This is a genomic window from Eximiradius proteiniborus, from assembly GCF_058546985.1.
In genome coordinates, this window is sequence record NZ_CM178592.1 from 1,557,128 (window position 1) to 1,672,470 (window position 115,343).

Sequence of the window (115,343 nt, forward strand, 5' to 3'; positions counted from 1 at the left end):
CCGAAAAATATTCTCGCAGCTACAAAGTAGAACAACGTTTTTCGAATACTTCGCGCACTTTTCGGGCAGTTTCCTGACGTGAGCCGCTCGCATCAATCACAACAAAACGGTCAGGCTCCTGACGGGCAATATAGTTGTATCCTTCGATAACTTTCAGAAAGAATTCATCGCCTGCTTTTTCAATTCTGTCGAATTCCTGACGCGATGTTCTGCGTTTCGATTCTTCGAGCGAAATGGACAAATAAACAGTAAGGTTTGGAGTGAGCCCATCGGTTGCGAACAGATTGAGCTTTTGCACAAAATCGAGTGGCAAACCTCGACCGAACGCCTGATAAGCAGTAGTGGAATCAAAAAATCTATCGCAAATAACAATTTTCCCCCGACGCAGTTCTGGCTTAATGATATTATCAACAAGATTGGCACGGGCTGCTTCGAAAAGCATCAGTTCGGAGCGAGCCCCGACTTTATTTTTTGAAGAAAGCAGAATTTTACGCAGTTGTTCAGAAAAATCGCTTCCACCGGGTTCGCGCACAGTAACAACAGACAATCCCTTGCTTTCAATATATTCTTTGAGCAACTTTATCTGGGTTGTTTTTCCGCAACCATCTATTCCTTCGAATGTAATAAGCATATAGAAACCTATTTTTTCCCTTCTAAAATGACAACAAATTCACCTTTAAGGTTACTTTTATTTTGAATTATTTCTTTGACTTCCGCAATAGAGCCGCGAATATACTCTTCGTAAATTTTGGTAAGTTCACGAGCAAGGCAGATTTTACGTTCTGGCGATGCTATTTCGCATAATTCACCGAGCAATTTGTGAATTCTGTACGGCGATTCATACATTACAGCCGTAATATCCAATTCAGCAATTTTTTGAAGAAACGTTTTTCTTCCCTTTTTATGGGGCGGAAAACCAAAAAAAGCAAATTTATCCGCGGCAATTCCACTTGCAACAACTGCTGTTAGAAAAGCAGACGCACCCGGAAGCGATACAATTTCTATATTGCTTGCAATAGCTTCCTGCACAACAGCCCAGCCTGGGTCGGAAATAACCGGAGTGCCAGCTTCGCTGATAAGAGCCACACTTTTTCCACTTTTGATTTTGTCGATTAATTCGCTTGCGCGAGCACGTTCATTATGTTCGAAGTAGCTAACGAGCAATTTAGGCTCAATATTAAGCAATTTCAATAATTTCGAGGCTGTTCGGGTATCTTCGCAGGCAATAATGTCGCATTGTTTGAGTATTCGCACAGCCCGAAAAGTAATATCTTCAAGGTTTCCGATAGGAGTAGGAACAATATATAAAGCCGGTGCAAGCGAATTATCCATTTTTTCGTTCCCGCAATTTTTTAAAAAAGTCTTTAAGCATTAGCGAACATTCTTTTTCGCATATGCCGCCAAGCACTTCAAGCCTGTGGTTAAGTCTTTCGTCCGAAGTAATATTATAGAGGCTTGTAGCTGCACCAGTTTTTGGGTCGAATGCACCGAAAACAAGCCGACGCAAACGAGCAAGAACAATCGCACCACTACACATCGGACAAGGTTCGAGCGTAACGTAAATATCACAATCGAGCAGATGCTTGTAGCCCACTTTTTTTATAGCACGTTCTATTGCAATCATTTCAGCGTGGGAAGTAGCATTATTCTTTTTTTCCACTTGATTGTATCCCCGGGCAATTATTTGCCCTTCCCTGACAATTACTGCACCAACGGGAACATCTTCCGATGATGAGCATTTTCTTGCCTGTTTAATTGCTTCTTTGATATAGTATTCATCGGACTTCATAACTAAAAGTGGTAACCAATCATTACGTTGAAAACACCATTTCCAAGAGCGTTTTTGCCGGCTATATTCAGATTGTAGCCGGTATTGATGAAAACATCATTATCGAACAAAACATTAAATCCGGCGCCAACCTGTAAAGTTTCTTCGTTCAGCGGACGACGACGTAAATCGAATTTTGGCAGTTTTGCATTATCTCCAAGCGGAAGAAAATAACGCCCAAAGAACAAAAGCTGTGTTCCCGGAACTGATACAATCCCAAGCTTCGAATTAAAAATAAATCTTGGTTTCAAATCTTCGTCGCGCCAGTTGTAAATACTGCCAAGTTCGATATTGACATTATCAATAGTCTGCTTAAAATTAGCCCCGGCAAGAAGTTCGAAAGCCCCGTCGCAAAGAAAATCATAATGTGGGTCGTCCTGCCCGCGATAGTATCCAAACGGCACATAGACACCCCCAATCAAAGACAATCCTGTATTGCCATCTAAAATCGAATACTCGCCTGTTAGTTTCAGATTTTCCACCTGAAACATATGGAAATCGGCTTTTGTGGCTTGCCTGTAGTTGGAGTCGTAAGTATATTTTTCGTTATGATTTGAATAGACAAAAGATAAATTTGCATTTATGGTAAAGTTCTTTGTTGCTCTCCATTTGAAATTTGGAATAAAGTAATACCTTGCAAGCTGGAATGTGTATTTTTTGTATCCAATAATCGAGTCGTCCCTGATAATTGGCACTGTATCGACTGCCCGGGAGACAATATTACCTTTGCTACTAAAATAAGTGGAAGCATTGCTCATCTGGTAATCGAAAGATAATTCAAATTTGGGCAATTCCTTTTGTTTTGGTCGCTGCACCTTCAAAGGTTGCGAAAACAATTCAGTGGAAAACAGAATTAATAAAAATCCCAAAAACAATAATTTACGCATAGCAACTCCATATAAACTTTTAAATTTAAGAAAAAATAGGATAAATCAAAAGTTTAATTAAACTTGAACTTCTCGATTATATAATAATATAGTTCGAAAAAATACGTTTTTTTACTTTTAAAAAACTTTTGGGAGAAAAATGGCAACACGTATTGAAAAAGACACAATGGGCGAAATTGAAGTCCCTAATGAATTTTACTATGGAGCTCAATCAGCCCGTTCATTAATTCATTTTGCAATCGGGACTGAAAAGATGCCCCGCCCAATTATTCGCGCAATGGGCATATTGAAAAAAGCAGCAGCATTGGTTAATTCTGACTTGGGAATTCTGCCAAAAGAAAAGGCAGAACTAATTGTGAAAGCAGCCGACGAAGTAATCGAGGGCAAATTAGACGCTCATTTTCCGCTTTCTATCTGGCAAACAGGTTCCGGCACTCAAACTAATATGAACACAAACGAAGTAATCTCCAACCGTGCAATTGAAATTGCCGGTGGCGAACTTGGAAGCAAAAAACCTGTTCATCCAAACGATGATGTAAACAAATCGCAAAGCTCAAACGATACATTCCCAACTGCAATGCACATTGCAGCAGCAGAGGAAATCGTACGGAAATTAATTCCAGCCGTTACGAAATTGCGTGATACATTAGCCAAGAAATCAGAAGAGTTCAAAGACATTATAAAAGTGGGACGAACTCACTTGCAGGATGCTGTTCCGCTAACGCTCGGGCAGGAATTCTCTGCTTATGTTCATCAATTAGACAAGGCATTGCAGAGAATAAACAAAGTATTGCCGGATTTATACGAACTTGCAATTGGTGGGACTGCGGTTGGAACAGGATTAAATGCTCATCCGGAATTTGCTGAACGAACTGCCAAAAAGATTGCAGAACTAACAGGATTGCCATTTGTTTCGGCACCAAACAAGTTCGAGGCACTTGCAGCACACGACGCACTTGTTTTTGCACACGGTGCACTAAAAACACTTGCAGCCTCACTTATGAAAATAGCTAACGACATTCGCTGGCTTGCATCCGGTCCGCGTTGTGGCTTAGGTGAAATCAGCATACCAGAAAATGAGCCCGGCTCATCGATTATGCCCGGGAAAGTAAATCCAACTCAGTCAGAAGCAATGACTATGGTATGCGTTCAGGTATTTGGCAATGATACGGCAATTAATTTTGGTGGTGCTTCGGGCAATTTTGAATTGAATGTGTTTAAGCCGGTGATTATCTATAATTTCCTGCAAAGCGTCCGTCTGCTTTCGGATACTTGCCTGATGTTCGAAGAACATTGCGCCGCCGGAATAGAACCAATCAAAGAAAAAATCGACTATTACGTTCAAAATACATTAATGCTTGTTACTGCACTTAATCCATATATTGGTTATGATAATGCTGCAAAAATTGCAAAACACGCACATAAGAATAAGCTAACTTTGAAGCAGGCAGCTGTCGAGCTTGGAATTCTTACAGAAGAAGAATTCGACAAATACGTTCGCCCGGAAAAAATGCTCGGACCTAACTTATAAGCCATAAATTTCTGTTTTTTTCCGCTTGCAAAAGGAAGTTATTGGCAAAATGCAATAACTTCCTTTTTTTCATCTCAAATATTCAATTGTATTGCTTTAAAAAATTAGCCCGACAAATTACATTTTTTTGCGTTTCACAAGGTAGCTCGAGAGAGCGTGGTCGTAGCTTGCAGAGGTATCGAGAAGGTTGTAGTCAATCTGGTGATTCAGGCATTCTTTTTTCAGAAAATTAATATAATCATTGACAGCATTTTTGTAAGCAAGTTGAATTTGATATGGATTGGTTAGCATAGTTTCGCCCGATTCCATATCGACAAAATTAGCAGAAGCACCGACCTTAAAATCAATTTCCCGGGGGTCGAGAACGTGAAAGACAATCACTTCGTGTTTTTTATGGCGGAAGTGTTTGAGAGCCGTTAAAATATCGTCAGGATTATCAAAGAAATCACTGAAAACAATAACAAGCCCACGTCGACGGATTTTTTCGGCGAGCAGATTCAAAGCAGAAGCAGTCCCGGTATCATTCGCCGGTGAGTTTTGCTCTAATGTTTTTAGAATTTGACGCATATACGAAGGCTTGGAATTAGGCGGAAGAAAAGTGCGGATGCCGTTGTCGAAAAGAGTAAGCCCGATAGCATCTCTTTGCTGTATCATAAGCAAAGACAATGCCGCCGCAAGATAGGCAGAATATTCGTATTTCGAAATGTTGCCGTTCGAAGCATAAGCCATCGAACGGCTTGCATCAATAGCAATTGTGCAACGTAAGTTTGTTTCTTCCTGAAATTCTTTAACGTAATATTTCCCGGTTCGGGCAAAAACTTTCCAATCAAGATATTTTATTTCATCTCCCGGACGGTAGGCACGATGTTCTGCAAATTCGACGCTGAACCCGTGATAAGGCGAACGGTGAAGCCCTGTAATGAAGCCTTCGACAACCAATCTGGCAACAAGTTCCAAATTGCCAACTTTTGCAACAGTTTTCGGGTCCAAATACTTGCGATAATCATTCATTTTTTATTCGACGCCAACGTTTAATTCCACATATCCACGCAACACTGCTTTAAGTTTGTCGCCGCGGGCAATTGGTCCGACTCCTTCGGGAGTGCCGGTAAAGATAATATCACCTTCTTCGAGATAATATACAGTCGAAAGAAAAGCAACAAGCTCTTCAATGCTACGTTCCATTTGCGAAGTGTTAGTTTTTTGGCGAAGAGAGCCATTCTGGTAGAGTTCAATATCGAAATAGTTCGATGAAATTTCGCTGGCAGGAATAATTTTCGAGATAGGTGCACTCGTTGCAAACCCTTTTGCAATAGCCCAAGGATGCCCCTTGCTTTTTGCCTCAGCTTGAAGGTCGCGCATAGTTACGTCTATTCCCACGCCATAGCCGGCAATAAAATCAGTTGCCTGTTCTTTTGTAATATTGTGGCAATCTTTGCCAATAACGGCAACAAGCTCGCACTCGTAATGAACATTTTTAGAAATTTTTGGCAATATAATATTTTCGCCATCATAAATTATCGAAGAAGGCGGCTTGATAAAAATTATCGGAGAAGTGGGCACAGCCGAACCCATTTCACGAGCGTGAGCCGCATAGTTTTGCCCTACGCAATATGCAACACCCGCCTGCAAAGCATTGCCGTTTGTAAAAAATAGTTTCTTCCGCATAAATCACTACTGATAAAAAACAATTAGACTGTTTGCAATCAAAATAATTTTATTTTGATAATGCATTTGTCAGTTGCAATAGCAAATGTTCGTCGAAATGTTTGGATTGCAATTGCAAGCCAATCGGCAAACCATTGGCAGCAGTCCCTGCGGGGAACGATAGCGCAGGTATTGCAGCAAGATTGGCTGATATTGTAAAAAAGTCGGAATAATACATTGCAATCGGGTCATTTATTTTTTCTCCGATTTTGAACGGAGGAGTGGGCGTTGTCGGCATTAGCAAAACATCAACTTCCTTAAATATTCTGTTATAGTCGTTATATATCAAACGGCGGGCTTTTTGTGCCTTAGTGTAGTAAGCATCGTAGTAACCAGACGATAGCACAAAAGTCCCAAGCATTATCCGACGTTTCACCTCCATACCAAAGCCCTCGGAACGAGTGCGGGCAACAAAATCGCCTTCGCCCTCTGCACGAAAACCATACCGAACTCCATCATAACGCGACAGGTTAGACGACGCTTCGGCTGTTGCTAAAATATAATACGTTGGTATCCAGATATTCGGGTTAGTAAAAGAAATTTCTTTGGGTTCGCCACCGATGGATTTCAATTTATCTACATAATAAGAGTAAGCACGCACAATATCTTCTGAACAATTATTTAATAGTTCGTCGCTTACAACTCCGAATGCAAATTTTTCGGGCAAGTTGTGCAAATTATCGAAAGTATGCGAAGGTGGAACGTTTGCACAAGTGCTATCTTTTGCATCTGCACCCGAGATAACATCGAGCACACGGGCAGTGTCGGCAGTATCCGAAGCAAGAATACCAATTTGGTCTAAAGAAGAAGCAAAAGCGACAAGCCCCCAACGGGAAATACGTCCATAGGTTGGTTTAAGCCCAATTGTTCCGCAAAATGCAGCAGGTTGGCGAACAGAACCGCCTGTGTCCGAACCCAATGCAACGTGGCAAAGCCCGGCAGCAACAGCAGCCGCCGAACCACCAGACGAACCACCCGGAGTGTATTCAGTATTTAATGGATTAAGAACATTTCCGAAATAGGAAGTTTCGTTTGAGCTTCCCATAGCAAATTCGTCTAAGTTAGTTTTGCCGATGATGACGGCTCCTTCGGCAATCAAGCGTTCCACAGCAGTTGCATCATAGATTGGCTCGAAATTTTCAAGCATACGCGAAGCACAGGTTGTGCGAATGCCTTTTGTAGAAATATTGTCTTTTATAGCAACTATCATACCTTCGAGCTTGCGGGGGTTGCCGTCAGAGAAACGTTTATCGCTTTCCGAAGCTTGGGCAAGAGCTTTTTCTTTGCAAACAGAAATGAAAATATTTAAATGTTTATTTTTTTCAATTTTATCGAGAATTTCATTTGTAAAATCTACACAAGTTGTCTCTTTATTTTGGATTTTCTTTAAGAAATCACCGTAGTTTATCATTTTCTTCATTTCCTTGATTATTATTTATCTGTGTTTCTTGATTTTTAGGTAATTCCTGACGAATTAAATTTTCAGGTTTTACAGCAGTTTCACTATTGTTAATATCAATTTCTTTGTTAATAACGTTGATTTCGTCGGAAACTTCCTGTTGAATTTTACTTATCTGAGTTTGAATTTCGGATTGAGCCTGACGGAACTGACGAATACCTTTGCCCAGAAACTGAGCAACTTCCGGTATTTTCTTCGGACCGAAAAGAATAACAATAGCGAGCAAAATCAGAAGAAGTTCACCGCCGCCAACATCAAACACAGCATTGCTCCCTATGGTTCAATTTTTTTGTTGTCTTTGTGCTCGTCTTCGTCTAAGGACGAAGCCTTTTTAAATTCTTTAATTCCGGTGCCAAGCCCGCGCATAAGCTCCGGAATTTTTTTTGCTCCAAAAAGCACGACAATAATGAGCAAAATAATAAGAATTTCAGGAAGCCCGAGAGTGCCGATAAAAGCCAATGTTTCCATAACAACCTTTATTTAGAATTGATGTAATTAACAATAGATTTAAAAATAACAAGCCCATCGTCGCAGCCGAGAATTTTGTCGGAATAGCGTTCGGGATGAGGCATCATACCTAACACATTTCCTTTTTCGTTAATTATTCCGGCAATATTATTAATCGAGCCGTTTGGATTAGCCTCGTCTGTAACTTCGCCTTGTGGGTTTGCATAGCGGAAGACAACCTGATTATTGTCTTCAAGTCGTTTAATAGTATCAGCATCAGCAAAATAGTTGCCTTCGCCGTGAGCGATTGGAATGCGTAGCACAGTGTTTTTTTCGATTAAATTCGTGAATGGAGTATTTGTGTTCTCGACGGTTAGCCAAACGTCATTGCAAATAAATTGCATGTTTGTATTGCGAAGAAGCACACCGGGCAACAGTTGTGCCTCTGTAAGGATTTGGAATCCATTGCAAATACCAATCACAAGCCCGCCACGATTAGCAAAATCAACGACTGACTTCATAATTGGTGAGAAACGAGCAATAGCTCCGCATCGCAGGTAATCGCCGTAGGAAAATCCGCCGGGAATTACAACACAATCTATATCATTCGGAATTTGTGTGTCTTTGTGCCAAAGATTAACAACATCTTCGCCGAGACAGCTTTGAGTTGCAAAAATTGCATCGTGGTCGCAATTAGAACCGGGAAAAGTAATTACGCCAAATTTCATTACTTAAATTTCCTTCAATTCAATGAAATAATCTTCAATAATTGGGTTGGCAATTAGTTGCCTGCAAGCTTTATCAATAATTTCGAAGGCTTGCTCCTGTGTTTCGGCAGAAATTTCAGTTGTTACAAACCGTCCGATTCGAACGTGAGCGATTTCGGGAATGCCCATAGAATGCAAAGCGTTTTCGACAGTTTTGCCTTGAACATCAAGAATACCTTCGCGTAAAGTAATTTTAATTTCGGATTTGAATTTTTTCATTATTCTTGCTCAATTAATTACAATAAGTCTTTACAAATTAAGAAAAAAAATAAAATTATCCTAATTGACAATAAATTATAAAAAAATATGAAAAAATCATTAAAATATACTTGCATATATGATTATTTTTTATTAATTTATTGCCAGAACTTCTTTCCTCACTATTTTCACTCCAAGTCGGCGACCGACTTTTTAGCCTCAAAATTTAATTGATTTGTAGAATTTTTCGTGATACGGTATGAGATTAGAATTATTACTCAGTCCAAAAGAGCTTCGGTTTTCCATCCCCATCAACTACAACTACCTGCTGTTTAGTTCGATTGCAAGTATTCTTTATTATTCACCTGTAAAATTTCACTCCTGGATTTCCGATAATCAAAAAAGCATTCGGATATTGCCAAACAATAAGCTTTTCACTTTCTCCAAATTGCTGTGTCCTAATTCAAAAGTAACACAATCTTCATACTCCGGATTTGGAGATGTAAAATTACTATTCTCGGCTCCAATAGAAGATGATTTAGCACCAATTATTATCTCAACGCTGAAATCCCGCGAAGTATTGAAAATCGAGAATTACAACGGATATTCGGAATTTTATTTTAAAAGCATCAAGCAACTGCCTGAACCCGAATTTGATTACGAAAGAAAGTTTGTAATGCTTTCTCCAACAGTAATTTCAAAAGTAATGTTCAGCAATGGGAACAAAATACTGCATTTTTACAGAATAAACGAAAGCGAAACAGCAGGAGCAATTGCTTATAATTTACGCAGGAAGTATGAAATAATACACAAAGCTCAATTTAAAGGTAGAATTGATATTGAATTCGACAGTGAATATGTGGAAATCAAAGGTGGCAGCGAAGGAGTAAGCAAACTCGTAACTATTCGCGAGGGCTCGCTCGAAGAATATAAACTCAAAGGATTTATTGCACCCGTTACAATCCGAAGCGAACCCGAAATATTGCGAATTGCTTACCAATGCGGCATTGGAGAATTCAACTGCTTGGGACTTGGAATGCTCGAAACTGTTCTTGAAAAACCAAAGAAGAAAATTGAAATTTATGAAAATCATTCTGTTAGAAGAAAAGAAAAAATGGAATGCATACCAGTTTAACTCAAAATAAGACAGCAGAGACTTTTGCTCTCTGCTGTCTATGATTTATAAATCAACTGCACTATCGAAAAAAGACTACTCGCGTTCGGCGAACCAGATTTGGTCAAGAATATCATCGAATTTGAACACACCTTTTTTGCCTTGTATCCAGGAAGCGGCAAGCAAGGCGCCCGCGGCAAATGCTTCACGGTTTTTGGCATTGTGTGTAAGTTCTATTGTATCAACAGGGGAATCAATTGTAACTGTGTGCTTGCCCAGATAGTCGCCGGCGCGAATACTCGAAATCTGAAGCATCTCGGGCAAAATCGCACCATCTGGATTACCAAAGAGAAGCTGGTCTTTGTGCTTAAATTCGCGTAAAATTATTTCGCCAAGCGATATTGCAGTGCCTGATGGAGCATCCTTTTTGCGTTTGTGGTGAGTTTCCACAATGAAAATATCATATCCCGGTGCTAAATTAATCAGTTTGGACGCAACCTGCACAATTTTCATAAAAATGTTCATTCCGATAGAAAAATTCGGGCTCCAAAGCATTCCGACATCATACTTTTTCACAATATTTGTAACCAGCTCCAAGCTATCGTACCAGCCGGTTGCACCAATAACGAAATTTTTCCCGTTCCTGGCAAGAATGCAAGCATTGTCATAAACAGCACGCCCGATAGAAAAATCGATAGCAACATCAAAATCAAATTTTGTTTCTTCAACAATAGGATTATCGATATCGTATTTTGAGACAACCTCGAATCCATTGCTCAGCGCAGCTTTTTCGATTTCGTGCCCCATAGTTCCGTAACCAATAATTGCTAATCTGGGAAGTTTAGCGTCCATAAATTCTCCTTATAAGTAAGATTAGGTTTATTTAAATTTTAAACGATTTTTTCATTGAAATAGTATATTTTTTGAATTCGGATAAAAATAATCGTATTTTTGCAACGTCATTATTTTTGATTAATTGATAAATTATTTTTGCAAGATGATAAAATTATCAAAAAAAGTTGAATATGCAATAATGGCATTGCAATATATTGCTGAAAACAGCTCGAGAACAAATACAGCAAAAGAAATTGCCGAAAAATTATCGCTGCCGTACGACTTTTTGTCCAAGCTATTGCAAACGTTGATGAAAAAGGGTTTGCTGGTGTCTCAATTAGGAGTTAAAGGCGGATATAAGTTAGTTAAGCAAATTAATGAAATTACAGTAGAAGAATTGATGAACGCTCTCGATGAACGTTCAAGCATTGTAGAATGTGCCGATAATGACGGAAGCTGCTGCTCGCGCACTGAAATCTGCGATATTCGCAGTCCGATAATGAACCTGCAAGAGCAAATAAACAACATATTTAAAAACACAACAATAGCAAATTTGAAAAACAATATATAGGATAGAATAATGGAACAGGATAATAATAAAATTTTGGACGATTTTGCAGAAAGTGAATATAAATACGGCTTTGTGTCGAATATCGAACAGGAACTTGCCCCAAAAGGTTTGAACGAGGACGTAATTCGCTTTATTTCTGCAAAGAAAAACGAACCGAATTTCTTGCTCGAATGGCGGTTGCGTGCTTTTCGTCATTGGCAAAAAATGAAAGAGCCGAACTGGGCAAAAGTGAAATATCCACCGATTGATTATCAGGACATTCATTATTATGCTGCACCAAAGAACTTCAATAAATACAAGAGTTTGGACGAAGTTGATCCGGAAATTCTGAAGACATACGAAAAGTTGGGTATTCCGCTCGAAGAGCAAAAACGGCTTGCCGGAGTTGCAGTCGATGCTGTGCTCGATAGCGTTTCTGTTGCAACAACATTCAAAGAAAAGTTAGAAGAACTGGGAATTATTTTCTGCCCGATTTCCGAAGCAGTGCACACTCATCCCGAACTTGTAGAAAAATATTTAGGCAGTGTTGTTCCATACACAGACAACTACTTTGCGGCGCTTAATTCAGCTGTGTTTAGCGATGGTTCGTTTGTGTATGTGCCGAAAGGTGTGCGTTGCCCAATGGAACTATCAACTTATTTCCGAATAAATGCTTCTTCTACTGGTCAATTTGAACGGACTTTGATTATTGCAGACGAGGGAAGTTACGTAAGTTATCTCGAAGGTTGCACTGCCCCAATGCGCGACGAAAACCAACTTCACGCTGCGGTGGTCGAGCTTGTGGCTCATAAAAATGCAGAAATAAAATACTCAACAGTTCAGAATTGGTATCCCGGCGATAAGGAAGGCAAAGGCGGAATTTATAACTTTGTTACCAAACGTGGATTATGCGAAGGTGAAAATTCAAAAATAAGCTGGACGCAAGTGGAGACAGGTTCCGCAATTACGTGGAAATATCCGAGTTGCGTTCTAAAAGGCGATAATTCTGTGGGAGAATTCTATTCGGTTGCTCTGACAAATAATTTTCAGCAGGCAGATACCGGCACAAAGATGATACATTTAGGCAAAAATACCAAAAGCCGTATAGTTTCGAAAGGTATTTCGGCGGGACGTAGTGATAATAGCTACCGCGGACTTGTAAAAATCAGCAAGAAAGCAGATGGTGCCCGCAACTTTTCGCAATGCGATTCGCTGCTGTTGGGCGATAAGTGCGGGGCTCACACTTTCCCATATCTTGAAGTTGCAAATCAAACAGCAATAGTAGAACACGAAGCAACAACTTCCAAAATTTCCGAAGATATAATCTTTTACCTCAACCAACGCGGAATATCGACAGAAGACGCTGTTGCACTGATTGTTCACGGTTATGCAAAAGAAGTGCTGAATAATCTTCCAATGGAATTTGCTGTTGAAGCAAAGAAACTACTATCAGTTAGTTTGGAAGGTTCGGTTGGATAATAAATTTAATAATAAGTATAAAGGATAAAAAAAATGGCATTGTTATCAATAAAGAATCTGAAAGCAAAAATTAACGAAACGGAAATTTTGCACGGTATTAATTTAGAAATAAATCCGGGCGAAACACACGCGATAATGGGTCCGAACGGTTCAGGCAAGAGCACTCTTGCGTCTGTGCTGGCAGGCAAACCCGGATACGAGGTAACAGAAGGCGAAGTGCTATTCAACGGGAAAAACTTACTTGAAATGCCGCCGGAAGTGCGTGCTCGAGAAGGAATGTTCTTAGCATTTCAGTATCCTGTGGAAATACCGGGTGTTTCGAATACAAATCTGATAAAATCGGCAGTAAATGAAATCAGAAAATACAGAAATCTGGAGCCACTCGATGCATTTGATTTTATTTCGATGATAAAGGAAAAAGCAGCAATGGTCGAGATTGAGCAATCGTTTCTTAATCGTTCAGTTAATGAAGGATTCTCTGGTGGCGAAAAGAAACGCAACGAAGTATTTCAGATGGCTATGCTCGACCCTGTGCTTGCAGTGCTCGACGAAACCGACTCGGGGCTTGATATTGATGCACTTCGAATTGTAGCAAACGGTGTGAATAAGCTTCGTCGCAAGGATAACTCTTTCCTTGTGATTACGCACTACCAGCGTTTGCTAAACTACATTGTTCCTGACTACGTTCACGTTCTCTACAAGGGACGCATTGTGAAATCCGGCGGGAAAGAACTTGCACTCGAACTCGAAGAGAAAGGCTATGACTGGATTAAAGACTAACACAGGTGTAGCAATGGAAATTAAAAGTAAATTCATAGAAAACTTTGCCAACAAGTTCGACACATATTTGAAGGCATCCAATTTACCTGATGAAGTTGCTCAATTCAAGGCGAAGGCTTTCGGACGTGTTCTCTCGGACCAGCTTCCCACACCAAAAATGGAAGAATGGAAGTACACAAATTTTGCATTTTTGAATAAATACAATTTTGAATTGGCTGCCCTTCCAACTCTGGACTGCAAAACAGTTGATAAATTTATTTTTCAGGACTTAAAAGCAAATGTGCTTGTTTTTAATAATGGAAAATTTTGCAAGGAATTTTCGATAATTATCGACAAAGATTTAGAAATAGTAACACTTTCGCAAGCTATTTCGAATGGATTGGACTGGAATAATATTAAATTTGAGCTTGCAAGCGATGTATTTTCAAATCTGAATTCAGCATTTTTTGAAGACATTACTTTTATAAGAATTAAGCGAAATTCGGTAATAGAGCATCCGGTGCATCTGCTACAAATTTTTGACGGAAATTTGTCGCAAACTTCCATTTTCCCGAGGGCTTATATCTCAGTAGAAGAGAATGCACAGGCAAAATTCATTGAAACTTATCAGAAAATCGGAGAATTCGATACAATTTCAGTTGCTTTGACTGAAATAAAGATAGCCCAATCTGCACGATTTGACTTTGTGAGAACGCAAATTCTGCCCGACACCCACATTCTCATTGCCCGAACAAACGTCGAGCAAGACCGAAATTCAGTATTCAACGATATTACCTTCACTCTCGATGGGAAATTTGTCCGAAACAATCTGAATACAAAATTAGTGGGAGAATATACCGAAACACATTATTATGGCTTTTATTTTGCCGATAAGAACGACTACATTGATAATCACACATTTATGGACCACGCTCTGCCGAACTGCTTTAGCAATGAGGTATATAAAGGCATAGTCGGCGATAATGCAACAGCTGTATTCAATGGCAAAATATTAGTCAGACCAGATGCCCAAAAAACAAATGCATATCAATCGAACAAAAATATATTGCTATCGGATGAAGCAACAATTAATACAAAACCGGAGCTTGAAATTTACGCTGACGACGTAAAATGTTCTCACGGTGCAACTTCGGGCACACTCGATGAAGAGCAGTTGTTCTATCTGCGAGCCCGAGGAATAAGTTACGAAAATGCACGGAATTTGCTACTTGCGGCTTTTGGCGAAGAAATTATTGAAAAAATTGAAATTCCGCAGGTGCAAAATATGCTGTCAGAACTATTTGAAAGCAAACTTGCAGGAAAGCTAAGATGAGCAATCTTCAGGAAAGATTATTAGAAATTCGTCAGGATTTCCCCGTGCTCAATCGGTTGGTGTATGGGAAACCTTTGGTGTATCTTGATAATGCAGCAACAACGCAGAAGCCCAAATGTGTGATTTCTGCTATTTCTGATTATTATCTGAACTATAACAGTAATATTCATCGTGGTGTGCATCGGTTAAGTCAGGAAGCAACTGATGAATACGAAAAATCGCGTAAAATCATCAAAGAATTTATAAATGCAAGCAATACGAATGAAATAATTTTCACGCGCGGCACAACCGAAGGCATAAATTTGGTTGCTCATAGTTTTGTGCGACCCCGATTAAAAGAAGGCGACGAAATATTGATTACTCATATGGAGCACCACTCTAACATTGTTCCCTGGCAAATAGTATGCGAGGAAACAGGTGCAAAATTACGTGTAGTTCCAATTAATGACGCCGGGGAATTGATTTTCGAAGAGTTTGAAAAAATGCTCACCGACAAAGTGAAATTTGTATCGGTTGTGCATGTTTCGAATTCGCTCGGGACGATTAATCCGATTGAGGAGATTATAAAAAAAGCCCATTCTAAAGGAATACCTGTTCTTGTTGATGCCGCACAATCAATTCAGCATATAAAAATTGATGTTCGCAAGCTCGGCTGCGATTTTATAGTATTTTCCGGTCATAAAATATATGGTCCCACCGGCATTGGAATTCTCTACGGAAAGCAAAGTTACCTTGAAAAGATGAACCCTTATCAGGGCGGCGGGGATATGATCAAGTCAGTTTCGTTCGAACGAACTATTTACAACGATCTGCCTTACAAATTCGAAGCCGGAACACCCAATATCGAAGGTGCAATCGGGCTTGGGAAAGCAATTGAGTATGTCAGTCAAATTGGCTTTGATTTTATTATAGAACACGAAAGTCAGTTGCTTAAATACGCCCAAGAGAAATTATCTGAAATAGATGGATTAAAGATAATTGGCAATGCTGCGCGGAAAGCAAGTGTTGTGTCGTTTGTATTGGATAATGTGCATCCGCACGATGTCGGAACAATGCTTGACGTCGATGGAATTGCTGTTCGGACGGGACACCACTGCACAGAACCAATTATGCGACGGTTCGAAGTGCCGGCAACGACACGTGCTTCATTTGCTTTCTACAATACAAAGCAAGAAATTGATGTTTTAGCACAATCTATTCAAAAAGTAATAAAAATGTTTAGTTAGGATTTGTGATGGAAGAACTAAAAGAATTATATCAGCAGGTTATATTAGACCACAACAAAAATCCACGTAATTTTGGTGAATTGCCTACCTGCAATCGCCACGCCGAAGGGCACAATCCACTTTGCGGCGACCAGATAGAAGTTTTCATTCTTGTTGATGAAGATACCGGAAAAATTGAAGACGTAAGGTTTAAAGGTGCAGGATGTGCTATTTCGAAAGCATCTGCTTCGATAATGACGACACTGCTGAAAGGCAAGACAATTGAGGAAGCGAAGGAACTATTTGAGCAATTTCATAAGGTTGTTACTTCGGATCCCTCGTCGAACGCAGATGTAATCAACTTAGGAAAACTTGCTGTGTTTTGTGGAGTGCGTGAGTTTCCGGCACGTGTAAAATGTGCAAGCCTTGCTTGGCACACAATGCTCAATGCGTTGGACAATCACACTACAACAAAAGTAAGCACGGAGCAAGTATGAGCGATAATTATATCTCACCGCAGGAATTAGAGGAAAAAGTAATAAACGAGATTAAAGGAGTTTTCGACCCGGAAATTCCTGTGAATATTTATGATTTGGGGCTGATTTATGATATTGCGATAACAGAAGAAAACGAAGTTGTGGTGCTAATGACTCTTACTTCACCGAGTTGCCCCGAAGCAATGTCGCTACCAGCAGAAGTGCAGGAACGAATTAAGCAAATTGAAGGCGTTAAAAACGCAAAAGTTCTGCTCACGTTCGACCCACCTTGGGACAAATCAATGATGAGCGAAATAGCTCGTTTCGAACTTGGTTTTTAACATTTCAAGTGATTAATATGGCTATTGATTTTCATAGATTAAGAGTAAGTGAAATAATCCGGGAGACACCCGAAGCAGTTTCAATTGTTTTTGAACTGCCCGAGGAATTAAAAACTGTTTTCGCCTATTTGCCCGGACAATATCTTACTATCAAACTGCCTGATGGCAACCCGGCAGACCGCCGTGCATACTCAATCTCGAGTTCGCCCCACTGGGACGAACCATTAATGGTTACAGTTAAGAAAATGCCCGAAGGAAATCTCTCAGTTTATCTAAACGAGAAATTAGAAGTTGGTAATTATTTAGATGTAATGCCACCTATTGGTGCGTTTGTGCCAAATTTCGACGCAAAACTGAACGTAAATTACGTTCTTTATGCGGCTGGAAGCGGAATTACCCCGATTTTTTCAATATTAAAATCAATTCTAAAGGTTGAAGATAAATCGAAAATTCTTTTGCTATATTCAAATAGAACAATTGAATCAATAATTTTTCGCACGCAATTATTGGAACTCGAAAAGCAATATAACAGCAGGTTGAAAATAATCTTTGGACTAACGCAATACGACAACATCTGGCAAGGGCATAAAGGACGTTTTACAACGTTAAATCTGACAGCATTGTTGCAAAAGAATGCCCCGGATTTTCGCGAACGTGAGCATTTTCTGTGTGGTCCATCGGGAATGATGAAACAAGTGCTCGATGCAGTTGAAATACTTGCAGTAAACAAAACCCAAATACACAAAGAATCATTTACTGCTGAGGAAACAACTCATTTTAATGAACTGAAAAAGCCTGATGTAGAAATATTACCAAGGCGTGTAAAAATTAAACTATATGGTGAAACATTTGAGATAAATGTCGAGCCGGAAGATACGGTTGTAAGTGCATTGCAAAAAGAAGGCTATATGCCACCATACAGTTGCCAGATTGGTGCTTGCTCGACCTGCCGGGCAAAGGCAGTTAGCGGTAGTTTCTATATGGACATAAGCGAGGCACTTACCGATGAAGAAAGAAAAAACGGCTATATTCTTACTTGCCGTGCACATCCACTTGAAGATAATTGTTTTCTTGATTATGATTAAAGGAGAAAATATGGAAGAAATTCGCACAGACTGCGAAAGAATTATCCCTGATATTGAGGGAATAGACACATCTGATCATATATTTGTTTCGGAGCGTGCCATCGAAGCAATATCGCAAATTAAAGCTGAAAATAACATACCCGACGATTTGTTTATACGTATTGCTACCAAAAGCGGTGGCTGCAGTGGTATGAACTATATTATCGGCTTCGACACTTTGCAAAACGACAATGATTTAACTTACAAAGTTCGTAACCATATTTTCATTGTCGATAAAAAAAGTATTTTTTATTTGATGGGCGTAACTCTTGACTATATCGAAGACGAACGGGGAAAAGGTTTTGTATTCGATAATCCTTATCACGAAAAGACTTGCGGATGCAGTCATTAATTAATTTTTAAGATTTGAGGAGAAAAATGATAGAAAAACCAGCGCAAACAAGCGTAGAAATCAATGAATTAAGCAGAAAGCGGTGGAGCCCGCGTTCATTTGATGCTAATCGCCCGGTAAGCCGCCAGCAGATAATTGCTTTGTGCGAAGCGGCAAGATGGGCACCATCTTGCTACAACGATCAGCCGTGGAAATTTATCATTTGCGATAAATTCACCAACAAAGAGGCATACGATAAACTTTTCAATTGCCTTGTAGAGTTCAATCAAGGCTGGGCAGTAAACGCACCAGTTTTGATTGCAGTTATTGCAGCTAATAAATTTTCCTTTAACGGAGAGGAAAACCGTTGGTCTGGGTATGATTGCGGTGCAGCGGCAGCAACAATCGCGTACGAAGCCGTTCGTCAGGGACTTGTTACTCACCAGATGGGAGGTTTCGATACCGAAAAATTAATGAAAGAGTTTTCGGTTCCGGAAAACCACACACCAATGGCAGTGATTGCAGTTGGTTATCAGGGCTCTCCCGATAGTTTGTCCGAGCAATATCAAAATACAGAAAAGGCTGAACGTAGCCGTCGTCCGCTGGGCGAAAATTTTTATATGTCAGAATGGGGCAAGGCAATAGAATAATTGATTAAATAAATAATCATAACTTTATAAAAAAAAGGCGTTTGATTGTATCAAACGCCTTTTGTTCAAAGGAAAATAATGATTAATCATCGGGGTTTGTTTCTCTCATACGGTAGCCAACCCCACGAATACTTTGGAGGAATGGCTTGCCGTCGTCTTTTTCAATTTTTTGACGTAAGCGTTTTATGTAAACATCGATAATGTTAGATTCCGGGTCGAAATTGTGTTTCCAGACGTGCTGAGTAATAGTAGAGCGACTAAGAATACGGTTTTTGTTACGCATAAGATATTCGAGCAAAGAGTATTCTTTTGTAGTAAGCTCAATTTCGCGCCCATTACGATAAGCAAGGTGCGACACAGTATCGAGAACAAGGTCGCCACAACGCAATTTAGTTGATTTCTCGGGACTACTACGACGCAAAATCGAGCGTAGGCGTGCAGCAAGTTCCTCAAAGCTAAAAGGTTTTGGCAGATAATCGTCTGCACCTAAATCAAGTCCGGTAACTCTGTCTTCGGTTGTTCCGCGGGCAGTAAGCATAAGGATTGGGGTCGAAACTCCGCTATCGCGCAGTTCTTTCAGAACAGTAAATCCGTCTTTGCCCGGAAGCATCACATCGAGCAGAATAGCGTCGAAATGGTTGTTCATTGCCATTTCGATAGCAGCCACACCATCGCCGGCTACTTCTACGACATAGCGGTCTTCTTCCAATCCGTGCTTGATGAAATTTGCAACCTTACGTTCGTCTTCAACAACTAAAATTCTCATTTTACCTCCTTATTTCTGATAATTGAGTAAAAAACATTCAATATTCAACTCCTAATTTTAATACATAATATGTTAATTGTGTATTCATAATTATTTTTTGTTAATATAACTATTAATCGAAAATATCGCAAAAGTATTTTTAATTTTATTTTAATAATTCATAATAATTAATAATTTAAAATAGACGCAATACTTTTCATAACTGATATATTTTTAATATGATTAGTTTTGATGTCTTTTTTATATAGTTATATAGTTGTCCTAATTTTGTCTTTCATTTTTTTGAGCAATATTAACAAAAATTCATAAATACATCAATTATGAGAATATGTTCATTAAAAACTTGTAATTTGTTATTAGCGTTTATTTTAATTATTTTTACTTTGTTTATATTATTTTTATATAGGTTGCTTATGTATCAATTTGACAACTTATTAATTGATGAAAATATTGTTTCTTCCTACTTTGCCTGCAATTTGAAAAAATGCAAAGGTGCTTGTTGCACTTTTCCCGGAGAATATGGGGCACCGCTTTTGAACGAAGAAATTGAAGCAATCGAAAATTGCCTGGAAGAAACAAAAAAGCACTTATCCAAACGCTCGCTGAAAGTGCTCGAAAGAGATGGTTTCTACACAGGGAAGCCCGGTAAATACACAACTGTTTGCATAGACAAGCGAGATTGCGTCTTCGTCTATTACGATGGTGATATTGCTCTCTGTGCACTCGAAAAAGCATATAACGAAGGCAAAACGAACTTCAAAAAACCGCTTTCGTGCCACCTCTTCCCTATTCGTGTCGGCAATTTTGGCGGAAAATATATGTATTACGAAAAAATCGAAGAATGCGACCCGGCACTTGAAAATGGAAAAAGCAGCAGAATTTCTATGATTGATTTTTTAGCTGAACCACTCGAAAGGCTTCTCGGCAAGGAAAAATTATGCCATTTTGTGGATTTTTGCAACAATTGCAAAAATAATATTTAAACTAAATTCGTTAATTATTTATAACTGATGTATCATAAACATATACTTGTATGAAATTATCGATTGATTTAAAAACTACTTTAACGCAGACTCTCACACCTCAGCAAATTCAATATCTGAAATTGTTGCAGTTGCCCGTTTTGCAATTTGAGCAACAGATACGTCAGGAAATTGAATCGAACCCAATGCTCGAAGAAATATCGGAATTAGACGATTTATTAGATGGCGAAGAAATTGATTTATTCCCCAGCGAAGAGATAAACTACGCAGAGCCAATTATTAATGAAACTATTTCCGGCGAAGAGTTGGGAAGTAGTGATGGCGATGGTGAATTTGAAGGAGAAGAAAAAGAGTTAATTATTGACGAGCGGGACCCGTTTGAATACTACGAGGCGATTTGGCAGGACGAAAGCGAAGTGTCCAGAAAATCAAGCGACGATTACGATGAATACGAAGATTATGAGCCATACCAAATTAATGCGCCTACATCTGTTATTGAAGATTTGTTTCAGCAATTGCGTGTTCTGAATTTAACAGAAGAAGAGTTATTATTAGGTTCGCATATATTAGGAAACATAGACGACGATGGATACCTGCGGCGCGAGCTTCAGGAAATTGTTGATGAAACAAATTCATTTATCGCTAATCATAATTTTGAAATACAAAAACGTGAATTCGAGAAAAAGAACAATAAACCGATAGATTACTACAAGGAAAACCCTGCCCGAATGTATGCACTTGGCGAAGAAGCCGCTCAGTTGCTCTCAAATGTTATAAACGAGCACCCGGAAATTGCTCAGAATATACCCAAAATGGAACTTTACAAAAAGTTCTTACAGAAAAAAAACGAAAATAATGGCGAAAGAATTCTAAAACAGGTAAATATTGAACAAGCTGAAAGAATTTTGAAGCTTATTCAATCGCTCGACCCGCCGGGAATAGGCTCCCGGACAATTCAGGAGTGTTTGCTATCGCAGTTAGAGCATATCCAAAATCCAAACGATACTCAAAAACTTGCAATAGATATTTTGCGAGATGGGTACGACGCTTTTGCAAAGAAACACTATCACGTTCTCCTTAAGCAATTCGAAATCACAGAAGAGCAACTAAAAGCCGTGCTCGACATCATTAAGCGACTGAATCCAAAACCCGGTGGTGGCGACAATATTGTAGAGATGAACACTGTTATTCCTGATTTCATTGTAGTCAAAGACGACAACGGCGAGCTTACTATAATCGTAAATGATGGTAATATGCCACAAATCAGGCTTTCGTCTGCTTATGAGAGACTGCGCAGAGAAATCAAATCCCAGAAAGTAAATAAAGAAACGCGTGAGTGGATACGCTCAAAGTATGAAGACGCAAAGTTTTTAATTCAGGCAATTCGTCAGAGAAAAGCAACTATGCTAAAAGTAATGACAGCAATTGCTCACCATCAGCGGGAATTTTTCGATTACGGAATTTCTGCTTTGAAACCTTTGATTTACAAAGATGTTGCCGAAGCAACTGGTCTGGATATTTCCACTGTTTGCCGGATAGTAAACGGTAAATACGTTCAAACACAGTTTGGCACTTTTGAACTGAAGTTCTTCTTTTCGGAATCTTTGCCAAATGACGAAGGCGAAGAAGTTTCAACAACTGTAATCAAAGAAGAAATCAAAAATATTATTGAGCAAGAACCCAAAGATAAACCTTACAGCGACGATAAAATAAGCGATTTGCTCAAAGAACGCGGCTATAACGTTGCTCGCCGCACCGTAGCAAAATATCGCGAACAACTTAAAATCCCTGTTGCCCGACTTCGCAAAGAACTATAATGGAGCAAAGAATTGAATTTCATTGAATTTGCAGCTCGTTTCGATAGCATTATAAGAAAGCAAATATTGAAGCTTCCTTCGGTAGTGCCGGTTTTTCTATATTCGTATTCTCGCAAATTATTCCTTAAAGCATTTGAAACAAATCTGAACTTTGAACAGACTCTGCCGCCAGAAGAATTAAAGCAGACTTTATGGGGCATTGAATTTCGCTCTCCAATTTTTAATGCAGCAGGTATGTTCAAAAAAGGGCTGGGCTATGATACAGTCTATAAACAGGGAGCCGGTGCTTTTCTTGCAGGCACAACAACAAGCAAGCCACGTTCGGGAAACATAAAAAATGGAATTCTGCATCCATTTGTTCCATATGCAGAAACTGAGAGCGCCTCTAACTGGATGGGACTACCAAACGAAGGACACCCGGCAGTTGCAAAAAGGTTATCTAAAATTCAGAAGCAACAAGGTTGTCCTGTTGGAGCTTCGATTGCAGCAGACGCGGGAATGAATCCAAATGAAATTCTAAGTGGAATTCTCGAAGGATTTGAGCTATACGACAGAGCTGGGGTAGATTTTATAGAACTCAACGAAAGTTGCCCAAATGTTGAACATCATAGCTCAACTCATAATATTATTGATACCGATATTTCAAGTAGATTAGTGTTTATTTCTGAGAAATATCTGAAAAAACGCAAACGCAACTTGCCTGTAATTGTGAAATTTTCGAATGATATTGAAATAGAAGCAATTCCGGCTTTGATTGATTTGCTTATTGAACTTGGATATGATGGAATTAATATCGGCAACACATCTACAAGATATAAATACTACAAAAAGTATGTCAGTAGTAATGATATAAAAAATTACGATTACTTTACTACCATCTTTGGTGGTGGATTAAGTGGAAAACTGCTCAAAGAGAATTCGTTCGAAAAAAGCAAATACGCGGCGGAATATATAAGCAGAAAAAACATAAGCAGTGAGTTCTACGTTGTTCGCACTGGTGGAGTAAGTTCTGCAATGGATATAATACAATCGCAGCAGAACGGAGTGAAACTCTTTCAGTGGTTTACGGCATATTTCGATAGTTTTTCGAAATACGGATATTCGCTATACGCAGAGTTATACAGATGGCTTTGAACTATTTCGGGAGCTTAATCTTAAAAGTGCAAACCCCACTTCTCGAAATGATATCAATAACCCCGTAGTTTTCTTTTAATATAGCTTCGGCAGTGCTTACCCCAAAGCAATCTTCTCTGATAACACTTGCCGGAGGAGCAATTCCTTTGCGGCAGGCGTTGTGTTGCACTTCGATAACCACAGTACCTAAATCCTGATATGCTTTCAGCTTAATATACCCTTCGTTGTCCACTTTGGAAAGAGCATTCAACGAATTGAGAATCATAATATCAATACAGGCTTTCACTCCTTTCGGGTTGCACTCAATTAGCAGATTTTCTTTCGGCTTTTCAACGAAGAAATCGAGATGATGAAGCACGGCAGCCTCGTTGAAATCCTGATATACTTCGTCTAACAGATTATTCACATTAATTTTTTCTTTATTAATTCTATGACGCTTGGAAAACTCGACAAAAGCATTTTTCACTTTGCGGGTATGTTCGAACTTGAATTTTAGCAGAGCCAGACATTCGTTAATCCCATTTTCGTCTTTGTTTGCAATTTTTTCTTCAAGCCTTTTGAATTCTAATTCAACAACGTCCTGCAAAATATCCAGAGCTTTGCCAAGTGAACCAAAAATATTATCTTTAATATCCTGCTGGACAATATCTTTTTCGTAAGAAGCTTCTTTTATAGGACGCAAATCCTGCATAAAAGCAACTCTTCCAAGCGAATTTTTCTTGTCGTGTAGTTCAATTGCCCAGAAATTCACAGGCACTTTTGCACCGTCAATATTAAGGATTTCAATTTCACGAGGTTTCATCAGCATTTCTTCGCCTTCGGTGTTGCGGAAAAATTCTTCAGGAAGAATTTTGTTGATAAAATTAACGCTTGGTTTCTTAGTTTCGCGCCAGTTCAGAATTCTGCGGAATGCATTGTTAATGATTTGAATCTTTCCTTTTGCATCGAATGCAATTATTCCTTCGGAGGAGTGTTGAATAATAGAAGTATAGAAATCGTGAGCAGTTCTTAGTTGTTCCTGCAAATTATTGATTTCAGTAATATCTAATGCAATTTCCATCACAAGCGAAACGCCTTTCTCGTCGGAAGCAATCGGAGCTGTCGTTACAAGATAATAAGTTTTATCACCATTGGAGCTGAAACCAACTTGAGTAGAAGTGTGGGACTGCCCATCTTCGAACGTCATCACTGCCGGGCAACTCTGACATTCGGTGCGACGTTTTTTGTATGCTTCGTAGCAGGTTTTGCTTCTGCTGTCGCCAAAAGTTTCACGGAACTTATCGTTTGCTCTGATGATGAAAAAATCTCTATCGATAATTGTAATATAGCAAGGAACTAAATCGAAAAGCAAATTATATTCTTTCTGCCAACCTAAATCTTTCTGCTCAGTAGAAATTTCGAGAATATGGGATATTTCTCCGTTTTCATCTTTTACCGGCACAAAGAAGACAGAATAGTTAAATTTCCTTCCCAGCGAATCAGTCAGGACTTCGTAGGCAACCATCGGCTCGCCACCACGAACTACTTCCGGCACTTTGCAATACGGACAAGGGAACTGGTTTTTCTTGCAGATAGAGTAGCAAGTTTTATTTGTGTTGTCGTCTCCGTAAAATTTTTTGAAGAGATTATTTGCCCAGACTACCTTGTAGTTTTTGTCCATTAAAGCAATTTGAAAGGGAAGGATATCTAAAAAATCCTCTTTAATGATTTTTTCAACAACATTTTCCATCTTCTTTGCCACAAATATAAGTTTATCAAAATTAATAAATTATGCAAAAATTATCAATAAGATTTTCGCTAAAATAAGCGATTTATGTCAAAAAATCTGAAAATTAATTAATAATAATTTTATTTTAATTTTTTAATTATTATTAAACAATTAGCATCAATAAACTAATAATTATCATTATTCTTCGTTTTAGTTAATTATTTATCTAATTTGAGGTCTATATGAATGCATATATTCTTTCGGCAAAAAGAACCCCAATCGGTGCCTTTATGGGTGGATTATCTGATTTTTCGGCTTCCAAGCTTGGTGCAGAGGCAATCAAAGCAGCAGTTATGCAATCAAATATCAGAAAAGAGGATATAAACGAAGTGATTATGGGGAATGTGCTTACCGGCGGAGTGGGTCAGGCACCAGCCCGGCAAGCAGCAATTTATGCAAATTTACCGTATTCTGTGGAATGCTCCACCATAAACAAAGTATGCGGAAGCGGGCTTAAATCTGTAATGCTTGCCGAACAGGCAATACGTTGTGGAGACGCTGAAGTTATTGTGGCTGGTGGGCAAGAATCAATGTCCAATGCACCTTACTTTTTGCAAAAGGCACGTTCGGGATATAAAATGGGCAATTCCGAGCTTATTGATATGATGATTTACGACGGGCTTTGGGACATTTACAGTCAATCGCATATGGGATTGCTGGCTGAGAAATGTGCCTCTGAATACAATATTTCACGTCAAGAGCAGGATGAATATGCAGTAACAAGTTACAGGCGGGCATTGGAAGCACAAGCAAATGGTTATTTTGCAGATGAAATTGTTCCTATCAAAGCAACCATCGGCAAAGAATCGTTCTCTATCGAAAAAGATGAAGAACCAGAAAAAGTAAAATTCGAAAAAATTCCACATCTTAAGTCAGTATTCAAGCAAGACGGAACTATCACCGCTGCAAATGCTTCTTCAATCGATGACGGGGCAGCTGCTTTGGTTGTCGCATCAGAAACTTATGTTCAGCAAAACAATTTGAAGCCGTTAGCAAAAATTATTGCCCAAGCGTCGTTTTCAGGTGCCCCAGAATGGTTTACCACTGCTCCGGTTTCTGCAATCAAAAAAGTTCTGAAAAAGGCAAATCTTGATTTAATTGATATTGATTTGTTCGAAATAAACGAAGCATTTGCTGTTGTGCCAATTTATGCAATGAAAACTTTGAACATTCCGATAGAAAAAATTAACATAAATGGTGGAGCGGTATCGCTTGGTCACCCAATTGGTGCATCGGGTGCCAGAATTCTTACAACGCTTATTTATGCACTTCGTCGAATGAACAAAAAGCTTGGAGCGGCTTCGCTTTGCATCGGCGGAGGAGAAGCAGTGGCTATGATTATAGAAGTATTATAATTTTGATTTTTTATATTTACTATTTTTCATATATTAGTAAATGTAAATTTTTTCAAAAGTCTCTATGCCATTAATTGAAGAATTTGATCGCCACGGGAATTTCCTGTTCCGATACAGAAGCACTCTCCCGATAGTTGCTTTTTTAGTCGCTTTGGGTATTTTCATTTTCAACAAATTGCACGCAAGACCTAATATTACGGGGTTGGACGATTGGTATATCTTGTCCTGCTTCGCTGTAAGTATGATTGGCTTTGCTATCCGCATATATACTGTAGGACACACACCAGACCGCACCTCTGGACGAAACACAAAAGAGCAGATAGCCGACCGACTAAACACAACCGGAACATACTCGCTTGTTCGGCACCCTCTTTATTTGGGCAATTTCTTTATGTGGCTCGGGCTTGCTATGCTTAGCAATTCTGTTTGGTTTGTTGTTGTATTTATTTTGGGTTTCTGGCTGTATTACGAAAGAATAATGTTCGCCGAAGAAATGTTTTTGCGAACAAAGTTTGGAGATGAATACATTAATTGGGCATCGAAAGTGCCGGCGTTTGTTCCGAATTTCCGGAATTGGATACCTCCCGATAATAAATTCAGAATAAAAAAAGTGTTGAGAAAAGAAAAGGACGGCTTTGTTGCAGTTGTTCTGATTGTATTTATTTTCAACTTTATACAGGATTACGGAAAAATCAATTCAATCGTTCATTTTGATATATGGTTCTTTTTGTCAATTTCAGCAATCATTATTTATGCTATATTACAATTTTTGAAGAAAAAAACTTCTGTATTGAAAGATTAATCTTCGTTGAACCTTAAGGTGAACATTTTAGCACGTTTTCCTTCCAGAAGCGACATATCCGGGGGCAGAAATGTGCTTCGAATTACGCAAACGCCACCCGACTGGTCTAAACGCTTTGCCCAAAGATACAGGAATTTGGCTTTATCTTCGAATTTGCAAATTTTGCCGTTCTCTGTTATTTCCACGTTCAGATTATCAACTTCGTAAAAATACATATGACGCCACATAGGAAGCTTTTCGTCGATGAAACGTTTCATAAAAAAAGTGATGTAGCGGGCTTCGAATTTAAAAAGGTGGGTGGCTTCGTCTGTAACAAAGGCTAAAATAACGCGTCCGGCAAACTGCATTTTGAATTCGCTACAAGTCATCGCTTTGCTGCTTAATTGATTGATTTCTATCCGATTGAAGGTCTTTGAGAACAGATAAATCGTGAGATAAGTCTATCAAATTAGCCACCGCCCCGTTTGAATTAACAAAGTAGGTTTCTTCGAAGCGTTTTTTGATTTGTTCATCTGCATTCTCAACAGCAGAATGCAACAAACTTCGCAATTCCTCGATTGAAGAGTTGAGCTGAGTTTTTAATGTATCGGCATTATTGCTCACAGATTTTTTGAATGTTTTGAATAGTTTGAAAACGCTTTTGCCGGTAAAAATGAGCTTATTGGCAAAAGCGAAATCACCGCGGCTTGCAGAAATTTCTAAAATCACTTCCAAATCATTTCTTTTTCGAAGACCCTCTTCTGAGTATGCCTCTAAAAAATCAACAACACGCCGGGTGTCTTCGGAAATTTTCATTGCTACACCATATTATGAATGCAATGCCGCACAACACCAAGAATTTCGAACTGCCAATCGGGAAAAATTTCTATCGGGATAAATCTTTTGTTTGCTGAAAAGAGATACACTTTCCCGTTTATCAAGCGAAAAATTTTTACCAACATTTCGCCATTCAGCGAGGCAATAACAATATCGCCATCTTTTGGCCGGTTGTTTTTCTCAACAATCAGAATATCACCATCGTAAATATTTTCTTCAATCATACTTTCGCCAGAAACCTGCACCATATAATAATTTTCTTTGCTCGGAAGTAGCAGACGAACCAAATCTATTGAATTTATTTTTTCGGCAACAACCGGCTTGCCAGCTTTGAATTGAGCCGGGAGAACAGGTGCTTCGTAATAAAATTTTTCTTTTATTCCGGGTAATTTTTTTGCTCGCATAATAATTCGTCAATCCAATTAATAAAACAAAAACTAATTTGAATAATCAATTATTATGCCGAATTACAGAGAATGAATGATTTTTGTTACTACACCGAGCAAAATAAATTCAACATATCCGTCGATTTTGAGTGGCAGAAATTGATTATCGGCAGATTGCAAATAAGGCACATCTCCAAATTTGCGGTATATTTTAATTGTGAGCTCGCCGCTGATGGAGGATAGAACTAATTTCCCGTCGGTTGGTTCAATTACTGTATCCACAATTAGTATATCACCGTCGCAAATACCAAAATGACGAAGTGCGTCCCCATTTACACGTGCAAAAAATGTTGCGGCAGGATGCTGAACAAGAAATTCATTGAGGTCTATCTCGCTTTCAATTGTTTGGTCAGCTGGTGTCGGGATACCTGCCGAAACACTCATCAAAAATAAGGGAAGTTTCTTATATTCACCTGAACTTGTTTGATAGCCAATAAGTTGAATTGTTTCCATCTTTATGCTCGCAAAATAATAAAAACTATGTCAAAATAACTAAATATTGTGAAAAAATCAAATAATGCTGAATAATATTTTTGTTAGCGACGCAGAGATTTGATAACAATTTATATTTTGAGAGAGAATAACTTTTATCAGTATCAGAAAATAAGTGAAAAAATAATCATATTTATGACAGATTTGGACGCTTTGATGAAATAAATTTTTGGTATTCATCAAGCATAATTTCGACGTTAGTTTTCCAGTTGTAATTTGCGTGAATATATTCCGAAGCTGATTTGCCAAGAATAGAAAGCATTTGCTTATTCTTGAGCAAAGCTAAAATACTTTTGGCAGTTTCCTCCGGAGAATTTGCACGCACAAGCCCCTGTGATTTTCCGGCAGAAATACCTTGTGCTGCAATATCTGTTGCAACAACAGGCAAGCCGGTTGCCATTGCTTCCAGAATTTTGACACGAACACCTGCTCCCACAAACAACGGTGCAATATACAAGGTAGCTTTCTGCAAGCAAGGAACAATATCCTGAACATATCCAATAGGACAAACCCCCAAATGTGAATAGTTTCTGAATTTTTCGGGCAAACCTTTGCCGTAGAGATTTAGTTTTACGCCGGATAATTCATTTTTGAGGATAGGCATCACATTTTCGATGAACCAAGTCAGACCCTCAACGTTTGGCTGCCATTTGTAGGTGGTTGCGATAGCAAGAGTTTTGCTTTCGCGATTGCTCATATCAACGTATTTAAATTTTTCGGTATCGACACCCACGGGCACGCACACAATCTTTGCCTCTGGTGCAAGACGGCGGGCTAATGCTGTTTCTTCTTCGGTAATAGCAAAGCACACATCCACAGCAGACATTATTTCGATTTCGGCTTTTTTTAGTGCTTTTGCCTGCTGGCTAACGAACAACTTTTTAGGGTTGGTGTCGCTTAAATTTTCTGCGTAACGTTGCCATATCATAAATTCAATGTTATGCAAACGAAGGGCAACGGGGAGGCCAAATTTGCGACCGAGTGCAATGCCAAGGCTCGCCATTGCGGTATGGTCGCAATGGATAATGTCGTAGCGTTCTGCTTCGCAAAGAGCAGATAAATATTCCAGCACCTTTGCCGAATAATGTTTATTTATATACAAAGAAGAGTTGGTGATAAATGCAAGGAAAGCACCGAACAAAGAATTCTTGGGAATATGCGGATAAACAAACACTTTGCCGTATTGTTTTGCCTGCTCCAGAGCATCGTCGCTAATTGTTGCATCTTCGAAAGAAAACAAATGCACCTCGTTTCCTGAACGGCTAAAATTGATAAATATATTAGCTATACCAATTTTTCCACCGTCATCCAAAGGAAACGGGAAACGAGGTGCAAGTTGCAAAATCTTCAAACAAGCCTCAATCAAAATCAAACTAATTATGATTTATATTTTGAGTAAAATTCTGCAATACGATCAAATGCTTTGTTCAGCACTTCTTCGGGCGGCAGAATAACAATACGGAAGTGGTGCGAACCGGGTTTTTGTCCGAATCCACTACCCGGAACAACTACAACACCTGTTTCTTTGAGCAGTTCTTTGCAAAAATGAGCATCGTCTTCGACATCGATTGATGGGAATGCATAGAAAGCACCATCAGGACGAACAAGCGAGATACCCGGAATTGTTGCAAGTTTGTTCATTGTAATAGCGAGCCTGTTTTTCAATCGGTTGTTGATATCAGTGAGATGTGATTGGTCGCCGTCCAAAGCTGCTATAATGGAATATTGCTCAGGATGATTAGCAGAAACACGTGCCCGTAAAAGCTTGTTGATAGCATCAATATAATCGCTCAGAACAGCTCGGTTGCCACTCACAACTCCCCATCCGAGACGGAAACCAGGAGCAACGTAATTTTTGGATAATCCCGAGAATGTGATACAAGCAACCTCTTGATTAAGAGATGCAATCGAGATGAATTCTTTCTCGCCGAATATTAATTTGTCATAAATTTCATCGGCAATGATAACCAAATTGTGTTCCAGTGCCAGATCGATAATTTGAAGTAATATTTCTTTCTTGCAAATCGAACCAGTTGGATTGTTTGGATTTATCAGAACAATAGCGCGAGTTTTGTCGTTGATTTTTGATTTAATATCTTCAATATCGGGCTGCCAGCCGTTAGCTTCGTCGAGATAGTAAGGATTGGGAACAAGTTCGAGCTTGCTTTGCACTGCTGTATAGAGCGGATAGCCGGGCGTTGGCATAAGGAAGTTTTCACCTGGATTGAGCAATGCAGTCAAACAAATTTCGATTGCTTCGCTTGCACCAGTTGTAATGAATACATCTAAAATGTTTTTTATTCCTTTGCGTTCAGCGTCGCGGACAATTGCATCAATTGCGGGTTTGATACCGCTCGATGGAGCATAACCATTTTTGTTTTCGAGCATAGCTTTGTAGGTGGCTTCGATAACGTGATTTGGAGTAACAAAGTCGTATACGTTTGGGTCGCCAATATTCAGGTAAAGCAATTCTTTTCCGCTTTTCTTTACTTCTTCTGCCAGAACAATAATATCACGAATTGCATAAGTTACATTATGTGTTTTACTCGCAGGTTTAATTTTTACATCTTTCATAAATCACCAAATCAAATAAAATTAACAAAAGAACAATTACAAAGTTACCGAAAATTAATAGATTAACAAATTGAAATAAGTAAAGAAAATTATATAAGAAACACCTTAATAATAGATATTTCATTCCGATTATCATTTTCGTTTAGTTCTAATCAAAGAAAAACGAAATCAATTTAACTTCTTTTCAGATGATTATAATGCTTATTGTAATCTATTTTCAAAAAATCCAAATGTAATTATAAATTATTTTCAGAAACACCAATTGAAATATGTACAACATTTTTATGCCAGGCACAAAAAAGGCTGCATCAGTAACTGTGCAGCCTTCCAATTCATAACATCTATAAATCATCTGACAATAACAAACCTTTCTTTGGCAAAGAATGCACCGTTGCGAAGTGTAACAAAATACACACCGTTTGGTAATCGGCTAATATCAAGTTTCACAGCACCGCCGGTTGGATTTTGGCTCTTATGCAACATCAGGCTTCCGTTCTGGTTGAAGATTTCAATTTCAACTGCTTCGCCCGAAAAATTGCTGTATGTAATAAACAGTTCTTCCGACGCTGGCTGTGGAGTAATTGCAAGCGAAGTAGTTTTATACTCAACGGCACCTTTTAGCAAAAGGATTGCGTCTGTTTCGTATTTTAGAGATTGCGTTGATTCTCCATCTGAATAATTGCGAGTTTCAGCAATCCGAACACTGCCAATCGTTTTATTTTTGTGGCTCCAAACCTTTACAACGAGTTCTTCGCCTTCGTAAGCACCGTCTTTCTCTGGAGTAAATTCATCGTCGCCCCAAACGACTACTCCACGCAATCCTTCCTGCCAAACGCTTGACCCCACAAGCAATCCATCGCATGTGAAGACGCCCACTTCGTCGCCATCCTGAATGTCAGCAATTTCCATCGGGAGCACTGCAGTTTTTCCGGAAATATGATTTTTACGAACGAACACAGAAGGTTCAGCAAAACTGTTGCTTAGAGCAGATGATTTTATTGCCGAATTTGGTGGAAACACAAATCTTGCACCTTGTGTCATTTTTATCATATAGCCTTTCCCAGGCTCCAAAGTTTGCAAAGTATTGAAAAACGGAGGATGATAGACTTGTCCGGTGATAGTTTTCACTTGCAAGATTTTGTTTAAAACACTTGACATCGCCGTTGTAAGTTGCATAGAAGAAGTTCTTGGATAGGGCATCCAGTACCAGTTTGTTGTTAGGAAAAGCGGAAGAGCCTGCGGGTAGAGCCTTACGCCATATATTGGCAACGAAGTCTGACCTGCAACGCGAATCTGATAAGCGTGGAATCTACTCCACTGGTTAAGTGTATTAACAACTTGCGGTGAATAAACAAGTCCAAACATATTTCTCATTATCTGTAAATTTTGATTTAATGGAGCAAGTAAGTATGAAATATTGGATGAATCAGGTAAAACATAGCTGGAAATCATATTCCATCCATTATTTAGAGGTATCGTGTGCGTTATTTTAACTATTGCACCAATTGAATCAATAATTGTTATACCGTTTGGTTGGTATGCATTCGGACCAGACTGAATCCGGTAATCTGAATAATGTTCGGTTAAAGTTTGGGCATTCCATACTTTAATAATATATGTTTCTCCAAGCGAATAGCCTTCCTTTATGTTTTGCGTAAAATCATCGTCGCCCCAGACAACAATACCGTAATTCTGACCATTCCATATCATATATCCGGCACATTTTTCGTAAATAGAATCGAGATAAAACACACCAATAGCATCACCATTTGATATATACCTATCACCAATACGATAAGTTCCATTAGGATTTAATCCAATAATTGCAAAGTTGCCGGTATTACTGTTAAAACTCCAATTAGCCGGAAGAGACATTGATAGAGTAGTGAAAGTTGCCGTTGCCCAATCCGATGAATCGCTTAAAGTATAAGATTTCACACGCCAGTAATATGTTGTGCTGTATGATAAATTGCTCAACGCTCTGCTTGTTTGTGTTGTAGCTTCATTAATTATTAATGAATTAAATGTGCTGCTTGTCGATAACTGAACACGATAACCTATTGCATTAGCAACTGATTGCCATACTAACGTAGTAAATGTATCCAACGCTGTTGCTCCGTTTGAAGGTGAAATCAACGCGGGTGTTGCCGGCGGTGCCTGACGTGTTGTAAAACTCCATACTGCCGACCAATCCGATGAATCAATCGCATTATACGATTTCACTCGCCAGTAATACGTCGTGCTGTATGATAAATTGCTCAACGCTCTGCTTATTTGTGTTGTAGCTTCATTAATTATTAATGAATTAAATGTGCTGCTTGTCGATAACTGAACACGATAGCTTGTCGCATTCCCAGCACTCTGCCATACCAAAACTGGCGTCAGCGATACGCCCGTCGAGTTGTTCGAAGGTGTGCTTAATAATGGTGTTGCCGGCGGTGCCTGACGTGTTGTAAAACTCCATACTGCCGACCAATCCGATGAATCAATCGCATTATACGATTTCACTCGCCAGTAATACGTCGTGCTGTATGATAAATTGCTCAATGCTCTGCTTGTTTGTGTTGTTGTTTCATCTACTGTTAATGTATTAAATGAACTGCTTGTCGATAACTGAACACGATAGCTTGTCGCATTCCCAGCACTCTGCCATACCAAAACTGGCGTCAGCGATACGCCCGTCGAGTTGTTCGACGGCGAAAGCAAGCTTGGAACAGCAGGTTGTGGAGAAGCCGGAATTATTTTGCCGCCGACAAAATTAAAATTCACAGTTCCATATAAAGTTCCCAAATTGTTATCAACCAGCGTTTCTGTAAGTCCGGAAGTTCCCCAAGTCAAAAATACTGTATCTGAACTACTGTAGTAAACTTTGATGTTAAACAAAGCATAGCCGTTAGGAAAGCTAACATCGTTGAAATTTGCGGACATCCAGGTGTTGCTTATAGTAGTAGAGTTATAATTTAAATTACCCATCCACTCGTTATCACTTGTAAGATTATTATACGTGAAACCGGTACCTGTGCCAGATTTAGTAATACCATTAGTATGAAAAATATAAAATTGTCCCACACCAATAGCATTTGCACCATTAGCACCGCTGATGCTAACAGGAATTGTAACTAATTGACCAGGAAACGCCTGAATTGTTCCGATTGTCAGAGTTATATTAGTCTGCGAAAAAAGGCTTCCTGACAATAAGTTTATTAATATCATCAGAAGAGGTATTACAAGCTTTTTCATAGTAAAATTTATTATTAGTTCAACATTTTTCAATTATTTGGTGGAATGTAACTTCCATTTACATCTCCAGAACAAAGCGACTGGATATTGATAGAAACGTTCGCACCATTTATTTCGAGAATAGTCGGGTGGAAAACATAATTCGGAGCAGTCCACGTATATGGTTGTAAATTATTCAATCTTCTTCTCATCTGGTTTGCATCGACTATAGAAACGCTGCTGCTTTGATTAATATCTGCGGCAAGCAATCGAACACCGGTAAGTGGAGTAAATTGCGACTGAACATTATTCAGATGAAGCCTTATTGTATTTACATCCGATATGTTAATCCCGCCCCAAGATTTAGTAGTTGAAATATTTAATGAATATATGCCATTTGTAAAACCTGAGAAAGTAAAGTTTCCGAGTGAATCGGTAACAGTCTGTGCCAATTGTTGCCCTAAAGAATCCAATAAGCGAACAATGCAGTTATTCATATGGGTTTGGGCAGTGTTTGCATATTTAATTGTGCCTTGAATTTGATAAAGTTGGAGCAATGAAGTTGAAAACTTTCTAATCGCCGACCAAGCACTTATTTGAGACGTGTTGATGCTCCGCACCCGCCAATAATATGTAGTCCCAAATGAAAGTGTATTAATCGAATAATTTGTGAAATTGGTAGTATCATTTTTGAAAACACTTGCAAACAAACTATCGGTAGAAATTTGAATGATGTATTTTGTAGCAATAAACGAACTATCCCAAACGAAATTTACAGATGTCGGCAGAGAAGCAGAATTGTTAGCAGGTGAAACTAAATTTGGAGGCAGTAATAAAGGTTCGGTTGTAAATCTTCTTACATTAGACCACACAGACGAATCGCCACTCGGGTCGTAAGATTTCACACGCCAGTAATACAAAGTATTAGTATCTAATTTAAACTGTATTGGAATAGTTTTCGATGAATCATAAGCAATATCATTAAACGCAAGAACAGAGAAATTACTGAATTTCGAGACTTGTATTCTATCATAAGCAGAAAATGGATCACGCCTCCAGGTAAATTGTGGCAAAAGTGAAATATTTGTAGCACTGTCGCTGGGAGCAGATAATGAAGGTGGCGATAATTTATGTTGAACAAGGATTTTGCCGCTGCCACCAACTATCCAGCCTTTTTGCGAAGAAACAAATTTAACACTATTAAAATTAACCGGTGGCTGTAGACCAGAACTTTGGGCAACCCATTGCGAACCTCCGTTTGTTGTCGCAAGAATTGTCCCTCCGTCACCGACAACCCATCCTCTGTTTATATCAAGGAAATTAACTCCGTAGAGCCAGTTTGATGTGTTGGAAGTTTGAGGCAACCAGTAGGTGCCTCCAGAAGTAGTTTTATAAATTGCTCCTGATGCTCCGACTATCCAACCATAGCTATAGTTAACAAAATGAACAGCATAAATCGGCAGAGTCCCGCCTATTGACTGACTGAACCAGTTTGCACCACCATCATATGTCAATAAGATTGTTCCGTTCTGCCCGACGACACACCCGAAATCGGCATCAACAAAATACACGTCCAAAAGGATTTGATTCACCATACTTGATTGACTAACCCAGCTAACCCCGCCATTTGTTGTTTTGCGGATTGTGCCACCTTGCCCCACAACCCAGCCGACTGTATCGTTTGCAAAATGAACGGCAAACAGAGTATTACCAGTCCCACTTGTCTGAGAAAACCAGGTTGTTCCGCCGTTTGTCGTTTTGCGAATTGTGCCACCTTGCCCCACAACCCAGCCAACTGTATCATTTACAAAATAAACGCCAAATAAAGTGTTGCTTGTGCCACTTGTTTGTGCAAACCAAATTGCCCCGCCGTTTGTTGTTTTGCGAATCTCGCCAGCATTTCCGACTGCCCAGCCCAAAGTTGAATCTCTAAAGAAAACATCTCTAAATTCTTCTGTTGTGTTGCTTTGTTGAGCTATCCAACCGGAGTGTAATTGATTATAGGCTAAAATAGCAAGAAGTAAATATATTAGTTTTCTCATAAAGAAAGCCTTTTGCAGTAATATTAATATACAGGTTATACGATATTTTTTCTAAATATCGTATAACGTTTTAGACTTATTATCGTAAATTTTATTCTATTCTTTAATGTTTTGAATTGTTTAGTCTTTCAGAAAAGAAAACGAAATGAAACAAACGGCACGATGCATTGAGAGAAAATTCTTTTGATAAATTTTTTTTGAGAGCAATCAAAATTTTCTATTCATAAAAAAGGGCTGCAAAAGCAGCCCTGATATTTTAAGAACTATCCCCTATGTTCGCTTAACCATTGGCAAAGTAAGCATAACAAGATTGCCTTCTTCGCCACCGAAAGTTTCGACACTCATAGCACCATTCATTCGGCGGATAATAGACGAAGCTTTTGCTAAATTCAGCATTACATCCTGCTTGTCGTGGCTGATGACGTTTATTATGTTGTTCTGATTATCTCTATAAATCTTTATCAAATCGGCTACTTCGCTATTGCCTGGACCAAGAATCTGAATTTCGACTGCTCCATCGTAGGAGTTTTCTTGCACAACAACATCGAACGATACATTATCCATATCAATAGTTAATGCATCATATATATACACCAGCGATTTTTGCAGAAGCGACGGACTAACCACAGCAGTCGGAGTTGTTCCGGAAGTATCAATATTAAGTGAAATAGAATTTTTACGGTCGTGTTTTTTATAGACTTCAACTGCATTGACAAGGGCAGGTTCAATTTTGGTAGTAACGAAGCTATCGAGCGAGGATTCGCCCTGGTCCAGAGCAGCATCGACAATATCAGAAACGAATGTGAAAATTTCTTCCGAGCTTTGCTCTGCATATTGCAGGTAGGACATCATTTCTTCTTCTGTTTCGTAGAACTTATTCGAAAGGAGTTGCAGGTAACCAATAATACCAGTAAGCGAGTTGCGGAGTTGGTGGCTAAGCTTAATCATAAAGAAAGATTTGGCGTGGCTTGCCTCGAGAGCATATTGCTCTGCAATTTCAATTTGCTTACGTTTGATTTCTGCTTCTTGTTCGGCAAGTTTTTCGAGCGTTACATCACGACCAATTGCATAAACAAAGCCATCAGATTTGGAAATTGTCAGGTTCCAGCTTACCCAGACAAGTTCGCCCGAACGGTTTTTCATCTTGAAGTCAACTTTTTCGGTATGTTCATCTTCGGCATTATTAATAATATTTATGAGTTGGTTATAATCTTTTTCCTGCATAAACAAATCTGCAAAATTCAATGCAAGAAAATCACTGATGGAATATCCAAGCAATCCTTGCACAGCCGGGTTTACCGTTTTCCATTTACCTTGGAAATCAATAACGCCTATGATGTCTTTTGTAGCTTCCAAAATTCTGCGTTGCGAACGTGTGATTCGTTCCGCGATATCTTCGGCACGGGCACGGCTTGTGAGAACCGAAATGATAAACCCGAACAGGAAGAAGCTGAGCAAAAACGATGCTGCAAAAGATAATTCGGGCAAATACTCCTGCAATTTTCCGCCATAATTTGGAATAGTGTAGAAGCGACCAATAAACTGCTTGTTCCCAACTTGGAGTTTCACTTCTTCGCTTAATATCGGCTTGAAACCAGTTTCAAGCAATTTTGCGTTGTCGGAAGCAAAAATTGTTTCTTCCTTATTGTCAGAAATCTGGTAATACTTGAAAATCACCGAGGTATCAGAAGGGAAAAAGTCGTCCTGCTCGCCTTTGAGAGCAGTTTTGAAAAAGGTCTTCACATCAATTTCCATCACGAGCGAAGCATAGTATTTCGAGCGTCGGCTATCTAAAGTAGAGACATCCGCATTTTGCTGATAAACAGGCAAAATAAGGCAGAACCCCATTGTATCCTGTCGGATTGGGAACACCTTTGTAGCTATCATTTTGTTTTCGTCGCGTGCAAGTTCTATACTTGAAGAAATTTCCGGAATTGTTGAGTAATCAAATCCAATACGATGAATGTTTTTATTGTAATCGACACAATGCAGAACCGGATAGTAGAATTTTCTGTTGCCGGGAGGATTAATCTGGTAATCAAAATAACCCTGAGAACGGGCAGAATAAACAAAATTATCGATATTTCTACCCTCGACATAAGGCACATAAGATAGACTTAAAAGCGAGGAATAAGTTTTTGCCGGAACAGTTCCATAGAGTTCGAAATAGTCGCGAACAACCTCAACATTTTGATAATACAGTCCGTGAATTGATTGCAAAACCTGCTTTTGACGGTCGAGGTAGTTTTCTATGCGGGTAGCGATAGAATTTACTGCTTTGTCGAATTCCTGACGGCGGGTGCTTTCAACGTTTTGCTTTACGAAGTCTCTGATGGCAAAGCTTGCTGCCACAAGAATAATCAAGATTATATAAGCAACATAAGTTCGCCGGAAATCGAACAAAATAGATTTTCTTTTTTGTCCTGCTTGCTTGACAACAATATCAAAAGATGTATCATTAGCCATATTTCATTACTTTTATTTTTGGTTAATAATATTTTCAACGTCGGAAACAAATGTAGTTGTATTGATTGGCTTCGGGATATAGCCAGTAAAACCAATATTTACAAATTTCTGCCTATCTTGAGTAGTTGCAAATCCGGTAATTGCAATAATCGGAGTTGCCGAATGAATTTCAATTTGCCGCACTTGATAATAAAGGTCTGTGCCATTCATATCAGGCAGGAGGATGTCCATAATAATTGCTCTTGCGGGATTAACCGATAACCACTCAATTGCGGGCTTGCCTTCTTCAAAATCTACAGTTTCGTAGCCGGCACGTTTCAATAAAGTACAATAAAGCTTTCTAATTGGAGTATTGTCTTCGATTACACAAATCAATTTTTCTGAATTCATAAAAATAATCTCCAAAAAATTTATCTTGGAACAACAATTATTTCGACACGCCTATTTTTACGTTGATTAGCAGGAGTATCGTTCGGAGCAACAGGAATAAGAGCGCCTCGGCTTGTGGCAAGCACCCGGTTTGCCGGTATTCCTTTTTGATTAACTAAATAATTTCGCACGTTGTTTGCACGGGCAGTAGCGCGTTGAGTGTTCTGTTGCAATGTGCCCTGGTTGTCGGAGTGCCCGGTGATACGAATTTCAAAATTTGGATTAGCCCGCAGGTAATCAGCGAGCAAATCCAAATATTCAATAATCTGTGGACTAAGATTTGTTGTTTCGGGCTTGTCGAAATTGAATACAACCATCTGGTTCGGGATAATTCTGCGTCGCACCTGCCCGGTAATTTCACGTTGCCGGAGTTCTTCCTGAAAAACCGGAGTAGTAACTTCTGCTACTTCCTCAACTATTTCCGGCAATTCGACCATTGCCAGCCAAGCCGAAACAAGCGGTTCAGCAGAGCGGAAGCCCGTAAATTCCACACCACTCACAGAAACCTGAGCCAAAAATTGCGGTGGCTCGACATAAGTTTCGTCAAATCGCAGTGTATCAAATTCACGGTAGTCCTTGCCAAATTTAATTGCGAAACCGACTTTAAAACCAAGGGTTTTCCACGAAGAATTAAGTTGCGACAATGCTTTTGTTCCACCATTGATAGCGATATACGGACTTCCGATGAAACGCGATTTGCCAGCATAGTCAGCAAGCAAAAACTCATAGCCCACACCCAAATTAAATTCAAGCCGAACATTAGGCTTTATTCCCGGAACACGAACAAATTCATCAATAATTCCGGAATTAATATAACGCTTTGCTTGCTTGGCAGTAGCTCCGATGTTAAATCCGACATCAATCCCACCGTAGTAATACAGCCCACTAACGTCAGAAAAATACTTTACCTGCGGCGAGATAATTATATAATCAAGGACGGATTTATATTCATATCTGGTTTTCAAACTATCGTTCATCTGATTAGTTTCAGTAGAAAAAGCTTTGCGGTCGAGCAGCGAAATGCCGAGCGAGTAGGCTAATCGTTCGTTTCTTGGCTTGTATTCAGCCATTGCACCAAAATAGAATCCTCCGCCGAAAGCTGAATTAAAACTTATTTTTGGATTATATAAAGTATCTTTGATTAGTGGATTTATTTTGCTGTATAAATCGCCGAAAAATAAATTAATGTTTGGTCCGCCGAAAACTCCAAACCACCAGTCCCCGTAATAGCGTTCTACTTTCAAAGTGTCGAGCGAAGGTAGTGTGTAAAATTCTCGTAGGTATCCATCAGGAATTTGTGCATTCAAAAATGAAACCGAAAACAGGATTGCCACTAAATATTGTATTTTGTTTTTTATCATTAATTTTCTGCAATAAATCTTGTGTTTAAAATATATCCACTTTCAGAAATTAAATTAATAAAATATATGCCATCGGACAAATTCATTTTTAGTGAAATTTCGTTAAAACCGTTTGTTAAATAAACAGTTTCGCTTGATGAAACCAGCCTGCCTGTAACGTCAAATATTAGTAAATTATACTTTCCTTGTTCTACTAAAAACAAATTTAGAGATAGAATATTGTTTGAATACTTAGCATAAATTTTAGGTTCGTCGTCAATTGTAATTGATTTGCCATTATCCCACGAACAATTTGGGAGCACCTCCACAGTCGATGGTTCGCTAAAGAAATAGTAGAAGTCGGGATTTGTTGCAATTATTGTATCTATCGTAATCAAAGAGTTGCCCGTTTGCGAGCCAAGTGCAAGAAAATTCAGCTTTTCAGCAACTCCGCTCGAAACATCTCCACTCATATTATGCTTTAATTTGCCGGGCAGAAGTTCATTATCCCAATAAAGCAAATAAGAAGGGTAATTTCCTTGAAGTTCGAAAAAGTATTTGTTGTAAGGCATTCTATTTGGCAGGTAATTGTGATTAACTTTCAGTTCAACAATTTTCTTTTCACCAAACTTTGCGTGAATATCCTGCAGACGGGCATAAAATTTATATCCACAATTCAAAGTAATTGTATCCTTTTGGGAAGTAATTTCGGGCATTTGCAACAGAACAAACGAGCCATCACGGGCAGACGCTGCGAGATATTTTCCGTTACTTGAAATGTTTGAATAAATCAGCTGAGAATTGTATTTATACTGATAGAACACCGAACCTGTAAACAAATCCACAAAATTCAAATTACTATCCAAAGAGCCTGAAACAAAATACTTCCCGTTTTGTGAAGCAACAACCGTGCGAACGTGTGAAGTGTGCAAATCAATTTCACGCGACAAGGAGAAATCCGAAAGCAACCACGAACGCACTTTGCCATCTGCTGCTGCCGATAGAGCCAAAGGTGAACCTTGGACAAAAGCAACATCAAATACAACTGTATTTTGGTTGCCCGAACCGTGCGAACCAAACTTGCGTATATCGTCGGTTACTGTATTGATTAAATACAGCGAACCATTGTATGCCCCGCACAGCAAACTATCGCCAGTAGAAGAAAAATCAATGCTATATATTTCGCTACGGTCTGCTGACAAATCTACCCGATAAGTCCTGACAAAATCGAACTTCTGGTAGTCGAATACTGCTACAAATCCGCTATCAGCCCCGAAAGCAATGATTTTTTTTGTCGGGTGGTGGGCAATTCTCCTTACATTGCCAGAGAAAAGCCCTTGGGCAATATCTTTTATTTCAATGCGAGCAACATCGAACATATAAATGCCATTTACTGTGCCAACAAACAGTGTATCAGCCGATTGCGCGGGGAGGACAAAACGAATTTGCCCAAATTGTTGCAGGTTTATTGTTTTTATCAGACGGCGGTTAGCTATATCCCAGAAATTCACTTCGTTTGCATTGGCTGTAACAAGTGCAAAATCCCGGGCAGCAAAAACAATTGAGCGAATCTCGGAAGTGTGAGCATTTTCTTTGTGCCAGAGCAGAACAGGCTCGGAATAATTTTCGAAATTTGCTACAACCTGCAAGTTTTTTGATTTTACATAAGGAATTTTAAGAGAATAATTATTATCTGCTAATGAAATTCTTCCAAAAAAGTATTTTTCAAAAATACCGTAGCCCAGTATATCTGCAAATTTGAAATTATTTGTTTGAAAAATTAATTGGACTGTGTCGTCAACAAAGTAAACAGGACGCGGGTTAGCTACAAAAATGCTTTGCGTGTGCAAGATACTTAATGGTATCAGCAAAAGACAATATATCGTTAGAACTAATCTCATTATGATTATTTATTCCGGACATACAGCACTTTGACAGTTGCCCGTGAAAGCTCGACGCCCGGGTCGTTAATCGGATAAGCGATAAAGATAATGTCGTAGCTTCCCTGAGAAGTAATTTCCGAGGCTTTGAAGTAAGTTTCGTGCCAACCGCGGGGAGTAATTCTCGATTCGAGCAATTCGTTTGAGGAATTATCCCGCAAAGTGGCAATTTGCTTGCCTGCACGATCGTAAACATAACAGGAAAGCCGAACATCATCACGAACAAAATATCGGACTTTTGTTTCTGAAACAAACGGGTTTGGGTCTGCCTGGGCAAACTCTATTACAGCATTTGGTACAGGAACAAGTCGGGTTGCAAGTTTGATAATTCTATCGTTTTCGTCCTGATAATAAAGTCTGTAGATATATTCCACACCTCGATACTCAATATTGTCTGTAATTACGCCATATTCTTTGCCTGTTGGTGAAGTGTATTGTCCGGTAAGCATATTTGAGTATTTCGGGTCGTTCCAGTCTGCAACAGTAACAGTAAAGGCAGCATCCGGAATTTCCTCCAGATTCATATCAGAGGAAGCTACACGAACAGCACGCTTAATAATAAAACCTTTTGTTTTATATTCAGAGTGAGTTTTGAACCAGAGCTCCACTTTCAGGTTACCGATATAACGAGCGTAGAAGTAATCCAGAGATGTTGCGGGTGGCTTGGTGGGGTCGTCTTTGAAAGAAACTAAAGTAATCGATACATCTCCCATTTCGACATTGTCGTCAGATTGGACATCCAAAAGCTGAAGCGGCACAGGGTCTCCTTCGACATACTTAAAAGCAACCGCCTGATAATAACTAATAGGACGTTTCCAATATATGCTTTCTTCAATCGGAGAGCCATCGCGGGTTGAAAGACGAAAACGCCCGACTTTAACATAAGTATTAGGCGGAATCAATATAGCATCTTTAAGTGTTTCGGGACCAAGAACAATAATCTGAATTCTATCTTTCAGAGTGCCAGTGTAGATTTTGTAAGGGCGACCACCCGGAAGCACAAGCGGCAGATCGCTTGATTGTGGTATTAATTCAAGTGATAAATTAGTGTAGTCATAATCGGGCATATTTGCAAATTCGAATTGGAATGTAGAATTAGCATAATATCGCCAAATTTCGCTTGTTCGCTGCAGATAAACATCAAATTCAAGGGTGGATGGTGAAGTTTTGTAAGCGTTTCTGATTGCAGCAACTGCCAGAGTGTCGTCTATCAACACCTGAGATTGGAGTGGGATAAGCGATAAAAAAAATAAACTTAATATTGATATTATATATTTCATTACGGGATAGCCGAAACTCTGTTTCTATTGTTGAAGCTAATATTGAAATCGCGTGTGGTAATAATACCGTCCATATTCATATCGCCAACAAGGTAACCGTTGAATAGATTATATTGCCAAATGTTATTATCAGGAATAACAGAGTAATAATCTTTGTCGTCGATTCTGCCATTTTCAAAAATACTTCCGTTCATTTCGCCGGCAATCAAAGCATAAACGAAACTGCCATCGAGCTTTTTATCCACACGTTTCAGCGAAGAGATACCGCCCATCACTAAATCAGGAGAAGTAAAGTCCAGATTGCGTGTTGCTCCGGGGAGGACAGTAACCTGCTCTTTTGTAATTACTGCCAAATGGTTTCTATGACGAATTGCAACATAGTAATCGCCGCTATCTAAACGATTTGTCTGGCTATAGTTGGCAACAGCAATTACTTCATTGCCATAAATATCAACTAAACGTCCATCGCGTTTAACAAGGTAAGTGCGGAAAATGCCCGGTTGAGTGAAGCTTTTGCGAAATTCTACCACTACCCAATCTACTACTGAATCCGGAAGTTGAGAAGTAACATAGAATTGCCTCATCGGGTCTAAGTTGTATGGATAAATATCCGGTGGAGGCACCGGCAAATAGCCACGCTGACGAAGGTCGTCCGCCATAGAACCATACCGATATGCACCTTCCAGAAAAACTTTGCCGGCTATCTGGAATAGTGCAGACGCAGAACTACCAATTGCAAAATAACCTAAATTGTTTATGTTTGTTGCATAACTATATGCCCAACCACGTGCCGTGTCCCATTGAGGTTCGGCAGAAGTCTGCAAATCAACCCACGAACTTGCGAACCAATTTTGCAATTTTAACATTTCAAACTGCAAATTGTTCTGTTCGTCGAGCGAATCGTTAGGCAGTCGACGCCAGCCATAACCAAAAAGCATATTTGTGCCGACATCTACAAATTCACCGGAAGAATTTTTCCCGCGAATCTCAAAGAAACGGCGAACTTTGGAATTGCCTAAGGGAAGCAACGGAAAAGTAGCAGGTCGGACAGTAGCAATCAATTCAGTTATACCATTTGCCGAAGTTTCGTCAGGGAAAATAGCATAAGTGAATGGATTGTGCAAAAGCATTCGTTCGCCACCGAAACGCACACGAGTAAGCCGCAGAGTTCCGCTTATTTCAGCATTTGGATTGTTTTCGTTGTAGGATGGATTTCTTGTCGTTGCGATTGTGAGAGTATCCTGGAGAATAATTCTGCCACCAACGTAAAGGCTGTCGTTTACAGTAACATTTTTCTCGATAAGCAGGTCACCTGAATTTGCCTGAATTAATTTTTGCAAAGAATTTGTGTTTGATGGAAGCTCGCCGCTTGCCATTATCGAGCCGTTACCGGAATAACGGACGTCCACACGCCCTTCGAAAACAGGCTCCACCGACAGACTACTTCCGGTGAATCGCTCTATCTCTGTGGAATCAGCCATATTGAAGTTCTCTGTTTCGGAGTTGTTGAGAGTGCCGCGGGAAAGAGTGAGTTTTTCATTTATCTTAAATCCGCCGCTGACAATATTAACACCAAAAGGATTATCAATATTCAAGCGGGAAAACTGACCATTTGCCAGTATGTTCTGAGGAGCATTTTCGTTACTCAATCGCAAATCGCGTGGACCATCGTAGCGAGCGTTGCGGTTTACAACAGTAGAGCGAGCGATAACGTCTTCGGGCTGAAGTCCAATCCATCGGGTTGTGAAATCGGCACCTTCTGCAATAATGAGCGAATCAAGAACAACAAGGTTTCGCACACGGTTGCTTTGGTCGCGGGTATCGGCAACGATTTTCTTTGCATTGTTTGCAACTACAAGCTGATTATAAACAATGTTTGGAACAACCTGCTGGGAGCCTTCGCGTTGCTGCAAAAATTCTACACGTCCCCCAATAGTATCTGGCAAAGCATTCACTTGCCCGTTTTTTACCTTGATTGTGCCTTTGTTGTTGATTTTTCCGCCGGAATTGTCCAATACATATTGAGCAGCAAGCTGGCTGGAAACGAGTATTATTGCGACAATATGTATTAGTATTTTTTTCATATTTTTTAGTTTATAAAAGCCCGGTTTCTCGAAGTTTAGAGTTTAATTATCGATAAGCCGGGCTTTTACGAACATTTATTAACAGAAATTATTGATTAATTTCAATAATACCTTCGTTGTTGATAGTACCGTTGTTCTGAATAGCGTTAGTTTCAAGAACTGCTGGATTTGGACCATAAGGAGTAATCCAAACGCCATTGAATCCCGGATTAGTAAGGAATGTCGATTTAGCAGCAATACCTGTTCCAAATGCTGGTTGCATTGCGTTTGTGTTCAAGTTCTGGAAAGTAACTCCAGTAGTTGATTTTGTTCTGAACACGTAAGTTGCGCCGTTATCTTCGTTGCCGAGGATGAATGCAGCGTTTGGAAGATTAGCAACAATAATTGAGTTAGCAGCAGGGTTGGTGCCATAAACGCTTGCTTCAGAAGTAGTGTTGCCAGTAGCAACTGTGCCGGCAAATGGACCGGCAATACCAGCATAAACCATATGACGAATTTCAACGTTATCGTCTTCTGATGGGCGAGTGCCTTCATCCCAAGTGTTCGGGTTTGTCCAGCGACCATCTGTGATGGAGTAGAAAGTAGTAGGACCAGCAGCCAGGACAAGGTCGTTCCCGCTTGCAAATGCTGCGATACCGTTAGGCAAATTAGCAGTAGCTGTATTTGCTACGCCAGCAAGTTCAACATAACCAAGCGTCGTAGCTGTAGCAGCACTTCTTGTTGGAGTTTGACCAGTACCAACTTTTTCACGAGCCGGCTGGTTAGAAGCTTCATACATACGAAGTGATGCTTGTGTGTAAGGAGCAGCCCAGCTTGTTCTTTCGTCTTCACGATAAGCAGCACGTAAAGTCATTTCGAAAGCACCAGCATTGCCAGCGTAGCTTAGGTTGATCTTTCTATTAACGTCAGTAGTAGAATTATAGTCGAATGGATTAACGCCGGGACGGACATTCAAAGTAATCGAAGTTGGGTTGTCTGCATCAGCAGCCAAAGTAACAATTGTATTAGAGTTGTTGAATGTATATGCTTGAGCAGTAGTATTAGTTACACGAGAGAATAACCCGACAACTTCATTCATAGCAGTGTATGTAGCAGTTGCAGTTGGAGTAGCCATACGGAATGTTCCGTTATTTGCAGCCATATCTAAATTGCCGCCATCGAGCGAGAAGTTGCCGCATACGTTAATGTCGTTGCCATATGTTGCAGTGCCACCGGTTTTAAGACCAACGCCAGAAAGTGTTAAATTACCATAGCGTTTGCCATCTGCGTTCAAAGTTGGTAGAATAGTTTGAACACCACCATTGTAAGTAATGTTCGAACCGCAAGCAAAGTTAAGATTGTTACCATCACCATTGTTTGAAATACTGCTTGAGATAACAAGATTATTGCCTGTGCCAAGATTAAGCACACCAGTAGAACCGATAGTTGTAGCACCAGCGAAAGTAACAGTGCCGAGGTTACCTGCGCCGCCATCATTAGCAGTAAGTGTTCCGTTCAAAGCCAAAGTGCCGTTGAAAGAAACTGCGCCTACACCGGTAACATTGAAGTTAGAACCACTTTGAGTTGTAACAGCATCGTTGAAAGTAACAGCACCAGCGCCAGTATTAACAGTACCGGTTCCGGCAACTGTAACAGGAGCACCGCTTGCAAATGTTGATGCACCACCACCAAGATTCAAAGTACCAGCAACGTTGAAGTCGTCTGTTGCATTAACCTGATAAGCAGATACAGTAGTTGCTGCAACCACTGTTGCCTGCGACGAAGCATTAATAATATAGTATGGATCTGTTGTAGGATAAATATTCTGTGAACCACCTGTTGCAGCATAATAGAATGTACCAGTTCCAAAGTTTAGCGATGAAGCAGTTGAGTAGAAAGGATAAGTGGAAAGCTGAGCGTATCCTGCCAGAGGAGTAGCACAAGCTTCGCCGATAACCCTGATTCCGTCCTGCATTACTTTGGAACCACCAGAAACAACAAGTCTCTGATAATAGTAAGGCTGAACTACCTGATTAGCAGCTGTTGAAGCCCAATCTACAACGCCGGGAATAGAATTAGCGGCGCTTTGCCCTAAGTTCGCAGTGCCTGTAATAGTAGCATTGGTAGATTTCAGCTTAATTACGCCACCGCAGGTAGCATTATAAGTGCCGTTGTTGATAAAGCTTTGAGCAAATAGTTCTACTCCAACTAAATTCAGAACTATTGCTGCAAGCAAAATTGTCCAGATTTTTTTCATTTTGTCTCTCATATTGATACCCATTAGTCTATTTAATTAATTTCTTTTACATCTATAACAAAAATACGTTTTCGATGCAATAAATTTTTAAGTAGAAATACTGAATTTTAAACAAATTAAGCTTATTCACCGATTTCAATTACCCCTTGATTATCTATAGTAGCATTATTAATCACATTTTTCCTGACAGATAGAGCATTTATTTCATTTACATTTAATGTTGCGTTATCTTTGATTAATAAATTGCCTAATATCAGTATAGGTGAACTCACAAATTTTGTGCCATTTCCAGATAAAATTACGTTATTTGGATAATTTGATAATCCAAAAGGATTTGGAGTGAGAGTTTGAGTGCCGTAGAACTCAATATTTGAAAATTCTCCGAGCACGAAATTAGAAAAGCCTGCAAGCACGCCTGAATTTGGATTAATTGTTCCACCAAAGGCAACGGTGGAGCTATCAAGCAAACGGAAAACCGAGCTACCGGTGATAATGTTTGCCAGCATTGTGCCCTGGTTGTGCAAATCAAGTCGCCCGTTATATAGCAAAGTGATACCACCAATATTTGGATTTGGAATGTTCAAGCGAACATTGTGAAGAGAATCGTTCCAGCCAATTATCACAGAATCGCCTGCAAACTCGCTCACATTACCGGGGAATTCTCCTTCGGGAGCTAATTCTGTCCGGCTTTCGTTCAATGCCCAAGTGTTGTGGTCGTTCCATAATCCACTGCGATTGCTATAGAAGGCAAGATTTTTCTTTTCGCCAATGTAGAAATCGCCCAAACCACTCCAATAGTCGGATGTATTAGTAATTTCGACAGATGCAAGTGATGTATTCCAGTTGAGCTGAGAATATTGCCGGAAGTTCCATAGTGGTGTTTCGACAGGGAAAGATTTACGGAGCAAATAAGCGTTCGTTACATTTCCACTGGGGAAATTATTAACCTCGGATGCCGGGAAAGTAAATTTCGTGTTCAATTGCCTTGTACCAAGTGCGAAATTATTCTTGCTACGAATTTGCCACCAATAATTCACGCGTCGTGATTCGTGAATTCTCGCAGAATTTATGCTTGGAGGCGAATTTGCAATGACAGAGATAAAACCGGAATTGCCACTGCCAGCCGATAGAGAAAGTTCAGCTGGGGTATAAATATTTCCAAATCCAACTTCGAATTTAAATAAACCAGTGCCAGTACCAAACATACGCGAAAGCATTCCATCAATGTGTCCGATACCATTTCGAACAATAGAAGTCGTGTCGTGCAGAAGCCTGACAATCTTATTGTTCGTTCTTGCATTTATTATCGACGTATTTGTATTAGCAAATGTCAGACGGCGAGCTATTGTTAGTTCAGTTGAATCAGCAGAACCAGATAAAATTAAGTTTCCATTATTTTTATTAATTGTAAGATTATAGAAATTCACGCCCGAGGTATCATTCATAATAATATATTGATTGCCATTGCCGTTGATTGAAACACTCGAGGCACCACCAAAAACTTTCGTACCATTATTGGCAATAAGATTGCCAAGCAGATTAACATTTGCATTCCCAAAAGACAAATTGCCAAGCTCGACGCGAATAGTATCATCTACTGTATAAGTAGCAGGCGAGAAAGTAACAGTTTTGTAAAGCGAACCAGAGTTATTGACAATTACAGTTTTTGGATTAGTCGGACCATCGCCGGTGGCTTGATTAAGCGAGCCGATATATTCAAAAATACCTTTGCCATATGAGCGAATATTAGTGGTACGGATAGCACCAATATTCGGATAGACCCCTGTAACAGAGTTAAATCCATAAGCATCGTCGGTAGCAAGATAGCAACTATCGCGAAGCTCGAACGAGAGCCCGCGAATATAGCGTTCATCAAGAATTACAAGCTTGCCGGGCAAGCCGTTGTTTTTCTCTACTGTAAGCGAACGAATACGTGGATTGCTTTGATTGACAGTAACGACCCGACCGTTTCCTATGAATACTCTGTCTGTTTCTATATTAGGCAAGCGTGGAGCAACTGCACCGGTATATCCTTCGTTAGACCAGGTGTTTATGTCATTCCAGTTACCTGATTGACGCGAATAGAAACGCAATCCGGCAATTTCTGCAATAAAGAAATCGCCAAACGAAGTATTATTTATTGAAGTTGTAGATGAATCTGTGCGTAATTCCGGAACAGTAACATACCAGCTTCCGGGTGCGTTCCAGGCAGGTGTCCGGCGGAAATGTTCCATAATACCAAAAGAGGTTCCTACTTTGAGGTCTCCTGAAGGTTGATAACCTTTTCGGAAAAATGTTGTTAAAGCAAAAGTTCTGCCTGAGCCTAAGTCAAATTGAGGGCTACCGGCTGGAACAATTCGCCAGTAACGTTCTATTTGAGAGTTTGGCTGATACAGATCGCAATTTGCTAAATCCGGATGTGCTGTCCCATAAGCAGTAACTGAGAGCAATCCTTGAGTTCCCAAACCTGATGATATATCCAATTGAGCGGGTGTGTATGCATCGGACGAGCCAACAGTAAATAATACATTTTGAGAACCATTATTTATCCAGCGGCGGAGTTCACCATTGACGTGCCCCTGACTAAATCTTTGGATAGAAGCAAGATCGACAGTTGAGGTGCCCACCTGCACATATCTGTTATTTGTATTAACAATTGCAGTATTTCCAATTGAAAACTCAAGAGTGTTTCGAATAATTAAATTTGAATTTTGATAGTTGGGATCGGTGGAAAGATCTACCGAACCACCATCCGATTTGCTGATTGCTAAATCAAAGAATGGTTCGTTATTGCTACGTTTTATTTTCACAGTCTGAATTTGCTTGGTTGGAGGATTAGATAAACTACTGCCCACGAAAGCAAATCTGCGGGTACCAATATTACCTGTTAGGAACCGCCCATCAATAGTTAAATCACCACCTAAATTCAAAGTGTTTCCATTAAGGTTGAATACTGCACTATCTCGAATGGTCAAATCGTTTCTAACAGAGATAATCGGACTTCCGAGCAATAGTTCCTTGCCGTAAGTATTGGCAACATCCAAATTCCAGAACGGAACAGAAGAAATCACGTCAAAATTCAGGGTATTAGTTAGCAAGGAATCAGGATGACCAATCTGGACAGTTCCACCGGTTACAGTATTTACAGTAGTATTAACAAAGTAGTCGGGGTCTTTTTCACCTGTTGCACTTGTATCAATTGTTCGCAACACAAGAACTCGTCCACCCGTCATAGAAAATTTGGAGTTGGCTTCGCCAAAATCAAATGCAGCACGACGTTGGGAAGGATCTGTCGTAGCACCTTTGATCATTACACGAATTTCTGCATTATCTTTTATACGGAAATCAACTGCTGAAGTCAGGAAGCGACGTCGCATTGCCCCGGCTATATTCAGCTTGCTGTTTCCTGCAAAATCTATAATAGTTACACTCTCATACTGAAAATGTTCATCTTTCTGGTTACCAATGTTCATCGTACCATTGAGAAGCCATACAGAAGCATTTTGTCCACAAATTAGCCCATCGCTGTATGTTACACTGCCATCACGAACAACAAGCCCGACTAAATCGCCGAGAAAGACGTCCCCGTCTCCGTCAGTTGAAAGAGTAATGTTGGCAGGATTGTCGTGATAATACATTCCCGCATCTAAAATAAAATCTACACTTGGTTGCGAAAGCACTGCACTTGTGAATGCATTCGAAAATGATTGCGATTCGTTATGCAAGTTATAAATTGAATCTGCTTTGAATACTCTAACCGTTCCAATTGAGTGATAAACGCCCTCACCTTTGATAAATGAATGTTTGTTGCCCTGGAATACTAATCTCAGATTAACAGAATCGTTCGAGAAAACTCTCACTCCACCACTTGCACCCGTTCCATCATTACGGAATGTCCCGTCAATATAGAGAGTATCTATGCTCCGGACAGGTGGACCCATTACTTTTTTCAGACTACCATTCGGACCAACGTGTAATGTATTTTCAACACGGAGCGATTTATTAAAGGACTGCCCGAAAAAGAGTTCCGCAATACTGCTTGAGGAACTTATATAGACACTATCTAAGGCAAAGCGCGGAGTTCTGTCCAAAGTAATCTGGTGGTTACTGCCAATAATAACAGTATCACCTTCGAAGAAGCCGGGAGTATTTAATGCAACTACACTGCTGGAATGTGGATTGCCACTATTATAATCATTTGTCCACGAAAATGGGTTGCTCCAGATGCCATATTGCCTGCTCCAATAAAGTCTGGGACGTTCGAACGAGGAAGTTTCGCCAGCAGTCCAATCGTGATTAGGCAAAGTTTGAGCATTGTCAATAATAATAAACTTATTGGTGGTATCGATTTGAAGATTGGATGCATTAAAAATAGCAAATCCCCAGCCCGGGTCTTTTGGTTCGACGTCGGCACGCCGATAAAGCAATGGGCGATAGTTAAGAATATTCCCGACGCGTTCAGCATCATTATATTTAAATCTAAGCGAGGAAGTTCCACTACCCAATTGAATATTGCTTGTGTTGAAACTCCAATATTTCCTGAACATATTAGGATTTGCTGATGGAGCTTGCGGATGCGGATAATTGCTTCTTAAAGCAATTTCCAAATAATTGTTCGCAGTATATGTCTGATTAGTAAGAGTAACGCGGGCTTCACTGTACCGAACAGGGCGTAAACCTAATGAATCTTCTCCGATTGGGAAAGTAAAAGTATAGGTTTGGTTTGTCGAAACCGGATAAGATTTTCTTACTCGCGCAGTATTAGGTCCACCGCTTACTTTGAAAAGCCTTGTTGGTCCGAATAATTGCAAACTATCGATAACAGTAGTGGCTCCGAAAGTTGTGATTGTATTATCGTTCAGAGCAAATATAGTGTTTGAACGGAACTGAACAGAATCGCTGAACTGAATATTTCTTTCTGCGATTACACCACCAGATGGCTTCTGCAAACGTACTGTTTGTGGGAAAACAGTAAGTGCTGCTGTACCGCGGATTCTTTGAATTAACGTATCTATAAAATAAACTCGTCTGTTTGATGGATTTGTCTGGTTATGAAAACCAACATCGCCCGAATAATTGACTATATCACCCCGAATGAAAATTTCTCTTGCACCGTCGCGGTTGCGGAAGCGTCCGTTTCTGAAGACTATGCTATCTCTTATTGTCAGTGGGGCATTATTTGTAAGATCGACATATCTATCAGCAGCAGATCTGTTGTAATCTATTTCAAGCGAGGCAACAGCAGTAGGAAGTCCCGAACCAGTTTGTTGAACCACATTCGATGAAGTGCCAATATAAGCGAAATGATTAACTCCGAGATCGTTCCAATCGAAATTTATTATAGAGCTTGACGTCATTTGTCTAATATTTCCCGTTGTGGTCGAATTTTGAACAATACCACTTTCCGAGCCAATAAACAATTTGCCGCCATTTTTCATTACAAACTGGTCTGCGCGAATGTAGCTTTCGCCAGGCATCACAAGTTTGCCAACACCATTGGCAGATTTCTCGAGCAACACATAACGCAAATCAACATTCGGCAAATCGAAATATACAGAATCGCCATCGCCAATCACGGCATAATCACGATAAGATGAATTATTAAAGCGTGGGTAATCATTAACACTGTTTGTCGTCAATACATATCCTTGCTCGGTATTTTCATATAAAACAGTAGCATATGACCAGGTATTTGGATTAGACCAATTTCCTGAATTGCGTGAATAGAAAATACGCTCTGGGACTGAAGGAGGATCTTCACCGATCATAAGAACTATTGCAGGAGCAGAAGAGAATTGAGAAGTAACATTGAAAATATTGTTACCACCTAAAGAAGGATAGTTTGCATCACAGGTTAGTTCCGTTGTTTGATTTAATCTTGTTTGTATATTTGCAGAACGTGTCCATGTATCGTTTGTAAGTAAACGAAAAACTCTATAATTCAACGGATTTATACCACCACGAGGTTCATCCTGAGTAAAGAACATTCTAACGGTCAAAGCACGATTACCCTGCACATATTGAGGATTCATACCAACCGGCAGCGTTATTTCATAATACCTTTGAATATTTGTATTTGGATTGATGCTAATTGGATTAAATTTAGGATGATTACCATCAACAGCAATTATTTCTATCAGTCCGGCAACCTGTCCGGTTGTTGTACCCAATTCCTGTCGATTAACAATCAATGGAGCATATTTTGTTTGTGTTCCTATAGGGAAATATCTGGGGTTTTCATTTATATTCATATATCTTATTAATCTACCAATAACCCATCCATATTGAGGATTTGGCATAGTTGTATCATTACCCGTGGTTGCATAAACATCGTATCTACCTAATGCATAAGTCCCACCTAAAGAATCGTAAACAACAAGTCTCTTATTATTATTAAAAACATTAAAATTAGCTCTGTTAGGTATTTTAAACCAGAAAATCGGGACTGTAATATTAAACTGCGATATAACCACACCAGATGGTTTATTCATACTAATTCTGTTAAATACAAGTGGTTGCAGTTGATCTTTATATGTGCCTTTAATATATTGAGTGCCCGGTCCATTAAATACTACAACACCTTCCCACTGGGTAGTGTCTGCATTATTATGCAAATGAGGGTTATCACCTAAATAAGTTATTCTTCTATTCCCCGGATTAAAACTTGCACCACTATCTATTACAAAATTACCGCCTACTTTAGTAATCGCATTTGATAAATTTGTTGTCCCCCGCTGGAAATACAGACTATCAGTAATATATAATATTACCGGCGTTGTCCCTGTTAGTGTTAATGTTCCTGATGGTTTATTTACTCTGAAAGTTCTCATAGTAAGCGGCATACCATTGCCTGTTGCCTGATTTCCAGTGCCAGCGTAAATAAAATGCCCTCTATTATGATTATTGAAGTTGTATTGACGAGTAGCTGTCCGGATGCAACCTGTGGTTCCTGAGGCTGTAATTCCTTCTGCGTGCCTGATTGTCAGCGCACCTGCACTATCGAGGCGGAAAGTACCGGCACCTGTAAGAAGAACCGAGCCATCAGCAAATTCAAGATTGCCTCCGGCAAAGCCAGCACCTCCGGTTTCTACAATAACGCTTCTGCCGGCATCGACGTTGTGATTAACGTTAAGAACTACTGTTTTCCCATTGCCAATGCGAATATTGTCGCGCGATTCGGGGGCACGCGTAGATGGTTCTGTGCTTGTATAACTTGCAGTAGACCAAGTCGAAGGAGAATTCCAGTTTCCATTGGCAATTGAGTAGAAAGTGAAAACACGCGGCTCACCTATTATGAAGTAGTGAGAAGAATTATTGTCCAAATCACTATTGTTAATCATCACGGTCGAGAGCGGATTGCGGGCACCAAGTCCTACCCGCGTCCAGCGTCCGGTGTTTATAGTAGTATCGCGGTGGAAAATTTCAAAATTAAGCGGATTCCCGCGTCCGGTTGTGTCCGCTGGAGTAAAGAAAAATTCAGCGTCGTAGGTTCGTGTAGAAGCAAGAGTAAATCTATTCTGTGTAGTTGTATCTGCGTGAAGCACCCATACTTTGCGGACATTTCGGGTAGTGTCCAGTTCAGGACCATTTGGCAATTGAGTTTGAATAACTGTACGAGTAATATTCGGTGCAGCAGTATCAACAAGCACGTAAGCATCAAGATAGCCGGCGGCTCCTCCCCAACCGTTGATTGATAAGTTCATCGGTGCATAATGACTACCTAATCCAATCGGGAATAATTTGGAAACGGAATTTTCACCAAAAGGCAAACGAAGCCTCCCATCTATATGCCCGGGGTTGGCTCCGGGGCGGGTAATTGTGCCATCTACCACTATTGGTTTGTTTGGAACGGAAGTTGAACTGCGGCCAGAAATATTTCCCTGAATAAGCGTTAAGTTATTTGTTACCTTAATGAGTGAATCGCCGTCTAATAGCAAATTACCGGAAGTTTTATTAACAGTCAGATTATAAAAAGTGCCTTTGCCATTATTGATAAGCGTTTGATTGCCAACACCGTTGAAATATACGCGTCCATTTTGAGCAGAAAAAGTTCCTGAATTGGTGAAATTACCACGAATTGCAAGAGCAGTGCTGTTCAAATCTCTAAAAGTAGCGGGGTCGATTGTCAAATTGCCATTAATTGTTATACTATCGAGATAATTGACAACACCATTTATAGCAGTGCCCATAATTCTAACATTATTGAAAACAACGCCATTCGAGAGAATACTTGTTACTTTTCCATCAGCTTCGAATGTTACAAGCCCGTTCCCGGCGTCGAATTGCCCTCCGGGCTGAGTAACCCACGAATGGAGCAATTTGATGTGCTGGTTGTTTGCAACAAGTCGCCCGGAAATCAGATTAATATTGTTGCGAACAAGCATAAAATTATTCGAAGGGTTGGCATCATTGGGCGGCATTACAATTTTGTCGCCCGAGCCGGCAATATTCAAGTTGTGGAATTTTAATCTATAAACTAAATCTGCCGGAGTAGGATAACCAGTATTAATATGTTGGTTCCCATTTCCGTTGAATACAACGGTTGAGCCTGTAACTATAAATCTATCAGCAATAGGTGTGGGATGAAAAGAAAGAGCAGAAATATCGAGTTCACCACCAATACGGATTTCCCCTGTTGGGTCAAATGTAATATAGGTATTGGCAGCGCGATTGCCGGTTATTCTGATGTTATGGTATTGAGTAACTGCAGGCTCGCCGGGCGACGGACTGCCACTGCTTGGCAGACGGAACGAACCGGAACCGTCGAACACGAGAGTGCCGGCAGTAAATACAGCGTTTTTGTATTTAGTTGGATAAGTTTGCATTACAAGATAGCCGCCACGCATAATAATCTGGCGAACTGTTGTATCGGCTGTTTCGCCATTAGCAGAAAAGTTGCCATTTTTGAAGAGATGGAAAGTCCCTTCATTAACCACTAATGAATCTTTTATCAAAATTGATTTTGTAAGCGAAACAGTGTCTGTAGGATTTGTTTTATTTATTATTAGGCTTCTAACAATATCAGGTAGCCCATCGCCTGTAATCTGATTGTGGTTGCCGAAATATTCATAAATTGCATTCTGCGAGTAAGATCTATTTCGGGTGCGGACGTTCCCGGCATTTGTATTCTGAGTGATACCTTCAGGGCTCGAAATGTTTAACTTTCCACCATCCTCGACAAAGAGAGAATCACCTTGCACAAAAGCATTAAAGACAGGAAAAGATAATTGCCCGCTCGACTGCACTTTTATAATTTTTACTTCTGCGGTTACAGACGATACTGAAACATTGCGACCATTTCCGATAAACACTTTGTCGTTAATTGTCGAGGGATAGCTTCCGGCAGGAGCACCGAAATATCCTTGCTTAGACCAGGTATTTGGATCGTTCCAGTCGCCGTCGGCACGACTGTAATAAAATGTGCTGATTGTTTCTTCCTGTCCGGCTGTCCATTCCCCATCAAGCAAGAGATATGAACCACTTACAGTATCTTTTCTGTTTACTTCGTCAATATAAAATCTGTTATTTACAGATTCGATACCATAACCGGCACCGGGATTAATGTAATAAGTTCCGTTCGGACCGTCGTATGGACGGTAAAAGAGAGTTAATAAATACTGGTTTTCTACACCTTGAATTTCATTGTCGTTGTAATTAAATCTTAAGCTATAACCACCGGGCTGAACAAAAATGTTTGCAAAGTCTGTTTTCCAGTATTTTCGCAATGAAACGCCCTGCACTTCCACGTTCGGATGTTCTGCAGCAATGCAACGAACCGATAGGTGCGCGTTCGCACCAGCTGTCATCTCTCCTGCTGCAAAAACATATCTTACAGGTGAATAATTCCTGACGACAGGATTTGCAGTATCAAGCGGAGTACCGATTGGAAAACGAACGTTCAAATCAGAAGCTAAGCTTGGAATAACAGGTAGTTTTTTTATTATTGCTCCGCTAAGTTGTCGCTCTCCGCTTGTCATTACAAATTTTTGTGAATTGAATGGATCGACTATCGGATCGTTTGTATAGTTGGAAGTTGAATCAGGAAAAATATTTGCACCAACTTCGATGATAAGATTTGAACGGTGTATATTGAAAATATTATTCGAAACAAGCCGCAACGAGTTAGAAATCGTCAAACTGCTAATCAAAGGCGAAACATTTACCATACCGGTGCCGCTTTTCATCACCCAAATACGCTCGAAAGTCTGGTTGGTCAATCCAGTAATAGAATCTTGCAGTGAACCGAAAAATCGCAATACCCCAAAGCCATTCTGGCTATAGTTACCTAAATTTCTAAAAATTCCCGAAATCCATAAATTACTTGTTTGCGAATTATTATGCGACAGAGTAGCATTAGAGGAAATTTCAACCCCACCATTTACAGAAACGTTCGCACCGGAATTCACATAAAATATCGCCCCATCTTTCAAATACAATACCTGAGAATGAGAAGAAATTGAACTAAGAAAGAGAAAAGCAATGATACAAACCTGTATCAATGTTTTCATTATCAATTTCCCTCCTCTGTATTGTTCTATATTAATCATAAATGTCTTTGTAAGAGTAATTTAATAATTAAGGTCTTTGACGTGTTAGCTCAACCCATTTTGTTCCGCTCCAGATTAATGTAATCGTATCATCCATATAACCTGTTTGCCAGTTTACACCTTTCAAAGCACAATTCCCGGTGTTGTAAAGTGTTGTAGTGGCAGCTCCACCAACCCTATGGAGAACTAATATTTGCCCGACACTGACCCCATCAGACAGTTGAATGGTGGTGCCTGTGCCTAAATTAAACTTTATATAAGAACTATTTCCTACTTGAATCGGGGACGAAGTAACCACATCGGGCGGGTTCAGAGCCAAAGCACCGTTAATATCAGCAGAAACAGAGGCTGTTTGTTTTCCAATGGCAAGATTCCCAACGGCAAGGCTCGAAGTCGTATCATTCGAAGAGACAAAATCTGTCCAACCATTGTTTTTTCTTAATCTGATGTTTTTAGAGCTATTATCATAATAAATCATCCCTTCGAAAACACTTCCCGGAGGTGCATTCCGAGGTTGAAGTATTAATGCAATCGGGTCTATATTGCCATCGACGACGAGGTCGCCGGTAACCCGCAGGTCGCCATTAACCTGAACAGAAATCGAATCGGGCGAAACGCTAACGCTCTGCCCCATTCCAATTTTACCATCTTGCTTTATTGTAAGGCGTTCAATGCCATTTGTATACATTTGAATATTTAAAGGTTCGTTTTGACGAATAATTGCGTGTCCATTTTGTTCAATACCAATATCAAAGCCATCATTAGTACCTCTTCCGGTAAGAGTGCCACCGGTAAATTTATGCAAATTAATCTGTGTTGTTCCCATATCTTGATGAAGAGCAGCAGCAGGGTTTTCGGTAAAATTGCCAATAGCAATTCCCGAAGCAGTGTTTCTCAGAAAGCCCGAAGCAAGCCAGTTGCCACCACTATAACGCAAAGTCTGATTATCCGAAGCAGACGGCAGCAATAGCAAAGACGCCCATTGCGGAGCAGAATTTGCACCGGTTGATTGCAAAAATTGTCCATTTGTCCCGAGAGGTAATTCAACAATCTGACCAGAGTTGTCCGAATAGAAAAGCCGCCAGTTGTTTGCGTTCAGATTCGTTATGGAGTGATTATGGTTGCCTTCGGCAATCGTTCCGGAAGTCAATCCAAAGTTCGGAGTAGAAATTGTAAAATTAGGATAAGTGCCGCTAATATTTATTAAACCACCGGGATTTAATACAACTGTTTGGTCGGGAGCAGTATTTGTAATAACTGAGCCAGTTATATCAATACCTGTGCCAGCAGTAAAACCGCCAGAAGCAGCAGCCTCGTCCCGCCACGCCGGGACACCCGTTGCATCTGTTTTCCAGACTTTATTGGGATTACCGCTCCCAGCTGCAACGACACCCGCCGAAGTAGCTGAATTTTGCTCAACGGAAATAGTGTTGCCTGCTCTCGAAAGAGGTGCATTAAAAGTCAAAGGCTGTTCAAAGCCGGTTGCATCTATCGTTATCGAACCAGTTGCGTTTGTAATATTAATATTGGAACCTGCGGTAAGCGTGTTAAGAGTAAATCCCGTTCCATTGCCAATTAACAACTGCCCGTTAGAAGGAGCAGCAGAGAGCCCCGTCCCACCACGGTTTATCGGCAAGATGCCTGAAACTTCTGATGTACCTAAATCAATGCCACCAGCAGTTAGCAATCCGCCGGCACCTGTTTTGACAACACTATTAGCTGCAAGAGATGAAAAAGTTATGTTCCCGGATGAGGTAAGCCCGGTAAGTCCGGAAAGCGAACCATTAATTGTGCTGTTGCCGGTAATATTGATACCACCAGCGGATACAGTCAGAGCATTTGCAAGGTTCAGCCCTCCGTTGCTCAAAAAGTTTGTTCCGGAATTTCCAATATTAGTGATTAGATTATTATTCATATCGATATTGCCACTCATAGTGCCACCGGAAAGCAAAAGAAATAAATTATTAGTTCCGGCATCAACAATTCGTATCCAGCCAGTGCCTGTGTAGTAGTAGAAACCCGCAACTGCATCAGTTTGATACACAAGCAAACCAGTTGCAGGAGATGGAATAGATGTTCGTTCGGTAAGTGTCATTCTTGGCACAAGGAATCCAAGCTTGGTAGTAAAAGACGGAGCTGATACATCTAAATCCAACAACGCAGAACTATGCGGATTTGTTGTTCCAATCCCAACGTTTTGTGGTTGCGACCATAGGGAATTCATAGCCAGAACCAGCACCACAAAAACTTTCGTTATCCAAAAAATATTTTTAGACATATCTATTGCCTCCGTTCATTTACTTTCTCACCAATACAAAAATACGTGTAATAAAATCATTAATTTTAAGTAGAAATACTGATATTAAATAAGCTCTATGCATTCAAGGCGTTTACCAAATTACTATTTTTTTTCTAATTCAAAAAACATACCAACATATTATTTTAAGAATGAGAATTAGATTAAGAAAAATTCTTAGAATTTGTATTATTTATTTTTTTGAAATTAAAAAAGTTTTATTTAATTTTTGTAAAGTTCTGGTATTGTTATAAATAATTCGAGATATAAATTGAAGCGAATTTTTACCATTATTGGGTTATTCTTTTTATTAATAATTATTAATTGTGCTAAAGCAGAAAAGGTATACAAAGCAGTTTTTGATTACGCTTACTATCCCTATGAGTTTGCAGAAAATGATACAAGCAAAGGCTTTTTAATAGACATTCTGAAAGAAATTTCCCGCGAAGTAGGAATAAATATCGAAATGCAATCTATGCAATGGGGCGAAGCCCTGAGGCAGTTCGACGAAGGCAAATTCGATATCATCTGTATGTATTATTCCGACGAAAGAGCGCAGAAATACAACCTATCTAATTCGGTAATTAACGTAACAGCCAATGTTTTTTATAGAAAAGGTGCTAAACCTATCAAATCGCCAAATGAATTAAACGGCAAAGAAATTCTTGTTGAAGAAGGACCACTGATTAAAGAGTTGGTAAAAAAAGTTGCACCTGATGCTAAAATTATCATAGTGGACAATCCAAGCCAGGCAATTGAATTGATGGTTCGAGAAAAATATGAATATGCTGTTATTCCTAAATTCATTGCTTATTATTATTGTTACAAAAACAATACTGATATTCTTCAGCCAACAGACATAATTATTTACAGTTCAAAAAATGTATTAGCAGTTCACAAAGACAATGTCGAGCTTATCCAGAAAATAAACGAAGGGCTCGATTTAATCCACCATAACGGCCGCTACCTGCAAATCTACAATAAATGGTTCGGCGAAATTGAAACACTCTATGAAAAAGAATCAATTATTGCCAAATATTGGCTTCCATCTCTTATCACTCTTTTAGTGTTGTTTGCTTTGTTTTTGCTGTGGAACTATTCGCTGAAAAAACAAGTAAAAGCCAAGACACAGGAACTCAAAAAGCAGTTTCTCGAACACATTCAATTAGAGCAGCAGCACAAAATGGCTCAATTTGTGATTGACCATTCTATTGATATGATTTTCGGTATTGATAAAGATTCCCGATTTATTTACGTAAATGACGCAGTTACCCACAATTTAGGATACACACGAGCAGAATTGCTTAAAATGACTGTCAAAGACATAGATAGTTCCTTCAAAATTGATAAATGGCAAGAAACATACTGGGAACTAATTAAGAAAGGTGAGTTCAATCATTATAGAACTTTGCAAAGAAGAAAGGACGGTTCATATTTGATTGTAGAAGGTAATATTTTCTATTTTGAGTTTGAGAAAAATGAGTATGTTTTTGCTATTATGCGGGATATTACTGAAAAAGAAAAGCTGATGGAGCAAATTGTTCGCTCGGAAGAAATTCTTAGAAGTATTTTCGAAAACACTCAACTTCCGATGTATATTTTTGACCCACGAAATTTAAAAATTATCGATATAAACAAAGCTGCAGAAGATTTCTATGGATATTCGAAGAACGAATTTTTAGGGATGAGAGTATCAGACCTTTTAATAAATAATAAAGAAAAATTAGAAAATTGCATTCTGGAACTAAAAGAAAATAATTCTGTTACTGTAGATCTTCTGCAACATACCAAATCTGGAGAATCACGAGAAGTATCTGTTTCGTCATCCGTAATTAAATTAAAAGAGGGAGACTTCGTTTTCTGTGTAGTAGTTGATAATACCGATAAAAATGAATATTTCAGAAAAATAAAAGAATCAGAAGAAAAATTCTTTAATATTTTCAATACTTCGCCCGATGGAGTTTCCATTACAAGAGTTAGCGACGGAATGTTTCTGGAAATTAACGACAGTGCTCTGAAGATGCTTGGAGTGGAAAACCGCAGCGAAGTGTTACTCAATCCGGATTATACAACAACGAAAGTATGGAATAATCTTTCACACCGCCACGAATTAGTCGAAAAACTTACAAAGGAAGGCGAAGCATATCTCGAAAATGTTGAGATGAAAAAAAAGAATGGAGCAATATTTTATTCTTCGATTTCTGCAAGATTAATTGAATTGAATGGTGAAAAATGCATACTTGCAATTTCACGTGATATTACGGAAAAGAAAAATCAGGAAGTGCTTCGCAGTGCCCTCTTCCAAATATCAGATGCGGCAATCAGCACACCGGATTTCATCTCACTATGCAAGAAAATTCATAGCATAATTTCTGACTTGATGCCATCTCAGAATTTTTATATAGCACTGCATAATAAAGAAGAAGATTTGTTCGAGTATCCATATTTTGTTGATGAGTACGACCCACCTCCACCACCGAGAAAACGAGGCAAAGGGCTAACCGAACTCGTTATTGATACTGGCAAAGCCTGGCTGGTTGACCCGGACGAATTCTATAGCTTAGTCGAGAAAGGTGTTGTCGAGAGCATTGGGGCTCCATCGATAGACTGGCTTGGTGTGCCTCTGAAAGTAAGCGATGAAGTAATCGGCGCTATTGTGGTGCAATCTTATACCGAAGGCATTCGCTATTCAAACGAACATAAAAACATACTCAGCTTTGTTTCGAACCAAATCGCTATGGCAATCGCACAAAAGAGATACCAGGAAGAACTCATTAAAGCAAATGAATTGCTCGAAGAACGCGTCGAACAGCGGACTATCCAGCTTCGTCAAGCGAACGAGGAACTTATCGCACAAGTTGAAGAGCGTATGCGTATAGAAAACGAAATTCGCGAAAGCGAACAGCGTTTCCGACTGATGGCAGATTCGGCACCCGTGCTTATCTGGATGAATGATTATACAGGACGCATCACTTATACAAATAAAACATGGATAGATTTCACAGGCAAAGAAATTATTACCGGACTTACGGACAACTGGCAAGAATTTATCTACGAAGAAGATATGCCACTATTTATTGAAAAATACAACGAATCGTTTAATAAAAAAGATAAATTTGAAGTTACTGTCAGGTTGATCAATAAAACCGAAGGTTATCGTTACGTCCTGCTGACAGCTACCCCAAGAATAATCAACAACGAGATTTTCCACGGATATATCGGCAGCGGTGTTGATGTAACCGAACTTCAACGCGCAATAGAAAAAGAACAGGAATTGAACTCGCTCAAAACGCGCTTTATCTCGACTGTTTCTCACGAATACCGCACACCGCTCACAACTATTATGACTGCATCATATCTTGTCGATACATTTATTAAAACGGGGAATCTTGCAGACGCTTCAAAATTTATTTCAAGAATTCAAGCTTCTGTTAAAAGTATGACTGATTTGCTCGACCAGGTGCTGACTATCTCCAAATCAGACACCGGCGACCAGAAAGCCAAACCTATTCTTACAAATATTTATGATTTCTGCCATAGTTTTGTAGATGAATACAGGATTATCGACAAGAACAATCACAATATTTACTTCGAAACCACCGACGACACCAGGCAACAATCATACATAGACCCAACTTTGTTGCAGCAGATACTTTCAAATCTTATCTCCAACGCAATTAAATATTCCCCAATTGATAGCGATATTGTTCTAACTCACAGAAAAGAGGGTTCTAATCTTATTTTCGAAGTTAAAGATAATGGAATTGGGATACCAAAAGAACAAATCAGATATATATTCGAACCATTCTATCGCGCTACAAACACAGGAGTTGTCCAAGGCAGTGGATTGGGGCTATCGATTGTGAAAAGATGCATTGATATGTACCGTGGTAAAATTGAAGTGGAAAGCCAGCTGAACGAAGGAACAATTGTAAAAGTGATTTTACCAGAAGTTCAACCCGAAGAAGAATAATCTTATTGTATCAGAATTTCGCAAACTGCATTAAAAATAATTTTTATGCAGAAAAAATTTTTTTTCTTATATTTGTAATTCGTTTAAAAGTAGAAAATTATATATATTTGGAGCAATCGGAATGATTACAAAAGAACAGAAAGCAGATTTTGTTGCAAAATACGGTGCAACTCCGAATGATACGGGCAAACCAGAAGTTCAAATTGCAATATTATCTGCAAGAATTGCCGACTTAACAAAACACCTGGAAATGCACAGGAAAGACAACCACACACGCCGTGGATTGATTAAACTTGTTGCAAAACGCCGTAAATTGCTAAATTATCTAATGAACACAGACATTACAAGATACCGCCAGATAATTTCAGCATTATCATTGCGTAAGTAAATTAAACGGCGAATGGGTCGCCGTTTTTATTTTTAATATAATTGGATAGATTATGTCTATAAGAACAGTAAAAATAGATTTCGACGGAAAAGAGTATTCGCTCGAAACTGGGCGTTTTGCTAAATTCGCAAGCGGAGCTGTGATGGTTCGCTGTGGCGATACTATGGTGTTGGTTACAGCCGTTGCAAGCGAAAATGAATTGAAAGATGTTGATTTTTTGCCACTTCAGGTTGAATACAGAGAAAAAATTTCGGCAGTCGGGAAAATACCCGGTGGCTTCCTGAAACGTGAAGGACGCCCTACGGACAAAGAAATACTTTCGGCACGCCTGATTGACCGCCCAATTCGCCCGATGATACCGAAAACCTGGCACTTCGAAACTCAGATTATTGCAACTGTTTTCAGTGCCGAACCGGATGTAAATCCCGACACTCTTGCTGCTGTTGGGGCATCTGCGGCTTTGCTTATCTCCGATATTCCTTTTCACGGTCCTATTTCAGAAGTTCGCATCGGCAGAGTTGATGGCGAATTTATTGTAAATCCATCGCTCGAACAACTCGAAAAAAGCGATATGGACATTACAGTTGCCGGAACAAGTCAGGCAATCACTATGGTCGAAGGCGAATCGAAAGAAATATCGGAAGAAGATTTTGTTGCCGCTTTGATGTTTGCTCACGAAAAAATTAAAGTTCTTAACCAACTTCAAATTCAACTTGCAGAGCAACTTGAGATAACAAAACGCGAGTACACAATCGAAGAAATTCCGGAAGAAATCGTTAAAACTATTGAAGAAGCTCTTTTCGATGAAATAAATCAATACGTTCATAGTCAAAGTTCAAAATCCGAGCGCCGCGAAAAACGAAACGAAATTTATGAAAAAGCATTAGCTCTTGTTACTGAAAAATTCGGTGAAAACGAAGAACTTCAACCACAGCTCGAACGTTACACAGGCAACATAGTTTCGGACATAGAGAAAAAACTTATGCGGCGAATGATTGTCGAAGAAAATCGCCGTTTAGACGGACGTTCGACAACTGATATTCGTCCAATCAGCTGCGAAGTTGGGCTGCTGCCTCGTACTCACGGTTCTTCGCTGTTTACCCGCGGCGAAACTCAAAGCTTATCGACTGTTACGTTGGGCACAAACCGCGACGAACAATTAATTGAAGGGTTAGAACCGGTTCGCACGGAACGTTTTATGCTTCATTATAATTTCCCGCCATTTAGCACTGGCGAAGTTGGTCGCTTGGGCACAAGCCGCAGGGAAATTGGTCACGGTCATCTTGCCTGGCGTGCTTTGAAGGAAATGCTTCCACCGCAGGAAGAATTTCCATATACAATTCGCGTTGTTTCCGACATTCTCGAATCGAACGGTTCGTCTTCGATGGCAACTGTATGCGCTGGTTCGCTTGCATTGTTCGACGCAGGAGTTCCGATGAAAAAACCTGTCGCCGGCATTGCAATGGGATTAATAAAGGAAGACGATAAAGTTGCCGTACTTAGCGATATTCTTGGCGACGAGGATTTCCTTGGTGATATGGATTTCAAAGTTGCCGGAACATTCGACGGTATTACTGCTTGCCAGATGGATATTAAAATCGAAGGGCTTTCAGTGGAAATTATGCGACAGGCTCTCGAACAAGCTCGCAAAGGACGGTTCCATATTCTCGGAATAATGAATGAAGTTATTAGCGAACCGCGTCCCGACTTATCACCTTATGCTCCACGATTTACAGCAATTAAAATTCCAACTGATATGATTGGCGCTGTGATTGGACCCGGCGGTGAAGTGATTCGCTCAATTTGCAGAGAAACTAACACTGAAATAAATATCGAAGACGACGGAACTGTATTAATTGCTGCAACTAACAGCCAATCAGCCGAAGATGCAACAAAGATGATTCAGTCGCTTGTGCAAAAACCAGTAGAAGGCGAAATTTACAAGGGAACAGTGAAAGAAGTGCGCGAAGGTCTGGGAGCTATTGTAGAATTCCTGCCAAAAACTCAAGGATTGCTCCATATCTCGCAAATCGCTCACGAACGCGTAACCAACCTGAAAGATTTCGTAAAAGTTGGTGATAAGTTCGAAGTAAAATTAATCGAAATTTCACCTGACGGCAAATATAGATTAAGCAGAAAAGCATTATTGCCAATTCCTGCCAAGCAGCCTTTGGTAAAAAAGGATATTCCTGCTAAAAACAATGATAAAGCAAGGTAAGAAACAGGCTTTTTCAGTTAGTCTGACATAACTTTAAGAAACATAAAAAAACGGAGAATAAAGAATAAGAACGCCTGAAGCGTTCTTGTTCTTTACTTAATATGGAAACAAATAAAGAAATTAAAAAGCTTGGGCTTTTGGGCTCGTTTGCCATTTATATTCCGGCTTCCATTCTAATGTATCTTTCGACCAAATATTTAATTCCTTGGTTGAGTAATACAACAGGTATGGAAGTAATACTTTGCTGGTTTATTGTGGCAGGGTTGCTAATATTCACCCCGTTAATTATTACCGGGTTGTTGATATTAAAAAATGAAGGTTATAGCTTTTCAAAAAGTACCTGGGCAGAACGTTTACGATTTCGTAAGCTAACAAATAAAGATTTAATCTGGAACTGTGTCGGGTTGCTTTTAGTTGGATTGTTCAGCGTATTAATAGTGAAAGGAATGGAATTATTTTTAGGCAAATTCGACCACACTCCGGATTTTATGACTTTCGAGCCATTAACAAAGGGACGCTTCTGGTTGCTACTTGTTTGGGTACCATACTGGCTATTGAACATTCTTGGAGAAGAATTTTTGTGGAGAGGTGTAATGCTGCCAAGGCAAGAAGTAGTATTCGGCAAATACACCTGGCTCGTTCACGGATTTGGTTGGGGAATTTTTCACATTGCTTTTGGCTGGCAATTGTTAATAACACTGATACCATTAATTTTCATTCAATCATATTTAGTTCAAAAAACCAAGAACTCTTCTGTTGGTGTGTTAATGCACGCAGCAATCAATGGTCCCAGTTTTATTGCTATTTCTTTAGGATTAATATAAAAATTATTTTAATAAAAAATTGGATAAAAAATGAGTAACGAAGAACAAACAATTCACGATTTTGATGTTGCATTGATTTGCGAATATTTTTCAACTATGGAACGCCAAGGACCAGGAAGCGAAGAATCAACAATAAAAGCACTAAGCTTTATTGATAACATTTCTGAAAATTCCAAAATTGTTGACCTTGGTTGTGGCACAGGTGCCCAAACAATAGTTTTAGCTCAAAATACTGTTGCTGGAAGTATTACTGCCATAGATTTATTTCCCGGGTTTATCGATAAACTCAATGATAAAATAATTAAATATAATCTGCAAGACCGGGTTCAGGGCATTGTAGGTTCAATGGATAATCTTGATTTTCAAGAAAATGAATTAGACCTGATTTGGAGTGAAGGAGCTATATACAATATTGGATTTGAAAAAGGCTTGAATTATTGGAATAAGTTTTTGAAAAAAGGTGGCTATGTTGCTGTATCGGAGGCATCGTGGTTCACTGAAGAACGACCAAAGGAAATATTTGATTTCTGGAATAACGCATATCCAGAAATCGATACAATTGCTAATAAAATCGCTCAAATGCAAAAAGCGGGTTATGTTGTAGTGGCATCATTCATATTGCCCGATGTTTGCTGGACCGATAACTTCTTCAAACCAGCAGTATCCGCACAAAAGGCATTTTTAGAAAAATATAAAGGAAATAAATCTGTTGAAGAATTTATTAATTATGAAAAATGTGAAGCATCACTATACGACAAATATAAAGACTATTATGGATATGTATTTTACATCGGAAAAAAAATATAAGCGGTTCTAATGTCCTATCCAAAAGCAAAGGATACAAATATTTTTTTTCATAAATAGAATATCAATTCTCTATTGTTATTTGTAATAAAAAACTTATTGCATATCTATACTATTTCTTCATTCGAAGCAAAAAATCAACAATAATTAGCTCTCTGATGAAAAATTATTTTCTTTTGTTTTAATATATTTTTTTATAAGTTAATACAGTTAGTTTCATAATATCAAAGATACTTATAAACTTTCTATCAGGAGACAGCCAATGCAACAGAAAAAGAAGATTTTCTTTATTATTTCTATTTTGGTGCTTTCTTTGGTGGAGCTCCAAGCACAAGTAAGCATTAATGCTGCAGGCGGCAATGCTTCCGGAAGCAGTGGCTCTGTGAGCTATTCCGTTGGACAAGTTTTTTACACTACAAATTCTTATGCAAACACATCAGTTGTACAAGGAGTGCAGCAACCATACGAAATTTCGGTTGTTTCGTCTGTTGATGAAGCCAAAAGTATTACTCTTTTGGTTTCGGCTTATCCAAATCCGGCAACAGATTACTTACAATTACAAATTGAAGGCGAGATGATAGGAAATTTATCATATCAGTTGGTAGATATTACAGGAAAACTTTTGCAAAATCAACAAATTTTAAACAATCAAACAACAATAATCATCAGCAATTATGTATCATCAACTTATTTTCTAAAAGTTTTTCAAGGTAATAAAGAAATAAAAACTTTTAAGATAATTAAGAAATAGGAGAGCAAAACTATGAAAAAATTATTTACAATTTTAATATTAATAATATTAGCCTCCGGCATATTTGCACAAACCCCAGAAAAAATAAGCTATCAGGCTGTTGTCCGCGATGCAAGCAACAATCTTGTTACTAACCGCACCATTGGAATTCAAATAAGCATACTACAAAACTCAATAAACGGGAACGTGGTTTACAGGGAAATCTTTAATCCAAACCCGAAAACTAACGATAACGGATTATTAACAATAGAAATCGGGAGTGGAATTACGGTATTGGGTTCGTTTTCCGGAATTGACTGGTCGGCCGGACCATATTTTATTAAAACTGAAATCGATATTAATGGTGGAACTAACTACACAATTACTTCAACAAGCCAGATTTTAAGCGTTCCTTATGCTCTCCACGCAAAAACGGCAGAAAGAATAACCGGTGCAATTACAGAAGCAGACCCTCTCTGGAAAGCAAGTCCATCCTTCGGAATAACCAACACACACATTTCGAATTGGGATAATGCATATACTCATTGCACATCCAATTCAGGTCTAATTCACGGTTCAACTATTGTGGGCAGTAATTTACTACGGCTGCCAAATCCATCTGGAGTGAGTTTTTTACGAATAAATACAGATAACAGCGTAAGTGCTTTAACTGCTAACGACTTCCGCACTGCAATCGGTGCAGGCTCCGGAACAGTAACCAGCATTGAAACAGGCAATGGGATAACAGGTGGCACTATTACCAATCAAGGCACAATCGGACTTACCGGACAAGCACTCGCCTTGCATAATCTTTCTACCAACGGAATAATTACCAGAACAGGAGACGGAACTGTTGCAACCCGCACAATCAACCCTGGGGCAGGAATAATAGTAACCAACGGGAATGGTGTAAATGGCAACCCGACTATTTCTGTAAAGACATATCAAGTAGGAGATTTTGCCCACGGGGGTATAGTTTTTTGGGTCGATGCAACCGGACAGCACGGGCTTGTCTGTGCTAAAACAGACCAATCGACAGGAATTAGATGGTATGCTGGGACAAGCTGCAATACAATGGCTCGTGGCGATGGACCTTATGCAGGTAAAGCAAATACAGCAATAATAATTGCTACGCACGCTGCTCTTGGAGGCGACACGAATATGTATGCGGCAAGAATGTGCAATGAGCTGATAATTACTGAGGGAGGAACTACTTATGGTGATTGGTACTTACCGTCAATGCAGGAATTGCTGCTAATGCATAACAACCGAACAGCAATAGATTCAACTGCTGTAGCTAACGGAGGCACTGCTTTATCTTCAAACACCTTCTATTGGAGTTCTAACGAGTATTCTGCTAATATGGCAAAAGTGATCACTTTCTTAAATGGTTTTTCTAGTTATGGTGGTAAAAACACCCATGCTCGCGTTCGTGCTATCAGGTCATTTTAGAATTTCACAGCTGAATAAACAAAAGCATTTAAAAAAAACAGGCTGCCCGAAATTCGTGGCAGCCTGAATTTATTATGTTAGTATTTTATGCTAATTTTTCGAATCTTGCCTGGAAGAAACGCAGGTAGCGTGGCTCATAAACCATCTTCAAACCTTTAGCTGATTTTCTGTGTTCATACAGTTCAGCAACTGAATAAGCAACAACATCGAGATGAGATTGAGTATAAACGCGGCGAGGAATAGTGAGGCGCACAAGTTCAAGTTTAGGTTTGTATTCTTCGCCAGTTTCTTTGTTTCGACCAGCAGAAACAATACCGCGTTCCATACCGCGAACACCAGAATCAACATAGAGGTCGGCTGCAAGTGCTTGTGCCGGATATTGTTCTTGTGGAATGTGTTCGTAGAAGCGTTTTGCATCAAGGAAAATTGCGTGTCCGCCAAATGGTTTTACCATTGGAACATTGTATTCGTCGAGAAGTTCGCCAAGATAGTGAACTTGTTTAATACGTGAAGCCATATAATCATCCTGAATTGCTTCTTCCATACCGCGTGCCATTGCTTCCATATCGCGACCAGCAAGCCCGCCATAAGTATGCAAACCTTCGTAAACAACCACCATATTGCGAAGTTCTTCGAATAAATCCCAGTCATTTACTGCAACAAATCCACCAATGTTTACAAGCAAGTCCTTCTTGCCGCTCATTGTTGCACAATCGGAGTAGGAGCAGAACTCTTTCAGAATTTCAGCAATTGGTTTATCTTTGTAGCCTTCTTCTCTTTGTTGAATGAAGTAAGCATTTTCCATAGCACGAGTAGCGTCGAGCACAACTTTGATTCCGTGCTTGTTGGCAAGTGCGTAAACTTCTTTGATGTTTGCCATCGATACCGGCTGACCGCCTGCCATATTAACAGTTGCACCAACAGTGATATAAGCAACTTTATCAGCACCAACTTTTTTGATTAAGTCTTCGAATTTCTGCAAATCAACATTACCTTTGAACGGATGATTTGACTGCGAATCGTGAGCTTCATCTATAATTACATCAACGAAAGTGCCACCAGCAAGCTCCTGATGCAAACGAGTAGTTGTAAAATACATATTACCGGGAACATACTGACCCGGCTTAATCAAAGCTTGCGACAAAAGATGTTCTGCACCACGACCTTGATGAGTTGGAACTAAATATTTATAACCATAGAATTTTTGAACGTTTGATTCAAGATAATAAAAGTTCTTGCTTCCAGCATAAGCTTCATCGCCAAGCATCATTCCAGCCCATTGATAATCGCTCATTGCGTTTGTGCCGCTATCGGTCAGCAAATCGATATAAACATCTTCCGAGCGAAGCAAAAATGTGTTGTAACCAGCTTCACGAATACATTTTTCACGGTATTCACGAGAAGTAACCTTCAATGGTTCTACAACCTTAATTTTGTAAGGTTCTGCCCAGGGTCTGCGTGTAAATTTCATCGTTTTTTCCTTTAATTTATAAACTACAAAAACAAGTTAATTAAATATTTATATTTTTATAAGTCTTACAAAGATAGTTAAATAGATAAAAAAAACAAAATTAAGTATAAAATTATCTTATTGTTTTTTTGAAATATTAAGCAAATTGAAAGACAACCCAACAGCAAAACTAAAGTAACTATCAAATATCCGAATCTTTCTGTTGAGCATTGGCGAAGGCTCGTCGAGCACTTTTTTAGCTTGTTTGAATATGTCCATTTTTTTCGGGAAATAGCAATAATCTAACTGAAAAATCAGGCTTCCAAGAAAAAAAGATTCAGGATATTCATCGAAACCAAGTTCCAAACCGCTGTAAACATTTAGCCCGGGAATAACCTCTAATTCATTATAAAGAGTGGAACTTACGCGCTTATCCAAAGCATAGTTCGAGCGAATAGTTTCTCGCCATCGCGTCTGCTGAAACAAAGCTCCGACGCCTGCCCCCGCATAAGACCGAAACTGCTTGTCGTGCGGGATAAACTCAACCTTCAACAAAATCGGAATTCGATTGAATGATATTTCGTTCGTATGGCTACGTGTAATGTATGTTCCCAAAGTCCAAAATTCATCAAAGTAAGAGTAATTAACAAAACTTGAAGCAATTGCAAGACGCAACTTTGGCATAATCCAGCTCTTGTATTCAATCAGTATAGTTGGGCTTGCCGAAAAATCCTGAACATTGCCGCCAAATCCTTTGTTGTAGAGTTCGATAAATTTATCAGCGTTTTGTCCTAAATCCCAGCCAATCCCGGCAAAAATAATGGGCTTGAATTTGTCCTCAGTAAATCTATCCAACACAATTTCGCTATTTGATTGCGAAACTGAACATATAATAAAACAGAATATTATTAATAATTTTTTCATCTATTATTACATTTTAAAAAGAAAATCGAACCAACCACCAAAGTTAATCGAAAACTCTGTCAATTCGTTTGTTGGTTTGCCGTTACGCTGAAAAGCATATTTATTGCTGCCTTGGTTGTTTTTCAGGTAGCGGCTCTCAAGCCGGATATATGAGTTCACGCTTGGCTTGTATTCAACACCAACAGTAAAATCAAAACCTTCAACATTTAATTTATAAACATTTTCCGTTTCTGAAAAATACGAAATTCTTGCAGAATTGCTGAATTTTTCATTTATTGAATACTTGTAAGCTAAGAACCCACTTTTCATTGTGCCGTTTGCACCTTTGTATGAATTTTCGAGAGTGGCATAATCAATTTGTCCAAGCAAATCAAAGCTTTTGCTCAATTTCGCATTGACTATTACATTGTGATATGTATGCAAACGGCTTTTTTTACCTTCGGGCTCCTCGTTGCCAAACATATTATTGTAAGCAACAGAAAAATCATCCAAAGCGTAGTTAAAAGCAAAAGCAATTGTTTTGTTTTTGTTGTTATCTTCGAAAAGATGATTGCCATTAATTAAATATGCAGCAGCTGAAAAATTGTTTGTCAGTTCATATTGAAGCATAACGCCGGTTTGATATGTCGGTTCAAAAAAAGTAGTCGCAGAATGTGAAGAGAGAAAATTGTTACGTGGGTGAGTTGTTTCGCCACCTATGTGTGTCGAAAAAATACCGGCACCAAGCCACAATCTATCGGCTAATCGATATTCAATATTTGCTTGCTGAATATTTTTAGGTTCCTGAAAATATATATTTTTCGGTATATCGCCTTCCTGCAAAGCAAGAGTAGCGCGGATATTATCATCAGTATAGTTAAACTTCAGATATGCTATGTTCAATGCAAAAGTTTCGCGACGATGGTTAATCGAAGAAAACAAGTCGAATTCTCTGTCCAGATTATCTGTGCAATAGTAAGAATCAACATAGCCAAGAACAGAAAATTTTGGACTACCAGCAAATAATTGGTTCGAAAAAACTAAAAACAAGATAAATATTTTGAACTTTCTCATATTTTTCCTTATTTTATTATCAATAAAGTTGCAAAAATACGTTTTCAAAAGCAAAGCAAAAAAAATTAAATTAAATTAATCAAAAATTTAATAAATATTAATAGTAATATTTAATCCAATTTAATAAATTATGATTAAAATAATGTAAAAAACAACGACATAAAATATGCAAAAAATCTTAATAATAGACGATGCCGAATTCATTCTTGAAAGCACTTCCACACTGCTTCGGTTTGAAGGCTACGAAGTTTACACAGCAAATGACGGAAAAACCGGTATCAAAACTGCACTCGAAGTGAAACCAGATTTAATTCTTTGCGATATTTCTATGCCGGGAATTGATGGATTTCAGGTGCTTTCCAAAATCCGGGAAACGCCGGAAATTTCTACTGTTCCTTTCATATTCCTTACGGCTTTCACCGAAAAACAAAATATGCGTCTCGGTATGGAAAAAGGTGCAGACGATTATTTGGTGAAGCCATATACACGGGATGAACTCATTTCCGCACTCGAAGCACAATGGAAAAAATTCAAGAATATCGAGCGTCAGGTGCAGGAAAAAATCGAAGAAGTTGGAAGAAACTTAAATTATGCATTGCCTCACGAATTCCGGACCGTGCTCAATCAAGTGATTGGTTCAGCAAAATATTTAACGACAAACACTGATGATATTACAAAAGATGAAATAATTGAGCTTGGCAACGACATTATTCATTCTGCCCAAAGACTGATGAAAATCACTGAAAACTTCCTTGTATTCATTCGCATAGAATCATTTGCTTCTAATCCCGAAAAAAGACGACGTTTGCGTGAAGCACGCACAGACGAACCCGCTGCTATGCTTGTTGATATTGCTTCGCTGCTTGCCGCTAAATATGAAAGATATGATGATATTGATATTGAAGGAATTGCTGAAAACATATACATTGAAATTGCAACAGACAGCTTTCATAAAATCATCGATGAATTAATCGACAACGCCTTTAAGTTTTCAGAAAAAGGCAAAAAAATCAAAATCACTATCGCCGCAAATGATGATAAGTTCTACGCAAGCATAATCGACCAGGGACGTGGTATGACACAAGAGCAAATCGAGAACATTGGTGCATACCGTCAGTTTGAGCGTCAGATTTACGAGCAGCAAGGAGTTGGCTTGGGACTTATTATCGCAAAGCGACTTGTTGAATTGCACGATGGTGAATTCAGCATTTCAAGCGAAGTTGGAGTGGGTACTAATGTATCATTTACTTTGCCAGCTAAGCCTGCCGCTCATATATAATTAACTATATCCCGAGAACGAAAGTCGTCTGTGCTTTAGCATAGTAATTAGACTTATCTGCTTCTTTTTTTCAGCTATTTTTATTTTACTTTATTAATAATCTTAATTAAAGTAAATTTGTATTTTATTTTTTACATTTTGTTAATTTTATGAAAATTAGTGGTTTTTCATTTGTTCGCAACGGAAGCAAACTATATTATCCCGTCAAAGAATCTATTGAATCGATGTTGCCATTGTGCGACGAAATATATGTGGCAGTCGGGCAAGGCGACCCCGACGACACTTCGCGCGAAGATATTGCATCAATCGGTAGCGACAAAATACACATTATCGATACAGTCTGGGACGAACGCTATATGGTGCGTGGTGCAATCCATGCAATTCAGACAGATATAGCAATGAAAGCCTGTTCGGGCGACTGGCTGCTGTATCTGCAAGCCGATGAACTGATACACGAAAAAGATGTGCCCGAGATACGCCGCCGATGCGAGCAATTGCTCGATAATCCGGAAATCGAGGGGCTTCTCTTCGATTATTATCACTTCTGGGGTGATTATTTTCACTTCCATAATTCCCACGGCTGGTATAAAAATGAAATAAGAATAGTCAGGAACCTGCCCGAAATTCACTCGTGGCAAAGTGCCCAATCATTCCGCTATTTCGATTATTATGAACGCCCGCACCAACGCGAAGGCACCCGCAAACTCCGCGTTGCAAAAGTCAATGCTCATATTTACCACTACGGGTGGGTGCGTCCGCCACACCTTATGCAAAGCAAAAGCAAAGCAATCGACACAAACCACAAAGGTGCTGCAAAAGTAGAAGAAATCTACCGCAATAAACCTGCTGAATTCGACTACGGTCCGCTTAACCGACTTGCTTTGTTCAAAGGCTCTCATCCAAAAGTTATGCAAAAGCGTATAAGCGAAATGTTCTGGCAGGATAAACTTCAATATGACGGCAAGCCAAATCCAAACCGCGAACCGCACAAACACGAACGTTTCAAATATCGTTTACTTTCTTTCATTGAAAATAATTTTTTAGGTGGTCATCAAATTTCTTCATTTAAGAACTATGAACTAATTAAAAATGTTTGATAATTAATTTTTGGCTGATGACAATACGAAATCTTTTTAAGAAATTTAGTTTAGCAGAAAAATATACAGTCGCAATATTACTTTTTTACACGTTATTATCGTTTGTATTTTTGTTCTATTCAACAAACTATCTTGCAAATATCGCTCAAAACGCTCTTTTTTTCTTAATTATTCTTGGTGTATCGAGTATCAATCAAAATAATAATTATTTACTTACAATAAGAAAGTTTTATCTGCTGATTTTCGTTTATTTTATTTACAATCAAACAAACACATATATTACATTAATTAACCCAAATCTTTTTGATGAATTATTCATAAAAATCGACCACGCAATCTGCGGCGACAACCCCACACACTTAACACTGAAATTTGCCAATCCATATCTGACCGAGTTTCTTCAATTCTGCTATATGACTTTCTTTTTTATGCCAATCATACACGGAATAGAACTTCATTTCCGAAGAAAAGACACTGAATTCGATTTACTGCTTCGCAACATTCTTTTCGGATTTTACCTTTCATATTTGTTGTATTTTTTTCTTCCGGCGATTGGACCGCGTTTTGTGCTACACGATTTTTCAACTCTTTCTAATGAACTTCCGGGAGTGTTTTTAACTGAGTTTTTCCGTTCGGTTGTCAATACCGGAGGTGGGATAATAAACCCGGCAATTCCGCCGGAAGTGCAGGTGCACCGCGATTGTATGCCCAGCGGACACACTATGATGACGCTGATTAACATTTATTTAGCGTTCAAATTCAGGTCGAAATTGCGTTATGTATTCCTTGTTATCGGCAGCGGACTGATTTTTGCAACTGTATATTTGCGGTATCATTACGTAATTGATGTAATTGCCGGTGCTGTATTCTTCTACGTTTCGTTAAGATTGGAAAAATCTGTTTCAAAAAAAGCCTTATAATATTTCTTTCCGCTTTTATTTTACATCAATAATTTATAATTTAAGAAGTTGTTCTTTCTTTTTTCCCGGAGACAAACAATGAAAGTATATTTCACTTTTTTTCTTGCAATTATTGCAGTTGCATTGATTATTAGTTGCAGCAACCAGAAAGACGATGAAACTGCTGACAAAGCAGAGACGGAGCAATCGGACACCATTTCTATTCACAAATCAGTTTATTACGTTACTTATTCCGGAACTGTAACTGATGACGGTGAAATTTCCGGCGGGAAAAATAATGAAGAATATCACATTTTCACACTGAATTCAGACGAAGAAAATTTTGCTTTTTTGATTTCTAGCGAAAACTATCGCAAATGGACTTCGCAAAATATTATCCCTAACAATTTAACAATCGGAGAAACCTACGCTGCCGAAATTGAGGAAGGCAAGGAAATCCCGACAGACGACAAAAATGTAACATACATCCTGATTTCTAAGCTCAATAGCCTGAAATTATCAAACCAGATGTCTAATCCAGACGTTCAGCAAAATCAACCAAAATAATAAAGAGAAAATTTCAAATAAAAAAGGCTGCCTGTTGCAAAAAGGCAGCCTTTTTCAATTTATTGGATTAATTATTCTTCTGTTGTAATTTCGGGAACTTCAATTTCGCCTTCTTCATCGTCGCTTTCGCTTTGTTCATTTACAAGTGCCATTTCCTGCTCGATTGCGGTTTGCAAATCAACTGGTGCGATAAAGTCCTGAGCTTTTGTTTCGACGGTGCGACGACCGAAGATATTGCCAACCGTTGAATTAACAATCATATCCTGATAGTGCCGCAAGCCTGTTCCAGCCGGAATAAGCTGCCCGATGATAATGTTTTCTTTCAGACCGACTAAATAATCTGTTTTTGCGGCAACAGCGGCATCCGAAAGCACACGTGTAGTTTCCTGGAACGAAGCAGCCGAAAGCCAGCTTTCTGTTGTCAATGCAGCTTGAGTAATACCAAGCAAGATAGGCTCAGAAATAGCAGGTTCAGCAGGACGAAATTCAGCAAGCTCTTTTCCTTTGTTTTTGAGGTCGTTGTTTACATCGCGCACTCTTCGGCGGGAAACAAGTTGTCCTTCGCTGAATTTGCTATCGCCTTTGTTAGTGATGACAACCATATTCTTCAGGTTCTGGTTTTCGTCGAACAGACGTATTTTATCTACATAATCATTTTCGAGGAACGAAGAATCGCCCGAATCAATGATGCGAACTTTTTGTAACATCTGGCGAACAATCACTTCAATATGCTTATCGTTTATTTTAACACCTTGCATACGATAAACTTCCTGAATCTCGTTTACCAGATATTCCTGCACAGCGTTTGCACCTTTGATGCGCAAAATGTCGTGAGGGTTCACAGAGCCTTCTGTAAGGCGATCGCCCGAACGAACGAAATCACCATCCTGCACAAGAATATATTTACCAACCGGAATGCTGAACTCTTTGCGGGTTTGTCCGTCCAAGCTTGTAACAACGAGCGTTTTTTGCCCGCGTTTTTGCTTATCGAACGAAACGATACCATCAATATCGGTAACTATAGCAGGATTTTGCGGGGCGCGAGCCTCGAAAAGTTCAGTAACACGAGGCAAACCACCGGTGATGTCGCGGGTACGTCCGAGGTCGCGAGGAATTTTTGCAAGTGGAGTACCAACGCCGATAAATTCATTGTCATCAACGGTAAGCTGAGCGCGGGAAGGAATATTATATACTTTAAGAATTTTTCCTTCTTCGTCAATGATTTCAATCGAAGGAGATTTTGTTTTGTCGCGGGTATCAATTACAACTTTTGTAATGTGTCCGGTTGTTTCGTCGTTTACTTCGCGATATGTAACGTTCTGAACAAGGTCGCGATAGCGGACACGTCCGGTAAATTCAGTGATAATAGAAGCGTTGTATGGGTCCCACTCATAAATTAATTCGCCTTTCTTCACTCTCTGACCGTCGCGAACTTTAAGTTCCGCACCATAAGTAGTATCGTAGCGAGTGAGCACGCGATTGGAGTCCGGATCGATAATGTTAATTGCACCGCTATGGCTTACAATAATATAAACCGGACCGTCCTCGCCTTCGTAGGAAATATGTTTAATATTTTCAAATTGAACGATACCGTCGAATTTTGCTAAAATGCTTGATTGCGAAGCAATAAGTGCCGCAGTACCACCTGTGTGGAATGTACGCAACGTAAGCTGAGTACCTGGTTCACCGATGGACTGTGATGCAATAGTTCCAACAGCCTCGCCTACATCAACAAGCTTTCCGGTTGCAAGGTTGCGTCCATAGCATTTAGCACAAACACCGTGGCGAGATTCACAAGTGAGCACCGAGCGAATAAGAACGCTTTCCAGAGCGGAGGATTCAATGCGTGGACCGTGTTTTTCTTCGATTAACTCACCTTTTTGGATGAGCAGTTCGTTTGTGATTGGGTCGTAAATATCAACAAGAGCAACTCTACCAAGAATACGTTCGAACAAAGGTTCTTTCACCTCTTCCCCATCTTTGAGTGCAGTCATTTCGACCCCGCGAATAGTGCCGCAATCGTATTCGGAAATAATCACATCTTGTGCAACATCGTGCAAACGACGTGTCAGGTATCCTGCGTCTGCAGTTTTCAACGCTGTATCAGCAAGACCTTTGCGGGCACCGTGAGTAGAGATAAAGTATTCAAGAATTGACAAGCCTTCCTTGAAGTTCGAAATAATCGGGTTTTCGATCAATTCGCCAGTAGAACCGGAAAGCGATTTTTTAGGTTTTGCCATAAGACCGCGCATACCAGCCAGCTGACGAATCTGCTCTTTCGAACCGCGGGCTTGCGAGTCGAGCATCATCCAGAATGTGTTGAATCCTTGCTTGTCTTTAGAAAGTTCAGCTGATAATTTATCTGATACTTTATTTGTAGCGTTAGACCAGGTATCGATAATTTTGTTGTAACGTTCGCCGGAGCTTATCACACCATTGCGATAAGCATTTTCGATACTGTCAATTTTTTGCTGAGCGGCGGAAATAATCACCTGCTTGTCTGCCGGAATTACTACGTCCGCAATGCTAACTGACAGCCCGCCCTGAGTTGAGTAAGAGAAGCCCAAATCTTTGAGATTGTCCAAAAACTCAACTGTTTTTGCAAGACCAGCCTCGCGGAAGCAAATACCGATGATCTGACGCAAACGCTTTTTAGTAAGAAGCTCGTTAATATATCCAAGTTCTTCAGGAACAATTTGATTGAAAAGTATTCTACCTACGGTAGTTTCGAGAAAAGCACCATTATGGCGAACTTTTATTTTTGCGTGGAGATCGACAACTTTCGAATTGTAAGCAATAATCACTTCATCGAATGAGGAGAAAACTTTACTTTCGCCATTAGCACCGGGGCGCATCTTTGTCATATAATAAACGCCGAGCACCATATCCTGCGACGGAACAGCAATTGGGTCGCCGTTTTGAGTGTGCATAATATTATGCGGAGCAAGCATAAGCAACATAGCTTCCAACTGTGCCTCGAAGCTAAGCGGCACGTGAACAGCCATCTGGTCGCCGTCGAAGTCTGCGTTGAACGCCGTACAAACAAGCGGGTGCAGTTGGATTGCTTTTCCTTCGATTAGTCTCGGCTGAAATGCCTGAATACCCAAACGGTGGAGCGTCGGAGCACGGTTGAGCAGTACCGGATGTCCCTGAATTACTTTTTCAAGAATATCCCAAACTTCGTTTGTTTTGCGTTCAACCATTTTTTTGGCACTTTTTACAGTTTTAACGTGTCCGCGTTCGATAAGCTTTCTGATAATAAACGGCTTAAATAGCTCGACTGCCATATCTTTTGGCAAACCGCACTCGTGTATTTTGAGTTCCGGACCAACAACGATAACCGAACGTCCGGAGTAATCGACACGCTTACCAAGCAAGTTCTGGCGAAAACGACCTGTTTTGCCTTTCAACGTATCGGCAAGCGATTTCAACGCACGTTGCGATTCGCTACGCACTGCACGTCGGCTGTTATCGAACAGAGCATCGACTGCTTCCTGAAGCATACGTTTTTCGTTGCGAAGAATTACTTCCGGAGCCTTAATATCTATTAATCGTTTTAAGCGGTTGTTTCTGATAATAACACGACGATACAAATCATTCAAGTCGGAAGTAGCAAATCTGCCACCTTCGAGCGGAACGAGCGGACGCAAATCAGGTGGAGTAACAGGAATAATGTCCAGCACCATCCAGTGTGGTTCGTTTGGCAACTCGTTGTGTGTAGAGCTACGGAAAGCGTCCAATATACGAAGTCTTTTCAGGAGTTCGGCTTTTTTCTGTTGAGAAGTTTCAACTTTTAATTCATCTTTAAGATGTCTGTATAATTTTTCTATATCAACGCGTTTTAATAATTCTTTAATAGCTTCGCCACCAATCAAAGCGATAAATTTATTTGGGTCTTCGTCGTCGAGTTCGTAGTTTTCGCGCCCAAGCTGATCTAAAACATCAAGATATTGCTCTTCTGTGAGTAAGTCTTTGGTTTGCAATCCGGTTTTTCCGGGTTGGATAACTACATACGATTCGTAATAAACAATACGTTCAATATCTTTAGTTGGCATACCAAGAACAGCACTGATTTTGCTTGGGAGAGAACGGAGAAACCAAATATGCACCACAGGAACAGCAAGCATAATGTGTCCCATACGTTCGCGGCGAACAGACTTTTGAGTAACTTCTACACCGCAGCGGTCGCAAACAATTCCTTTGTAGCGAATACGTTTGTATTTGCCACAGGCGCACTCCCAATCGCGAATAGGACCAAAGATTTTTTCACAGAAAAGGCCATCTTTTTCGGGGCGAAACGAACGATAATTAATCGTTTCGGGTTTTGTTACTTCGCCGTGTGAACGATTTAAAATATCGTCGGGCGAAGCAATTTTAATCGAAATTTTTCTAAAACCTTTTCTTGGAATTTGCATTGATTGCATTGGATAAACTCCATTTATTTAATTTTAAATTCTTCATTATTAATTTTTATTCAACATACAAATCAAGACACAAGCCTTGCAACTCACGAACAAGCACGTTAAATGATTCCGGAATGTTCGGGTCGGGCATATTATCGCCTTTGACAATTGCTTCGTAGAGCTTGGCACGTCCCTGAACGTCATCGCTCTTGACAGTGAGCATTTCCTGAAGAGTGTGCGAAGCACCATAAGCTTCCAAAGCCCACACTTCCATTTCTCCAAGACGCTGACCACCGAATTGTGCTTTACCACCAAGTGGCTGCTGAGTAATAAGCGAGTAAGGACCAATAGAACGGGCGTGTATTTTATCTTCAACAAGGTGCGACAGTTTGAGCATATAAATAACTCCGACGGTTACCTTTTCTTCGAATGGTTCGCCACTTCGTCCATCATAAAGAACAGATTTACCATCGCGAGGCAAGCCGGCTTTTTCGAGATAGTCGCCTACTTGTTCCCAAGTTGCACCATCAAAAATCGGAGTTGCAAAATGTATTCCTAATTTCGAGCCTGCCCATCCGAGTGCTGTTTCGTAGAGCTGACCAAGGTTCATACGAGAAGGCACACCGAGCGGGTTCAGCACTATATCAACAGGTGTTCCATCCGGCAAAAATGGCATATCTTCAGGTGGAACAACCTTCGAAACGATACCTTTGTTGCCGTGACGACCAGCCATTTTATCGCCAACCTGAATTTTACGCTTTTTAGCGATATATACTTTAGCCATTTGCAGAATACCGGGTTGCAGTTCGTCGCCGGCAGCCAATTTATTACGTTCAGAGCGGAAGCGAGCCTGCTCGTCGGATCGTTTTTGTTTATAATTTGCAATCAATTTCTTAATCAGTTCATTTTTAGTTTCGTCCGAAACATAATTATCGTCTTCGCTCAGAAGTTCAGGTTTCAGAGTGCCATCGTTATATTTTTCTTTGACGTTGGCAGCAGTCATTTTTGTTCCGGAACGGAAGACAGAAACATTGTTGGTTAATTTCAGCCCGAGCGAAGTCTCACCATCAAGTACTTTTGCTAAGCGTTTGACGCATTCATCGTCTAAACGCTTAATCACATCGCGTTCGAGGCGGTTAAGCTGGTCTGCGCGTTTCTTTTCTTCGGAACGTGCTTCGCGGTCGCCTGTGTGACTACGACGAGTGAACAGTTTGGTATTAATCACAACACCTTTAATGCCAGGTCCGGCTTTGAGCGAAACGTCTTTGACGTCGCCGGCTTTGTCTCCGAAGATAGCACGAAGCAGTTTTTCTTCCGGAGTTGGGTCGGTTTCGCCTTTTGGAGTAATTTTACCAATAAGGATATCGCCTTCTGATACTTTTGCACCAACGCGGATAATACCGTTTTCGTCGAGGTCTTTTGTAGCTTCTTCGCTCACATTCGGGATTTCACGGGTAAATTCTTCTTCTCCGCGTTTTGTGTCGCGCACTTGCAGAGTGAATTCCTCGATATGGACAGAAGTAAATACGTCTTCGGCAACAACTCTTTGAGAAAGGATGATCGCGTCCTCAAAGTTATAACCACGCCAAGGCATAAATGCAACAAGCACGTTTTTGCCAAGTGCAAGTTCGCCGCGATCTGTCGATGCACCATCAGCGATTGGCTGACCTTTGACCACTTTATCGCCTTTCTTGACAATTGGTTTCTGGTTTACGCAGGTATCCTGGTTGGTGCGGAAAAACTTAGTGAGTTTGTATTCAACAAGTTCTTTATTTTCGAAGCTTATAAGTTTTTCTTCTTCGGAGCGAGTATCTTCGTAACGAATAATAATTTTATCGGCAGAAACATATTCAACAACTCCGTTGCCTTCGGCTAAAAGCAAAGTGCGTGAATCTTTTGCGATGCGAGCTTCCATACCTGTTCCAACTATCGGAGCTTCTGTGCGTAGGAGTGGCACAGCCTGACGTTGCATGTTCGAGCCCATAAGAGCACGGTTTGCGTCGTCGTGTTCGAGGAATGGGATAAGCGAAGTTGCAGGAGAAGTGATCTGGTCGGTAGAAACGTCCATATAATCAACTTGCTCAGGAGTAACGAAAACGTAGTCGCCACTTTTACGAGCGCGGATTTTCTCGCCTGCAAGACGTCCGTTTTCATCAACTGCTGTTGATGCCGGAACCAATATCAAACCATCTTCTTTATCTGCTGTTAGATACTCGATTTCATTAGTTACATATCCATTGACAACCTTGCGGTAAGGTGTCATAATAAAGCCAAGTTCATTTATTTTTGCGTGAATAGCAAGCGATGAAATAAGACCGATATTCGGACCTTCAGGAGTTTCGATCGGGCAAAGCCTTCCGTAGTGTGTATAGTGAACGTCGCGAACTTCGAACCCGGCACGTTCGCGGGTAAGTCCACCAGGACCAAGAGCCGATGTTCTGCGCTTGTGAGTGAGCTCTGCAAGCGGATTTGTTTGGTCCATAAACTGGGAAAGCTGATTTGTTCCGAAGAACTGGTTAACGACTGATGTAATTGTTCGGGCATTAACAAGTTCGGACGGAGTAAGATTTTCGCCATCGTGAATGCTTAAACGTTCACGAATTGTGCGAGCCATACGAGCAAGCCCAACGTTAAACTGTGCCTGAAGTTGCTCACCAACGGAGCGAACGCGGCGGTTGCCTAAGTGGTCAATATCGTCGCCGGTGTGTTTAGATTCGTGAAGTTTTATTAAATGCTTGATTATCGCAACAATATCTTCTGTTGTAAGAACAGTAACATCTGTTGGGATATTAAGCCCGATTTTTTCATTCATACGAACTCTGCCGACAACTCCAAGATCGTATCTTTTCGAATTGAAGAAGAGTTTTTCGAGCAATCCGGCAGCTGTTTCAATATCCGGCGGGTCGCTGGAACGCATCTGACGATAAATTGCTTCGAGAGCTTCTTCGCGGTTGCGAGTAGTATCTTTGGCAATTGTTCTTGCAATTATTGGCTCGTCGATTGGGTCTGAGTAAGAGAAAAATCTCAAAGGAGTAATTGTAGTTGCTTTGAACTGAGCGAAAAGTTCATCAGTCAAAATCATATCGCGGGTTGCGATAATTTCGCCGGTGTTCAAATCAACCACATCGGAGGCAATTCTTTTGCCAATGTATGATTCATCTAAATCTTCAGGATTGACATCAATTACAAGTTCAAACAGGTCTAAAATTTCTTTGTCCGAAGAGAAACCGAGAGCACGCAACAAAGTAGTAACAGGGAATTTTTTCTTGCGGTCAATATAAGCATACATAATTTCGTGAATATCTGTAGTAAATTCAATCCACGAGCCACGGAACGGAATAACGCGTGCAGAATAAATTCGCACACCATTTGGGTGCATAGCATCATCGAAGAATACACCGGGCGAGCGATGAATCTGACTAACGATAACGCGTTCAGCACCATTGATGATAAAGGTGCCACGGTTTGTCATAGCAGGAATATTGCCTAAATACACTTCCTGCTCGATAGCCTCGATATAGTCTTCGGAATCCTTGTCGGCTTTGCTCGAGAGACGAAGTTTAGCTTTCAACGGTTTTGCAAAAGTAAGTTCGCGTTCGCGGCATTCATCTTCTGTGTATTTGGGTTTATCAATCGAATATTCAAGGAATTCGAGCTGGTAGATTGAGGAAGCATCTTCAATAGGAAAATTATTATTGAAAGCTTGTTGCAATCCAATATTACGACGTTTTTTCGGTGGGACGTTTTCTTGCAGAAATTCTTCGTATGATTGTAGCTGGACACCAAGCAAGTCGGGATAGAGAGGTGCCCATTTCGTACGCGAGAAGTTCACTCGCTTACGAAGTCGCACAATATCTTCCGAACTGTCCAGCAGGAAGATATTGCTGGTATCGCTTGTTTTATAATTAACCGGGAGAGCAGATTCAAAATCTTCGCCGATTATTTCCTGAAATTCATTGTTCTCCACAGTAAGCCTCCTCAGAAATTAAATTCATTATAAAAAATAGGACTTTTTGATGTTCCTCATTGCCTAAGCATAAAATGAACATCAAAAAATCCTACTAACAACAGATATTTTCATTTTGATATTTTTATTGTACAATTCTTTTAAAATATAATTAACAAATTGTGGGAAACACTCCCTCCCCACTAATTATTATTACCGAAGATTGATCACTGCTCCCACTTCTTCAAATTTCTTTTTAATATCCTGAGCTTCAACCAAACTCAGACAACTTGTAACAACCACAGGAGCAGAATCTATCATATCTTTTGCTTCTTTAAGACTTTTTTTAGTAAGTTTACGAATAATCTCAATAACTTGAATTTTATTAATTCCAGGATCTACAAGTTCAATATAAACACCCATTTTAATTGCCTGGTAGAGTTAAATAAAGTTCAACAGGGGAGAAACGAAATTCTCCCCTGCCGAAAAGAAAAACTACTTAAGAGTAACTTTTGCGCCTGCTTCTTCAAGTTTCTTTTTGATGTCGTTAGCTTCGTCTTTGTTGCAACCTTCTTTAACGATTTTAGGAGCACCTTCAACTAAGTCTTTAGCTTCTTTCAAGCCGAGACCGGTGATTTCGCGAACAGCTTTGATAACGTTAATTTTGTTACCACCGACATCAGTAAGTTCTACATCGAAGTCAGTTTTTTCTTCAGCTGCAGCTTCGGCAGCAGGAGCGCCAGGCACAGCACCAGCCATCATAACAGGAGCAGCTGCGGTAACGCCGAATTTTTCTTCTAAAGCTTTTTTGAGTTCAGCAGCTTCAACTAATGTGAGATTGGAAATCTCTTCAACTAATTTTTCTACTTTTTCAGACATTTTATTAAACTCCAAAAATTATTCAAAAAAAATTAAGCGGCATTTTGTTTTTTTGCGACTTCTTCGATAAGCGAAGCCACATCACGCATAACAGCGTTGATAGAGCCGACAATGCCGGAAATCGGCGAGTTGAGACTGCCAAGAATACCTGCAACCAATTCTGCGCGGGATGGCAGCGAAGCAACGAGTTTCAAGTCTTTTCCGTCGAAGTACTGACCTTCGATGAAAGCGGCTTTGAGCTCGAGTTTTTGCTCTTTTTCGTAGAAATCTTTGATGATTTTTGCCGGAGCGACAGCATCGTCGTAAGCTAATATCATAGCTGTCTGACCGAAGAGGCGTCGTTCGGGAAGCTCATACCCACCAACTTGCGCAAGCGCACGCAGAATTAACGTGTTTTTCGCAACTTTGAAGGTAGAGTTTTTCGATTTAAATTCACGGCGAATTTTATTAATTTCTTCGACAGTGATTTTAGTAAAATCTACGAAATAAATCCCTTTAGCAGACTGCAGTTTCTCGACTAAATCCTCAACTATACTTTGTTTTTTTTCGCGAGTAATCATAAACCTCTGTCCGTTTTTTGATTTATTTTAACGTTGCTTTCGGGAACAATCGCCAAAGAGGCGAAGGAGAAGCATCCCGAACGCAGCGAGTGCGTAATAGACTTAAAATTTAAAATTTATCAAACGATTGGTCGTTGATTGCAACGCCCGGTCCCATAGTAGAGCTGAAATAAACGCTTTTTACGTATTTACCTTTAGCAGTAGCAGGTTTAGCACGCATAATGCTTTGGTAGAAGGCATTAACGTTTTCAGCAAGTTTTTCAGGTGGGAAGGAGCATTTGCCAACAGCCGCGTGAATATTACCGGTTTTATCGACACGGAATTCGATTTTACCGGCTTTCAGTTCAGCAACAGTTTTAGCAACATCAAAAGTAACTGTACCGACTTTTGGGTTTGGCATCAAACCACGCGGACCGAGAATACGACCAAGCTTACCGACTTCTCCCATAACATCAGGAGTAGCAACAACGACGTCAATATCAGCCCAACCGCCTTTAATTTTTTCGATGTATTCTTCCAATCCGGCGTAGTCTGCTCCTGCGTCCAAAGCTTCTTTATCTTTTGGAGGTTTGCAGAGAACAAGTACTTTAACTGTTTTACCAGTGCCGTGGGGAAGAGATACAGTCCCGCGAACCATTTGGTCTGCTTTACGTGGGTCGACGCCTAATCTCATAGAGATTTCAAAGGATTCGTCGAACTTCGCGGTGGCATTTTTTTTGACGATTTCAATAGCTTCGCCTACGTTATAGAGTTTGTCTCTATCGAAGCTACTGACAAGTTTCCTGTACCTTTTTCCTCTTTGTCTCATTTCAATCTCGTAATTAATTATTCAACAACATTGATGCCCATACTTCTTGCAGTTCCTTTGATCATACTAATAGCTGATTCGATGGAAGTGCAATTGAGGTCATCCATTTTAATTTTAGCAATTTCTTCGCATTGAGCGACAGTAACTTTGCCGACTTTTGTTTTGTTTGGCTCGGCTGAACCTTTCTGCAAACCTGCTGCTTTCAGAAGCAGAACAGGTGCCGGAGGCGACTTAATGATAAAAGTGAAGCTTTTATCAGTATAGTAAGTAACAACCACTGGCAATATTGTTCCCTGCTGTTTTGCGGTTTTGGCATTGAATTGCTTAACAAATTCCATACCTGCCAAGCCTCTCTGACCAAACGCCGGACCAACAGGTGGAGCCATAGTTGCTTCGCCTGCTTTGAGTTGGAGTTTGAATGTTCCTGCTACTTTCTTAGCCATTTTACTTTTACTGAATGTGAAAAATACGTTTATTTATTCTCAATTTCGACTTGGCTGAAGTCAAGTTCCACCGGAGTTTTACGCCCAAGGATACCGACTTCAACTTTCATCTTTTGCTTTTCGTAATTAATTTCTTTGATTGTTCCGCTGAATGTGTTGAATGGTCCATCTATTACCCGGACAGGGTCGCCAATTTCGAATTGTGTAACAACAGTTTCTATATCTTTTCTTTCTTCGACGCGTCCCAAAATTCTTTTGATTTCGTCTGGTTGCAATGCCTGAGGTTCGTTTTTGCGACCGACAAAAGCAACAACAGAAGGCAGTGATTGGATTATTTCGCGTGTCTTTTTATCTAAGATTGCTCTAACAATAATATAGCCGGGCAAAAAGTTTTTCCGGCGGGAGCGACGCTTGCCGCCACGCACTTCATAGACTGTTTCTTCGGGAATTACAACCTCGAAAATTTTATCCTTCAGGTTCAGACGCTTCACTTCGGCTTCAATATTTTGCTTTACGCGAAGTTCGTGACCGGTGAAAGTACGCAAGGCATACCAACGAGCTTCAGTAGCGGAGCGTTCGTCGTCCGACAATTTTTGAGGTGGCTCGACATATTCATCTCTCTTACGTTCCAAAACTGAGAAATCAAGATCGTCGGCACCGCTGCCCGCAACCTCTTCACCAAGCTTTTCGATATTTTCGTATGTATCGTCGATATTCATATCGCTCTAATTCTATTGTATTTAATTAAAAAATTGCTTTCATAATTGCCGTCAAAGCCTGGTCGACAATTAAAATGAAAACTGTTATAACCAAAGTAACGCCGATAACAACTTTGGTTGATTCCTTCAATTGTTCTTTTGTAGGCCAAGACACTTTTTTCATCTCGGCAACAACTTCGTTTACGAATTTTTTAATTTTAGCAACCATAACACATTCTCATTTACAAATAAAAAAATCTCGGCAAACTCTATCGCTTGCCTTAAATTTAAGAGCACGGGTGGTAGGACTCGAACCCACAGCCAACGGTTTTGGAGACCGCTACTCTACCAATTGAGCTACACCCGTATTTCAAAGTTCCTACAGTAGAGCTGATGACCGGGATTGAACCGGTGACCTCATCCTTACCAAGGATGTGCTCTACCAACTGAGCTACATCAGCAGTTGCTTTGCCCGAGCGGGAAACGGGATTCGAACCCGCGGCCCTCAGCTTGGGAAGCTGATGCTCTACCAGCTGAGCTATTCCCGCATCTACGACAAAAAAAGCGGCTTTACTAATTCCACCAGAATTATTTTGTTTTTCGCCGCTATCTCTTCGAGCTGAGCGGGAGACGAGACTCGAACCCGCGACCCTCAGCTTGGAAGGCTGATGCTCTACCAACTGAGCTACTCCCGCATAATTTGTTTTCATAGTGGGCAGGGAAGGATTCGAACCTCCGTAGGGCGGAGCCCAGCAGATTTACAGTCTGCCCCGGTTGACCACTTCGGTACCTGCCCGAACGATTTAGGAATACAAAAATACACACTTTTTTTTTATTTGCAAAACTTTTTTTACTTTTTTTCTGTTTTTTTTACTTTTTTTCTGTTTTTACGTGTTGGATATTTTTAATTCTACGTTTTCATTCTTCATCAATTGCTTGACTTTATTTTCAGATTCATTATCTGAACACTTCATAAACGAGCAAATTAGACACATCTAAACATCTAAAATAAGCACGGCTAAATTTCGTCACTCTGTTAAGTTCTAAAATTTAGCAATTTTATGTATTTCTTAATCTTATTGAGTGCACTTTTGTTTATGGCGAATAACAACGAAACTGCTAATATTTCAGTCCATTCTATGCACCACACTGTTGCAAGTGGTGAAAGCACCTGGATTGCTATTGGAATTGAGCCTAAAAAAGGGTGGCACACATACTGGGCAAATCCCGGCGACGCAGGGCTTGCAACAACTGTTGAGTGGAATTTACCTAAAGGCGTCTCCATCACAGACACAATCTGGCAAATCCCCGAAATTATCGAAACTGATGGTATTGTTTCTTATGGTTTTCACCGCAAGCACTATATTTTTTACAAAATTTCAATTTCTGATAATCCTGAAATACAGAATTTCGAAATTCCTGCAACTGTCAAATGGCTCGCTTGCAAAGAAAAGTGCCTGCCGGGAAAAGATTCAGTTAAAATTCATCTGTTTTCTGGAACGCAAAGCGAAATAAACAAAAATTTTTCTGACATTTTTGGCAATATTCCTATAAGAATCAACAAGCCATTGCAAGCATCAATCGAAGAAAATTGCATACGAATAACACTGAGTGATGATTTGAATTTATCCGAAAAAGCAAGATTTATCCCATATTTGGAAGGAATAACCGACAATTCAGCAACTCAATACATTCAGGAGCGGTCGCTCGTTGTCCCGCTCGATGCTTTTCACACAGAAATTCCGAAAAAACTCAAAGCCCTGATACTTGACAACGAAAAAGCCTACGAAGTTTTAGTAATTTTTTAATAAAAGGAGGATTTATGAATTCATTTTTTGGAATATTGGCAATGATTGCTTTTAGCTTTGCTCTGACAAATCTGATTGCACAAAACAAAGCTGAAATCGACAAGCCTGCCCCGGACTTCGAACTAACCGACGTTAACGACACAAAACATAAACTTTCGGACTTTCACGGTAAATTTGTCGTGCTCGAATGGATAAATTTTGATTGCCCGTTTGTAAAAAAGCACTACGACAGCGAAAATATGCAAAAATTGCAGGAAAAATACACTTCGCAAGGCGTTGTATGGCTTGCAATCTGTTCATCAGCGCCCGGCAAAGAAGGTAATTTGTCCAAAGACGAAATCAAGAAACGTGCTGCAACCTACAAAGCCAAATTCACAGCATATTTGATTGATGAAAGTGGCGATATTGGGCGTATGTATTCAGCTAAAACAACTCCACATATGTATATTATCGACCCGCAAGGCAAGCTGATTTATGCCGGGGCAATCGACAGTATTCGCTCAACAGACAAAGCAGACATCGACAAGGCAGAAAATTATATCTCGAAAGCTCTCAACGAAGCTTTGGCTGGAAAATCAGTTTCGACTAAGGTAACCCAACCCTACGGTTGTTCTGTAAAATACTAAATCCAGCATTTATTGTTGTAGAGACACAGCATTCCGTAGAGACACAGCATGCTGTGTCTCTACATTCGATTTTTCCCATACACGGTTTTGTAGAGACGCAATGCTTTGCGTCTCTACGTTGGATTTTTTAATTCACGTATTTTATAAAAACGAAATTTGTAGATGCACAATGCATTGTGCCTCTACGTCTTTTTCCCATTCCCGATTTATCGTAGAGACATAGCTTGCTATGTCTCTACATTCGATTTTTTCCATACACGGGTTTTGTAGAGACGCAATGCTTTGCGTCTCTACGTTGGATTTTTTAATTCACGATTTTTACAAAAACGAAATTTGTAGAGGCACAATGCATTGTGCCTCTACGTTTTTTTCCCATTCCCGATTTATCGTAGAGACATAGCTTGCTATGTCTCTACATTCGATTTTTTCCATACACGGTTTTGTAGAGACGCAATGCTTTGCGTCTCTACAAACAAAGCTTTGCGTCTCTACTTTTTTATAATTCAACACACGAAAAAAAATTTCTCAAAATGTTTTTGCAAATTCTTAATTTTGTTTTTTAAATATAAATTTAGGTTGATAAAATGAAAATTGGCGTTATTGGGCTTGGATATGTTGGGTTGCCACTTGCAGCAGCAATTCAGAAAAAAACTGATTATAACGTAGTCGGATTTGATCTTTCGGCAACAAAAATTGAAAAAATAAAGAAGAAAATTTGCCCAATAGACGACCATCAATGCGAACAAGATTTAAAAGAAATCGAGTTGCAGGTATCGTCAAGCGACGAAATTCTTGCTGGATGCAATATTTTTATTATCTGCGTGCCAACTCCTGTTCTCGATGACTACACTCCCGACCTGCAACCTGTGAAAAATGCAGTTACAACAGTTTCAAAACATCTGAAAAAAGGCAATTACGTTGTAATTGAATCAACTATTAATCCTGGTGTCTGCGACGAAGTGGTTATCCCAATACTCGAAGAAGCAACGAATTTGAAAGCAGGACGCGATTTCGATGTTGCACATTGTCCGGAACGCATAAATCCGGGCGACCCACACTGGAATGTTTACAATATTCCGCGAAATATTGGTTCGACACGCTCCGAAGCAACACGATTCCTTGCTGATTTTTACCGCAAGTTCATCGATGCAGAAATCAACGAAATGCCAGACCTTAAAAGCACAGAAGCCACGAAAATTATTGAAAATACGTTTCGGGATATTAATATCGCATTCGTCAATGAACTTGCAAAATCGTTCGATGTGCTTGGTATTGATATACTTACTGTGATTAAAGGTGCGTCGAACAAGCCATTTGCGTTTATGCCACACTATCCGGGATGTGGTGTTGGCGGGCATTGCATACCGGTAGACCCATATTATTTGATTGAAAGAGCAAGCAAAAGCGGTTTCGACCATAAGTTTCTGAAAATTGCCCGTGAAATCAACAACTCAATGCCGGCTTATACAATTGAATTGCTTGTGAATGCTCTCAACGAATATGCTAAGCCTATCAAAAACACGCCAATTGGTCTTCTTGGTCTATCCTACAAAGCAAATGTCGGCGATTTGCGCGAAAGTCCGGCACTTAAAATATTGCAGATTTTAAAGCAGAAAGGTGCTGAATTACTTGTGTTCGACCCATATTTCCCCGAAATGAGCAATTCAGGCAGTCTCGGCGAAATCCTCGAAAAATCCTATGCAATTGTAATTGCAACTGACCACCGTGAATTCAGAACAATTAATTCCGAAGTTCTCAAAAAACACAATGTAAAAATTGTCATTGACGGAAAAAATTGCTTAAATAAAGAAGAAATACGGGCAAATGGTATTTATTACAAAGGAATCGGACGATAATGAGAGCAGTTGTGCAAAAAGTGAGCGACGCAGAAGTTGTAATTGACGGAAAATCGAACGGGAAAATTGGTCGCGGCATTTGCGTTTTCGTTGCGATGAAAGAAAGCGATAGCGATAAAACTATCGAGTGGATGACGCAGAAAATATTAAATCTACGCATTTTCCCCGACAACGACGGCAAAATGAACTTATCGGTTTCGGATATTGGTGGCGAAATATTGATTATTTCCAACTTTACGCTTTATGGTGATTGCCGGAAAGGAACGCGCCCGAGCTATACTGATTCTGCTCCGCCTTCTGTGGCTGAACCTTTATACGAAAAATTTGTCGGGCACTTCCGTTCATCGACTCACCTGAAAGTCGAAACCGGAATCTTTGGGGCTATGATGGATGTGCGTCTGCAAAATGATGGTCCTGTAACACTAATTATCGACAGGGATTAGCGTATGGGGAATTTAATATTAATTGGTGTGGTCGGCAATTACTTTGGTTACAAAGGCGAGTTTAATTTTATTCTTGAATATAAGAAAATTGAAGCAATCCCAGACGGATTTAAGGTGAAAATCGGTTATTCGGCAAACTTTTCCGATGAATATACAATTGAACACTTCCATAAAAAAAATAACCGAGCCATAGCAAAGCTAACAGAAATAAACGATAAAGAAGGAATTGAGAAACTTCGCAACAAAGGCATTTTTGCCGATGAAGAAGAAATCAAAAAATATAACTCCAATTTTGTTTCGAGCAACTCAATTGTTGGATGCAAGGTAATTGATATTGAAAACGGCAACGAATTAGGAGAAATTATTGAAATCTGGGAATTGCCTGCAAACGATGTTTGGCTTGTCAGCACCAACTTTGGAGAATTGCCTTTGCCGGTAATAGATGATGTTATTGTTGAAACTGATTTTGAAAATAAAATTGTAAAAATAAATGTAATAGATGGACTTTTGGATCTGACACACAATCGAGGTGCAGTTGATGAGGATTGATATTATATCGGCTGTCCCGGAATTGATGACTTCCTACCTCCAAGGCAGTATTCTAAAAATCGCACAAGAAAAGAAGCTCGTATCAATACACTTGCATAATTTACACGATTACGCACTTGACCGATTCCGGCATATAGACGACACACCTTATGGTGGAGGCGCTGGAATGATAATCAAATGCCAACCGATATTCGATTGCATCGAGAAGCTTCAGAGCGAGCGTTCGTATGACGATATCATCTATGTGTGTGCTGATGGATACCCGCTTACGCAATCAGTATGCAATGAATTATCCCTGAAGCAAAATATTATTATTCTCGCCGGGCACTACAAAGGAATAGACCAGAGAGTGCGGGACTATTTCGTTACCCGCGAAATCTCGATTGGTGATTATGTGCTAAGCGGAGGAGAATTGCCCGCATTGGTGCTAACCGATGCGATAGTTCGCCTGATACCGGGAGTAATCGGCAATGCTGAATCCGCATTAGAGGATTCTTTTCAGAACGGCTTGCTCGAACCGCCACAGTATACCAAACCTTCTGAATTTCGGGGAATGCGAGTGCCGGATGTTTTGCTCTCGGGCAACCACGAAAGCATACGACAGTGGCGCGAGCAACAAGCATTGGAAAAAACACGTATTCGTCGTCCCGATTTGCTTGGAGAAGCGTAATCATAATAGTTTTTTTTCTTACAATTTATTTCTCTCTTAATTGTTATAATATTATATTTTTTATGTCTGCGATTTCTATGAATAATAATCATACAAATTTGTTTGATAAATATAAGGATTTTGCCACTAAACTCGTTGTTTGCAATGATTTGCGTTGTTTGTTCGGCACAGTCGAAAAACTTGTCAATGAGATTTGTGATTATGAATATATGGTGCTTTATTACTATACTGCACATTCAGACAGATTATTCGCCGTAACAACGAAAGGGCTCACCAAAGAAGAAAGATTTTTTGCACAGAAATCAGCAATGCAACGCTCGCCGGGGCGTTGCCTGCGAACCAAACAAATTATCTATATCAAAGAAGCTGACAGCGAAGCCTACGACCTCCAAAACAAGTTTGTGAAACCAACATTGCTAAATTCCCGGCTATACATTCCGTTGATTAACAACGGTCAGGTGCTCGGAGTTTATTCGCTCGCAAGCGTCAAAATAGATAACTTTTCTGAAGAAGTAATAAATGCAATTTCGTTTATTACAAACATTGCTGCCGTTATATACAAAAAAATCATTGAAACCCGCGACCTTGAAAGGATGAACAAACGTCTCGAAGAAATAAACCGAAACTTCCTCTCTCAAAAACTGCAATCCATTGGTCAGCTTGCCGCTGGTATAGCCCACGAAATTAATACACCACTGCAATATATTAATGACAATCTCGACTTTTTGGAACACTCCTACGAAGCTTTATCAAACTTCGCTTCAAGCATTTACGAATTGATTGGCGACTGGGGAGTGGACAATTGGAACGATGCCCGAAAAATTATTAAGAAGAATATTAAAGAAACAGACATTGATTTTTTCTTTTCGGAAATTCCAGGAGCAATCAGCCAATCGCAGGAAGGCATTTTAAAAATCAGTAAGATTATTAATACGATAAAGAATTTCTCTCAGGTAGGTGTGCGGGAGAAATCATTTCTCAATATTAATCGCACACTCGAAGATATTGTGCTCATTACACGAAACGAATGGAAAAAAGTTGCTGATGTGCATCTTTCTCTGCATAGCGAATTGCCTGTTATTTATTGCTATGCCGACGAAGTCAATCAAGTATTGCTGCAATTTTTGCTAAATTCTATTGATGCAATTAAAGAAAAAATGCAGATTGATAACAATTACACTTTTGGCAAAATTGAAATCTCGACTTGCTTTGGCGATAGAGAAATTGCTGTTCAGTTCGTCGATGATGGAATTGGAATACAAGAAAGGCACTTAGATAAAATATTCGACCCGTTTTTCACAACCAAACCCCCCGGCAAAGGAACAGGTCAGGGACTTGCAATTGCACACAATGTAATTTGCAGCAAGCTTGGTGGTGATATTTTTGTCTCATCAAATTATTTGAAAGGAACAGAATTTATTATTAAATTGCCATACGATTAATATTTTCTTTTTAGCATAGTTATGGCAAATGTATTGTTTGTAGACGACGAAGAGTTTATTCTGCTTGGATTGAAGCGGCTCATAAAAAGTGCCTCCGATGTTATTAACGCCGAATTTACAACATCAGGCAAAGAAGCACTCCAAAAAATTGCAGATAAAAATTTTGATATTATCATCACTGATTTATATATGCCCGAAATTGACGGGCTGAAACTTCTGGAATTTGCAAGAGAAGCCCAACCTAACGCTATCAGAATAATGATGACGGGATTTGTGAATTCTGACTTAGAAAACATCAAACAAGAATTTGCTCACATAATTCTTGCAAAACCTGTAAATTACAAAATGTTGCTGGATACTATTAACGACTGCCTATCCAAAAAAGAAGAATTATTGCAGCAATGAACAAAAAAATTCTCTTCGTTGATGATGAAATAAACGTTCTGCACGGCTACAGGCGAAATCTGCGAAGTCTGTTCGATGTCCACATTGCCAATAGTGGCAGCGAGGCTCTAAAAATCATATCCGAACAGGGCGATTTTGCCGTTATTATCTCCGACTACCGTATGCCCGAAATGGACGGAATTGAACTGCTCCACAAAGTAAAAGAAATTTCTCCCGACACAATAAGAATTATCCTCACCGGATTTGCCGATATGCAAATCGCAATCGAAGCTATTAACGAAGGCAATATTTTCCGTTTCCTTACAAAACCTTTGCCAACAGATAAGCTCATAAATTCTATAAATGATGCACTCGAACAATACAGACTTATCACAACAGAAAAAGAACTGACGCGAAAGCTCCAGGACGCCTACGACACAATAAAAAAAGACTTAGAAACTGCTGCCGAATTGCAACGCGAGTTTCTTCCCCAAAACAACGTTACCTACGGCGATTGCCGGTTTAATTGGATATTTGTTCCAAGTGTGTTTGTCTCGGGCGACACTTTCAACTTTTTCCCTATAAGCAAAAGATATATTGCGTTCTATATAGTCGATGTAGCCGGGCACGGGCTACCGGCTGCATTTTTGTCGGTTTCGCTTTCCCGTTCATTAAGTCAGGACATAGGAAAAAAACTATTGCTCGATGAGAAAACAGGCAATTACGTTATGCCATCGCTTGTTATAAAATCACTCAACGAACTTTTTCTCTCACGTGGCAAGAACGCCGAGTATTTTACTATGCTCTATGGCGTTATCGATTTAATCGAAGATAAAATAATATTCTCGCAGGCGGGACACCCCAACCCATTTTTGATTAAAGCCGGTGGCAAAGCCGAAATGATTGCTTCCCGCGGTTTTCCTGTCGGAATTTTGCCCGAAGCTGAATACTACGACCAGATCATTCCATTCGAAAGCGGCGATAAATTCATCATTTATACAGACGGGATAACCGAATGCGCCGGCGTAAAAAATAAACTGCTTATTCAAAATAAGCTTGTAGATTTCCTGAATAATCACTCAAACAACAATTCCGAAATTATGCTTCGCTCGATTGTTCCCGAACTCAAGGTCTGGACAAACGGCGAAGAATTCTACGACGACCTTACAATGCTGATAATCGAAAGAAAGCTGTTTTAGACACGCTTAAAGCTTTTGTCCAGCTCGTGCAAACTAATTTCCAGAACAACCGGACGCCCGTGCGGGCAAACATACGGCATATTGCACTGCATCAGATTGCGCGCAAGATTTAGCATTTCGTCCGGCGAAAGCTTCTGCCCTGTTTTCACTGCTGAACGACAAGCGTAGCTTGCAGCAAGACTGTCCCGCTTTGTGCTGTGCTTAATTTGCAGCAACTTCACATATTCACTCAGAATTTCGGAGAAGCCCGAAATTGCCTCGCTCTCTGAAATATCAAGCGGAACGCCCATTATTTCTATTTTGCCATCAGGATATAAATTAAAATCGAAGCCAAGTTTTCTCAATTCCTGCTCAATTTCTCTTGCAATTGCTATTTGCGACGGTTCAATTGCAGAGCTTATCGGAAAAAGCAACACCTGCATATTTGAAAAATCTGAGTTCATTGCCCGCAAAGCCTTTTCATACAGAATACGCTCGTGGGCATTATGCTGGTCTATGATAAACACACCAGACGGGCTTTGCATTAAAATATATTTGTTGTGAATTTGCAGAAATTGGACATCGTCGCTAATTTCTATTCTATCTTTTGGAGGCTGAAAATCACTTTTGGGAGCAACATCGAAAAGCAAATCAAAAGCACTTCTGCTACTTTGCCCGGTAGTTCCAAAACTACGGTCAATCGGGGCGTGCCAGTTGGAAGTCTGCTTAAATGCAAAACTGCGGTCAATCACCTCGCCAGTGCTTCTATTGACAAGAATATTTTCTTTAGAACTCTCCGGCACTTCGAACCGGAAAAAAGGGCTTTTTTCGGATTTATCAACCTTGTGAACAGATGTAAAGTTATATTTTGCAAGCACTTCCGTAACTGCACGATGAAGAGCAGAAAAAATAAGCTTCTCATCGTCGAATTTCACTTCGTGTTTTTGAGGATGAATGTTTATATCTACTTTTCGCGGGTCAATCTCAATATTGATAACGTAAAACGGCTTGTAGTTCTTTTCGAGTTGGTGCTCGAAAGGTGCAAATATAGCATAATTCAGGTTTTTACTAACAACCGGGCGTTGGTTTACAAACAAATGCTGGTAATTTCCTGTTGGGCGGGCAGCTGCCGGCTTGCCGATAAATCCCCTTATTGAAACTAAATCGGTGGAGAAATCCACTTTGACGACTTCACTGGCAATATTTTCACCAAAGACGTTCTTTATTCGCTCTTCCTGACTCGATGGATGCAAATCATAAACCAAATTATCGGAATCATAATAAACTAATCTCTTATCGTAATGAATTACAGCAAATCTTGTTACTGTCTCAGTAATATAGCGATATTCAGTTATGTCTGATTTGAGAAATTTTTTCCGGGCAGGCACATTAAAAAACAAGTTTCGCACAAAAACCTGCGTGCCATTGTCGCAATTGATAGGCGAAATCTGAAATGGCTGATTGGGTTCAGATTTCAGCGACCAACCGTGTTCATCTTGTGCCCTTTTGGTGCGTATTTCCATAGAAGCAACAGCAGAAATAGAAGCAAGAGCCTCGCCGCGAAAACCATAGGTCTGAATTTTCTCTAAATCTTCCTGCGTCAGTATCTTGCTTGTGGAATGCCTCAAAGGTGCAAGTTCCAAATCTTCGCGGCTCATACCTTTGCCATTATCCAGAACGTGAATCAGAGTTTTGCCCGAACCTTTCACAACAATACCGATAGAAGTAGCACCTGCATCGAGTGAATTTTCAACTAATTCCTTGACCACCGATTCCGGACGCTGAACAACTTCACCTGCCGCAATCTGGTTTGCAATGTATTCAGGTAATATCTTTATTTGATTGTTATGTTCCATAAAATAGAAGACGATGGAACGCTAATTAGATTTATTTCCGCAATTTTGCGGCAGTTTAACAATAAAAGTGGAACCGCTACCGGGCTTGCTGTTGATTTCGATTTGCCCGCAGTGTGCCTCGACAGCACGACTAACAATAGACATTCCCAGCCCGTAGCCGGAAATTTGTCCGACATTTGAAGCACGGTAGAAAGATTGGGTAAGCAAGTGTTGCTCTTCTTCTGGAATGCCTATCCCATAGTCTGTAACGATGAATTCAATCATCTGTTCGTTGCAATTAACTGTAAAATCTATCACTTTGCTGTTTGGTGAATACTTGATAGCATTTGAAAGAAGGTTATTTAAGGCAAACGAAACCAGTTGGTCGTCCACTATAGCATTTTTGCAATTACCATTTATGTTAAAATTAATTTTATGCGAAAAGCCTGAATTGAATTCAGCATTCTTAATTAAGTTCGAGCAAAGTTGTTCTAAATTGCACTCTTTTGGATTAAATTGGAAATTTCCGCTATCGATACGCCCGAGGACAAGCAGATTTTCCATCAGGTTTGTCATCTTTTGGATTGTTTCCTTGATACGTTCGATTTGCTTCTGTCGTTCTTCGGGATGAATTTTGTCATAATATTTCCCGAGCATATCAGCCGAGAGCATAATGGTAGTCAGAGGAGTGCGAAATTCGTGAGAAACCATAGAAATAAACTGTGTGCGAAGCTTATTCAAATCTTGCTGTTTAGCAAGCGCTGCCTGCATCTCACGTTCAGCATTAATTCTGTCGGTTACGTCCAGCGTAATGAAAACGCTCCAAATATCGTCGGGCAACTGAAGCTGCTCGCAGGAAAGCAGAATATGGCGTTCCACCCCTTCAAGATTAATCGTAATCTGTTTGTTTACAAATGACTTATTGTTTTCGATTGCGTCATAAATATTTGCCATTAGCTCGCTATTTTTAAATTCTGAGAACACGTCAAGAGGTTGCCCAATTGCACGGTCGCGATTAACTCCAAAAAATTCAGTGCACTTAATGTTTGTATCAACAAATATTTTTTTCTTGTTGGAAATAATGAAAATTGGCACAGGGCTCGAATGGAAAATTTTTGAAAAACGTGTTTCGCTTTTGAGCAATTCTTCCTGCGAACGATACAGCTGAGTTAGATCTTCGGAAATACCTAAAAAATAGCGCGGTTCGCCTTTGCTATTTTTGATGAGAATTTTTTTCGTTAGCAATACTTTTAATTTGTTATTTTTTGTAAGGCACATTTCTTCGACAGTTTGAGTAGAGATGTTGCTGCGGACAAGCTCAATATCTTTTGAGTGGTAATATTCAGCATACTTTGGATGAAATAGTTCGAAGACTGTTTTTCCAATCATCTCATCAGGTGAAAATTCAATAATATCTATAGCACTTTTATTAACATACAGATATTTCATTGTAGCAGTGTCTTTTACATAAATCAGGCTTGGAATATTTTCGAGAATAGTTTGCATAAAGATATGGTGTTCGCGCAACATACCTTCTTCTTTCAGAATTGCAGTGATTTCCCGTTCCAACGCAGATGTTTTTTCGTCTTCGTTTAATTGGTCTGAAAGCAAAATATTCCTCGAATGTTCGTATTTCAGGAGTTTATCGATTTCGCGGGCAAAATGGTCTATGTGTGAGTAATGAAACACAAGCGAAATGCCTTTTTTTATAAGAAGTGAAGCATCAAATTCAGTAATCTCATCGGAAATAACAACTATCGGAGCATTTATATTTTGCCTGTATTCAGCGACCTCATCTGCATAGCTTGCATATTCAAGAAGTATCACAGCAACATCAATTGAGTGCTGATGCTTGCGGCTATTATATTCAAAAATATCTTTGAAAATAAAATATTCCACAAGGAACCCCCAATCTTTCAGGTTCTTTGTTAATTTTCCGATTAATTGTGTGTTTATTTCACAAAAGAAGCCAACATTGATATTTTTTTCCATATTCGATTAATTTATATCATTGTTATTAATATTTTCAAGAAAAACTTTTGAAGTTGGATATGCAAAATTAATTTGATGTTTCTTAAATTCATCAAAAATTTTGTATAAAATTTCCTGTTGTTTATCGAGGAACACTTTTAAATTGTCGTCTTCCACCCAAAAGATAGCTTGAAAATCGAGCGAAAAAGCCCCGAAAGCTCTGAAATGAACCCGGTCGAAACGCACTTTCTCGATACCATCTATCACACTTTGGATAATTTGCGGTATTTCCCGGAGTTTTTCGAGTGGTGTTTCGTAAACAACACCAAAATTGATTTCAGCGCGGCGTTCCTTCATTTTAGTATAGTTGCGAATTCGTGCAGCAGTTATATCAGAATTAGCAAACACGTGAAGCTCGCCGGTTAAGCTCCGCAATCTTGTGGAGCGAATGCCAATGTATTCAACCGTTCCCCAGTTGCCATCTATAAGGATAGAATCGCCTATCTCGAAAGGTTTGTCTATCAAAATCGAAACGTAGCTGAACAAGTCACCCAAAATTTTCTGTCCGGCAAGAGCAATAGCCAGACCGCCTATCCCAAGTCCTGCGACAAGTGCAGAAATGTTGAACCCCAGATTGCTCAGAATAAACACAATTCCCAACGCCCACAGTGCAATATTAATTGCAGGGATAATCGCCCGCAACACACTTGCTTTGCTCGGTGCAGCAGATTTTTCTATCTTTTGCTCTATCAGAAAATCAACCAGCGCCACAACAAATCTTGTTACGTAGAAGACTACAATCAGCATTGCAACTACATCAAGCCCTTTCGAAACATAATTGCTAAGTTTCAGCGTCTTGAACGCAAAATAAAACACCCCGAAATATTCTATCGGTATCAGTAATTTCTTGATTTTTCCTAAAATAAAATCGAAAACTTTGGATTGAGCCTTTTTTGCAAATTTGTGAAGCAATACAAGAATTGTTGCCCGAAATAGCTTTATCAATAAAACAAAAAACAGGAAAATCACTAAAAAGTCTAAATATTCTACTACCCGGTTGCCAAGAAATATATTTTGAAGAAAATCAGATTTCAGAATATTCTCATTTAATATATATTGTAGCATAATATTCACCACAAGGATTGTTCGACAAGTCTATAAAAACTTATAATTCAAATATAATGAATTTTTATTTAATAATCTTATGTTGTTGTCATAAATACAATAAAATAAAGTAAATATGTGGAAAACTTTTTTTGATTTTCCGGGAATTTTATAATATTTTTACTAAAAATGGGGGGGGAATTCAAACCATCTGTTTTTGCTCGGCACACAAATTGACTATCCCAGAATTACATTGTAATGTAACGTTCTTTTGTTGATTTTTGAACATTTTTGGAGATTATTGCCCAAATAATTTCAAGGGGTAATTATGAACAGTTACAAACGCCAAAATATTGAACACTTAAAATTGCAAGTCGAGCAACTTAAAAAGCAATTGCAAAAGTTAATAGACCAATGGTATTACTATCAAACAAGCGTCTATCAGGAAATAATGTTTGAATACGATAATATTTTTGGGGATATAGAAGAAGAACTCGAAAACAAAATCCGCACTTCCCAGGAATTAGAAAAACGGGTGGAGTTCCTGCGGATGAAGTTGCGTCAGGGAGAAAATCTGCGCAAAAACACCATAAAATTAATCGATATTATGTCTAACCGTCAGGTTGAACGCCAACACCTGCGGCACCACACAAATGGTTCGACGCAAAAATTACATCCCAAAAATGAACTGCACCAATTAAAGCAAGTCAGTTGCGAAGTAAATGAAAATTATGAGATTTCTAATCTCTACCGTTCGCTTGTGAAAAAACTACATCCCGATGTCGCCGGCGAAAGCGAAGAGCGTCGCAAATATTGGGAAAGTGTCCAAATCGCATACAAGCAAAAAGATGCAGAACGTTTGCAAGTAATTCAGCTTCTTTTGGACGACAATATCTATAATCAATCAAAAAATGAAGAAGCACAACTGAAAACTCTTATTTTAGACCTCGAAAACAATATCAAAAAGCAAGAATTAAAACTAAAAAATTTAATTTATCAGGAACCTTTCGTATTCAAAGACAAATTGAAGGATAGGTTCTGGATAAAGAAAAGAAAAGAACAATTAGAAAACCGGCTTATTCAAATCAACGACAGGCTACGCTACCAACACCATCTACTTTCTAATCTTACAGAAAGTTTAAAAAATTCGCAGGAAAAATCCCGAGCTGTGTAGCTCTCTTGTTGCGTTGATATATTTTGGCAAATACAAAAAGGCGGGAACTCTCGCCTTTTTTATTTTAAAAGCACTAATTGCTTTATTTTCAAGGAAATACAGGCAGGATAGCTTCTGGGAAAGATTAGAATAATTATTGTAAATGCAAAAAAATCACTAATTTGCATAAAATTGTTTGTAAAAAATTTCTTCTCGACGAAATGAAAGAAATGTCGCCATTGAAGTTTCTGATGATATTATTGGCTTCGACCTGTGCAATTTTTCTTGCAATAGGAATATACGTATTGTGGGTTACATCAAGCAATATGCCATCGCTGGAACAGTTAGAAAATCCAAAGCAAAATGTAGCAACAAGAATATATACAGCCGATAACGAACTGCTCGATATGTATTACATAGAAAGGCGTGTTCCGCTCACTTACAACGATATTCCGAAAGATTTTGTGAACGCACTTATTTCTACCGAAGACAGAAAATTCTGGCGGCACTGGGGCATTCACGTCGGAAGAGTGTTCAACTCGATTGTGAAGAATATTTTCTCTTCGCGCCGCGAGGGTGCTTCCACAATCACAATGCAGTTAGCAAGGAATCTATATCTGAACTTCGACCAAACAATGGAACGTAAGATTCGCGAAGCAGTTACAGCAATACAAATCGAAAAAACCTACACAAAAGAAGAAATTCTTGAATTATATACTAATACGGTAAATTTCGGACGCGGTGCTTATGGGCTTGCAGTTGCCGCAAAAGTTTATTTCGACAAAGAACCCAAAGAGCTCACCACCGCAGAGTGTGCCTATCTTGTCGGATGTCTGAAAAAACCTGAATTCTACAATCGCAAAGAAAATTATGACGATGCAGTTGAACGCCGCAATCTCGTCCTCAAATTAATGTATGACGAAGGTTATCTGAACACTTCTCAATACCTGCGAGCAATCGAAGAACCTCTTGAATTTGCAACTTCAAAGTCGAGCCCAACAATACTTGGTGGAAGCTCCCGACTGGGAATTGCACCTCACTTTGTTGAGATGTTGCGTCAGGAACTCACAAACCACCCACGTTTGAAGGAATATGATTTATATCGCGACGGACTGACTATCTACACAACTATTGATTCGCGAATTCAAAAACTGCTCAATCAGGCTCTCGAAGAGTTTATGCCCGAAATTCAGACTACATTCAATCAAAATTGGAGTTGGAAAGGACGCAACGATATTTTGCAGAAATTGCTCAAACGTGCAATCAATATGCGAACAGACTACCGGGCCGCCAAAGAAAATCAGAAAAACGCCATAATGACACGACTGCTAAACGACCAACGCTTTATTGATTCAGTGAAAAACGCCGTTACAACTGTTCAGGTGGGAGTTGTGATAATGAACCCAACAACAGGGGCAGTGCTTGCAATGGCTGGGGCTTCGCCAAAATTTATGCGAGAAAATCCCGACGCAAAATACTCACTCAACCACGCTTATCAGATTCGTCGGCAACCCGGCTCTGCATTCAAGCCATTTGTTTACGCTTCTTCACTGATAAAAGGGCTTACGCCCGACAGCCGTATTGCCTGTGGTCCATATAGCTACACTCTGTCTTCAGGGGAATTATGGTCGCCACGCGGCTCTGGATGCAACGAAGGAGAAACTACGGTTACTTTGACTACCGGACTTGCCCGTTCGATTAATACAGTTGCTGCGCGACTTATTACTCAGGTTACTTCGCCCCGGGATGTAATCGACCTTGCGAACAGAATGGGAATTCAGTCGCCACTTGCGGCTGTGCCGGCTTTGTCGCTTGGTGGTGGCGGAGAAGTAAGCCCGTACGAAATGACTTCAGCTTTCTGCACTTTCGCAAACAATGGTTGGCACGTATCGCCTTATTTTTTCGAAAGCATAGAAACAAACACCGGCGAAGTGCTTCTCTCTACCAAAAACAACAGAAATATTACTGATGTGTTCGACAAAGAAATTGCTCAGCAAATGACTTATATGATGATGCAGGTTATCAATGCCGGAACTGCTTCGCGTGTGCGTCAGTATCTGAAAGATGTCGATGCCGCCGGCAAAACAGGTACAACAAATAACAGCACTGATGCGTGGTTCATTGGATACACTCCTCAGCTTGTTTGCGGAATTTGGATGGGCTTCGACTATAACGAAATAAACTTCGATTGTCTGGGCGCGGTTGGCTATGGTGGGCGAACTGCTGCACCGCTTTGGGGAAAAATTATGAGCTTGATTTATAGCGACCCGCAAATACCGTACAAGCAGAAAAAATTCATTTTCAACCCAATCGATTCGCTCTCGCAACAAGCCAATTGGAAGCCGTATAATTTAACTAACACTCAAAAAAATGCCGGCGAAGTGAATGTTTTAGACAACAATTCCACTCCGTCAAACGGAAGCGAACCGCATAAATCAAGGGACGATTCGCCTATTCTGGCTCCTCTTCCACGCGACGAGGAATAGCCTTTATTTGCTTTTTCAATGTTTTTAATCTACTTCCAAAAATCTATTTATTTTGGAATTAATGTTTCATTCTGTTATACAATTTTGTCATATAAATTTCTTCTTATACAGAAATCAAATCATTTTGTTTTATTAAATTATTTATTTATTTTGGATTTAGTTTCCTTTATTTGCGGGAGAGTGCCTATGAAAAAATTTATTCTACTTATTGTGATTCCTCTGATTATTTCTGCTTGCTCAGAGGACGACTCCACTCTTGGTGGAAGCACAAATGTTGAATTTGCGGCTGTTGGGTCCAAAACTTACGTATATACTACTATTCCGGGGCTGGGTGAAATAAGTTCCGAACCTGTAATTACAGAAAATCGCAAAGGTAATGTTGTGCTCGAAGGACGCGTTACCACAAACATTGAATTTTTAAGAAAAATCGACACTTTGTTAGGCACTGCTTCGCTACCCCAAGCATTGAAGGAAGCAATTCAACAAAAAGCAATACGACATTTTGATATGAAAATTGACTCTACCGACCTGAACAATATCAAAATCGACTACAAAATCAAGGGGAAAGCTACTTCCGAAGGTATGCAGGACTACATCCATAGCGAAGGCGACGAAAGCAAACCATTTCTGCTTGTAAAATACGATGCAAAAGTTGGCAACAAATACACTTTTCAGGACAAAGACGGAAATAAATATGTCCGCGAAGTTACATATCGCTCCACAACAGACGACTTCCAAATTGCTTTCTGGCTATTAAAAGTTATCAAAGTTGAAGAAACAGTAACCGAGGGTCCTTTGAAAGACTTGCTCGGCAAAGTAATTTACTACACTAATCACAAATTTGGTCTTGTCGGAGTTGAATGGGAAAGCCCGGATAAAAGCCGAAAATTAAAGCTTACAATATTCCCATCAAATTTGGAATAACTAACCGGGGGCAGAAGAAAGCCCCCATTTTTTTATTCATTTTCGCTCTGTGCACCCGAAATATCATCTGGAATAAAAATAAACTTAGTATCTTTATTCTCGATAGAATTAACTTTATATATCAAATCAATCACTTTTTGCAGATAGTGCTGGACAAACTGCAAGTCCGACATAATAACTTCCCGCCTGATAGAGTAATGCGTTCTCGAAGCAGCATAAGAACCGCTATCGAGTTCAGTAGTCAGGGTTTGCGAAAGCAACGCCTTGGATATTTCAGCATTGCAGGTGCGCACAAGCTGGTAATAGAGTTCAACAGAACTTGTTCGCGACGGTTCGGTAAGCTTAATTTCGATGCCTTCGGGAGCAACTATCACAGAATTTTCCGCCATATTTACCAAGCTATCGGCAAGAGTTTCGATTTCCTGGTTTGTTGCATATCTTTGATATTGCCCGATTAGCAGTGGCATACCATATCGCTCCATAAAATTCATCCAGAATCGAAATGCTCCGTTTTTGAAAGTGCAGGACCAATAGCATTTGCTAAGAAGTGCTGTGCCATATGGATTTTGCAAAGTTGCTTCGTATTGAGGGCAAATAATTTTTTCTTCCGGGAATTCAATATTAGAGTTCTGAATGCTACTCTTCATAATCAATTCCCCGTTAGCTGAAAATCCAAAATAATCTTGTGGCAGCGGCAAAAACCTATCCGGAACAATCGAAAACCCGCTTGCATTATCCAATTTCCAAATTATCTCTATTGGCTGAAAACCGAATAGAATCGCATTGAAAATACTACTAATGAGCGAACTCAAATCAATCGTCTCAAATATTTTTTTAATTTCACGACCGTAATTATCGTTTGTAACAATTTCCCATCTGCAATTGGTAACTCCACTCTTGCGCGACTGCACGCAACTCCACACGTGTGGGTCGTTCAACAGGTCGCGCAAAGTTTCGTAGCTTCGCCCCGAGTAGCTCAACACTTTATCTGGATTTGGCAACAGCCCGATGTATTTCATAAACGAATATTGTCGGACACGGCTCACAAGTTCTTGCGTTAAAACATTTTTCTGCATAATTCACCTATTTTATTTTAGCGATGATTAATCCCACGGCAACGCCCGAAATCGCATAAAGCAACTTGTCTTGAAGTCGGCAGTCGTTTTCCGGCTGCTTGATATTCAATATTGTCCGTTCGTAGCGAAAAGTATCGGGCATTGCCGCAAAACGAAGAAACAAGTTGTTTTCCGGATAACTATAACTAATTTTCAGTGTATCTTTGCTTATCAAAGTATCCAAAACAAAAGAAAAACTATCCAAAGAAGTGTCTGAATACTGAACGCGAGGATTTGCCCTGATTTTCACTTCCTTCGGTGGCAACGCTAAAAAAACCGTATCGCGATATATTTCTTTTTCCACAACCAACTCATTTTTATTATTTTTTTCGAAACCAATAATGAAGTAAAACAACGCAAATCCTACTAACACACCTAAAACAGTTGCATACAAACTAATTTTCATTGCCTCTGACCACCCGAATAATTAACCGGAAAAGCAAATTCTGAGCATTTTCTGATTGCGTAACGGAAAGCGACAGAATATCTCTTTGAGCAAGTTCGATTGGAACGGCTAAACTCGTAGAAAGATATTCCGTATTCGCTTCAATTGATGAAAGTTGCCCGATTTCATCACTGTTTTGATAAACAGTAACTGTTGCAAGTCCCGCCTGAAGAGCAACTTCATAGCCAATAAGCTCTGCTTTTTGCCCGTTGGGCAGATATATTTGATGTGGGAAGAAATATTCGCCGGCAGAAATTTCTCCGTATTTCGAAAAATCGACCACAAGCACTAATTCCGAAAGCGATGAATTTTGCACCATATCAATTAAATCTGTTTGCAGGAGAATATTTCCCGCTATTGTTCCCCACATAGTTTGTTGCGATACTGATGGAAATTGAAAAAAAGGCATAATTCACCTGTTACTGAATTTCTATAAAAACTCTGATTTTTCCGCTCGTTGTTCCATTTGAACTATACCAGAATTTCACGTATGAAACCGAAACACAGAATAACAATACGCTTGCGTCCTGAATATTTGTATTACACGAAATTGGCAGAATTGCTCCCAAAGTCTTCGTTTTTCTATCGGGCGATGTATAGATTTCTAATTGCCCTCTCAGGTTGCCTTCTACATTTTCCCAAACCACATTGAGCGACCTCGTTTTCAGGTGTGGCTTGCGACCTGAATAATCAACTGCGAACCAATCAGTTTCAAAGTTTTGCGATAAATCCGGATTTTCGTATAATTTCACAAGCATTTCCACCACCTCACACTATGCTGAAACCAATTAGTCCACGCACTTTCATTCGGGCAAGCGGATGAAAAACATTGCGTTTTTGGAAAAAAACACCTTCGCACTTTTTGCCGGCAACAGTGGAACCCGAATTAAAAGCAATTGTCCGGACAAAGCCAGACTTCATCACCTCGACCACACATTCAATATGACCACGGAATGAATTTAGCCGCTTCCATACAATTAAATCATACACACTGGGATAATAGCCAGTGCGTTTGCCTTGCCGTTTTGCAAAAGCAAACATTTCATTAGCAACAGCAGTGGCAGGAAGCGGGTGAAAAGCCCTGGGCATACCTAATTTGCACCTTGCCTGTTCGAAGCACCACCAGATAGCAGCTGCACAGTAAGGATAATTGCCCCGAAGCCCAAGCGATTGAGTATATTTGTTCACCTCGCCGTCGTTTTTGCCAGTTGCCTCGCAAATGTCAACCTGACTATGCATAATTGCAATTGCCTCGCTTAGCAAAACTCCATTGCAAGGAATTTCGTAGCGTTGGGCAGCAGCAGCCCCAAGTGGCAAAAGCAACAGCAAAACTCCATACAAACACAACCTTTTCATTTCTCCTCCTATATTTGAGTGAAATATACCCCAAGCACTACCAGCCCGATGCATACGTGAACACCAAGAAATATATTTCCTAAGGCGTTCCACATCTGATAACGCATTGTTTCGCTTCGCGACAGAATAAACGCAGCAATGGATGTAATCCCGATTGCCAACGCCTCGAATACCACAACTGCAATTACTGTTTCTTTTATAGCAGACCGGGACATAAAGAATAATCCCAGAGCAAAAGGAATAAACCACACTGAATTGCGGAGCACCCAATTTGCTCCTTTTGTCAGTATATTTTTTTCTGAAAATTTCATTTCTCTACTCCCTGAAATTTCTGAATTCATCTAAATATGCATCATCGAAATATCGCTTGCCCGAATGAAAGATAATTCTGGAAGGTTTTTCTGTTAGTTCAATTTTAATATTTCCCGTTTTGATTTGTTCAAGAAGGCGAACAGCCTCATTCTTTTCGTTTGCAACTTCAATCGGAACAATCATTTCGCGGTTTTTCCGCAAGTATAAATTATAAATAGCTAATTTTTTCGTTAATTCGCGGAAAAGTATCGGTATTTGGGAACCCTCGGGCGTATATCGCACAGAAATATATGCTTTCACTTCTTCGGTGGCTGATGAAATTGCATCATCAACCACCGACTGAACTATTTCGCTGCCATCGCCCGAGAGCTCGGCAAGTTTGCCCGTGCCAAGCTCCGAAATCAGGTCATTAATTGTTATCCACTGCATAACACATTCCGGAAAATTAATAATCAAGGAACAAGCATCACTTTGATAATCCCGCCATTTTCTGTTGATTCGAGAGCGCGGGCATTAACGGCAGCCCCAGATGTTGCAACCACAGCTCTGCCCTGAGAGTCGCTTGCAAGGTTGTCCCCCACCGATATAGCCCCGACTGCTTCCACCGGAACAGTTCCAATTGTTACTACGCTTGCAGATTTGTTTGCAGGGAATTTGCGTTCCGTTACTCCGAGAGATTTGCTTCCGGCAGTGCAATGCGAACCACCAAAACCAACAAAGCGAAATGCCAGCAAATTATCACTCGACTTTATTGTAATTTTCTGAACTGGCTGATAAAGAACGCTGTTTTTCATATTGCCTCCTGTTTATAATTGATTGAGTATTAAACATCCGGCTTGCGGTGAAGTCATCTTCAGGCAGTAGTTATCAGTTGCCCGGATCACTTTGATTTTCCCTCCGTTTTCGTAGTAGGTGTCTATCTCGGGCATATTGCGTCTGCGAAGAGTGTAGCCGAAGCTCGGGTTGAACTCGTTGCGGACATCGGGCGAGCTATCATCAACAAATGCAAGAATTATCGAATTGCCCCATACATTTTCAAAACTTACTCCGTCGGGAGAATATACCGTTGTTGCAATTCTTACTTTCGGAATATCAAAGTAATCGGAAATGATTTTAGTATTTAGTGAAGTTATTCCGGCATACTTAAATTTGTCTTCCAATGAAACATCATTACATATCAGCTGATAAACCGGGTAGCTCAGTATCATTGTATTGGGTCGCACTCCAATACTGGCGCGCACACGCTCGATTGCTTCCCTGATTATCTGCGAGGAACCGATGGATAAGTTGTTCTGGCTTGTAGCATCAATGATGATTTTGTTATCATCCGGATAATTATCCGGGTTGGTTGCAATTTTTGCGGCTTCAAGCTCGCAATTTAGTTCCAAAACATCAATTAATTGGCGAACAGTGTATTGCTCGTATTTGTAGAAATCATTTATTTGCTCTTCTTCCAGATAATCAACAGCCATCTCGACATCTCTTTCGGTTGTTTCAAATTCCAGCAAATCAAATTCAGTCTGAGGCAAACGGTTGGAGTTGCTTCCTATGGCGCGTGAAGTTGAGCGTTCCACAAAAGCGGACTTCCCGAAAACGGGGATTCGCCCTTTCTGCTTGCTAACTTCAACAACCGGGAATAGTTCTTTACCGACATATTTGCGGTTTACATACCCCTGTGCAAGCGTAGTCAGCACGGGGTCAAGTGTTCTTAGTTCATAGGTTTGACTATGCATTTTCTCCTCCTTGTAAAATATTTAATGCTTTCAGATAGGTAACCGAAGGATCATTCAAGGTCATTTCTAATGCTTTGCGATGAATTTCAAGGCGATTTTCATCTACTTTTTTTCCTTCGAACTGATGTTCAATATTTCCGGCATTAGCGATAGATAGTTGCGAAAAATAAGCGGACGGCTTAATACATTCGAGAATAGCAATGAACTCTTTGGCAAGATTAAACGAACCTGGTTCGTTGGTTTTGTGTGTAGCAGTTTCAGATTGGACGAGCAACTCCACAAGCTTTTCTTTTATGGCGTCGTTTTTTAGAAGTAGTTGATTGCGTTCGAGAAAATTCTCGACAAATTCGCGGTATTCGAGCTTGCGTAATTTTTCCTGAAGCTGAGCTATTTGTTCGTTAAGCTGTTTGTTCTGTTCTGCAAGAGACTGGATTTCGTTTTCGTCGTCTGTTTTGTTTAGAAATTCGTAAGCAAAAGTGTAGTAATCGTTTTCGCCATCGTCGAAGGAAACCGGAGCGAGCCCATCCACTGCCGGGGAAGCTGCACCCAGCAAACCAATGTGCCGCAGCAGCAGTTCCGGAGTAAGTGCAATAGAAACACGCCGATATTTCCCCTGACGAACCTCCTCAATAATTTCGCCCGATACTTCTTTGAGCTTTGCTAAAAGTTTATTTCCGCGCCGGGCAAGACGCTCTACCCATCCATA

General features: G+C 39.7%; 96 protein-coding genes and 5 tRNA genes (1 of these 101 cut by a window edge). 40 read left to right on the plus strand and 61 right to left on the minus strand.

Annotation, left to right across the window (positions count from 1 at the left end):
• Positions 1-19 precede the first annotated feature (19 nt).
• Genes tmk through ACY2LT_RS06445 form a run of 4 tightly spaced genes read right to left on the minus strand, consistent with a single transcriptional unit; the run spans position 20 to position 2,715 of the window.
• A complete protein-coding gene (gene tmk, locus ACY2LT_RS06430; protein ID WP_491814629.1) occupies positions 20-631 on the minus strand; it encodes a dTMP kinase in 612 nt (203 codons plus the stop codon).
• 8 nt (positions 632-639) lie between these two features.
• Complete coding sequence (rsmI, locus tag ACY2LT_RS06435; RefSeq protein ID WP_491814630.1) at positions 640-1,332, minus strand: 16S rRNA (cytidine(1402)-2'-O)-methyltransferase; 693 nt, start codon at positions 1,330-1,332, stop codon at positions 640-642.
• Entirely contained in the window at positions 1,325-1,789 is a 465-nt protein-coding gene (tadA, locus tag ACY2LT_RS06440) for a tRNA adenosine(34) deaminase TadA (RefSeq protein WP_491814631.1), read from the minus strand. Before tadA ends, rsmI begins: the two co-directional genes overlap by 8 nt.
• A gap of 2 nt (positions 1,790-1,791) precedes the next feature.
• Positions 1,792-2,715, minus strand: a complete 924-nt coding sequence (locus tag ACY2LT_RS06445) for a hypothetical protein (RefSeq protein ID WP_491814633.1) — start codon at positions 2,713-2,715, stop codon at positions 1,792-1,794.
• Positions 2,716-2,854: 139 nt separating this feature from the next.
• Between ACY2LT_RS06445 and fumC the strand changes: the two genes are divergently transcribed.
• Positions 2,855-4,246 carry a class II fumarate hydratase gene (fumC, locus tag ACY2LT_RS06450; protein ID WP_491814634.1) on the plus strand — a complete coding sequence of 464 codons (1,392 nt, stop codon included), beginning with the start codon at positions 2,855-2,857 and terminating at the stop codon, positions 4,244-4,246.
• A gap of 117 nt (positions 4,247-4,363) precedes the next feature.
• Here the strand turns inward: fumC and ACY2LT_RS06455 are convergent, their stop codons facing one another.
• The 7 genes from ACY2LT_RS06455 to purS are packed head-to-tail and all read right to left on the minus strand — an operon-like array spanning position 4,364 to position 8,845.
• Positions 4,364-5,257, minus strand: coding sequence for a DUF58 domain-containing protein (locus tag ACY2LT_RS06455; RefSeq protein WP_491814635.1), 894 nt, complete (start codon positions 5,255-5,257; stop codon positions 4,364-4,366).
• Positions 5,258-5,260: 3 nt separating this feature from the next.
• Positions 5,261-5,914 (minus strand): fumarylacetoacetate hydrolase family protein, encoded by a 654-nt coding sequence (locus ACY2LT_RS06460; protein ID WP_491814637.1) that lies wholly within the window; start codon positions 5,912-5,914, stop codon positions 5,261-5,263.
• 49 nt (positions 5,915-5,963) lie between these two features.
• On the minus strand, positions 5,964-7,364 hold the full coding sequence (gene gatA / locus ACY2LT_RS06465; RefSeq protein ID WP_491814638.1) for an Asp-tRNA(Asn)/Glu-tRNA(Gln) amidotransferase subunit GatA: 1,401 nt from the start codon (positions 7,362-7,364) through the stop codon (positions 5,964-5,966).
• A complete protein-coding gene (gene tatA, locus ACY2LT_RS06470; protein WP_491814640.1) occupies positions 7,348-7,674 on the minus strand; it encodes a twin-arginine translocase TatA/TatE family subunit in 327 nt (108 codons plus the stop codon). The genes gatA and tatA overlap by 17 nt, the downstream gene beginning before the upstream one ends.
• Positions 7,675-7,685: 11 nt before the next feature.
• Complete coding sequence (locus ACY2LT_RS06475; RefSeq protein WP_491814642.1) at positions 7,686-7,880, minus strand: twin-arginine translocase TatA/TatE family subunit; 195 nt, start codon at positions 7,878-7,880, stop codon at positions 7,686-7,688.
• A gap of 8 nt (positions 7,881-7,888) precedes the next feature.
• Complete coding sequence (gene purQ / locus ACY2LT_RS06480) at positions 7,889-8,587, minus strand: phosphoribosylformylglycinamidine synthase subunit PurQ (RefSeq protein ID WP_491814643.1); 699 nt, start codon at positions 8,585-8,587, stop codon at positions 7,889-7,891.
• 3 nt (positions 8,588-8,590) lie between these two features.
• A complete protein-coding gene (gene purS, locus ACY2LT_RS06485; RefSeq protein WP_491814644.1) occupies positions 8,591-8,845 on the minus strand; it encodes a phosphoribosylformylglycinamidine synthase subunit PurS in 255 nt (84 codons plus the stop codon).
• 238 nt (positions 8,846-9,083) lie between these two features.
• Between purS and cas6 the strand changes: the two genes are divergently transcribed.
• Positions 9,084-9,959 carry a CRISPR-associated endoribonuclease Cas6 gene (cas6, locus tag ACY2LT_RS06490; protein WP_491814646.1) on the plus strand — a complete coding sequence of 292 codons (876 nt, stop codon included), beginning with the start codon at positions 9,084-9,086 and terminating at the stop codon, positions 9,957-9,959.
• Between the two features lie 75 nt (positions 9,960-10,034).
• Here cas6 and dapB read toward each other — a convergent pair whose 3' ends face one another.
• On the minus strand, positions 10,035-10,790 hold the full coding sequence (dapB, locus tag ACY2LT_RS06495) for a 4-hydroxy-tetrahydrodipicolinate reductase (protein WP_491814647.1): 756 nt from the start codon (positions 10,788-10,790) through the stop codon (positions 10,035-10,037).
• Between the two features lie 145 nt (positions 10,791-10,935).
• Here dapB and ACY2LT_RS06500 point away from each other — a divergent pair, with 145 nt between their 5' ends.
• Genes ACY2LT_RS06500 through ACY2LT_RS06545 form a run of 10 tightly spaced genes read left to right on the plus strand, consistent with a single transcriptional unit; the run spans position 10,936 to position 19,020 of the window.
• A complete protein-coding gene (locus ACY2LT_RS06500) occupies positions 10,936-11,343 on the plus strand; it encodes an RrF2 family transcriptional regulator (RefSeq protein ID WP_491814648.1) in 408 nt (135 codons plus the stop codon).
• A gap of 9 nt (positions 11,344-11,352) precedes the next feature.
• Positions 11,353-12,801: a Fe-S cluster assembly protein SufB gene (gene sufB, locus ACY2LT_RS06505; RefSeq protein WP_491814649.1), complete on the plus strand. Its 1,449-nt coding sequence runs from the start codon at positions 11,353-11,355 to the stop codon at positions 12,799-12,801.
• A 39-nt stretch (positions 12,802-12,840) separates the two neighbouring features.
• Positions 12,841-13,581, plus strand: a complete 741-nt coding sequence (gene sufC, locus ACY2LT_RS06510) for a Fe-S cluster assembly ATPase SufC (protein WP_491816785.1) — start codon at positions 12,841-12,843, stop codon at positions 13,579-13,581.
• Positions 13,562-14,893, plus strand: a complete 1,332-nt coding sequence (gene sufD / locus ACY2LT_RS06515) for a Fe-S cluster assembly protein SufD (protein WP_491814651.1) — start codon at positions 13,562-13,564, stop codon at positions 14,891-14,893. Before sufC ends, sufD begins: the two co-directional genes overlap by 20 nt.
• Positions 14,890-16,119, plus strand: coding sequence for an aminotransferase class V-fold PLP-dependent enzyme (locus ACY2LT_RS06520; protein ID WP_491814653.1), 1,230 nt, complete (start codon positions 14,890-14,892; stop codon positions 16,117-16,119). Before sufD ends, ACY2LT_RS06520 begins: the two co-directional genes overlap by 4 nt.
• Before the next feature lie 8 nt (positions 16,120-16,127).
• Positions 16,128-16,595, plus strand: a complete 468-nt coding sequence (gene sufU / locus ACY2LT_RS06525) for a Fe-S cluster assembly sulfur transfer protein SufU (protein ID WP_491814654.1) — start codon at positions 16,128-16,130, stop codon at positions 16,593-16,595.
• A complete protein-coding gene (locus tag ACY2LT_RS06530) occupies positions 16,592-16,915 on the plus strand; it encodes an iron-sulfur cluster assembly protein (protein ID WP_491814655.1) in 324 nt (107 codons plus the stop codon). Before sufU ends, ACY2LT_RS06530 begins: the two co-directional genes overlap by 4 nt.
• Positions 16,916-16,932: 17 nt before the next feature.
• Positions 16,933-18,000: a 2Fe-2S iron-sulfur cluster-binding protein gene (locus tag ACY2LT_RS06535; RefSeq protein ID WP_491814656.1), complete on the plus strand. Its 1,068-nt coding sequence runs from the start codon at positions 16,933-16,935 to the stop codon at positions 17,998-18,000.
• A gap of 10 nt (positions 18,001-18,010) precedes the next feature.
• Positions 18,011-18,391 carry a HesB/IscA family protein gene (locus ACY2LT_RS06540; protein WP_491814657.1) on the plus strand — a complete coding sequence of 127 codons (381 nt, stop codon included), beginning with the start codon at positions 18,011-18,013 and terminating at the stop codon, positions 18,389-18,391.
• 26 nt (positions 18,392-18,417) lie between these two features.
• Positions 18,418-19,020, plus strand: a complete 603-nt coding sequence (locus ACY2LT_RS06545; RefSeq protein ID WP_491814659.1) for a nitroreductase family protein — start codon at positions 18,418-18,420, stop codon at positions 19,018-19,020.
• Positions 19,021-19,102: 82 nt separating this feature from the next.
• Here the strand turns inward: ACY2LT_RS06545 and ACY2LT_RS06550 are convergent, their stop codons facing one another.
• Positions 19,103-19,786: a response regulator transcription factor gene (locus tag ACY2LT_RS06550; protein ID WP_491814660.1), complete on the minus strand. Its 684-nt coding sequence runs from the start codon at positions 19,784-19,786 to the stop codon at positions 19,103-19,105.
• A 413-nt stretch (positions 19,787-20,199) separates the two neighbouring features.
• Here ACY2LT_RS06550 and ACY2LT_RS06555 point away from each other — a divergent pair, with 413 nt between their 5' ends.
• Genes ACY2LT_RS06555 through ACY2LT_RS06565 form a run of 3 tightly spaced genes read left to right on the plus strand, consistent with a single transcriptional unit; the run spans position 20,200 to position 23,720 of the window.
• Positions 20,200-20,769 carry a DUF3109 family protein gene (locus ACY2LT_RS06555; RefSeq protein WP_491814662.1) on the plus strand — a complete coding sequence of 190 codons (570 nt, stop codon included), beginning with the start codon at positions 20,200-20,202 and terminating at the stop codon, positions 20,767-20,769.
• A gap of 50 nt (positions 20,770-20,819) precedes the next feature.
• Positions 20,820-22,586: an RNA polymerase factor sigma-54 gene (gene rpoN, locus ACY2LT_RS06560; protein ID WP_491814663.1), complete on the plus strand. Its 1,767-nt coding sequence runs from the start codon at positions 20,820-20,822 to the stop codon at positions 22,584-22,586.
• 12 nt (positions 22,587-22,598) lie between these two features.
• Positions 22,599-23,720: a beta/alpha barrel domain-containing protein gene (locus tag ACY2LT_RS06565; protein ID WP_491814665.1), complete on the plus strand. Its 1,122-nt coding sequence runs from the start codon at positions 22,599-22,601 to the stop codon at positions 23,718-23,720.
• A gap of 1 nt (position 23,721) precedes the next feature.
• On the opposite strand, the gene ACY2LT_RS06570 is transcribed toward ACY2LT_RS06565, so the two are convergent.
• Positions 23,722-25,449 (minus strand): PAS domain-containing protein, encoded by a 1,728-nt coding sequence (locus ACY2LT_RS06570; protein WP_491814667.1) that lies wholly within the window; start codon positions 25,447-25,449, stop codon positions 23,722-23,724.
• 221 nt (positions 25,450-25,670) lie between these two features.
• Between ACY2LT_RS06570 and ACY2LT_RS06575 the strand changes: the two genes are divergently transcribed.
• Both ACY2LT_RS06575 and ACY2LT_RS06580 read left to right on the plus strand, forming a co-directional pair.
• Positions 25,671-26,843: a thiolase family protein gene (locus ACY2LT_RS06575; protein WP_491814668.1), complete on the plus strand. Its 1,173-nt coding sequence runs from the start codon at positions 25,671-25,673 to the stop codon at positions 26,841-26,843.
• 64 nt (positions 26,844-26,907) lie between these two features.
• Complete coding sequence (locus tag ACY2LT_RS06580) at positions 26,908-27,645, plus strand: methyltransferase family protein (RefSeq protein ID WP_491814669.1); 738 nt, start codon at positions 26,908-26,910, stop codon at positions 27,643-27,645.
• Here ACY2LT_RS06580 and ACY2LT_RS06585 read toward each other — a convergent pair.
• From ACY2LT_RS06585 to ACY2LT_RS06665, 17 genes are all read right to left on the minus strand, one after another.
• Entirely contained in the window at positions 27,642-28,013 is a 372-nt protein-coding gene (locus ACY2LT_RS06585; RefSeq protein ID WP_491814671.1) for a hypothetical protein, read from the minus strand. The two genes, ACY2LT_RS06580 and ACY2LT_RS06585, sit on opposite strands and share 4 nt — an antisense overlap.
• Positions 28,003-28,440, minus strand: a complete 438-nt coding sequence (locus ACY2LT_RS06590; protein WP_491814673.1) for a hypothetical protein — start codon at positions 28,438-28,440, stop codon at positions 28,003-28,005. Before ACY2LT_RS06590 ends, ACY2LT_RS06585 begins: the two co-directional genes overlap by 11 nt.
• A gap of 2 nt (positions 28,441-28,442) precedes the next feature.
• On the minus strand, positions 28,443-28,865 hold the full coding sequence (locus ACY2LT_RS06595) for a LexA family protein (RefSeq protein WP_491814675.1): 423 nt from the start codon (positions 28,863-28,865) through the stop codon (positions 28,443-28,445).
• Between the two features lie 63 nt (positions 28,866-28,928).
• Positions 28,929-29,360 (minus strand): LexA family protein, encoded by a 432-nt coding sequence (locus ACY2LT_RS06600; protein WP_491814677.1) that lies wholly within the window; start codon positions 29,358-29,360, stop codon positions 28,929-28,931.
• 172 nt (positions 29,361-29,532) lie between these two features.
• The gene (locus tag ACY2LT_RS06605) at positions 29,533-30,750 is read right to left on the minus strand and encodes a glycosyltransferase family 4 protein (protein ID WP_491814678.1); all 1,218 of its coding nucleotides are present in this window, start codon (positions 30,748-30,750) and stop codon (positions 29,533-29,535) included.
• Positions 30,751-30,776: 26 nt separating this feature from the next.
• Positions 30,777-31,973, minus strand: coding sequence for an aminotransferase class I/II-fold pyridoxal phosphate-dependent enzyme (locus tag ACY2LT_RS06610; protein WP_491814680.1), 1,197 nt, complete (start codon positions 31,971-31,973; stop codon positions 30,777-30,779).
• 348 nt (positions 31,974-32,321) lie between these two features.
• Complete coding sequence (locus ACY2LT_RS06615) at positions 32,322-35,213, minus strand: T9SS type A sorting domain-containing protein (RefSeq protein WP_491814681.1); 2,892 nt, start codon at positions 35,211-35,213, stop codon at positions 32,322-32,324.
• A gap of 29 nt (positions 35,214-35,242) precedes the next feature.
• On the minus strand, positions 35,243-37,234 hold the full coding sequence (locus ACY2LT_RS06620) for a WD40/YVTN/BNR-like repeat-containing protein (protein WP_491814682.1): 1,992 nt from the start codon (positions 37,232-37,234) through the stop codon (positions 35,243-35,245).
• 270 nt (positions 37,235-37,504) lie between these two features.
• Complete coding sequence (locus ACY2LT_RS06625; protein ID WP_491814683.1) at positions 37,505-39,700, minus strand: CHASE domain-containing sensor histidine kinase; 2,196 nt, start codon at positions 39,698-39,700, stop codon at positions 37,505-37,507.
• A 12-nt stretch (positions 39,701-39,712) separates the two neighbouring features.
• Positions 39,713-40,090 (minus strand): response regulator, encoded by a 378-nt coding sequence (locus tag ACY2LT_RS06630; RefSeq protein ID WP_491814685.1) that lies wholly within the window; start codon positions 40,088-40,090, stop codon positions 39,713-39,715.
• Between the two features lie 20 nt (positions 40,091-40,110).
• Positions 40,111-41,490 carry an OmpA family protein gene (locus ACY2LT_RS06635; protein ID WP_491814687.1) on the minus strand — a complete coding sequence of 460 codons (1,380 nt, stop codon included), beginning with the start codon at positions 41,488-41,490 and terminating at the stop codon, positions 40,111-40,113.
• Positions 41,490-43,370, minus strand: a complete 1,881-nt coding sequence (locus tag ACY2LT_RS06640) for a T9SS type A sorting domain-containing protein (protein ID WP_491814688.1) — start codon at positions 43,368-43,370, stop codon at positions 41,490-41,492. Before ACY2LT_RS06640 ends, ACY2LT_RS06635 begins: the two co-directional genes overlap by 1 nt.
• 5 nt (positions 43,371-43,375) lie before the next feature.
• Positions 43,376-44,689, minus strand: a complete 1,314-nt coding sequence (locus ACY2LT_RS06645; protein WP_491814690.1) for a hypothetical protein — start codon at positions 44,687-44,689, stop codon at positions 43,376-43,378.
• Positions 44,689-46,773, minus strand: coding sequence for a hypothetical protein (locus ACY2LT_RS06650; RefSeq protein WP_491814691.1), 2,085 nt, complete (start codon positions 46,771-46,773; stop codon positions 44,689-44,691). The genes ACY2LT_RS06645 and ACY2LT_RS06650 overlap by 1 nt, the downstream gene beginning before the upstream one ends.
• A gap of 88 nt (positions 46,774-46,861) precedes the next feature.
• Entirely contained in the window at positions 46,862-49,009 is a 2,148-nt protein-coding gene (locus ACY2LT_RS06655) for a hypothetical protein (protein ID WP_491814693.1), read from the minus strand.
• Between the two features lie 122 nt (positions 49,010-49,131).
• Positions 49,132-59,517 (minus strand): hypothetical protein, encoded by a 10,386-nt coding sequence (locus tag ACY2LT_RS06660; protein ID WP_491814694.1) that lies wholly within the window; start codon positions 59,515-59,517, stop codon positions 49,132-49,134.
• Positions 59,518-59,584: 67 nt separating this feature from the next.
• On the minus strand, positions 59,585-61,834 hold the full coding sequence (locus ACY2LT_RS06665) for a beta strand repeat-containing protein (RefSeq protein ID WP_491814695.1): 2,250 nt from the start codon (positions 61,832-61,834) through the stop codon (positions 59,585-59,587).
• Between the two features lie 289 nt (positions 61,835-62,123).
• Here ACY2LT_RS06665 and ACY2LT_RS06670 point away from each other — a divergent pair, with 289 nt between their 5' ends.
• The 7 genes from ACY2LT_RS06670 to ACY2LT_RS06700 all read left to right on the plus strand — a co-directional run bounded on the left by ACY2LT_RS06670 (position 62,124) and on the right by ACY2LT_RS06700 (position 72,241).
• Positions 62,124-65,825 carry a PAS domain S-box protein gene (locus ACY2LT_RS06670; RefSeq protein WP_491814696.1) on the plus strand — a complete coding sequence of 1,234 codons (3,702 nt, stop codon included), beginning with the start codon at positions 62,124-62,126 and terminating at the stop codon, positions 65,823-65,825.
• 121 nt (positions 65,826-65,946) lie between these two features.
• Positions 65,947-66,213 carry a 30S ribosomal protein S15 gene (gene rpsO, locus ACY2LT_RS06675; protein WP_491814698.1) on the plus strand — a complete coding sequence of 89 codons (267 nt, stop codon included), beginning with the start codon at positions 65,947-65,949 and terminating at the stop codon, positions 66,211-66,213.
• Between the two features lie 52 nt (positions 66,214-66,265).
• Complete coding sequence (gene pnp / locus ACY2LT_RS06680; protein WP_491814700.1) at positions 66,266-68,431, plus strand: polyribonucleotide nucleotidyltransferase; 2,166 nt, start codon at positions 66,266-66,268, stop codon at positions 68,429-68,431.
• Positions 68,432-68,532: 101 nt separating this feature from the next.
• A complete protein-coding gene (locus ACY2LT_RS06685) occupies positions 68,533-69,255 on the plus strand; it encodes a CPBP family intramembrane glutamic endopeptidase (RefSeq protein WP_491814701.1) in 723 nt (240 codons plus the stop codon).
• Positions 69,256-69,285: 30 nt separating this feature from the next.
• Complete coding sequence (locus ACY2LT_RS06690) at positions 69,286-70,062, plus strand: class I SAM-dependent methyltransferase (RefSeq protein ID WP_491814702.1); 777 nt, start codon at positions 69,286-69,288, stop codon at positions 70,060-70,062.
• A gap of 259 nt (positions 70,063-70,321) precedes the next feature.
• On the plus strand, positions 70,322-70,810 hold the full coding sequence (locus ACY2LT_RS06695) for a T9SS type A sorting domain-containing protein (protein WP_491814703.1): 489 nt from the start codon (positions 70,322-70,324) through the stop codon (positions 70,808-70,810).
• A gap of 12 nt (positions 70,811-70,822) precedes the next feature.
• Positions 70,823-72,241 (plus strand): Lcl domain-containing protein, encoded by a 1,419-nt coding sequence (locus ACY2LT_RS06700; protein WP_491814704.1) that lies wholly within the window; start codon positions 70,823-70,825, stop codon positions 72,239-72,241.
• An 85-nt stretch (positions 72,242-72,326) separates the two neighbouring features.
• On the opposite strand, the gene ACY2LT_RS06705 is transcribed toward ACY2LT_RS06700, so the two are convergent.
• The 3 genes from ACY2LT_RS06705 to ACY2LT_RS06715 all read right to left on the minus strand — a co-directional run bounded on the left by ACY2LT_RS06705 (position 72,327) and on the right by ACY2LT_RS06715 (position 75,668).
• Positions 72,327-73,712, minus strand: a complete 1,386-nt coding sequence (locus tag ACY2LT_RS06705; RefSeq protein WP_491814706.1) for a tyrosine phenol-lyase — start codon at positions 73,710-73,712, stop codon at positions 72,327-72,329.
• A 117-nt stretch (positions 73,713-73,829) separates the two neighbouring features.
• Positions 73,830-74,615 carry a hypothetical protein gene (locus tag ACY2LT_RS06710; RefSeq protein ID WP_491814707.1) on the minus strand — a complete coding sequence of 262 codons (786 nt, stop codon included), beginning with the start codon at positions 74,613-74,615 and terminating at the stop codon, positions 73,830-73,832.
• Between the two features lie 6 nt (positions 74,616-74,621).
• A complete protein-coding gene (locus ACY2LT_RS06715; RefSeq protein WP_491814709.1) occupies positions 74,622-75,668 on the minus strand; it encodes an outer membrane beta-barrel protein in 1,047 nt (348 codons plus the stop codon).
• A gap of 166 nt (positions 75,669-75,834) precedes the next feature.
• On the opposite strand from ACY2LT_RS06715, the gene ACY2LT_RS06720 reads away from it, so the two are divergent.
• The 4 genes from ACY2LT_RS06720 to ACY2LT_RS06735 all read left to right on the plus strand — a co-directional run bounded on the left by ACY2LT_RS06720 (position 75,835) and on the right by ACY2LT_RS06735 (position 79,510).
• Positions 75,835-76,947, plus strand: coding sequence for a hybrid sensor histidine kinase/response regulator (locus ACY2LT_RS06720; protein ID WP_491814711.1), 1,113 nt, complete (start codon positions 75,835-75,837; stop codon positions 76,945-76,947).
• Between the two features lie 149 nt (positions 76,948-77,096).
• Positions 77,097-78,044, plus strand: coding sequence for a glycosyltransferase family protein (locus tag ACY2LT_RS06725; protein WP_491814712.1), 948 nt, complete (start codon positions 77,097-77,099; stop codon positions 78,042-78,044).
• A gap of 110 nt (positions 78,045-78,154) precedes the next feature.
• The gene (locus ACY2LT_RS06730; RefSeq protein WP_491814713.1) at positions 78,155-78,964 is read left to right on the plus strand and encodes a phosphatase PAP2 family protein; all 810 of its coding nucleotides are present in this window, start codon (positions 78,155-78,157) and stop codon (positions 78,962-78,964) included.
• A gap of 78 nt (positions 78,965-79,042) precedes the next feature.
• Positions 79,043-79,510, plus strand: coding sequence for a hypothetical protein (locus tag ACY2LT_RS06735; protein WP_491814715.1), 468 nt, complete (start codon positions 79,043-79,045; stop codon positions 79,508-79,510).
• Between the two features lie 71 nt (positions 79,511-79,581).
• Here the strand turns inward: ACY2LT_RS06735 and rpoC are convergent, their stop codons facing one another.
• The 14 genes from rpoC to ACY2LT_RS06805 form a co-directional block, all read right to left on the minus strand.
• Positions 79,582-83,934: a DNA-directed RNA polymerase subunit beta' gene (rpoC, locus tag ACY2LT_RS06740; RefSeq protein ID WP_491814716.1), complete on the minus strand. Its 4,353-nt coding sequence runs from the start codon at positions 83,932-83,934 to the stop codon at positions 79,582-79,584.
• 46 nt (positions 83,935-83,980) lie between these two features.
• Complete coding sequence (rpoB, locus tag ACY2LT_RS06745) at positions 83,981-87,763, minus strand: DNA-directed RNA polymerase subunit beta (RefSeq protein WP_491816786.1); 3,783 nt, start codon at positions 87,761-87,763, stop codon at positions 83,981-83,983.
• A 309-nt stretch (positions 87,764-88,072) separates the two neighbouring features.
• Entirely contained in the window at positions 88,073-88,282 is a 210-nt protein-coding gene (locus tag ACY2LT_RS06750; RefSeq protein ID WP_491814717.1) for a ribosomal protein L7/L12, read from the minus strand.
• Positions 88,283-88,354: 72 nt separating this feature from the next.
• Positions 88,355-88,738, minus strand: coding sequence for a 50S ribosomal protein L7/L12 (gene rplL / locus ACY2LT_RS06755; RefSeq protein WP_491814718.1), 384 nt, complete (start codon positions 88,736-88,738; stop codon positions 88,355-88,357).
• Between the two features lie 32 nt (positions 88,739-88,770).
• Positions 88,771-89,298, minus strand: a complete 528-nt coding sequence (gene rplJ, locus ACY2LT_RS06760; protein WP_491814720.1) for a 50S ribosomal protein L10 — start codon at positions 89,296-89,298, stop codon at positions 88,771-88,773.
• A 109-nt stretch (positions 89,299-89,407) separates the two neighbouring features.
• Complete coding sequence (rplA, locus tag ACY2LT_RS06765; protein WP_491814722.1) at positions 89,408-90,106, minus strand: 50S ribosomal protein L1; 699 nt, start codon at positions 90,104-90,106, stop codon at positions 89,408-89,410.
• A 17-nt stretch (positions 90,107-90,123) separates the two neighbouring features.
• Entirely contained in the window at positions 90,124-90,549 is a 426-nt protein-coding gene (rplK, locus tag ACY2LT_RS06770; protein WP_491814723.1) for a 50S ribosomal protein L11, read from the minus strand.
• 29 nt (positions 90,550-90,578) lie between these two features.
• Positions 90,579-91,268 carry a transcription termination/antitermination protein NusG gene (gene nusG / locus ACY2LT_RS06775; RefSeq protein WP_491814725.1) on the minus strand — a complete coding sequence of 230 codons (690 nt, stop codon included), beginning with the start codon at positions 91,266-91,268 and terminating at the stop codon, positions 90,579-90,581.
• A gap of 25 nt (positions 91,269-91,293) precedes the next feature.
• Positions 91,294-91,476 carry a preprotein translocase subunit SecE gene (secE, locus tag ACY2LT_RS06780; RefSeq protein ID WP_491814726.1) on the minus strand — a complete coding sequence of 61 codons (183 nt, stop codon included), beginning with the start codon at positions 91,474-91,476 and terminating at the stop codon, positions 91,294-91,296.
• Between the two features lie 65 nt (positions 91,477-91,541).
• Positions 91,542-91,614 (minus strand) — tRNA-Trp (locus ACY2LT_RS06785).
• A gap of 21 nt (positions 91,615-91,635) precedes the next feature.
• Positions 91,636-91,708, minus strand: a tRNA-Thr gene (locus tag ACY2LT_RS06790).
• A gap of 14 nt (positions 91,709-91,722) precedes the next feature.
• Positions 91,723-91,795 (minus strand) — tRNA-Gly (locus tag ACY2LT_RS06795).
• Between the two features lie 74 nt (positions 91,796-91,869).
• Positions 91,870-91,942, minus strand: a tRNA-Gly gene (locus ACY2LT_RS06800).
• Positions 91,943-91,959: 17 nt separating this feature from the next.
• A tRNA-Tyr gene (locus ACY2LT_RS06805) sits at positions 91,960-92,043 on the minus strand.
• A gap of 301 nt (positions 92,044-92,344) precedes the next feature.
• Between ACY2LT_RS06805 and ACY2LT_RS06810 the strand changes: the two genes are divergently transcribed.
• The 9 genes from ACY2LT_RS06810 to ACY2LT_RS06850 all read left to right on the plus strand — a co-directional run bounded on the left by ACY2LT_RS06810 (position 92,345) and on the right by ACY2LT_RS06850 (position 100,224).
• The gene (locus ACY2LT_RS06810; protein ID WP_491814727.1) at positions 92,345-93,055 is read left to right on the plus strand and encodes a protein-disulfide reductase DsbD domain-containing protein; all 711 of its coding nucleotides are present in this window, start codon (positions 92,345-92,347) and stop codon (positions 93,053-93,055) included.
• 14 nt (positions 93,056-93,069) lie between these two features.
• Positions 93,070-93,681 carry a thioredoxin family protein gene (locus ACY2LT_RS06815; protein WP_491814729.1) on the plus strand — a complete coding sequence of 204 codons (612 nt, stop codon included), beginning with the start codon at positions 93,070-93,072 and terminating at the stop codon, positions 93,679-93,681.
• Positions 93,682-94,265: 584 nt separating this feature from the next.
• Entirely contained in the window at positions 94,266-95,537 is a 1,272-nt protein-coding gene (locus ACY2LT_RS06820) for a nucleotide sugar dehydrogenase (protein ID WP_491814730.1), read from the plus strand.
• Positions 95,537-95,980: a D-aminoacyl-tRNA deacylase gene (dtd, locus tag ACY2LT_RS06825; RefSeq protein ID WP_491814731.1), complete on the plus strand. Its 444-nt coding sequence runs from the start codon at positions 95,537-95,539 to the stop codon at positions 95,978-95,980. The genes ACY2LT_RS06820 and dtd overlap by 1 nt, the downstream gene beginning before the upstream one ends.
• A gap of 3 nt (positions 95,981-95,983) precedes the next feature.
• On the plus strand, positions 95,984-96,529 hold the full coding sequence (gene rimM, locus ACY2LT_RS06830; protein ID WP_491814733.1) for a ribosome maturation factor RimM: 546 nt from the start codon (positions 95,984-95,986) through the stop codon (positions 96,527-96,529).
• Complete coding sequence (gene trmD / locus ACY2LT_RS06835; RefSeq protein ID WP_491814734.1) at positions 96,519-97,199, plus strand: tRNA (guanosine(37)-N1)-methyltransferase TrmD; 681 nt, start codon at positions 96,519-96,521, stop codon at positions 97,197-97,199. Before rimM ends, trmD begins: the two co-directional genes overlap by 11 nt.
• 77 nt (positions 97,200-97,276) lie before the next feature.
• Complete coding sequence (locus ACY2LT_RS06840) at positions 97,277-98,641, plus strand: ATP-binding protein (RefSeq protein WP_491814735.1); 1,365 nt, start codon at positions 97,277-97,279, stop codon at positions 98,639-98,641.
• Positions 98,642-98,662: 21 nt separating this feature from the next.
• Positions 98,663-99,046, plus strand: a complete 384-nt coding sequence (locus ACY2LT_RS06845) for a response regulator (RefSeq protein WP_491814737.1) — start codon at positions 98,663-98,665, stop codon at positions 99,044-99,046.
• The gene (locus ACY2LT_RS06850; protein WP_491814738.1) at positions 99,043-100,224 is read left to right on the plus strand and encodes a PP2C family protein-serine/threonine phosphatase; all 1,182 of its coding nucleotides are present in this window, start codon (positions 99,043-99,045) and stop codon (positions 100,222-100,224) included. The genes ACY2LT_RS06845 and ACY2LT_RS06850 overlap by 4 nt, the downstream gene beginning before the upstream one ends.
• Here the strand turns inward: ACY2LT_RS06850 and mutL are convergent.
• Genes mutL through ACY2LT_RS06865 form a run of 3 tightly spaced genes read right to left on the minus strand, consistent with a single transcriptional unit; the run spans position 100,221 to position 105,134 of the window.
• Positions 100,221-102,059 (minus strand): DNA mismatch repair endonuclease MutL, encoded by a 1,839-nt coding sequence (gene mutL / locus ACY2LT_RS06855; RefSeq protein WP_491814739.1) that lies wholly within the window; start codon positions 102,057-102,059, stop codon positions 100,221-100,223. The two genes, ACY2LT_RS06850 and mutL, sit on opposite strands and share 4 nt — an antisense overlap.
• A gap of 21 nt (positions 102,060-102,080) precedes the next feature.
• The gene (locus ACY2LT_RS06860; RefSeq protein ID WP_491814741.1) at positions 102,081-104,030 is read right to left on the minus strand and encodes a sensor histidine kinase; all 1,950 of its coding nucleotides are present in this window, start codon (positions 104,028-104,030) and stop codon (positions 102,081-102,083) included.
• A 6-nt stretch (positions 104,031-104,036) separates the two neighbouring features.
• The gene (locus ACY2LT_RS06865; RefSeq protein ID WP_491814743.1) at positions 104,037-105,134 is read right to left on the minus strand and encodes a mechanosensitive ion channel family protein; all 1,098 of its coding nucleotides are present in this window, start codon (positions 105,132-105,134) and stop codon (positions 104,037-104,039) included.
• 307 nt (positions 105,135-105,441) lie between these two features.
• Between ACY2LT_RS06865 and ACY2LT_RS06870 the strand changes: the two genes are divergently transcribed.
• The 3 genes from ACY2LT_RS06870 (at position 105,442) to ACY2LT_RS06880 (ending at position 109,676) form a co-directional block, all read left to right on the plus strand.
• The gene (locus ACY2LT_RS06870) at positions 105,442-106,287 is read left to right on the plus strand and encodes a hypothetical protein (protein ID WP_491814745.1); all 846 of its coding nucleotides are present in this window, start codon (positions 105,442-105,444) and stop codon (positions 106,285-106,287) included.
• Between the two features lie 230 nt (positions 106,288-106,517).
• The gene (locus tag ACY2LT_RS06875) at positions 106,518-108,752 is read left to right on the plus strand and encodes a penicillin-binding protein 1A (protein ID WP_491814746.1); all 2,235 of its coding nucleotides are present in this window, start codon (positions 106,518-106,520) and stop codon (positions 108,750-108,752) included.
• A 186-nt stretch (positions 108,753-108,938) separates the two neighbouring features.
• Complete coding sequence (locus tag ACY2LT_RS06880; protein ID WP_491814748.1) at positions 108,939-109,676, plus strand: hypothetical protein; 738 nt, start codon at positions 108,939-108,941, stop codon at positions 109,674-109,676.
• Positions 109,677-109,708: 32 nt separating this feature from the next.
• Here ACY2LT_RS06880 and ACY2LT_RS06885 read toward each other — a convergent pair whose 3' ends face one another.
• The 10 genes in view from ACY2LT_RS06885 to ACY2LT_RS06930 are tightly spaced (at most 23 nt apart) and all read right to left on the minus strand, a layout consistent with a single transcriptional unit that may run on beyond the window.
• The gene (locus tag ACY2LT_RS06885; RefSeq protein ID WP_491814750.1) at positions 109,709-110,752 is read right to left on the minus strand and encodes a phage portal protein family protein; all 1,044 of its coding nucleotides are present in this window, start codon (positions 110,750-110,752) and stop codon (positions 109,709-109,711) included.
• A gap of 7 nt (positions 110,753-110,759) precedes the next feature.
• The gene (locus tag ACY2LT_RS06890; RefSeq protein WP_491814752.1) at positions 110,760-111,197 is read right to left on the minus strand and encodes a hypothetical protein; all 438 of its coding nucleotides are present in this window, start codon (positions 111,195-111,197) and stop codon (positions 110,760-110,762) included.
• Positions 111,187-111,645 carry a hypothetical protein gene (locus ACY2LT_RS06895; protein WP_491814753.1) on the minus strand — a complete coding sequence of 153 codons (459 nt, stop codon included), beginning with the start codon at positions 111,643-111,645 and terminating at the stop codon, positions 111,187-111,189. The genes ACY2LT_RS06890 and ACY2LT_RS06895 overlap by 11 nt, the downstream gene beginning before the upstream one ends.
• Before the next feature lie 10 nt (positions 111,646-111,655).
• Positions 111,656-111,994, minus strand: coding sequence for a hypothetical protein (locus tag ACY2LT_RS06900; protein WP_491814755.1), 339 nt, complete (start codon positions 111,992-111,994; stop codon positions 111,656-111,658).
• A gap of 10 nt (positions 111,995-112,004) precedes the next feature.
• The gene (locus tag ACY2LT_RS06905) at positions 112,005-112,592 is read right to left on the minus strand and encodes a CHAP domain-containing protein (RefSeq protein WP_491814756.1); all 588 of its coding nucleotides are present in this window, start codon (positions 112,590-112,592) and stop codon (positions 112,005-112,007) included.
• A gap of 8 nt (positions 112,593-112,600) precedes the next feature.
• Positions 112,601-112,903 carry a hypothetical protein gene (locus ACY2LT_RS06910; RefSeq protein WP_491814757.1) on the minus strand — a complete coding sequence of 101 codons (303 nt, stop codon included), beginning with the start codon at positions 112,901-112,903 and terminating at the stop codon, positions 112,601-112,603.
• Positions 112,904-112,907: 4 nt separating this feature from the next.
• Positions 112,908-113,333, minus strand: coding sequence for a phage protein Gp36 family protein (locus ACY2LT_RS06915; RefSeq protein ID WP_491814758.1), 426 nt, complete (start codon positions 113,331-113,333; stop codon positions 112,908-112,910).
• Positions 113,334-113,356: 23 nt separating this feature from the next.
• Positions 113,357-113,698, minus strand: a complete 342-nt coding sequence (locus ACY2LT_RS06920; RefSeq protein WP_491814759.1) for a DUF2190 family protein — start codon at positions 113,696-113,698, stop codon at positions 113,357-113,359.
• Positions 113,699-113,710: 12 nt separating this feature from the next.
• Positions 113,711-114,637, minus strand: coding sequence for a hypothetical protein (locus ACY2LT_RS06925; RefSeq protein WP_491814760.1), 927 nt, complete (start codon positions 114,635-114,637; stop codon positions 113,711-113,713).
• Positions 114,630-115,343 carry the 3' portion of a hypothetical protein gene (locus ACY2LT_RS06930; protein WP_491814762.1) on the minus strand. 168 nt of this gene lie beyond the right edge of the window, so 714 of the gene's 882 nt are visible here — the last part of the coding sequence; its start codon lies beyond the right edge, outside the window — the gene reads right to left on this strand; the stop codon is at positions 114,630-114,632. Before ACY2LT_RS06930 ends, ACY2LT_RS06925 begins: the two co-directional genes overlap by 8 nt.

Coding starts and splice junctions, on each gene's coding strand:
- ACY2LT_RS06630 (WP_491814685.1), bottom strand. CDS start 40,090: ATGAATTCAGAAAAATTGATTTGTGTAATCGAAGACAATACTCCAATT.
- ACY2LT_RS06645 (WP_491814690.1), bottom strand. CDS start 44,689: ATGAAATATATAATATCAATATTAAGTTTATTTTTTTTATCGCTTATC.
- cas6 (WP_491814646.1), top strand. CDS start 9,084: ATGAGATTAGAATTATTACTCAGTCCAAAAGAGCTTCGGTTTTCCATC.
- rplJ (WP_491814720.1), bottom strand. CDS start 89,298: ATGATTACTCGCGAAAAAAAACAAAGTATAGTTGAGGATTTAGTCGAG.
- ACY2LT_RS06545 (WP_491814659.1), top strand. CDS start 18,418: ATGATAGAAAAACCAGCGCAAACAAGCGTAGAAATCAATGAATTAAGC.
- tadA (WP_491814631.1), bottom strand. CDS start 1,789: ATGAAGTCCGATGAATACTATATCAAAGAAGCAATTAAACAGGCAAGA.
- ACY2LT_RS06700 (WP_491814704.1), top strand. CDS start 70,823: ATGAAAAAATTATTTACAATTTTAATATTAATAATATTAGCCTCCGGC.
- rplA (WP_491814722.1), bottom strand. CDS start 90,106: ATGAGACAAAGAGGAAAAAGGTACAGGAAACTTGTCAGTAGCTTCGAT.
- secE (WP_491814726.1), bottom strand. CDS start 91,476: ATGGTTGCTAAAATTAAAAAATTCGTAAACGAAGTTGTTGCCGAGATG.
- ACY2LT_RS06860 (WP_491814741.1), bottom strand. CDS start 104,030: ATGGAAAAAAATATCAATGTTGGCTTCTTTTGTGAAATAAACACACAA.
- ACY2LT_RS06925 (WP_491814760.1), bottom strand. CDS start 114,637: ATGCATAGTCAAACCTATGAACTAAGAACACTTGACCCCGTGCTGACT.
- ACY2LT_RS06550 (WP_491814660.1), bottom strand. CDS start 19,786: ATGAGAATTTTAGTTGTTGAAGACGAACGTAAGGTTGCAAATTTCATC.
- ACY2LT_RS06875 (WP_491814746.1), top strand. CDS start 106,518: ATGATATTATTGGCTTCGACCTGTGCAATTTTTCTTGCAATAGGAATA.
- tmk (WP_491814629.1), bottom strand. CDS start 631: ATGCTTATTACATTCGAAGGAATAGATGGTTGCGGAAAAACAACCCAG.
- ACY2LT_RS06725 (WP_491814712.1), top strand. CDS start 77,097: ATGAAAATTAGTGGTTTTTCATTTGTTCGCAACGGAAGCAAACTATAT.
- ACY2LT_RS06585 (WP_491814671.1), bottom strand. CDS start 28,013: ATGACTTGTAGCGAATTCAAAATGCAGTTTGCCGGACGCGTTATTTTA.
- ACY2LT_RS06665 (WP_491814695.1), bottom strand. CDS start 61,834: ATGTCTAAAAATATTTTTTGGATAACGAAAGTTTTTGTGGTGCTGGTT.
- ACY2LT_RS06520 (WP_491814653.1), top strand. CDS start 14,890: ATGAGCAATCTTCAGGAAAGATTATTAGAAATTCGTCAGGATTTCCCC.
- ACY2LT_RS06540 (WP_491814657.1), top strand. CDS start 18,011: ATGGAAGAAATTCGCACAGACTGCGAAAGAATTATCCCTGATATTGAG.
- ACY2LT_RS06845 (WP_491814737.1), top strand. CDS start 98,663: ATGGCAAATGTATTGTTTGTAGACGACGAAGAGTTTATTCTGCTTGGA.
- ACY2LT_RS06455 (WP_491814635.1), bottom strand. CDS start 5,257: ATGAATGATTATCGCAAGTATTTGGACCCGAAAACTGTTGCAAAAGTT.
- ACY2LT_RS06895 (WP_491814753.1), bottom strand. CDS start 111,645: ATGCCTTTTTTTCAATTTCCATCAGTATCGCAACAAACTATGTGGGGA.
- ACY2LT_RS06620 (WP_491814682.1), bottom strand. CDS start 37,234: ATGAGAAAACTAATATATTTACTTCTTGCTATTTTAGCCTATAATCAA.
- ACY2LT_RS06570 (WP_491814667.1), bottom strand. CDS start 25,449: ATGGAAAATGTTGTTGAAAAAATCATTAAAGAGGATTTTTTAGATATC.
- ACY2LT_RS06850 (WP_491814738.1), top strand. CDS start 99,043: ATGAACAAAAAAATTCTCTTCGTTGATGATGAAATAAACGTTCTGCAC.
- ACY2LT_RS06915 (WP_491814758.1), bottom strand. CDS start 113,333: ATGCAGTGGATAACAATTAATGACCTGATTTCGGAGCTTGGCACGGGC.
- ACY2LT_RS06810 (WP_491814727.1), top strand. CDS start 92,345: ATGGCGAATAACAACGAAACTGCTAATATTTCAGTCCATTCTATGCAC.
- nusG (WP_491814725.1), bottom strand. CDS start 91,268: ATGAATATCGACGATACATACGAAAATATCGAAAAGCTTGGTGAAGAG.
- ACY2LT_RS06530 (WP_491814655.1), top strand. CDS start 16,592: ATGAGCGATAATTATATCTCACCGCAGGAATTAGAGGAAAAAGTAATA.
- ACY2LT_RS06690 (WP_491814702.1), top strand. CDS start 69,286: ATGAGTAACGAAGAACAAACAATTCACGATTTTGATGTTGCATTGATT.
- rplK (WP_491814723.1), bottom strand. CDS start 90,549: ATGGCTAAGAAAGTAGCAGGAACATTCAAACTCCAACTCAAAGCAGGC.
- sufD (WP_491814651.1), top strand. CDS start 13,562: ATGACTGGATTAAAGACTAACACAGGTGTAGCAATGGAAATTAAAAGT.
- ACY2LT_RS06880 (WP_491814748.1), top strand. CDS start 108,939: ATGAAAAAATTTATTCTACTTATTGTGATTCCTCTGATTATTTCTGCT.
- ACY2LT_RS06695 (WP_491814703.1), top strand. CDS start 70,322: ATGCAACAGAAAAAGAAGATTTTCTTTATTATTTCTATTTTGGTGCTT.
- ACY2LT_RS06610 (WP_491814680.1), bottom strand. CDS start 31,973: ATGAAAGATGTAAAAATTAAACCTGCGAGTAAAACACATAATGTAACT.
- ACY2LT_RS06625 (WP_491814683.1), bottom strand. CDS start 39,700: ATGGCTAATGATACATCTTTTGATATTGTTGTCAAGCAAGCAGGACAA.
- dtd (WP_491814731.1), top strand. CDS start 95,537: ATGAGAGCAGTTGTGCAAAAAGTGAGCGACGCAGAAGTTGTAATTGAC.
- ACY2LT_RS06705 (WP_491814706.1), bottom strand. CDS start 73,712: ATGAAATTTACACGCAGACCCTGGGCAGAACCTTACAAAATTAAGGTT.
- ACY2LT_RS06710 (WP_491814707.1), bottom strand. CDS start 74,615: ATGAAAAAATTATTAATAATATTCTGTTTTATTATATGTTCAGTTTCG.
- ACY2LT_RS06715 (WP_491814709.1), bottom strand. CDS start 75,668: ATGAGAAAGTTCAAAATATTTATCTTGTTTTTAGTTTTTTCGAACCAA.
- trmD (WP_491814734.1), top strand. CDS start 96,519: ATGAGGATTGATATTATATCGGCTGTCCCGGAATTGATGACTTCCTAC.
- ACY2LT_RS06640 (WP_491814688.1), bottom strand. CDS start 43,370: ATGAGATTAGTTCTAACGATATATTGTCTTTTGCTGATACCATTAAGT.
- ACY2LT_RS06475 (WP_491814642.1), bottom strand. CDS start 7,880: ATGGAAACATTGGCTTTTATCGGCACTCTCGGGCTTCCTGAAATTCTT.
- ACY2LT_RS06590 (WP_491814673.1), bottom strand. CDS start 28,440: ATGAAAATTTCCGAAGACACCCGGCGTGTTGTTGATTTTTTAGAGGCA.
- ACY2LT_RS06685 (WP_491814701.1), top strand. CDS start 68,533: ATGGAAACAAATAAAGAAATTAAAAAGCTTGGGCTTTTGGGCTCGTTT.
- purS (WP_491814644.1), bottom strand. CDS start 8,845: ATGAAAAAATTCAAATCCGAAATTAAAATTACTTTACGCGAAGGTATT.
- fumC (WP_491814634.1), top strand. CDS start 2,855: ATGGCAACACGTATTGAAAAAGACACAATGGGCGAAATTGAAGTCCCT.
- purQ (WP_491814643.1), bottom strand. CDS start 8,587: ATGAAATTTGGCGTAATTACTTTTCCCGGTTCTAATTGCGACCACGAT.
- ACY2LT_RS06575 (WP_491814668.1), top strand. CDS start 25,671: ATGAATGCATATATTCTTTCGGCAAAAAGAACCCCAATCGGTGCCTTT.
- ACY2LT_RS06500 (WP_491814648.1), top strand. CDS start 10,936: ATGATAAAATTATCAAAAAAAGTTGAATATGCAATAATGGCATTGCAA.
- rsmI (WP_491814630.1), bottom strand. CDS start 1,332: ATGGATAATTCGCTTGCACCGGCTTTATATATTGTTCCTACTCCTATC.
- mutL (WP_491814739.1), bottom strand. CDS start 102,059: ATGGAACATAACAATCAAATAAAGATATTACCTGAATACATTGCAAAC.
- ACY2LT_RS06820 (WP_491814730.1), top strand. CDS start 94,266: ATGAAAATTGGCGTTATTGGGCTTGGATATGTTGGGTTGCCACTTGCA.
- ACY2LT_RS06635 (WP_491814687.1), bottom strand. CDS start 41,490: ATGATAAAAAACAAAATACAATATTTAGTGGCAATCCTGTTTTCGGTT.
- ACY2LT_RS06815 (WP_491814729.1), top strand. CDS start 93,070: ATGAATTCATTTTTTGGAATATTGGCAATGATTGCTTTTAGCTTTGCT.
- rplL (WP_491814718.1), bottom strand. CDS start 88,738: ATGTCTGAAAAAGTAGAAAAATTAGTTGAAGAGATTTCCAATCTCACA.
- ACY2LT_RS06735 (WP_491814715.1), top strand. CDS start 79,043: ATGAAAGTATATTTCACTTTTTTTCTTGCAATTATTGCAGTTGCATTG.
- ACY2LT_RS06650 (WP_491814691.1), bottom strand. CDS start 46,773: ATGAAAAAAATACTAATACATATTGTCGCAATAATACTCGTTTCCAGC.
- rpoC (WP_491814716.1), bottom strand. CDS start 83,934: ATGCAATCAATGCAAATTCCAAGAAAAGGTTTTAGAAAAATTTCGATT.
- gatA (WP_491814638.1), bottom strand. CDS start 7,364: ATGATAAACTACGGTGATTTCTTAAAGAAAATCCAAAATAAAGAGACA.
- ACY2LT_RS06655 (WP_491814693.1), bottom strand. CDS start 49,009: ATGAAAAAAATCTGGACAATTTTGCTTGCAGCAATAGTTCTGAATTTA.
- ACY2LT_RS06660 (WP_491814694.1), bottom strand. CDS start 59,517: ATGAAAACATTGATACAGGTTTGTATCATTGCTTTTCTCTTTCTTAGT.
- ACY2LT_RS06600 (WP_491814677.1), bottom strand. CDS start 29,360: ATGGAAACAATTCAACTTATTGGCTATCAAACAAGTTCAGGTGAATAT.
- ACY2LT_RS06840 (WP_491814735.1), top strand. CDS start 97,277: ATGAATAATAATCATACAAATTTGTTTGATAAATATAAGGATTTTGCC.
- ACY2LT_RS06615 (WP_491814681.1), bottom strand. CDS start 35,213: ATGAAAAAGCTTGTAATACCTCTTCTGATGATATTAATAAACTTATTG.
- ACY2LT_RS06535 (WP_491814656.1), top strand. CDS start 16,933: ATGGCTATTGATTTTCATAGATTAAGAGTAAGTGAAATAATCCGGGAG.
- ACY2LT_RS06750 (WP_491814717.1), bottom strand. CDS start 88,282: ATGGGTGTTTATATTGAACTTGTAGATCCTGGAATTAATAAAATTCAA.
- ACY2LT_RS06595 (WP_491814675.1), bottom strand. CDS start 28,865: ATGCGAGCAAAAAAATTACCCGGAATAAAAGAAAAATTTTATTACGAA.
- ACY2LT_RS06910 (WP_491814757.1), bottom strand. CDS start 112,903: ATGAAATTTTCAGAAAAAAATATACTGACAAAAGGAGCAAATTGGGTG.
- rpoN (WP_491814663.1), top strand. CDS start 20,820: ATGAAATTATCGATTGATTTAAAAACTACTTTAACGCAGACTCTCACA.
- ACY2LT_RS06460 (WP_491814637.1), bottom strand. CDS start 5,914: ATGCGGAAGAAACTATTTTTTACAAACGGCAATGCTTTGCAGGCGGGT.
- ACY2LT_RS06555 (WP_491814662.1), top strand. CDS start 20,200: ATGTATCAATTTGACAACTTATTAATTGATGAAAATATTGTTTCTTCC.
- dapB (WP_491814647.1), bottom strand. CDS start 10,790: ATGGACGCTAAACTTCCCAGATTAGCAATTATTGGTTACGGAACTATG.
- sufB (WP_491814649.1), top strand. CDS start 11,353: ATGGAACAGGATAATAATAAAATTTTGGACGATTTTGCAGAAAGTGAA.
- ACY2LT_RS06890 (WP_491814752.1), bottom strand. CDS start 111,197: ATGAAAATTAGTTTGTATGCAACTGTTTTAGGTGTGTTAGTAGGATTT.
- rimM (WP_491814733.1), top strand. CDS start 95,984: ATGGGGAATTTAATATTAATTGGTGTGGTCGGCAATTACTTTGGTTAC.
- ACY2LT_RS06905 (WP_491814756.1), bottom strand. CDS start 112,592: ATGAAAAGGTTGTGTTTGTATGGAGTTTTGCTGTTGCTTTTGCCACTT.
- ACY2LT_RS06920 (WP_491814759.1), bottom strand. CDS start 113,698: ATGAAAAACAGCGTTCTTTATCAGCCAGTTCAGAAAATTACAATAAAG.
- ACY2LT_RS06580 (WP_491814669.1), top strand. CDS start 26,908: ATGCCATTAATTGAAGAATTTGATCGCCACGGGAATTTCCTGTTCCGA.
- sufU (WP_491814654.1), top strand. CDS start 16,128: ATGGAAGAACTAAAAGAATTATATCAGCAGGTTATATTAGACCACAAC.
- rpsO (WP_491814698.1), top strand. CDS start 65,947: ATGATTACAAAAGAACAGAAAGCAGATTTTGTTGCAAAATACGGTGCA.
- ACY2LT_RS06885 (WP_491814750.1), bottom strand. CDS start 110,752: ATGCAGAAAAATGTTTTAACGCAAGAACTTGTGAGCCGTGTCCGACAA.
- ACY2LT_RS06900 (WP_491814755.1), bottom strand. CDS start 111,994: ATGCTTGTGAAATTATACGAAAATCCGGATTTATCGCAAAACTTTGAA.
- ACY2LT_RS06865 (WP_491814743.1), bottom strand. CDS start 105,134: ATGCTACAATATATATTAAATGAGAATATTCTGAAATCTGATTTTCTT.
- ACY2LT_RS06445 (WP_491814633.1), bottom strand. CDS start 2,715: ATGCGTAAATTATTGTTTTTGGGATTTTTATTAATTCTGTTTTCCACT.
- ACY2LT_RS06720 (WP_491814711.1), top strand. CDS start 75,835: ATGCAAAAAATCTTAATAATAGACGATGCCGAATTCATTCTTGAAAGC.
- ACY2LT_RS06870 (WP_491814745.1), top strand. CDS start 105,442: ATGAACAGTTACAAACGCCAAAATATTGAACACTTAAAATTGCAAGTC.
- pnp (WP_491814700.1), top strand. CDS start 66,266: ATGTCTATAAGAACAGTAAAAATAGATTTCGACGGAAAAGAGTATTCG.